The sequence below is a fragment of the Hydrogenophaga laconesensis genome (genome assembly GCF_031457235.1).
GTDB classification, from domain to species: Bacteria; Pseudomonadota; Gammaproteobacteria; order Burkholderiales; family Burkholderiaceae_C; genus Hydrogenophaga; species Hydrogenophaga laconesensis.
The window spans coordinates 1-115,343 of sequence record NZ_JAVDWE010000001.1; the positions used below are offsets into that span (position 1 = coordinate 1).

The window sequence follows — 115,343 nt, forward strand, 5'->3', positions numbered from 1 at the left end:
CGGGCGGTCACGTTACCGAAACGGCGCTGAGAACATCGCTCAGCCCACCGGTCACGATGCGCCGAAATGACCGGTCACATTCGCCGAAATACGCAGCATAGGCGCGGTTGGCCAGCGCCTTGGGGTTGCGCACGTAGCCCTTGGCGAACTCGATTTCTTCAGGGTCGACAACGCCGTCACGGTCGAGGTCAAACCCGGTCTTGAAGATGCGGGCGACACGGGCCGGGTCCGTGTAGAACATGTTCTCTTCCATCTTCGTGAAGCCCTGCGACTCAATCATGCAGTGCGCAAGAAACGCGGCGCGGCGCTCGTCGGTGGAGATGTCGTAGAGCGCCATGGCAGCCTTCAGCGGCTCGGCAAACGCCCTAGCTTGCGTCGGGTTCACGCCGGCTGCTATCAGGCGATCAATCACGGCTGCCCATCCCTGTGTTCAGGAATGTCCTTCTTCTCCTGACTGATGTTGCGCAAGACAAACCCGGCAACAGCAAGGATCGCAATGGCGGCCTGCACCAGAGCACCCCATGTCCACGATGGGTAGAACAAAATCTTGGCCTGCAACTGCTCTTGCGTCACGAAGACGAGCACCGAGCCCTGAATCGATGCGATGGTCGCAAAGCACCAGTTGGAGTACCAGCGAATGGACTTGCGCCAATCGCCGACCAGACCCTTGCGCTGAATGAGGCGGCGCACCAGCGCGATAGAAGCAGCGACGGCCAGAACGGCAAAAATCCATGTGGTCATGAGAGGTCTCCAGGTTGGGTGAAATTGCCCTTGGTCCAACGCTTGAGGCGCATGCCCCACTCGGTTTCTTCTCTCCACCACTTACGCAGCAGGTACAGGGCTTGAAGAATGAACATCGCGATTGCGATCCACTCCGCGATAGAAATCCGGGTCAGGATCGCGTAGGTTGAGGTGGGCGTGGACACCGCGGCTTGAACCACGATGTCTTTGATTTCTTGCTTCATGGAGTTGGATGAGTGGGCAAAAGAAAACCCGCCGAAGCGGGTTGAATCAGGAGTTAGGGAACGGCGCTGCGGGCGGGGTAAAGTTGGCCGTGTAGCGCGCAACGCCAGCGGTTATCCGCACCTCATCGATGAATCCGTCAAAACGCCGGTCAGCCCCTGTTGACGCGCCGATCTTGAAGTCGCTCACGGCGTTGTAGGCTGTCGAGTTTGTCGCTGTCGATCCTGCCTGAACCCCATCAACAAACGCCCTCAGGCCTGTACCCTCTCGACACCAGGCAACGTGATACCAGATGCCCGTTGAACGCGTAAATGGGAAGACGCTGTCCCACGCGGTGTTCAATCTGCCTAGGCGCATCTCGTTGCCGACAAAAGCGAAATCCATCTCCGCATTGTTCAAGCCTGCAAGAAAGCCCATATCGGCCGTCGTATCAAAACGAACAAAACCCTCGACGGTGAAGTCACCCGTGCCAAAGGACATGTTTGACGTGCTTTGCAAGTACGCCGTTCCGCTGAATTCCCCTGCCGCGCCTCCAAAAACACTCTCATCGGTGCTGACGTGAGCTCCGCCGTTGGGCACCATCGTCCGAACAAATGAGCTGCTGTCAGGAAACGACGTGCTGTCGTCTGGGCCGTCCATGTGCAACAACAGCTGGACGTTCGCGAAGTGGGGGTCCGTCCCACCTCCACCACCCACAATAGCCCTTCCTGCAACCACGCCTGGAATCACGGAGCCTCCACGGTGACGCCGATCACATCTGCCTCGTCAGAGCCAGTGCCGACGATCTTGATCGTGGCTGTACCGCCTTGAGGAACTACCAGCGACCCGCCCGCAGGTGCGTTAAGCGTGAACGTGCCAGCCTCGGTCAGCGTGAGGTCTCCAGCGCCCACATTGCGCACGTGGTACTCCGCGCCGTCCGCGTAGGTCTCAGCGCTGTCAAAGGTGCCGCCTAACCACTTTCCGGGGCCATACGCACAGGTGCACGTCCTCCTCCCCTGCCTCAACTTGCCTGATGCGTGCCCCTTTTTTATTCCGGTCTGACTCTTTTACTGAACTGAAATGGAGAAGAACGTGAGATTCGGATCTGTCTGCAGCGGCATCGAGGCGGCCAGCGTCGCCTGGAACGTCCTCGGCTGGGAAGCCGCGTTCTTCTCCGAGATCGAACCGTTCCCGTGTGCCGTGCTGGCTCACCACTACCCCGACGTGCCCAACCTGGGCGACATGACCAAGTTCAAGGACTGGCCCGATGCAGCAATTGACCTTCTTTGCGGAGGAACCCCCTGCCAATCCTTCAGCGTCGCAGGACTCCGAAAGGGACTGGCTGACCCACGTGGCAACCTCATGCTTACCTTTGGTGCTATTGCTGCAAGGTATCGCCCCCAATGGCTGGTTTGGGAGAACGTCCCCGGCGTCCTGTCGAGCAACGGAGGGGCCGACTTTGGTGCCTTCCTCGGGATGCTGGGCGAACTCGGGTATGGGTTCGCCTACCGAGTTCTGGACGCTCAGTACTTCGGAGTGGCCCAGCGACGCCGCCGTGTGTTCGTTGTCGGATGTCTTGGAGACTGGCGAAGTGCCGCCGCGGTTCTTTTTGAGCGCCACAGCATGTCGGGGCATCCTGCGCCGCGCCGAGAAAAGGGGCAAAGAGTTGCCAACGCCCTTACGGATCGCGCTGACCGAGGTGGCACAAACAGCGAAGGACAGCGCCTGATCCCTGAGCTCGCGGCCTGCGTCACAACGGGCACGGGGCAACGCTATGACACCGACACCGACACCGACACCATTCTGCCGGTGGCTCACAGCCTGCGCGGCGAAGGCTTTGACGCTAGCGAGGATGGCACGGGCCGCGGTACACCGCTTGTGCCCGTTGCTCACATCGACGTAATGCCCGCCATGCTGAATGGGGCGAATACCACTGCGGGGCACAGCGCGCGAAGCGGTCACAGCAAAGACGCTTACATCGTCCCCGCAGCAAAAGCAGTTCGCCGCCTCACCCCTCGGGAATGCGAGCGCCTTCAGGGCTTTCCTGACGACTACTCGCTGATCCAGCACCGCAACAAGCCTGCGGCAGACAGCCCCCGCTACAAGGCGCTGGGTAACTCCTGGGCAGTTCCGAACGTCCGCTGGATCGGACAACGCATCGAAGCCGTGCGAGCGATTCAGTCGCTTCGCCAGGCCGCCTAACCCCCAGAGAGGAGCATAGCTATGAGCGGACAACAAATTGCAACGATGGCCAGCGTTCAAGAGAAGGTCAAGGAACGCATTCAGGCATCTTTCATGGACCTGATCCCTGCCGAACTGTGGGAGGGGATGGCTTTCTTTCCGACACGGTAGAGATCGTGAAGGAGCAGGACCGCAGCTACCGGGGGGACGTATTCACCTGCGCCGGTCGAGACGACCACGCGCTGGTCGGCACTCGCAAAGCCTCGTATGCGTCGACGGTGACTTTCGTTCATGACGAAGTGACCTACTACCCGGTTGGGCCTGAAGTGATAGAGGCCCTAGGCCTGAGCAGCGAGGAACCCCAGCCATGACCACCAACACCCATATCGCAGCGCAGCTACGCGCCATCTCCGAGTGGCTTGCATCGCAGGTCAACATGGAGCAGAACAGCTACGACGAACCGCCACAGCACGCAACCGAGTTTGATCAACGACTCGACCAAGCAGCGTGCGAGATTGGTCAATGCGCCCAAGCCCTTGAGGCCGCCCCTGCTCTGGATGCGCAGGGGGAGAGATGTTTGCTTGCTCCTCCCGAGTTCAATACGCCTGAGTACCACGCGGCAGTTCTTGAAGCGGTCCGTTCTGGAAGGGTCACCTACGCACCCGGATGGAACAAGCCGGAAATAGTCCACAAAGCGGCAGCCGTCGCAAACCGGTTCGGCGTGCTTGAGGACAACGCCTTTGAGCTTGCCGAGCAGATTCTTTCCATCGCCCCACCCCCTCCGGCAGTGGGAAAGCCGCTCAGTGAGGAGGAGATCGATAAGGCGTACATCAGCGCCTATCGAACGCTCAATCATCACCACAGCATCGACTACTTCCGCGCTGGCGTTCGACATGCAGAAAAGGCTCGCGGAATCGTCACCAAGGAGACCGGCACATGAGGCCTGATTACTGTCCGGTCGGCGGCGAACCATGCCAGTCGATGTGCGCCACGCCATGCAGCACCGTGCGCAAGCGCCTCACCAACGACCAGCGCCGAAAACTACTTGAAGCCGCCGACCACCTCGAAGGTGACGGACATTTCATGGATGCGTCCGATGCGGATTGGGCCGCTCGTTGGCTTCGCAAGACCGTGGAGGATCACCCATGACCCGCGTCCGCGATCTACAACCCGGGCAGCAATTTGTGCTCAAGCGATCCGGCGACCGATACGAATTCATCGGACACAAACGCGACACGCCGGGAGGTACGCAGTACGTGGTGCTTCGTTCAGGTTTCGCCCGACCGACCACTTTGCACCATTCGTGCCACATCATCATCAAGGAGACCGGCAATGGCTGACCTGATCGCTGGCGCCGTCTTCACCGTGCCGTATCCCTATTTTCGTGAAGAGGTGGATCTTCCCCCGGAAGACGCTCAAAGCGGACCAATCACGGCCATCACATGGCGGCCGGGCGTCCGCTGGGTTCAGCGATACGACGACTCCGATGCGGAGGCCGAAGGCATGGGTGCAATGCTGCTGACCGTAATCGACGTTCACAAGCCGGGCCGGTTCCCTGCCCGCGTGTTCTTCACCCGCCAATGGCAAGACCCAGACGGCAAGCTGTTTGGCAAGGGCGGACTGCGGATCACCACCGTGCCGGCCTTTCTTCGCCGCGCGAAGGGCTACATGCACGAGTTTGAGCTGGTCACCAAGGAGCACTCATGAATCCATCTAGTGAACGAGAGGCGCTGCGCGAACTCGTGACGTCGTATGGATTTGCATTCCACGCGGCAATTGCCAGGCCAGACGCTCATGACACGATGCGAGCGAAGGCCGATCACATCCTTGAGACGATCCTGCAGAGGTATGCCGCCCTATCCACCCAACCCCAGCAGGCAACTGCCGACCTGAGGAACTGGGGCGCATTGGTGTTTCCTGCCATGGATCAGGCCGCGAAGACGCTTGCCACTGTCGAGTGCGCAGACTTGCATGAACAACAGATGATGGATGAGTTGATCGAAAAGCTGAAATCGCTATCGATCCAGTACGCGACCATCGTTCGGCCTCTTCCTCCAGTACCTGGACAAGAAGGGGGAACTGGTGAATGAGTTGGCTCTTTTCGCGGGCGCTGGTGGAGGAATTCTCGGCGGCCACCTGCTCGGATGGCGAACCGTCTGCGCTGTCGAGTTCAACGCCCACTCCGCAGGCATTCTGGTGCAACGACAAAACGACGGCGTTCTCCACACTTTCCCGATATGGGATGACGTGCGCACCTTTGACGGCATCCCGTGGCGAGGGCGCATTGACGTGGTATCTGGCGGGTTTCCCTGTCAGGCCTATTCCAGCGCAGCTCGAGGAAAGAACACTGCGGATGATCTCTGGCCGGAAATGCGGAGGATCGTGGCAGATGTCGCTCCCCGGTACGTATTTGCCGAAAACGTTAGCAAGAGGGCCATCAACCGCGCAGCAGACGAACTTGAAGAGATGGGTTTCGCGACCAGATGTGTTCCCCTATCCGCGTCGGACGTGGGTGGTGACCATGTTCGGGAACGATATTGGTTACTTGCATACACCGACGTGCACAGCGAACTACACAGCCCCAAGCATGCAGAAGTGGCCCAGCGCCAGAGCCTTTACCCTGGTATTTGGGAGGCCTACCCCGACGAACCACGAATGGCTGATGGGATGGCCGATCGGATGGACCGACTTCAAGCCACTGGCAATGGACAGGTTCCTGCAGTGGCAGCAGCAGCATGGCGCTTGTTAGCCCCCATTCATTCCCTGGAAGGAAATCAGCATGAGTGATCCGCTTTTCAAGGTCGCCTATGTCCCATGGTGGAAACCCATCAGACTCGCTAAGCGAAACGCTGTGGGCGGCTGGGATTTCGTGGGCTGGGTGTGGCGTCAGCGGGCCTACCTGGTCAACAACACCGCCCACGGCTGGATCGCCTTTGCAGAGGACCAGACGCCGGAGAACATCGACGTGTGGTTCTGCCCGCACTGCCAAGCAAGTCTGCGGGGCGGCACGCGGGCCAAGCTTTTGAGCGCAATCCATGGCGAAGGCCGTGCTGCTGCCAGTTTGGGAGAGAAGATGTGAACGGAGAGACCTACCTGACCGCCCAGGAAGCCGCCGCCAGGCTCAAAATCAGCGCCCGGAAGGTCTATGCCCTGGCCGCTGCTGGCGAGCTTGCAGCCTACCGTTTCGGGGCGGCTGTACGATTTGCCCCATCCGACCTTGACGCCTACACCCAAAAATGCCGATCACCCGCCACCACTCCGGCGCCTGGTACTACCAGTTTGACCGTGTCATCAATGGGCGGCGAACACGCGCTAACCGCCTACTTCCAGAAGGCACGACGCGGGCGCAGGCGCTCGACTTCGACCGACGTGAAACCGCGCGCCTCTTCCAACTTGCGACTGGTGGCGACAAACCCGAGCCACTGATCGCCGATGCGGTGCTGGAGTACCTGCAGCACCATGCCCCGAACCTCAAGAACCGGGACGACATCGAGGCGGCGCTGGAGATCCTGGAGCCGTTCTACAACGGGCGCAAGATGTCCGAGCTGGCGGAGGTGGCAGCTGAATACATGAAGGTGACGACGGTCAAGCCGGCCACCACCAAGAACCGCCTTGCCTACCTGCGAGCGGCCTGCCGGTGGGCCTGGAAGAAAAAGGGCATGGGCGAGCACGACCCGGCCGAGCGCATGATCCTGCCAACAGTGAAGAACGCCCGGCACTTCTACCTCACCCGAGAGCAAGCCCTGAGGGTGTTCCGCCGCATGGGCCTGTCATGGTCGCGGGATGCCGCCCGGGTGGCCTTCTACACCGGGTGGCGCATCAGCATGGTGCTGTCAGCCGTTCCCATGGAAACCCACTCCGGGCTGTTCCTGTACATCCCCGACTCGAAGAACGACGATCCGCAGATGGTGCCCGTCCACCAGAAGATCGAACACATCGTGCGCCGGCACTGGCCACCCCAGGTGACAAAGTGGACCGTCAGCAAGGAAGTGAAGGCCGCTCTGCGCGCTGAGGGCTTGGGCCATGCCCGGCTGCACGACCTGCGCCACTCTGCTGCCTCGGAAATGATCAACAACGACGTGGACCTGTACACGGTGGGCAAGGTGCTGGGGCACAAGAGCGCGGTCAGCACCGCCCGCTACGCCCACTTGGCGGCCGGGAAGCTGGCGGCTGCTGTTGCCCAGATCGGTGCCAGAAACTCCCATCCAGACCAAAAGAAAAGGGCCGCATAAAGCGGCCCTCTCTCGAATGGTAGGACGTGGCAGGCTCGAACTGCCGACCAACGGATTAAAAGTCCGCTGCTCTACCAACTGAGCTAACGTCCCATCAAAAATGGTCTGGCTGCCGACTGGCAACCGCGGGAAACGGTGGTGGGGCGTGAGTGACTCGAACACTCGACCTACGGATTAAGAGTCCGCTGCTCTACCAACTGAGCTAACGCCCCCGAAGGGATTTACGCGTGAACGCCAGCCACTGGTTCCGGGTTCGAGTCTTGTCGACTGCTGCGCGAAGCCTCAAATTATAGCGTGGTTGTTACCACGCTTTGCGGCCCATGAGATTTTTTTGCACCGGCGGCCAATGTGTTCATCACCCAACCCGCCGCGCAAAGGCCGAAGGTGGCCGTCACACTCACTGCGGAACCGTAGCCGTGGCAGTTGAGAGAGCCGTCGCTGTCCTCCAGACCACAGGAAGCATCGGGCGGCGCGACAGCTTCGCGGCTGAACACACAGGCAACATCCATGCGGCCGCTGCGCGCGCCGGCGTGGTGTTTGCGGAGGCGGTAGCGAAGCTGCGCGAGCAAGGGATCGTGCGTGGTGTCGGCCAGGTCTGCCACTTCCACCGCCTGCGCCTGGCGCTTGCCGCCCGCAGCACCCACGGTGACGAAAGGCACGCCTTGGGAAACCGACCAATGGGCCAGCGTGGTTTTGGCGCGCACCTGGTCGCACGCATCGATAAGCGCCGATGGCACCCCCTTCAGCCCCGGTACGGCATCAAGCAGGCCTGGCCAGTTGTCGGGGGTCACGAACTCATCGATCACGTCGACGGTACAGCCCGGGTGGAACAGCGCGATGCGCTCGCGCATGGCTTCGGCTTTTGCCTGGCCCAGCGTCGGTTCCAGCGCGTGGATCTGCCGGTTGATGTTGGACTCGGACACGTGATCGAGATCGACCAGGCTCAGCCGCCGCACGCCACTGCGGGCCAGCGCCTCCACCGCCCAGGAGCCCACCCCACCAATGCCGACCACCACCACGTGCGCGTCGAAGATGCGCTGCGCGCCGTCCACGCCATACAGCCGGCGCAAACCGCCAAAGCGGCGCTCGAACACCTCGGCAGGCAGCGCGCTCACTCGCGGTCCAGCAGCCACATCTGGAAGCGGAAGCCCCCGATGGCGCCCAGCACGATGCCGCCAACGGCGATCATGCTGAGAAAGCTCAGGGTGGACAGGCCCGACAGGCCCTGCCCCACGGTGCAACCGAGCGCCGTCACACCACCCACACCCATGCAGGCCGCGCCTGCGAGGTGCAGCGCCGTGTCCTGCGTGCTGCGAAAGCCTTCCCAGCGGAAGCTGCCTTCGATGAGCGAGCAGATGAACGACCCAGCCACCACACCAGCCACGGTGACCACGCCGAAGGTGAGCAGTTTGGAGGTATCGCTGAAGAAGATGATCCAGTCCAGGGTGTAGGCCATCGGCGCGGTGAAGGTGAGCGACTCCATGCGGCCCGAGTTGGAGGCGACATAGACCGCATCCAGCGTTTCGGGGTGTTCGGGCACGAAGCCCAGATGGCCACTCACCCACCACATGCCCGCAATGACCAGGCCAATGCCGAGGCCGCCCAGCAGGTTGTTGAAGCTGCGGAATTCGCGACCGGCCAATGCCCACAGCACCAACGCGCCGCCAATGACCACCGCCAGCAACAGGCCGGCCAGCGCGGGTTCCATGCCCAGACCGCTGGACACCCACATCGGAATTGCGCCGCCTGCGGGGATCTCGAAGGCCACTTTGTCCACGGTGTTCACGCGCAGCACCGCGAGCACGCCACGCAGCGTGGCGAAGGCGGCAAAGCCCATCACGAAGAAAACGACCAGGGACTTCAGGCTACCAGCACCGATGCGCACCAGCGTCTTGCTGCCGCAACCAGAGGCCAGCACCATGCCGAAACCAAACAGCACACCGCCCACGATGGCGGAGAGCCAGATGATGCGGTTGGCGGTGTAAATGGATTTGCCAGCATCGATCCAGCCGACCCAGGCCATGCCATAGAAACCCAGCATGGCAACGCCGACGGCCATGCCCCACATGCGCATGCGGGTCCAGTCGCCCATGTTCACAATGTCGCTGATCGCGCCCATGGTGCAAAAATGGGTACGCTGGGCGATGAAGCCGAAGGCCACGGCCACGGCGAAGGCAGCCCAGAGCACCTGGGTCTGCAGTTTGACAAAGTCGGCGATTTCCATGGCCGCCATTGTAGGAGGCGGCCAGTGCCCTCAAGGTGCAAGGGTCACGGCCCCGGCGTGGGTGCCGTGCCTCTGACGACGTGGCTCAGCGCAGTCGCGCCAGCCGCTCGCGGCCCGCTGCGGCAGCTTCCGAATTGGGGTGTGCCTTGACAAGACTCTCCAGCGTGCTGCGCGAACCCTTGGTATCTTTCAGTTCGATCTGGCTGTTGGCCATGGCCAGCATGGCCTCGGGCGTGCGCATATGCGTCGGGAACTCGTTCACCAGGCGGCGGTGGCTCTCCACCGCTTCCTTGTAGGCGCGGCTGGCATACTGGGCATTGCCCAGCCAGTACAGCACCGAAGGCCGGTAGCCGCTGGCAGGATAGCGCACCAGGAAGGCGTTGTAAGCGCTGGCGGCCGGACCGAACTCCGACTTGCGCAGCAGATCCATCGCTGCATCGAAGTCGCGCTTTTCATTGGGCGCGGCCGTGAAGCTCTGGCCGTCGTGATCGACACGCAGCGGCTCGACCTTGCGCAACCGCTCTTCAACGCCGGCCTGCACGTCCTTCTGCTGGCGCTGCAGCTCGGACACTTCCCTGGCGAGCTGCTCGTTCTGGCCGCGCATGCGCGCGAGTTCGGCGCGAAGCTGCTCGATCTGGTTGGACAGCTCCAGCAGGCTGCGTCGCGTGGCCGCATCGGCCTCGCGCGCTTCCGCCTTGGCGGCCGCGTCGGCCTGCTGGTTGGCGTCGACCTTCTGCCGCAGCTCGATGATGGCCCTGCGGGCCTCGTCATCGCCGAACAGCGCGTGCGCCTGCAGCGGCCAGATGGCCGCCACGGCCATGGACCCCACACCCAGCAGGCTGGAGGCAAAGCGGAAGCGGGTCAGCATGTGGCTCAACGGTAGGTCAGCTCAACGCGACGGTTCTTGGCGAAAGCCGCTTCGTCGAAGCCGGTCTGCGCGGGCTTCTCTTCACCGAAGCTCACGGCTTCCATCTGCGAGTCCTGCACGCCCAGCAGCGACAGGGCACGGCGCACCGCCTCTGCACGCTTCTGGCCCAGGGCCAGGTTGTACTCGCGGCCGCCACGCTCATCGGTGTGGCCTTCGAGGTTCACACGGCGGGTGCGGTTGGCGTTGAGGTAACGTGCGTTGGCCTCCAGGGTGGCGGCGGCATCGGCCTTCACCTCGAAACTGTCGTAGTCGAAATAGATGACGCGGGTGAGCGCGTTCGGCTGGGCTGCATCAGCGCCGTTGACGGACACGCCGGAGACGCCACGGGGATCAACCGCACCGGACTGACCACCCGCACCGCCAGCGCCGGCCGCGGTACCCGTGCGATCTTCCACCGGCACGTTGTCGAGCTTCACCCCGGAACTGCAGGCCGCCAGCGCGGCAACCAGGCTCAAGCCGGCCAGCAGGCGCATCCAGCGACTTGCGGTGCGTTGGGACAGTGCGGTGTTGTTGTTCATGAAGAATTCCTTTGAGAGAGATGAAAGAAAGAAGGTCGGTGGACGATAGCGAAGACCCGTCAGGCACGCTGTGCGCTGCCGCTCATTTGAGGAATGGGCCCCATTCGGGCTCGCGGATGTCGCCCTGGGCGCCCGCCAGCCGGGTCTTGATGCGCCCATCGACCGTGGTCGTCATGAGCGCCTCCTGTCCCTTGTCTCGGGTGGCATAGATGATCATTCGGCTGTTGGCGGCGAAGCTCGGGCTCTCGTCGCCGCTGGACTCGCTCAGCGCCGTCACGGTGCCACTGTTGAGGTCCATGACGTGGAGACGGAAAGCACCATTGATGCGGGAAATGAAGGCAAGCCAGCGCCCATCCGGACTGGGTGCGGGCGAAATATTGTAGTTGCCGGTGAACGTGAGCCGCTGGGCATTGCCACCCTGCGCGCTCATGCGATACACCTGCGGCGAACCACCACGGTCGCTCACAAAGTAGATGCTCTTGCCATCAGGGCTGAACACCGGCTCGGTATCGATGCTGGCCGACTGGCTCAGGCGCCGCGGTTCACCGCCGTTGGCATCCATGGTGTAGATTTGCGCATTGCCCGAGATGGACAGCGTGGCCACCACCGAACGTCCATCAGGCGACCAGGAGGGCGCGCTGTTGGAACCCTTGAAGTTGGCCAGCAGGCGGCGCCTGCCCGTGGCGACATCGTGCGCGTAGATGACCGGCTTGCGGGCCTCGAACGACACGTAAGCCAGTTGCCCGCCCCCCGGCGCCCAGCTGGGAGAGATGATGGGCTCCGGGCTCGTGAGCGCGGCGCGGGCGTTTTCACCATCGGCGTCGGCAACCCAGAGGCTGTAGCGCTGGCCGGCCTTGGTCACGTAGGCAATGCGGGTGGAGAACACGCCCTTGACACCCGTGATCTTCTCGAACACGTGATCGGCAATGCGGTGGGCTGCCAGACGGAGGTCCGTGGCGCCGACGGGGTAACTCAGGCCCCCCAGATCCTGCCCGCGCACCACATCCCACAACCGGAAGCGCACATCGAAGCGGCCATCGGCCAGGCGGGTGACGCTGCCGGTCAGCAGGGAGTCCGAGCCGCGCTCGCGCCACGGCCCGAGGTCGGGGCGGGAGGTCTCGTCCAGGCCACCCGACACCGGATCGACAAACCGGAACTGGCCACTGCGTTCGAGGTCGGCACGCACGATGGCGGCGATGTTCTCGCTGGCCACGTCATTGCCACGGAATCCAACGACGGAAAAGGGAAACTGGGTCAGACCGACCCCGGCCACTTCCACGCGGAACTGGGCATGGGCTGATGACAGCGGCAAACCCAGCAGGGGCAAGGATGAAACGAGCCCGAGAACGGATCGCCTCGGAAGTTGGGTCTGCATGTCGTCGTGTCGGGTCAAATCCTGCATCCTGTGTGTCACTTCTGTTCACGCCAACGGTGCTGATCGGGCACCGTGACAACCAACTGATAATAACGGAGGGCTCCTGGCCTTCCGTGACAAGATGTGTGTGCGCCGCCGCCCACGCTGCCTTTGTCCGCTGCTTGATTCCAAGTCCGCCGCATTGTTCCGCCGATCTGCAAGATTTCCTGAAGCGACCCGCCCTTGACCGATTCCGCCGCCACGCACAAGCCCCTGGACGGGACCCTCACGCAACGCCTGCTGCGTCTGTGGCCCTACTTCCGCTCGGCCAAGACGGGCATTCTGGTCGCGGCGGTGGCCACGCTGGTCGGCGCCCTGACCGAGCCACTCATCCCTGCGCTGCTCAAGACCTTGCTCGACCGGGGGTTCGCCCAGGGCAACGTCGAACTCTGGATGGTGCCCGTGGCGCTGATGGGTCTGTTCGGCATCCGGGGAATTGCCGGGTTCACCGCCCAATATGCACTTTCGTACACCGCCAGCCTGGGTTTGCTCAACCTGCGGCGCGCCATGTTCGTCAAGCTCAACGATGCGCAGATGACGCTGTTCGCGCGCCAGAACGCCAGCAAGCTGTCCAACACATTGGTGTACGAGGTGCAGACCGGCTCGCAACTGCTGGTGACAGCCTTTCTCACGCTCACCAAGGACAGCCTTGCAGTGCTGGCCTTGCTCGGGTATCTGCTGTACCTCAACTGGAAGCTCACGCTGATCGTGCTGATGGTCTTCCCGGGCCTGATCCTGATCATGCGCGTGTTGTCGAAGCGCTTCTACAAGCTCACCCGGGACAGCCAGCAGGCCACCGACGAGCTGGCCTATGTGGTGGAGGAAAACGCCCTCGCCCACCGCATGGTGCGCCTGCACGGTGCGCAGGAGCGCCAGACGCAGCGCTTCGACCGCCTGAGCGTGGCCCTGCGTCGCCTCGCGCTCAAGTCCACCATCTCCACCGCCTCGATGACGCCGCTCACGCAGTTGCTGGCATCGGCCGCGCTTTCCGCCGTGATCGCGGTCGCGCTCTGGCAGAGCAGCACCAGCGGAGTGACGGTCGGCAACTTCGTGGCCTTCGTCACCGCGATGCTGATGCTGATCACGCCCATCCGGCACCTGGCGGAGATTGCCGCGCCAATCACGCGCGGGCTGGCCGCACTCGAACGCGGTCTGGAACTGATCGAACACACGCCCGAGCAGACCGGCGGCACGCACACGGCCGACCGGGTGGCCGGGGCCATTTCGCTGCACGATGTGTGGGTGCGCTACCCGGCGAAGGATGGCGGTACCGCACGCGAGGACGACGACAGCCTGGTGGCCCTGCGCGGCGTGTCGCTGGACATACGTCCCGGTGAAGTCGTGGCATTCGTCGGCCCCTCGGGCTCCGGCAAGACGACGCTGGTGAACCTGTTGCCGCGCTTCGTGGAAATCGAACGTGGCGACGTGCGGCTCGACGGCGTGCCGCTCACCGACTGGACGTTGCGCAGCCTGCGCCGCCAGTACGCAATGGTGAGCCAGGATGTGGTGATGCTCAACGACACGCTGGCCGCCAACGTCGCGCTGGGCGCGGCAGACGCCGAGATCGACGAAGACCGCGTGCGCGCGGCGCTCGCCTCGGCCAACCTGGGCGAACTCATCGAACGGCTGCCACAGGGCATCCACAGCACCGTGGGCCACAACGCGGCCGAACTCTCGGGGGGCCAGCGCCAGCGCCTGGCCATCGCTCGGGCCATCTACAAGGATGCGCCTGTCCTGATCCTGGACGAGGCGACCTCGGCACTGGACAACGAGTCGGAACGCCTGGTGCAGGACGCCCTGTCCCGCCTCATGAAGGGCCGCACCACGCTGGTGATCGCACACCGCCTGTCCACCATCGAACACGCCGACCGCGTCATTGTGCTGGCCGATGGCCGCATCCGCGAACAGGGAACCCACCGCGAGCTGCTGCAGGCTGATGGCCTTTACGCCCGGCTCCACGCGCAGAGCTTCCGGCCGGAAACGGGCAACTGATCCCCGCGCCGGCCCCTTGTGCCCCGCACTACAGCAGCACGATGTCGTACTGCTCCTGCGTCATCGAGCTCTCGCTCTGCAGGGAAATCGGCTTGCCGATGAAGTCTGACAGTCCCGCGAGGTGGGCCCGCTCCTCGTCGAGAAACAGTTCGATCACCTTCGGCGAACCCACGACCCGGAACTCGCGCGGGTTGAAGGCCCGGGCCTCCCGCAGGATCTCCCGCAGGATGTCGTAGCAGACGCTTCGCGCTGTTTTCACCGCGCCGCGCCCGCTGCACGCTTCGCAAGGCTCGCTGAGCATGTGCGCCAGTGACTCCCGGGTGCGCTTGCGCGTCATTTCCACCAGGCCCAACTGGGAGAAACCGCCTGTCATGGTTTTCACACGGTCGCGCGCGAGTTGCTTGCGGAATTCGGTGAGCACGGCCTCGCGGTGGTCGTCTCGCACCATGTCGATGAAGTCCACAATGACGATGCCTCCCAGGTTGCGCAAGCGCAGCTGGCGAGCGATGGCCTGCGCGGCTTCGAGGTTGGTGCGGAACACCGTGTCATCGAAGTTGCGTGCGCCCACGAAACCACCGGTATTCACGTCCACCGTGGTCAAGGCCTCGGTCTGGTCAATCACCAGGTAGCCACCCGACTTCAGGTCGACCCGACGGCTGAGCGCACGCGCGATGTCTTCGTCGATGCTGAACAGGTCAAAGATGGGGCGCTCGCCGCTGTAGTGCTGAAGTTTGGCCACTGTGTCGGGCATGAACTCGCTGGCGAAACCCACCAGCAAACCATGCTGCTCGCGCGAATCGATGCGGATGGACTGCGTGTCAGATCCCACAAGATCGCGCAACACCCGCTGCATCAGGTTCAGGTCTTCGTGCAGCAGCGTGGCGGGCGGCTGGCGCGTGGCGGCCTCCTTGATGCGCAACCAGGTCTTGCGCAGATAGGCCGTGTCTTCCACCAGTTCTTCGTCGGTGGCGTCTTCGGCATTGGTGCGCAGGATGAAGCCCCCCGCCGGGCTGCCATCGGACATCGCCGTCAAGCGCACCAGGCGCTGCCTCAGCGCTTCTCGCTGCGCCGGAGGAATCTTCTGGGACACGCCGATGTGATTGTCCTGGGGCAGGAACACCAGCAGGCGTCCTGCGATGCTGATCTGCGCGGTGAGGCGCGCCCCCTTGGTTCCGATTGGATCCTTGAGCACCTGGACCATCAGGGCCTGGCCCTCGAAAATCTGCCGCTCGATCGGCAGCACCGGGTTGGGCGCCAACAGCTTGGTGCTCGCCTGAGCGGTTGCGGCGTCGACCGCAGCGTCCGGCACGGGCGCCCGCTCGCGTGGCGAGGCGTGCTTGGCCGCGATGTTGGGCATGAGATCGGCCACATGCAGAAAAGCCGCTCGGTCCAGGCCGATGTCGATGAAGGCCGACTGCATGCCCGGCAGCACGCGCGAGACCTTGCCCAGGTAGATGTTACCTACCAGCCCCCGTTCGAGCGTGCGTTCCAGGTGTACCTCCTGCACAGCGCCCTGCTCCACCACCGCCACGCGCGTCTCCTGCGGTGACCAATTGATCAGAATGTCCTGGCTCATGGCAAGCCCTTCTCCGTGGCGTTGAGAATCTCAGATCAGTTGCACGCCGGCCGCCTGCAACACCTGCGCTGTCTCGTGCGCGGGCAGACCCATGATGCCCGAATAACTGCCGCTGATGTGGCTCACCCACAACCCTGCCCGCCCCTGAATGCCGTAGGCGCCAGCCTTGCCCATCGGCTCACCCGAGGCCACATAGCGCCGGATCTGGACACCGCTCAATGGTTCGAACGTCACCCAGGAAGCGGACAGCGCCGCCCAGGTGCGATCCCGGCGGGCACCGGGCAAGCCCACGGACACGGCGGTCAGCACACGGTGCCTCCGGCCCGCCAGATCGGCGAGCATGCGACTGGCCTCTGCGGCATCTTCGGGTTTGCCCAGAATGCGCCGGCCGAGCGCCACGGTGGTGTCGGCGCACAGCACCGGGGCGGGCGGCAAGCCACGGCGCCGCAGGCGATCCAGTGAAGCCAGAAGCTTGAGCCCGGTGACCCGCTGCACGTAAGCCGTGGGCGACTCGCCCTTGTTCACCACCTCCAGCGATTCGGCGTCTTCACTGGCATCGGGCAGCAGCAACTCGCAGCGCACGCCCCATTGTTCGAGCAGTTGCTTGCGGCGCGGGCTCTGCGAAGCGAGGTAGATGAAATCGATCATTCGCGGTGGTAGGGATGGTTGGCATTGAGCGACCAGGCCCGGTAGAGCTGTTCAATGAGCAGCACGCGCACCATGGCGTGTGGCAAGGTGAGGTCGGACAGACGGATGCGCTGGTGCGCCGCGGCGCGAAAGGCGGGGTCGAGCCCGTCGGGGCCACCGATCACCAGGGCGACGTCATCGCTTTCGAGCTGCCATTGCTTCAGCTGTTCGGCCAGGGCCTTGGTGGTCAGCGGGGTGCCGCGTTCGTCGAGCACGACCACCCGGCTGCCCCGGGGTATAGCCGCCTCGATGCGCTCACGTTCGGCAGAAAGCAGCGTCTCCAGCGTCTTGGAGCCGCGTGGTTCGGTCTTGACGGACTTGAGTTCCACCCGCAATTCGGGAGGAAATCGCTTGGCGTAATCGTCGTAGGCGGTCTGAGCCCAGTCAGGCACGCGAAGCCCGACCGCGACGATCAGCAGCTTCATGCCTTCTTCTTGGCGGCGGGCTTGCTGGTTTTCTTCGCCGCGGGCCTGGTGGCTGCCTTCTTGGCAACGGGCTTGCCGACCACGACCTTGGGCAGTGCCGCTTTCTTCGCAGGCGCGCGTTTGGGAGCAGCAGCCTTGGCGGCCGGTTTCTTTGCCGCTGGCGCCACGGGTGTGGCCTTGGCCGCGGCCTTGCGAGCCACCTTCTTGGCGGGCACCGCAGCGGCCTCCGGGGCTTTGCTGGCCCTCTTCGCCGCCGGCCTGGCGGGTGCCACGGGCTTGTCGGCTCCGTGCTTCAGGCGCACAGGCTTGGCTCCCCAGATTTCCTCGAGGCGGTAATACTGTCGGATCACGGGTTGCATCACGTGGGCCACGGCTGCACCGCAGTCCACGATGATCCATTCGCCGTTGTCCTCGCCCTCGATGCGCGGCTTGTCGAAGCCCGCTTCGCGCACGGCGTCACGCACGCTGGCGGCCAGCGCCTTGGTCTGGCGGTTGGAAGTACCGCTGGCCACGATGACCCGTTCGAACAGGGGAGAAAGGTGCTCGGTGTTGAAAACCACGATGTCCTGACCCTTGACATCCTCGAGTCCATCGACGATGGCACGCTGGAGTCGCTGGATGTCTTTCTTGGCAGTGGTTTCGCTGGTCATGTAGGGGACTGGTAGAGGTGGTGTTGTGAAATATAGCGTGCGACCGGCTCGGGCACCAGAACATCCAGCGCGCCGGCACTTTGCGCGGCCTGACCGACGCGGGCGCGCACGGCGGTCGCGCTGATGTTTTTCAAAGGCATGTCCAGCCGCACGAAGGGCAAGTCGACACCAGAGAGATCGGTCTCTGAGGCCTGGTCCAGGGGAATGTCGGCACCAATGTTGGTTGCGCGATTGGCCACCGCCAGCGTGGCGAGCTCCAGCACCTCCTGCCAGCGCACCCAGGTCTTGAAGGCCAGCAACTGGTCGGCGCCAAGCACCAGAAACAGCTGTGCCTGCGGGTACTCGCGCTTGAGCTCGCGCAGGGTATCGGCGGTGTAGCTCGGTCCCTCCCGGTGGATTTCCCGTTGGTCCAGCTGGGCACGCGGGAGATCGCCGAAAGCAAGTTCGCACATCTTCACGCGATCGTGCGCGGGCGACAGCACTCGCGACTTGTGCCAGGCATGGCCGGTCGGCAGGATGTGCAAGGCGTCGAGCTCCAGCTGGCCCAATGCGGTTTCGGCCAGCGCACGGTGTGCCCAATGCGGTGGGTCGAACGCACCGCCGAACATGCCCACGCGCCGCAGTGGCAAGGTTGCAGCCATCAGATCCAGTCCTTGCGCACCAGGAACTCCTTGTACAGCCGGTCTTCCGGGGAGCCCTTCTTTGTCTGCCGGTTGTACGCCCAACTGACCAGAGGAGGCATGGACAACAGGATGGACTCCGCCCGCCCGCCCGACTGCAGCCCGAAATGCGTGCCGCGGTCCCACACCAGGTTGAACTCCACATAGCGGCCACGCCGGTACAACTGGAAGCTGCGTTCCCGCTCGCCGTAGGGCGTGCTCTTGCGCCGGTCCACGATCGGCAGGTAGGCATCCAGGAAGGCGTCGCCCACCGAACTGGTCATGGCGAAGCTCCCGTCAAAGCCGAGCTCGGAGAAGTCATCGAAAAAGACGCCGCCGATACCCCGCTGCTCGCCGCGGTGCTTGAGATGGAAATACTCGTCGCACCAGGTCTTGAAGCGCGGGTACTTGTCCACGCCAAACGGATCGAGAGCGTTCTTCGCCGAGCGGTGAAAGTGCACCGCGTCTTCCTCGAAGCCGTAGTAGGGCGTGAGATCCATGCCCCCACCGAACCAGCACACCGGCTCGCCGCCAGCCGGGGTGGCCGCGATCATGCGAACGTTCATGTGCACGGTGGGAACGTAAGGGTTGCGCGGGTGGAACACCAGCGAAACACCCATGGCCTCGAATGGTGCGCCACCGAGTTCAGGGCGGTGCTGCGTGGCCGAAGGCGGCAGGCGCGGTCCTCTCACATGGGAAAAGCCACAGCCGGCGCGCTCGAAAACCGCGCCATCTTCCAGGATCTGCGTGATGCCACTGCCTTGCAGTGGCTCACTCGATGGCTTGGTCCAACGGTCCACCACGAAAGTGCCACCGTCGACCATGGCCACGGTGGAGACGATGCGGTCCTGCAAGTCGGTGAGGTACTCACGGACAAGGGCCGTGGTGGTCTGTTGCATGCTCATGCCGTAACGACGGAGGGAATTCTGGACAGGAATGTCGGTGCGGGTTTCAAAGCGCCCGGTATCCGATGTCGCGGCGGTACTGCATGCCATCGAAGTGGATGGTATCCACCACCTCGTAGGCACGCTGCCGCGCCGCGGCCACGGTGTCGGCCAGCGCCGTCACGCACAGGACACGGCCACCGGTGACCTGCACCGCCCCCGCTCCGCCAGTGCCCGCATGGAACACCATGCGATCGGCCTCGTCAGCGGGCAGCCCTGTGATCTCATCGCCCTTTCGCGGGCTCAGGGGGTAGCCCGCTGCGGCCAGCACCACGCCCAGCGCCACGCGTGCGTCCCAGTCCAGCGCCACGCGATCAAGTTCCCCGCGGGTGGCGGACAGCAGCACCTGGGCGAGGTTGCTGCGCAACCGCATCATGATGGGTTGCGTTTCCGGATCCCCCATCCGGCAGTTGAACTCCAGCGTCTTCACCTGGCCATCGGGTGTGATCATCAACCCGGCATAGAGAAAGCCTGTGTAGGGAATGCCGTCGGCCTTCATACCACGCAGCGTGGGCAGGATCACCTCGTTCATGGCCCGCTCGTGCACGGCGGCCGTGACGACAGGTGCTGGCGAATAGGCGCCCATGCCTCCGGTATTGGGCCCCTGGTCCGCGTCCATCAAGCGCTTGTGGTCCTGGCTCGTGGCCAGCGCCAACGCGTGCTCGCCGTCGCACAGCACGATGAAACTGGCCTCCTCGCCGGCCAGGAACTCCTCGATCACCACGCGCGCGCCGCCCTCGTTGTGGGCCACACCCAGGGTGTTGTCGAGCAGCATGAAATCGATGGCCTCGTGCGCCTCGGCCAGCGACATGGCCACCACTACGCCCTTGCCAGCGGCCAGGCCATCGGCCTTGATCACGATGGGCGCACCCTCGGTATCGACGTACGCATGCGCGGCGGCAGGATCGGTGAAGGTCTGGTATTTCGCCGTGGGGATGCCATGGCGTTGCATGAAGGCCTTGGAAAATGCCTTGGAGCTCTCCAGCTGGGCAGCGGCCTTGGTGGGGCCGAAAATGGACAGGCCATGGGCACGGAATTCATCCACCACACCGGCGGCCAGTGGCGCTTCGGGGCCAACCACCGTCAGCGCCACCCCTTCAGCCTGCGCCCAGGCCCGCAACGCGGCCTTGTCGGTGATGTCGAGGTTCGTCAACGCAGGGTCGCGCGCGGTGCCGGCGTTGCCAGGTGCCACGAAAACCTGCTGCACGCCTTCCGATTGCGCCAGCTTCCAGGCCAGCGCATGTTCGCGGCCGCCGCCGCCGATCACAAGTACTTTCATCCCAACCGACCTTTATTCGCCAATTTCCGCGTTGTGGAACACGTCCTGCACGTCGTCCAGGTCCTCCAGCACGTCCAGCAGCTTCTGCATGCGCGCCGCGTCCTCGCCGGTCAGCTCGATGTTGTTCTCCGCCCTCATGGTGACTTCGGCCACCTCCGGCTTGAGGCCGGCCGCTTCCAGCGCATTCTTTACCGCTTCGAATTCCGTCGGCGAAGTCAGCACCTCGATCGCGCCTTCGTCGTCGCTGATCACGTCGTCGGCACCGGCTTCCAGCGCGACTTCCATCACCTTGTCCTCGGACGTGCCGGGCGCGAAGATCAGCTGGCCACAGTGCTTGAACTGGAACGACACGGAACCATCCGTCCCCAGGTTGCCACCATACTTGCTGAACGCGTGGCGCACCTCGGCCACGGTGCGCACGCGGTTGTCCGTCATGGTGTCGACGATCACCGCCGCGCCACCAATGCCGTATCCCTCGTACCGGATTTCTTCGAGCGCCTGGCCTTCCAGATTGCCGGAAGCCTTGTCCACGTTGTACTTGATGCGATCGGCGGGCATGTTCGCTGCCTTCGCTTTCTCGATGGCCAGCCGCAGGCGTGGGTTCATCGCCGGATCGCCGCCACCCTGGCGCGCTGCCACGGTGATCTCGCGGATCACCCGCGTCCAGATCTTCCCGCGCTTCTCATCCTGGCGACCCTTGCGGTGCTGAATATTTGCCCATTTGCTGTGTCCGGCCACGAAATAGTCCTTTTGCCCGTTCTGGCTTTGATCTAATAAGCCTGCGATTTTACGTTTCACCCGAACCGCCCATTCCAGGAACCTTCACCATGGCCGAACCGATGCTGATCGCCCAGAACGCCACCACCACCTGCCAGTTGTTGCCAGGCCTGGCCAACCGCCACGGTCTGATCACGGGCGCCACCGGCACCGGCAAGACAGTCACCCTGCAAACCCTGGCCGAGCAGTTCTCCAACATCGGCGTGCCGGTGTTCATGGCCGACGTCAAGGGCGACCTGTCCGGCATCAGCCAGCGCGGCAGTTTTGGCGAAAAGCTGAGTGCGACGCTGAAAGACCGCGGCATCGCCCTGCCCGCCCCGCAGGCTTGCCCCACCACCCTGTGGGACGTGTTCGGTGAACTCGGCCACCCCGTGCGCGCCACCATCAGCGACATGGGGCCTCTGCTGCTGTCGCGCATGCTCAATCTCAACGACACCCAGGCCGGCGTGCTCAACCTGGTGTTCAAGATCGCCGACGACAACGGTCTTCTGCTGCTGGACATGAAAGACCTGCGGGCCATGCTGCAGCACATCGGCGACAACGCCAAGCAGTTCACCACGGAGTACGGCAACATCAGCGCAGCCAGCATCGGCGCCATCCAGCGCGGGCTGATGCAGGTCGAGCAGCAAGGCGGCGACAAGTTCTTCGGCGAGCCGATGCTGGACATCAGCGATTTCATGCAGACGGTGGACGGCAAGGGTGTGATCAACGTGCTGGCCGCCGACAAGCTCATGAACGCCCCGCGCCTCTATGCCACCTTCCTCCTGTGGATGCTGTCGGAGCTTTTCGAGACCCTGCCCGAGATCGGCGACCCGGAGAAGCCCAAGCTGGTCTTCTTCTTCGACGAAGCCCACCTGCTGTTCAACGAGGCGCCCAAAGTGCTGATCGAACGCATCGAGCTGGTGGTGCGACTGGTGCGCTCCAAAGGCGTCGGGGTGTACTTCGTGACACAGAACCCTCTGGACATCCCCGACAGCGTGCTCGGCCAACTGGGCAACCGCGTCCAGCACGCCTTGCGTGCCTTCACACCACGTGACCAGAAAGCCGTGAAGTCCACCGCCCAGACCATGCGGCCCAAGGCCGGTCTGGACATCGAGGCGGCCATCACAGAACTGGCCGTGGGCGAAGCCCTGGTGAGCCTGCTGGACCCCAAAGGCCGCCCGACCGAAACCGAACGCGTATTCGTGGTGCCACCCGGCAGCCAGCTCGGTCCGATCACGCCGGAACAGCGCCGGGCCCTGATCCAGGGCTCGCTGGTGGCAGGCGTCTATGAAAAGATGATCGATCGCGAAAGCGCCTATGAGATGTTCCGCTCGCACGCTGGCGCCCGCACCGAGGGCGCGCCACCCGAGGACACGGGCAAACCCGCCGCCAAGGCGCCTCGCATTCCCGGTGCGACCAAGGAAGCGCCGGCGGCCGCCGAAAAGAGCGCGCTCAACGAAGTGCTTTTTGGCCGTACCGGCCCCCGCGGTGGCCAGTACGACGGCCTCGTACAGACCATGGCCAAGACCGCTGCACGCACCGTGGCCAGCGGGCTGGGCCGGCAGATCCTGCGGGGCGTGCTCGGTGGGCTGATGGGCGGCAAGCGCTAACGGCTCGTGCCCATGAAAAAGCCCGGCCATGGCCGGGCTTTTTCGTTCCAGGCAGATCGGGATCAGCCTGCCGTGGCCTCTTCGGGCTTGGCCTTGCCTTCCTTCTTCGGCAACGGCTGGATGTCGAGCGTGACTTCCTGCGTTTCCTTGCCCGCTTCGTCCTTCTTCGTCTCGATATCCACTGTCAGGCGACCGCCTTCGGTCAATCGGCCGAACAGCAACTCGTCGGCCAGCGCGCGACGAATCGTGTCCTGGATCAGGCGCTGCATCGGACGAGCACCCATCAGCGGATCAAAGCCCTTCTTCGCCAAGTGCTTGCGCAGCGCGTCGGTGAAGGTGACTTCGACCTTCTTCTCGGCCAGCTGCGTCTCCAGCTGAAGCAGGAACTTGTCGACCACGCGCATGATGATGTTCTCATCCAGCGCCTTGAAGCTCACCGTGGCGTCCAGACGGTTGCGGAACTCCGGCGTGAACAGGCGCTTGATGTCGGCCATCTCGTCGCCGGCTTCACGCGGATTGGTGAAGCCGATGGTCGCCTTGTTCATGGTTTCGGCACCCGCGTTCGTCGTCATGATGATGATGACATTGCGGAAGTCGGCCTTGCGTCCGTTGTTGTCCGTCAGCGTACCGTGGTCCATGACCTGCAGCAGCACGTTGAAGATGTCCGGGTGCGCCTTCTCGATTTCATCGAGCAGCAGCACGCAATGCGGCTTCTTCGTGATGGCCTCCGTCATCAGACCGCCCTGGTCGAAACCCACGTAACCCGGAGGCGCGCCGATCAGGCGGCTCACGGCATGGCGCTCCATGTACTCCGACATGTCGAAGCGGATCAGGTCGATGCCCATGATGTACGCCAGCTGCTTGGCAGCCTCGGTCTTGCCGACGCCGGTGGGGCCGCTGAACAGGAATGCGCCGATGGGCTTGTCCGCCTTGCCGAGGCCGGAGCGCGCCATCTTGACCGACGAGGCGAGCACTTCCAGCGCCTTGTCCTGGCCGAACACCACGCTCTTGAGGTCGCGCTCCAGCGTCTGCAGCTTGCTGCGGTCGTCGTTGGACACGTTCGCGGGCGGAATGCGCGCGATCTTGGCCACGATTTCCTCGACCTCGGCCTTGCCGATCGTCTTCTTGCGCTTGGACGGCGCCAGAATCCGCTGGGCCGCCCCCGCCTCATCGATCACGTCGATGGCCTTGTCAGGCAGGTGGCGGTCGTTGATGTACTTTGCGGAAAGCTCCGCCGCAGCCTGCAGCGCGGCCACCGCGTACTTGACACTGTGATGCTCCTCGAAACGGCTCTTGAGCCCCTTGAGGATTTCAATGGTTTCGGGCACGGTCGGCTCGACCACGTCCACCTTCTGGAAGCGGCGAGACAGCGCTGCATCCTTTTCGAAGATGCCACGGTACTCGCTGAAAGTGGTCGCACCGATGCACTTGAGCTGGCCGCTGGAGAGCGCCGGCTTGAGCAGGTTGGACGCGTCCAGCGTACCGCCCGAGGCCGCACCGGCACCGATCAGCGTGTGGATTTCGTCGATGAACAGGATGGCGTTGGGCTTGTCCTTGAGCGACTTCAGCACACCCTTGAGGCGCTGCTCGAAATCGCCACGGTACTTCGTACCGGCCAGAAGCGCACCCATGTCGAGCGAGTAGACAGCCGATTCGGCCAGAATCTCGGGGACGTCACCCTGGGTGATGCGCCAGGCAAGGCCTTCAGCAATGGCGGTCTTGCCCACGCCGGCTTCGCCCACGAGCAGTGGGTTGTTCTTGCGGCGGCGGCACAGGATCTGGATCACGCGCTCCACCTCGTACTCGCGGCCAATGAGCGGGTCGATCTTGCCGTCCTTGGCCATCTGGTTGAGGTTCTGGGTGAACTGCTCGAGCGGCGACGCCTTTTCGTTGCCCTTGGTTTCACCGGCCTCCTCATTTTCGGCCGCACTCTCCCCCGGCTTGGAAGCCTCGGGTGGGTCACTCTTGCGAATGCCGTGGGCGATAAAGTTCACCACGTCCAGGCGTGTCACGCCTTGCTGGTGCAGGTAGTAGACAGCGTGCGAGTCCTTCTCACCGAAGATGGCCACCAGCACGTTGGCGCCGGTGACTTCCTTCTTGCCGTTGCCGGTGGACTGGACATGCATGATGGCGCGCTGGATAACGCGCTGGAAACCGAGCGTGGGCTGGGTGTCCACCTCGTCGGTACCGGCCACCTGCGGGGTGTTGTCCTTGATGAAATTCGTCAACGACTTGCGAAGGTCGTCGATGTTGGCGGAGCAGGCACGCAACACCTCGGCGGCGCTGGGGTTGTCCAGCAGCGCGAGCAGCAGGTGCTCCACCGTGATGAATTCGTGCCGCTGCTGCCGGGCCTCCACGAAGGCCATGTGCAAGCTGACTTCAAGTTCCTGGGCAATCATTGGGCACGTCCTTTGGGCTGGGGTGATTGAAGGGGCGATCGTCTGGAGTCAAAAATGGGCGACTGGGGCTCAGATGGGGTGGATACGGATTTATTCAACCGGTTCACTCAGGCATTGCAAAGGATGCCCTGCCGCCCGGGCGGCCTGGAGCACCTGATCCACTTTGGTGCTGGCGACATCGCGGGAATAGACGCCGCAGATGCCTTTTCCCTCCAGATGGATCTTGAGCATGATCTGTGTGGCGGTCTCCCGGTCCTTGCTGAAGAACTCCTGGATGACATGAACCACGAACTCCATGGGCGTGAAATCGTCGTTGAGCAGCACCACCTGGAACATCTGGGGAGGCTGCGTGCGCTGGGCGCGCCGCTCCAGCACAACCGAGTCGTCGCTGCCGGTACCAGGGGGCGAGACGACGGGATTGGGCGGCTTTTTGGGATTCTGGGTGGCCATGAAAACGATTCTAGCGGTGCTGGTTGCACCGCCGAACCGTGCGGGAATAAGACAACATCCGGCACACCCGAGGCGATGTCGCCCAGGGATCGGTTCACGGAACGCTGCCGAGTGCTTTGCATGCCTCATTGTGAGGTGAAAGCTCGCGGGGAAATCATCGAGCAGGGCCCGAATCGTGCACTTCTTCCTGCGGTTCGACCGGTCCGCTCCAGAGAAAACCGTCAGTCGGACGGCTGCATGCCCTCGATCATGACCTCGCCGAACCTCGAGGTGCTGACCTGCGTGGCGCCCGACATGAGACGGGCGAAGTCGTGCGTGACCTGTTTGCTGGCGATCGCGGCCTTGAGCGCTTCGATGATCACGTCGGCGGCCTCCTTCCAGCCCAGGTGGCGGAGCATCATGTCGGCTGCCAGGATTTCCGCGCAAGGGTTGGCGTAGTCCATCCCGGCATGCCTCGGCACGGGGCCGTGGGTCGGCTCGAAACAGGCCAGGGTGTCCGACAGATTGGCGCCCGGGGCGATGCCAATGCCCCCCACCTGCGCCGCAAGGGCATCAGCAACGTAGTCGCCATTCAGGTTGAGCGTGGCCACGACCGAATAATCGAGCGGACGCAGCAGAATCTGCTGCAGAAAATCGTCAGCGAAGCAGTCCTTGATGACGATGTTCTTTCCCGTCTTCGGGTTGCGGAACTGGCTCCAGGGACCACCATCGACCTCGACGGCGCCAAATTCCTTCCGGGCCAGCGCGTACGCCCAGTCACGGAAACCACCTTCCGTGTACCTCATGATGTTGCCTTTGTGCACGATGGTCACGCTCGGTCGGTCGTGTTCGATCGCGTACTGGATCGCCTTGCGCATCAGGCGTTCGGTGCCTTCGATCGACACCGGCTTGATGCCGATGCCGGACGTGGCAGGAAAACGGATGGTGGTCACGCCCATCTCGTCTTGCAGCAGTCGAATCAGCTTCTGAGCCTGGATGGAACCCGCTTCGTATTCAATGCCCGCATAGATATCTTCCGAGTTCTCGCGGAACACCACCATGTTCGTCTTGCCCGGCTCCTTCAGCGGCGAAGGCACGCCTTCGAAATACTGCACCGGACGCAGGCAGACATACAGATCCAGCGCCTGCCTCAACGCCACGTTCAGCGAGCGGAACCCTCCGGCCGCCGGCGTCGCCAGCGGACCCTTGATCGACACCACGTGCTCCCGCAAGGCCTTCAGCGTCTCCTCGGGCAGCCAGACATCCGGCCCATAGACCTGTGTGGCTTTCTGGCCGACGTAGACCTCCATCCAGTGGATCTTGCGGCGGTCACCGTATGCGCGCTCCACCGCGGCGTCCACCACCTTGAGCATGACCGGCGTGATATCCACCCCCGTGCCATCTCCTTCGATATAAGGCACGATGGGTTCCTCTGGCACGTTCAAGGACAGGTCGGCGTTGACGGTGATCTTCTGGCCTTGGGCGGGCACCTGGATGTGCTGGTACATGTCGACGGAAACTCCGGGAATGGATGGGGAACAAGACTGGAAATTCTAGACTCCGAGTCTGAGCCCCTCGCGTATGGGCCTCATTGGCCGACAATGCGGGATCAACAACGCCCGACCCGACCTCTCATGACAAGCCTGTTCGCCCGCCTGCTCTGCCTGTGCCTCCTGCTCTCGGGGCCCGCCTGGTCGCAGGATGGCCCGCAGTTGAACCTGCAGCGCGTGGGCATCTCCGCCGGCATGCACCTCATCCAGGCCCAGATAGCCGCCACACCGCAGGAACGCACGGTGGGACTGATGTTCCGCAAGGAAATGCCCACGAACGAAGGCATGCTGTTCGTGTTCGAGCAACCGTCCACCCAGTGCTTCTGGATGAAGAACACCTTGCTGCCACTCACGGCCGCCTTCCTGTCCGACGACGGCACCATCGTCAATCTCGTGGACATGCAACCGCAAAGCCTCGATTCGCACTGCTCGGTCCGGCCGGTGCGCTACGTGCTCGAGATGCACCAGGGCTGGTTCGACAAACGCGGCATCAAGGCCGGCATGCGCCTGGGTGGAGCGCCCTTCGGCAGATAAAAAAAGCCGCCATTGCTGGCGGCTTGCTGATCAGGCCGGCAACGAGGCCAATGCCTTGTTGAACGTCGCGCTGGGTCGCATGACGACCTCCAGCTTGCTGAAGTCGGGCTTGTAGTAGCCGCCAATGTCCACGGACTTGCCCTGCACGTCCGCCAGCTCCTTGACGATGGTCTGCTCGTTGTCGGCCAGCGCTTTGGCCAACGGAGCGAACTTGTCGGCCAGGGCCTTGTCATCAGTCTGCTTGGCGAGCTCCTGCGCCCAGTAGAGCGCCAGGTAGAACTGGCTGCCACGGTTGTCCAGCTGACCGGTCTTGGGGCTGGGGTTCTTGTTGTTGTCCAGCAGTTGGCCGGTTGCCGCGTCCAGCGTGCGGGCCAGGAGCTTGGCCCGGGCATTGTTGTTCTTGATACCCAGATCCTCGAAGCTCACGGCCAGCGCCAGGAACTCGCCGAGCGAATCCCAGCGCAGGTGATTTTCTTCCACCAACTGCTGCACATGCTTGGGTGCGGAACCGCCAGCTCCGGTTTCGTACATGCCACCACCGGCCATCAACGGAACGATGGAGAGCATCTTGGCGCTGGTACCCAGTTCCATGATGGGGAACAGGTCGGTCAGGTAGTCGCGCAGGATGTTGCCGGTGGCGCTGATGGTGTCCAAACCACGGATCACACGCTCCAGCGTGTAGCGCATCGCACGCACCTGGCTCATGATCTGGATGTCCAGACCGGCCGTGTTGTGCTCATGCAGGTACATCTTGACCTTGGTGATCAGTTGCGCTTCGTGCGGACGGTAGGAGTCCAGCCAGAAGACCACGGGCATGCCGGAATTGCGCGCGCGCGTGACTGCCAGCTTGACCCAGTCGCGGATGGCGGCGTCCTTGGTCTGGCACATGCGCCAGATATCGCCCTGCTCCACGTCCTGGCTCATCAGCACCTCGCCCGTCGCCAGGTCGGTGATATTGGCCACGCCGTCTTCGGGAATCTCGAAGGTCTTGTCGTGCGAGCCATACTCCTCGGCCTGTTGTGCCATCAGGCCCACGTTGGGTACCGTGCCCATCGTCCTCGGATCAAAGGCGCCGTGCCATTTGCAGAAGTTGATGATCTCCTGGTAGATGCGGGCGAAGGTCGACTCGGGCATCACCGCCTTCACGTCCTTCAGGCGGCCATCGGCACCCCACATCTTGCCGCTGTTGCGGATCATCGCTGGCATGGACGCGTCCACGATCACGTCGTTGGGCGAGTGGAAGTTGGTGATGCCCTTGGCCGAGTCGACCATCGCCAGTTCCGGACGGTGCTCGTGGCAGGCGTGCAGGTCTCGCTTGATCTCGTCCTGTTTGCTCTGGGGCAGCGAGGTGATCTTGGTGTACAGATCGACCATGCCATTGTTGACGTTGACGCCCAGTTCGTCGAACAGCTTGCCGTGCTTCTCGAAGGCTTCGCGGTAGAAGATACGCACGCAGTGCCCGAACACGATGGGGTGCGACACCTTCATCATGGTCGCCTTCACATGCAGCGAGAACATCACGCCGGTCTTGCGTGCGTCCTCGATCTCCTTTTCATAGAAAGCCAGCAAGGCCTTCTTGCTCATGAACATCGAGTCGATGACTTCGCGATCCAGCAGCGAGACCTTGGGCTTGAGCACGATGGTCTTGCCACTCTTGGTGATCAGCTCCATCTTCACGTCGCGCGCTTTGTCCAGCGTCATCGACTTTTCGCCGTGATAAAAATCGCCATGGTGCATGTGCGAGACGTGCGACCGGGACGCCTGGCTCCACTCGCCCATGCTGTGGGGGTTCTTGCGGGCGTATTCCTTGACGGCCTTGGGCGCGCGACGGTCGGAGTTGCCCTCGCGCAGCACCGGGTTGACGGCACTGCCCGTGCATTTGTTGTAGCGGGCGCGGATGTCCTTCTCTTCGTCTGTCTTCGGGTTCTCCGGGAAGTCCGGAATCTTGTAGCCCTTTTCCTGCAGCTCCTTGATGGCGGCCTTCAGCTGCGCCACCGACGCACTGATGTTGGGCAGCTTGATGATGTTGGCCTCAGGCTTGAGCGTGAGCTTGCCGAGCTGACTCAGGTAGTCCGGCACGCGCTGCTCTTCCGTCAGCAGTTCAGGGAACTGGCCCAGAATGCGGCCCGCCACCGAGATGTCGCTGGTTTCGATGTTGATCCCGGCGGGCGCCGCGAAGGTGCGGATGATCGGGAGGAACGCACTGGTGGCCAGCAGCGGCGCTTCGTCTGTCAGGGTGTAGATGATGGTAGGTTGCTGGCTGCTCATTGCTTATCTCCAAAGGTTGTTGGGTACGGCGCCGAGCCACATCCCGTTGGTTGACCGGATATGGCAATCGGTATCCCGTGATTGTGCTTTCAGCGCAAACACGGAACCTTCGTTTTTGGGATCACATTCCCACAATACAAAAACGCACCAAAAAAAATGCAGGTCAACTGACCTCTTTCAAACAAAAAGGGCCCGAAGGTCACCCCTCGAGCCCTTTTTTGAGCATGCTGTGATCAGCCGAAGTTGGCTTCCGCAAACGACCAGTTCACGAGCTTGTCGAGGAAGGTCTCGACGAACTTGGGGCGCAGGTTGCGGTAGTCGATGTAGTAGGCATGCTCCCAGACGTCCACGGTCAGCAGGGCCTTGTCGGCGGTCGTCAGCGGGGTACCGGCAGCGCCCATGTTGACGATGTCCACCGAACCATCGGCCTTCTTCACCAGCCAGGTCCAGCCGGAACCGAAGTTGCCCACGGCGGACTTCACGAAGGCTTCCTTGAACGCGGCGTAGCTGCCCCACTTGGCGGTGATGGCAGCAGCCAGCGCGCCAGAGGGCTCTCCGCCGCCATTCGGCTTCATGCAGTTCCAGAAGAAGGTGTGGTTCCAAATCTGGGCTGCATTGTTGTAGATGCCGCCGCTGGACTTCTTCACGATGGACTCGAGGTCCATGGCTTCGAACTCGGTGCCCTTTTGCAGGTTGTTGAGGTTCACCACATAGGCGTTGTGATGCTTCCCATGGTGAAACTCAAGCGTTTCGCGGCTGTAGTGAGGCGCCAGGGCGTCCAGGTCATAGGGCAGTTTGGGCAGGGTGTGTTCCATGGGGTTCCTCTTGCGTTGGTGTTGTGAAATGGGGCGCTTGGCCACGGAAGCGGGGCACAAGGCAATCGGGCCTTTGCATTGTAGGCAAGCCCGGTCCGGCCACGCTCATCAGGGTTTCTCGATCACGAGTGGCGCTCCTTCGACGCGCACGTCCAGAGCGCCATCGGACAGGGTCGCGCGCAAGGCCTGCCCAGCGCGCGCCTGAACGGCGCTGGTCAGCGCGGTGCCCCGCTCATCCGTGAGAAAGGCATAGCCTCGCTGCAGAACCAGTTTCGGGTCGAGCAATGCCAGCGAGGACTGGCCACGCTGCAGGCGCTGACGCTGAGCCTCCATGGAGCGCTGCAGGGCTTGCGGCAAGCGCCCTTCCAGAACCTGCAATCTGTTGTGTTGCCGCTGGAGCATGAGCGACCCGCTGCGCTGCAAGGCATGCTGCAACCGGGCCAGTTGCTGCTGGCTGTCGTGTACCCGACCAGAAGGTCGCCCGAGGCGCTGCGAGAGCCGATCGAGCCTTTGACCGCGTTGATCGATGCTGCGGTAGGTGGCATCGCACAACTGTTCATGCAGATGGGTCAGCTCGGCGAGCCGCTGCTCTCGCGCGGGGGCGCACAACTCGGCGGCCGCCGTGGGCGTGGGAGCACGCAGATCGGCCACGAAATCGGCCAGAGTGAAATCGGTCTCGTGCCCCACCCCACACACCACCGGCATGGGCGCTGCGGCGATCGTCCGCACCAACGCCGGATCGTTGAACGCCCACAAGTCCTCTAGCGAGCCTCCGCCCCGCACGAGCAGCAAAACATCCCCCTCGTTCGAATCCACGTGCCGCCGGTAAGCAGCCTGCAGGGCCAGGACCAGTTCGGCAGGCGCCTGGGCCCCCTGCACCGCTGCGGGAAAAATCGTCACCGGGATGTGCGGTACGCGCCGCTTCAGGGCCGTGATGACATCCCGCAGTGCGGCAGCGCCCAGAGACGTCACAACCGCAATGCTCCGGGGCTGCGGTGGCAGGGGTCGCTTGCGGGCCTCCTCGAAAAGACCCTCGGCTTCAAGCTGTGCCTTGAGGCGAAGGAATTGCTCGAACAACGCCCCCTGCCCCGCAGGCTGCATGTTTTCAACAATGAGCTGCAGGTCGCCGCGCGCACCGTACACGTCCAACTTGCCACGAACCTCCACCAGCAACCCGTCGCGGGGCGCAAACTGCAATTGGTCCGCCGCGCGGCGGAACATGGCGCAACGCAACTGCCCCGTGTCATCTTTCAGGGAGAAGTAGCAATGCCCGCTGGCCGCACGCGAGAAGCCCGAAATCTCGCCCCGAACGGCCACGGGGTTGAAACGAGCCGACAAGGCATCCGCCACCGCTCGCATCAACGGGCCAACCGACCATACGCGCGGCGCAGATCTTGGATCTGCGTCGAAAAATGCTTCAGACACGCGCGACTCCAAGGCAAATGTGTCCACAAGCCGCACCAATGCTTGCGATTCCTGGAAACATCCCGTCGGCGAAGGGGTTGGGCGCCGAGTGCGTTGATTTCAAAGGCATTTGGGCTGCCTGTTTTGTCATCGACCTGTCAGACGCCCCGCAAACGCTGGCGGCAGCGCTGCAAGCCAAGGGGTTTTTCACAAAGTTATCCACAGAATCTGTGTACCAAGATGGGGAATATTCGGCCAAGCGGCTGGACGGTACAGGGAGGGGCTGGATGGTCGCCGCGCCCCGAAGGATGGACATGGCCCTGAGACATAATCCTTCGCACCATCAAGGCCGCCGGCGTACGGTGGCACTAGCCTGGAGCCCTGATTTGTTTTCCATCATACAAGCCGCCGGCTGGCCGATCTGGCCCCTGATTGCCTGCTCCGTGCTCGGCCTGGCACTGATCATCGAACGCTTTGTCAGCCTCAAGACACGCAAGATATTCCCGCCCAAGCTCCTGGACGAGGCCATCATGGTTTCGCGCAGCGGCATACCCGGCCCCGATGTGGTCAAGCAACTCGAACAGAACTCGGTGCTGGGCACTGTGCTGGCCACCGGCTTCCGCACCTACAACATCAACCCCCGCGCCACGGAAGATGACCTGCGCGCCAGCCTGGAAGGCGCCGGACGGGAAGCCGCCGCCAAGCTCCAGCGCTACCTGGGCGCGCTGGCCACCATCGCATCGGCCGCACCGTTGCTAGGCCTGCTGGGAACAGTCATCGGGATGATCGAGATCTTTGGCTCGCAGGCGGCCGACGCTGGCGGCGCGGTGCCCGGCATGGGCAACCCGGGCCAGTTGGCCCACGGTATCTCTATCGCGCTCTACAACACCGCCTTCGGTCTGATCATCGCCATACCGGCGCTCATCTTCTGGCGCTACTTCCGTGCTCGCGTCGACAGCTATCTTCTCGCCATGGAACTGGCGGCCGAGCGCTTCGCCCGCCACCTGCTGAGCCTGCGGAAACCCACGCTATGAACTTCCGCACCGGCGAGCGCGACGAACCCGAGATCAACCTGATCCCGTTCATCGACATCCTGCTGGTGGTGCTCATCTTCCTGGTGCTCACCACCACCTACAGCAAGTTCACCGAACTCAAGGTGAATCTTCCGGTGGCCGATGCACAGGCCCCCAAGCAGAACCCCCGCGAAGTCATCGTGGCCGTTGGCAGCGATGGTCGCTACTCCATCAACCGGCAGCTGATCGAAGGCGCGAGCGTCGAGTCGCTCACGCGTGTGCTGTCGGACGCCGCTCAGGACAACCGGGAAACCGTGATCGTCATCAGTGCAGACGCGGCCGCAACCCACCAGTCCGTCATCAACGTGATGGACGCCGCTCGGCGTGCCGGCCTGGTGCAGATCACCTTCGCGACGCAGCAGGCGGGCTCTTCGGCCCGTGGCAAGCCCTGACAGCCGCCGGGTTCCGATGAGCCAGGCCGCAGGGCAAACGGAACCATCCACCTGGGAGCGGCGCGCGCAGTCGCGAGGTCTTCTGAACCGCGTACTGTGGCCGGTATCGCTGCTCTACCGGCTTCTCATCGCCATTCGCCGCTGGCTGTATGCCAGCGGGCTGTTCAAGGTCCATCGGCTGCACGTGCCGGTCGTGGTTGTCGGCAATGTGGTGGTGGGTGGTGCAGGGAAGACGCCCTGCACCATCGCCCTGGTGAACCACCTCAGGGAAAACGGCTGGCACCCGGGCGTCGTGTCCCGCGGACATGGCCGCAATACCACCGAAGTGGCCCATGTGCTGAGCGACACGCCTGCGGCGGTGGCGGGTGATGAACCCCTGCTGATCCGTCGGCGCACGGGCGCACCGGTTTGCGTCGCCGCACGCCGGGCGGAGGCCGCGCGGGCCCTGCTTGCAGCCCATGCGCAAGTCGACGTGCTCGTGTGCGACGACGGACTTCAGCATCTGGCATTGGGGCGTCAGCTCGCCATCGCGGTGTTCGATGATCGTGGAACAGGCAACGGCTGGCTGCTGCCTGCAGGTCTGTTGCGCGAGCCGTGGCCACCCGCCCGCCAGTCGGCTTTCCGGCCGGATCTGCTGTTGCAACAACACCGCGAGGATGCCCCCACACCTGCTGTCGTACCGACGGCAGGGTTGCCCATGTTCCGAGCCAAGCGCCGCCTCGCTTCCCACATCGTCGGGCCGGGAGATGAAATCATGGCGTTGTCGGAGCTGCAGGGACAGGCGGTCACCGCCGTCGCCGGCATCGCGCGCCCCCAGGTGTTCTTCGACATGCTGCGCAGCGCGGGTATCACCCCTGTGAGCGAGGTCGCGCTGCCCGACCACGCGGACACGTCTGCCTATGCCGAGTTGCTGGGCGGCGAGCAGCACACCCTGATCTGCACCGAGAAGGACGCCACCAAGCTGTTTGCCCTTCTCCCCGCTGGCAGCCCGCAGAAGGCATGGGCAGTCCCACTCGAGCTCGTGCCCGAAGCGGCATTCTTTGCGGCTGTGGACGCCCGCCTGGCCGCCTGGCGACCCGCCCGCTGAGCGTCAAGGCAGGCGACTATCATTCCAGCATGGACACCAAACTGCTCGAACTGCTGGTCTGCCCCGTCACCAAGGGGCCGCTGGTCTTTGACCGCGACAGGCAGGAGCTGCTTTCGCGCAGCGCCCGCCTGGCATATCCGATCCGCGATGGCATCCCCATCCTGCTCGAACACGAGGCTCGTGCGATCAGCGAAGAGGAAGCGGCTCGCCCTTCGGCACCCGCGCCGTTGGCGTGAGCAAGCCTGCACCGGCAGACGGCTTCACCGTCATCATTCCCGCCCGGCTCGCATCCACCCGGCTGCCTGACAAGCCATTGGCCGATATCGGCGGCCTGCCGATGGTCGTGCGGGTTGCGCAACGGGCGCTGCAAAGCGGTGCCACCCGGTGCGTGGTGGCCGCAGACGACCCACGCATCATGGATGCGTGCGCTGCCCACGGCGTGACAGCCCTCCTTACACGGGCCGACCACCCTTCGGGAAGTGATCGGCTGGCCGAGGCCTGCACCCTGCTCGGTCTGGCTCGCGACGAGGTCGTCGTGAACGTCCAGGGCGATGAGCCGTTGATCGACCCCCGCCTGATCGATGCGGTGGCAGGGGAACTGCAGCGCCGCGACGACTGCGTCATGAGCACGGCCGCCCATGCCATCGACAGCACGGTCGACTTCCTCAACCCGAATGTTGTCAAGGTGGTGCTTGACCGCGCCAACACCGCGCTCTATTTCAGCCGCGCCCCGATCGCCTGGTGGCGCGACGGCATGACGTCCAGCGGGGCACCCTTGGGCGCCTTGTCCAGTCCCGCACCGCTTCGGCATGTCGGCATCTACGCCTATCGTGCCGGCTTTCTCAAGCAGTTTCCCGACCTGGAGCCTGCGCCGCTCGAATCGATCGAGTCGCTGGAACAGTTGCGCGTGCTCTGGCACGGCCACCGTATCGCCGTGCACCTGACCGCCGACGCGCCCGGCCCTGGCGTCGACACACCGCAAGACCTGCAACGGGTGCGCGAGCTGCTTTCCAGGGCCTGAAGTCCCTCCGGGGACGTGCCCTGGCCCTGGTTTCTGTCAGCCAGCGCAAAGGGTGCCCGTGCTATCCTCGACCGGTTGTCCCCGGCGCCACGCCGTGGGACAGCCGCTCGAGACAAGCGGCCACGCCATTGAAACTCTGCAAAAGGAAAGCGATGAGACTGATTCTGTTGGGCGCCCCCGGTGCCGGCAAGGGAACGCAAGCCACGTTCATTTGCCAGAAATACGGCATCCCCCAGATCTCCACCGGCGACATGTTGCGCGCCGCCGTGAAAGCCGGAACTCCCCTTGGCTTGCAAGCCAAGGCGGTGATGGAGTCCGGCGGCCTGGTGAGCGACGACCTCATCATCAATCTCGTGAAGGAACGCATTGCCCAGCCGGACTGCGCCAACGGCTTCCTGTTCGACGGCTTTCCCCGCACCATCCCACAGGCCGACGCCATGAAGTCCGCCGGCGTGAAGCTGGACTACGTACTGGAAATCGATGTGCCCTTCGACGCCATCATCGAGCGCATGAGCGGGCGCCGTTCGCACCCCGCGTCGGGCCGCACGTACCACGTCAAGTTCAATCCGCCCAAGGTGGAAGGCAAGGACGACGTCACCGGCGAGCCCCTGATCCAGCGTGAAGACGACAAGGAAGAAACCGTGAAGAAGCGGTTGGAGGTCTACAGCGCACAAACCCGTCCACTGGTGGACTACTACAGCAGTTGGGCCCGCACGGATGCGGCAGCGGCGCCGAAATACCGCGCTATCAGTGGCATGGGCTCGGTCGATGAAATCACGGCGCGTGCGCTCGAGGCCTTGTCCAGATAAGCCCGCGTCAACCCCAGCCCACTCAACACCCGGCCGCGCGCCGGGTGTTTTGTTTCTGGCCTTTTCAGGCCGGACTCGACCGCAGGCCGTAGACCTTGCCGTCAAGAAACACGTACTCGGCCCGCAGGATGGCTTCGCCCTTCTCTTCCTTGAAGGTGAAACCCACCGTCGACAGCGTGGCGCCCTCGCGCACCTCGGACATCTGCCATTGCCCCAGCCGGAACAACGGTGCCAGCTCGATTTCCCAGCGGCGGTCGCGCCGGGTGGGCAGCACGGCTTTCGCCAGCAACGCCGGGCCGTCGATGCCGGCTGTCTGTGCAGGCAAGTTGCGCTGCGCCAGGTCGCTGGGAAGGCGCAAGGTCTCGGGAACCTCCAGCACCAGTTCCGCGTGCGGATTGCGCCATTTCACCTCGACGACACGGCCCTCGAGGTAGATCGGACGGTTCTGGTCGAAGCTGCTCCAGCCATGGTGGGCCAGTGCCATGCCCGTCCAGGCGCCCAGGCCCATCGCGGCCCCAGCTTGAATCACGTCGCGTCGCTGCATGCCCATCTCCTTCACACGTAGCCTATCCAACGGCCGCAGGTCAAGACCAGCAGCCACAGAGCCGACGACAACAACATCAGCACGCGCGCGGTGCGGTCCTGTCGCTGCAAAGATCGCCGGGCGTGAAACCAGCCGGCGTTGCACCCCGCCAACATGATCAACACCATCTTCGCTGTGAATACGCGATTGGCCAGCAGTTCCCCGGCTTGCGTGCCGAACATCAGCAAACCGGAAACGCCTGCCAAGCCGAAGCCCGCCAACGCCACGCCCAGGCTCAGCCTGGCCAACGGCTCCAGTGCCAGGGCTTGCCCCCATCCAAACACCCTCAACTCCAGCAGGGCCAGGTTGCCCATCAGCAAAGCGACGCCCAGCAGGTGCAAGACCTCCAGCATCGGGTAGGCCCAGGCATGGGCAGCCAGCGAAGCAAACACGACTATTCAGTCCATCAACAATTCAAGCGCCAGCGCCAGTCGCGCCTTGACCGGCGAGAGCCCTGCCGAATCCGCGAACGCCAGGCCCGCGTGTGGCACGACCCGCCCTCGTGCACAACGTGTCCCCACCACCACGCGCACCCCTTGCACCTGAGCCGCATCGAGTGCGCTGGCCAAGGCGCCGTGAATGGTGCCATTCCCCGTGCCCGCCACCACGATGCCCCGCAGTGGGCGGTCGGTTTTCCGGGCCATCAAGGCCTCGACGAGCCCTCCGTCCGCATCGGCGTGGCTCGTCAGGATGTCCACACGAGGCAGTGTTTCCGCCGCGAGGAATCGGTCAAGCAGCTCAGCATCCTGCGTGCCACCCGGCGGCGTGACCGGCCACGGGCGGAAGCTGCGCAACTCGCTCTCTTCCACGCAAGCCAGTGGACCGGCGTCCCCGGAATCGAAGGCATCGAGCCTGTACGTGTGCACCTTGGCCACATCCCACGCGCCGTGCACCTGTCCCGCGCAGACCACGACCACGCCACCACCGGCGCGCTGCGCCACCGCAACCGCATCGCTGAGGTTCTGTGGCCCATCAGGCACCAGCGCGGACGCAGGGCGCATGGCGCAAGTGAGCACAACAGGTTTGGCGGGTTGCAGCACGCGTTGCAACAGAAAAGCCGTTTCTTCAAGCGTGTCCGTGCCGTGAGTCACCACCACCGCAGAAACTTCGGGGTTCTGCAGGTGAATGGACACGCGCCGAACCAGGGCCTGCCAGACCGCCAGGCTCATGTCCTTGCTGTCGACCTGGGCCACCTGTTCGACTTCGAGCGCTATGCCAGCCAAACCCGGTACGGCCGACACCAGATCGGCCACTCTCACCTGCCCCGCCACATAACCGACGTTGTCGCCAGCCTGCTGGGCCCGGCCGGCGATGGTGCCCCCGGTGCCCAGGACCACGATCCGTCCGGCCTGTTTCGCATTCACCACTTGCCAACCTCTTGAAACTGGTTAAAAATACAGATACTGGATAAGAAAACAGTGAGCTGATTTCCATGCAGCCCCACCGCTCATCCAAAGCGTTTTCCTCTGGCCCACCGCTCCCGACGAGGTTCCCATGCTAGACATGCCCCACACCGCTCCGAAACTGACCGCCCGCCAGCAACAGATTCTGGAGCTGATCCAGTCGGCCATCGCGCGCACGGGAGCCCCTCCTACCCGGGCAGAAATCGCCAGCGAACTCGGGTTCAAGTCGGCCAATGCCGCCGAAGAACATCTTCAGGCCCTGGCACGCAAGGGCGTCATCGAGCTGGTCAGCGGCACATCCCGAGGGATTCGCCTGCGCAGTGAGGATCTTCAATCCATCAACGATTCGCGTGGGCGCCAGCTTACACTCCCGCTCCCCAGCCTTTCGCAGCTGGTGCTCCCCTTGATCGGCCGTGTGGCCGCTGGCTCCCCCATCCTGGCGCAGGAACATGTGGACCAGACCTACCAGGTCGAGCGCAGCCTCTTCCAGCGGACGCCTGACTACCTGCTCAAGGTTCGTGGCATGTCCATGCGCGATATCGGCATCATGGACGGCGATCTCCTGGCCGTGCAGTCCACCAAGGAAGCGAAGAATGGCCAGATCGTCGTGGCCCGACTGGGCGACGATGTCACCGTCAAGCGGTTCATGCGGCGCCAGCACCTCATCGAACTGCACGCGGAAAACCCCGATTACAAAACCATCGTGGTCGAGCCTGGCGAACCATTCGAGATCGAAGGGCTTGCCGTGGGCCTGATCCGCAACAGTTTCCAGATCTGACCGGCCTGGTCGGCATCGCCTCAGCAGGTGGCGGGCGTTTGGTCCGGGTAGCCACATCAACCGTGGTCCGGGCACATCCCTGCGAAGGCGTCTTATCCTCAATCCTGCCTGTGTCCGACCCCATCCTTGGAGTTTCACATGGGAAAAATCTTCAGCACAAATACATGGCGAGCGCCCCTGCAACTGATTGACTGCTGGCTGCCATCCCCGTCCATCCGCAGGACGCCTGCGGCCAACGAACCGATCGCCACACGCGTGGTGCAACGCTTTGCACGTGCGGGTTGGCTCAAGCAGCATTCGGTCACCAACCCTCCGACAACGCTGCGTGTCGTTCCGCCTGGAATTGAAGATGCAGCGCCGCGTGTTCGCGTGCTGCGGCAGGTCGAGCACACTCCGTCCGCGCGCCACGGTGGTGTCCGTCTGGTCATTTCGGGTCGCATCAACGATGTGTGCGCCGAGCTCGACCGACTGGCCGACCAGGAGCGCCTGCTTTCGACGCGAGCGGCCTGAACACCGAGCCGCCTGCGCGGGTCGCCAGACAAGCGACTCGCGCCAAAGCCCCCGGCTTGTAACGAGGGGTCAACGGCCCGGGGAGCCGGTTTGCCGAGGGCACAATAGCGTCATGAATATCGTGATCCTCGACGACTATCAGGACGCTGTGCGCAAACTGCGATGCGCAGACAAACTGGAACCCTATCCCGCGAAGGTCTTCACCAATACGGTCAAAGGCGTCGGACAACTGTCGGTCCGTCTGCGTGATGCGGATGTGCTGGTGTTGATCCGTGAACGCACGTCCATCACGCGCCAACTGATCGAAAAGCTGCCACGGCTCAAACTGATCGCCCAGACCGGGCGCGTCGGTTCCCACGTTGATGTGAACGCCTGTACAGAACGGGGTATCGCCGTGGCCGAAGGTGTCGGTTCACCGGTCTCCACCGCCGAACTCACCTGGGCGCTCATCCTTGCGGCCATGCGCCGCATTCCGCAGTACGTATCCAACCTGAAGCACGGCGCCTGGCAGCAAGCGGGCTTGAAAGCCGCGGCGATGCCGGTCAACTTCGGCGTTGGCATGGTGCTGCGAGGCAAGACCCTCGGCATCTGGAGCTATGGCCGTATCGGCCAGATGGTGGCAGGCTATGGGCGTGCATTCGGCATGCGCGTGATCGTCTGGGGCAGCGAAGAGAGCCGTGCGCGGGCCGCGTCGGACGGTTTTGACATCGCCCCCAGCAAGGCAGCGCTGTTCGAGACGTCCGACGTTCTCAGCCTCCACCTTCGCCTGGATCCGTCCAACACCGGATGCGTCACACAGGAAGATCTGGCCGCGATGAAGACGAGTGCACTGCTGGTCAATACTTCGCGGGCCGAGCTGATTCAGCCAGAGGCGCTGATTGCAGCGCTGAACCGGGGGCGCCCGGGCATGGCGGCCATCGATGTTTTCGAGTCTGAACCCATCCTGCAAGGCCATGCCCTGCTCCGGCTGGAGAACTGCATTTGCACGCCCCACATCGGCTATGTCGAGCAGGACAGCTATGAGATGTACTTCTCCTCCGCGTTCGACAACGTGATCAACTACATCAAGGGCACCCCGACCAACATCGTCAACCCGGGTGCACTGCAAGTCCGGCGCTGACCAGGCGTCGACCCCATGAGAAACGCCGGCATCAGCCGGCGTTTCTCATGGGCACCCAGCGCTTCAGCGCTTGTCGTCCGGCTTCGAGCCGGGATCGTCTTCAGGTGGCATGAAGTCCAGCACCTCGAAATCGATCAGGTTGCTGAAGGGCGGGGCCTGCTCGTCGAGCGATTTGACCGAGGGTTCAACAGGCGGCGACACCTCGGGCAACGAGGCTTCGAATGCGGAGAACTCGGACAGGTCGTTCAGGTTGATGTCCAGGCCGATGTGGGATGACGCAGGCAACATGGCGTCCAGATCCATGGGCTGCGTGTTGCGCCCCGTGGCCTTTTCACCGAGGACATTCGTCGATGAGAAGCTGGTCCGCCGACCCTGAGCCTTGAGAGGCTGCATGCTCGTATGTCCGAACTCACTGTGCTGCACAGCAGCCGGGCGCTCGTCCCGGTTGATCAACTCCTTGGCAATCGCGTGCAGCAGCAGCAGCTCGCGATAGGCCTCCAGGTCGAACACCTCCACCTCATCGTCGCTGACATCACGGAAGATGGATTCCTCGATCAGATCGAGCACCCGTGGCTCGGGCCACAGCGACTGGATGCGGCTGAAAGCCGACTCGTAGGCCTCGAGGCCCCGTCCGCCATCGGTGTACTGGTTGAACGGCGGCGCGCCTGCATTGAAGACGTGGTTGAACTCGTCCCGCAACGCGTTGTAGTCCTCGCGCCGGCCCAGACGGTGGTATAGCTTGAACAAGTCCAGATAGGCCAACGGACTGGGCTCATGGCTCTCGGCCAGATGATTGCGCAGAACCTGGATGGCTTGTTCGTCTTCGCCAAGCGAGACGAAAAAGTCGGCCTGTTGCTGCACATCGAACAACTCTTCCGTGGCCACGGAACGCGACACGCCCAGCGCACTGGGTGAAAAGTCCTTGCGGTCGCGCTGCTGCAGGGCCAGATCGGACGGCCCTCCGCGCTCCGGGACGGGCTGGCCATCCAGGGGATGCAGGTCATCGAGCGACGAATCCTGCTCAAGATGCAGATCGATCTCCGGCCTGGGCACGGCCTTGACCGCCTCCACCTTGGCACCCTTGCGGTCAGCCTTGGCCAACAACGCAGCGGCGCCCGCCTTTTCCTCCTGCGTTCCGGACCACCAGGCGCGGGACGCGTCGGACCCCGCGTCTCGGCGACGAGAAAGCATCAGCAGCGCCAGTAAGGCCAGCAGCAAAAGGCCACCCAGCAGATACACCAGCCAGTTCCGGTAGCGCTGATCTCTCGCCTCTTCCAGCTGGACGTTCAGGTCACCGATGGTGCTCTGGCTCTGGGCACTGGCGACACGCAGCCGATCGGCTTCGGCCTCCAGCGCGGCGAGCTTTTGCGCCTCGCGCAGGATGTCCTCTGGCGAGGCGTTGATGGCTTTCCAGAGCAGTCCGGCGGCAGCTCGTGCCTCCTCGGAGCCATTGGCTTCGCTCAGCAGCTGCGGAGACAGCTTGAGCGTCGGATCGCGTTCGATGCCCGGATCGAGTTCGACCGGGTCGAGCTGGAGGCGCGGCGCGGGCACGGGAGCTGGCGCGGGACGGCGCACCACGCTGCTCGCACGGTTGGGCGCGCTGGAACGCGCCGCAACCGGCGGAGGCGAGCTTCGGGTGGCGGGGGCGCCCGGAGATGGCGCGGACCGGCTGCCCGTAGAACCTTCAGCGCGGGGGGCAGACCGGGGTGTCGAGCCAGCGGCCGGGTTCTCCCCCGAAGCGCCGGACGGGGCCACCGATGGGGGTGCGACCACCACAGGCGCTGATCGAGATGCCGAAGCGGCAGGTTCGCTCAGCAGGTCGGCCAGCAGGACGAAGCGTCGGGTAAACGGTGTGCTGCATCCCGCACGTACGTACAGCGTGACAAAGGGTTCGTTGATCGGAGAAGGGACCTGGATGCGGACCGACGCCTCTGCGTCGGGGGCGTTTCTCTGGGGTGTGGTGCGCACCAGCCCGGGAGACAACTGAAGGTCGCCGTAAAAGACGTCTGCATTGACGCACAGGTTGGCCAGATCCTCACCAGGCGCAAGGAGAACCTGCACGCGAACATCGAGAGGTTGGCCGATGACGGCTGCCCCCGTGTACCGCCCCAGCGTTGCCGCCGAACTGCTCAAGACAGTTAATAGCAAAATACAGGCTGTCCATGTCTGGCGCACGTTGGAAGTCCTTCGTTCTATCGTCTGGGCATTTTGTCATAGCTCCAGGCGCGTCCATTCCAAATACAACACACTTATGCACCCCATATTCCGGAATACAGGCATTGTCGGTACAGGCGCCATGGGCCGAGGCATCGCCCAGATGGCGGCACAGGCTGGCAGCGAAGTCTGGCTGTTCGACGTTCAGGCAGGCGCGGCAGAAGCCGCCCGCTCCGCCCTGCAGACCACCTGGCAGACACTGGTGGGCAAGAACCGGATGGAGGCCAGCCAGATGGAAGCCTGTCTGAACCGCCTGCGGATCGCGGGCTCGCTCAGTGACCTGGCCACCTGCGACCTGGTGGTCGAAGCCATCGTCGAGCGGCTGGATGTCAAACAGCGCCTGTTTGTCGACCTCGAAGGCATCGTCACCCCCGATGCGGTGCTCGCCACCAACACCTCGTCCCTGTCGGTGACGTCGATCGGTGCTGCCCTCAAGCGCCCCGCGCAACTGGCCGGCTATCACTTCTTCAACCCCGTACCGCTGATGAAAGTGGTGGAAGTCATTGCCGGACTCAAGACCAGTGCCTCGGTGTGCCAGCGCCTGACTGACTACACCCGTCAGTTCGGCCACACGCCGGTGGCCGCGCAGGACACACCTGGATTCATCGTCAACCACGCGGGTCGCGGCTACGGCACTGAAGCCCTGCGTGTGGTGGGCGAACGTGTGGCGGACTTCGCCACCATCGACCGCATCCTCAAGGACCAGATGGGCTTCAAGCTTGGCCCGTTCGAGCTGATGGACCTGACCGCGCTGGACGTCTCGCACCCGGTGATGGAGTCGATCTACCACCAGTATTTCGAGGAACCGCGCTACCGCCCCAGCGTGATCACCGCCCAGCGACTGGCGGGTGGCGTGGTGGGCAAGAAGGTGGGCGAAGGCTTCTACGCCTACGACAAAGGACAGGCCCAGATACCGGCCGAGGCGCCTGCGCCCGTCGTCGCCGAACTGCCGCCGGTTTGGGTCTCGCCCAAGGCGGCGCGCCGGGCCGAGCTGTACCAGTTGCTCAAAGACCTCGGCGCCCGCATCGAGACCGCCGCCGCGCCGTCGGCCGCCGCACTGATCCTGGTTGCGCCGCTGGGGCTGGACGTCACCACGCTCGCCGCCGTCGAACGACTGGATGCATCGCGCACAGTCGGCATCGACATGATGCTGGACGATGCCTCGACACGCCGCCGTGTGCTGGCAACCAACCCCGCCACACGTTCTGACATGCGCGATGCCGCCCACGCCCTTTTCGCCAGCGATGGCAAGGCGGTGAGCGTAGTGCGCGACAGCGGTGGCTTCGTCACGCAGCGCGTGGTGGCCACCATCATCAACATCGCGACCGACATGTGCCAGCAAGGCATCTGCTCGCCAACCGATCTGGATGTGGCGGTCACGCTCGGTCTAGGTTACCCCATGGGTCCGCTGGCCATGGGCGACCGCATCGGTCCCACCAACGTGCTGGAGATCCTGTTCAACCTGCAGACGGTCTATGGCGACCCGCGTTATCGCCCCTCCCCCTGGTTGCGCCGCCGCGGCGCGCTGGGCCTGAGCCTCACGCACGAAGAAGCCTGAACACCCCATCAGAACGGATCGATACCGCATGACCGCCAGCCTCAAAAGCCACAGCCATGGGCAGACCATGGTGCTGACCATCAGCAACCCTGAACACCGCAACGCCCTCGGGCCCGACATGTACGCCGCCGGGGTCGAAGCGCTCAATGTGGCCGAGAGCAATCCGGACGTGCGCAGCGTGGTCATCACGGGTGAAGGGGCACATTTCTGCGCGGGTGGGAATCTGCAGCGACTGCTGACCAACCGGCAGCAGCCACCCGAGGTGCAGGCGCAAAGCATCGAGGGCCTGCACAACTGGATCGAGACCATGCGGGCCTTTCCAAAGCCGGTGGTGGCCGCGGTGGAAGGGTCCTGCGCAGGTGCGGGCTTTTCACTGGCCCTGGCCTGCGATCTGGTCATCGCCGCGCAGAACAGCGTGTTCGCCATGTCGTACAGCAGCGTGGGCCTGTCACCCGACGGAGGCGCCACGTGGAGCCTCATGCGTGCCCTGCCCCGCGCCACCGCCCTGCAATTGCTGCTGTGCGGTGAACGGATTGGTGCCGAACGCCTGCTGCAACTGGGCGTGATCACGCAAATGAGTGCCCAGGGCGAGGCTTTGAGCGACGCGCTGGCGCTGTGCGATCGCCTCAATGCGCGCGCGCCGAACGCACTCATGAGCATCAAGGAGCTCGTCAACGACGCTCCGACCAATGCCCTGCATCAGCAGCTCACCGCAGAGCGGGACCATTTCGTGCGCAACCTGCACCACGCCAACGCGGGCGAAGGCATCGCAGCCTTCATGGAAAAGCGTCCCGCCGTCTACCGCTGAACGCGCCCTGCCGGCGGGCGCGGAGCCGCTCTGCGCGCATACCCTGATCGCCTCGTTGCGTCCCAGTGGCGACAATGAGCGTATTTCCAGTCACTCAAAAGACAGCCCATGGACGAACCGATTCTGACAATGGAAGAACGCGAGGCGATCAACAACGGTCGCTGGTTCAACAGCCTCTCTCCTTCCCTGCGTCACGACATACTCCGATGCGCTCACGTCAAGCGATTCAAGGACGGCGACCTGATCGTCGCGCGCGGCGATCCGCCGACCGAGTGGTCGGCCGTTGCACGGGGTGCGGTGCGCGTGAGTTCGACCTCGCTCTCGGGCAAGCAGATCACGTTGACCTATGTGGAGCCCGGTGTCTGGTTCGGCGATGTGGCGATGTTCGACGGCGACCAGCGCACGCACGATGCCTATGCCCATGGTGCGACCACGCTGCTGTGCGTGGCACGCACCGACTTCCAGAAAATCCTGACCACGCACGTCGAGCTGTACGAAGCGCTGATGCGCCTGCAGGCACGTCGCATTCGCACACTGTTCGGCTTGGTGGAGGACCTCAACACCCTGCCGTTGCGCGCGCGCTTGGCCAAGCAGTTGCTGCACCTGGTGCGCAGCTATGGCGTCCCTTGTCTGGCCGATGGCAGCGAGATGCGGATCGGCCTGCAACTGGCCCAGGAGGAACTGGCACAGCTGCTGGGGGCATCCCGCCAGCGCGTGAACCAGGAGCTCAAATCCATGGAGCGCGAAGATGCCATCCGCATCGAGCAAGGGGGCGTCGTCGTGCGCAACCGGGCCATGCTCATGCGCATCGCCGAAGCCGAGTCCTGAGCGCAGCGGTGTCGCTGCGACAAGACCCGGCCCAACCCACTCAACAGGCCGGAACCTGAACGCATGAGCGACACGAACAATTTCATCGGCACCCGGCCCGTCTCGGCCCAACACGCCTTCGACACCGCGGCGCTTGAACGCTGGCTGCAACCCCGCCTGTCCGGCTTTGCCGGGCCAATGACGGTGGAGATGTTCAAGGGCGGCCAGTCCAACCCTACCTACAAACTCATCACGCCGCAACGCAATTACGTGATGCGCGCCAAGCCCGGCCCGGTCGCCAAGCTGCTGCCATCCGCCCATGCCATCGAGCGCGAGTTCCGCGTCATGAGCGCGCTGCAGGACACCGGCGTGCCGGTGGCGCAGATGCATGTGATCTGTGAGGACGAATCCGTCATCGGGCGAGCGTTCTACGTCATGGAATGCGTGGAGGGCCGTGTGCTCTGGGAACAATCCCTGCCCGGCATGGACCGAGCGCAACGCGCTGCGCTCTACGACGAGATGAACCGCGTCATGGCCGCGCTGCACACCGTCAGACCCGATGCCGTCGGACTGAGCGACTACGGCAAACCGGGCAACTATTTCGAGCGCCAGATCGGCCGCTGGAGCAAGCAATACCAGGCCTCCATCACGCAACCCATTCCAGAAATGGACCGGCTCATGGAGTGGCTGCCGCAGAACATCCCGGCCATGGCGCGCGACGAGTCCAAGGTGTCCGTGGTGCACGGCGACTTCCGGCTGGACAACCTCATGTTCCATCCCACCGAGCCACGCGTGCTCGCGGTGCTGGACTGGGAGCTCTCGACGCTCGGCCACCCCCTGGCCGACTTCAGCTACCACTGCATGTCGTGGCACATCCCGCCAGGCATGTTCCGTGGCATCAACGGGCTTGATCTGGCCCAGCTGGGCATTCCCTCAGAAGACGCCTACATCGCCCGCTACTGCGAACGAACCGGCATCGCCTCGCCCGAAGCGCTCAAGGCCGACTGGAACTTCTACCTCGCCTACAACATGTTCCGCCTCGCGGCCATTCTTCAGGGCATCGCCAAACGGGTGGAGGCCGGCACGGCTTCCAGCGAACAGGCGGTGAGGTCTGCTGCCGGCGCCCGCCCACTGGCCGAGATGGCCTGGGGTTTCGCCAGCGCGCACTGAGGCCACCCACCAAACACCCACCATTCACTGGAGCCACGATGAATTTCGACTACACCGACAAGGTCAAGGACATGCGCGAACGCCTGCTGGCGTTCATGGATGAGCACATCTACCCCAATGAGGCGCGCTTCTACGCCGAGATCGCAGCCAACCGGGCCAAGGGCAACCCCTGGCTGCCGACGGCCATCATCGAAGAACTCAAACCCAAGGCGCACAAGGCTGGCCTCTGGAACCTGTTCCTGCCGCGCAGCCCGCGCGCACCGCAGGGTTTGTCGAACCTCGAGTACGCGCCGCTGTGCGAGATCATGGGCCGCGTGCCTTTCGCGGCCGAGGTCTTCAACTGCTCGGCACCCGACACCGGCAACATGGAGACCTTCGAGCGCTACGCGAGCGAGGAACTCAAGGACGAGTGGCTGGAGCCGCTGCTGCGTGGCGAGATCCGCTCCGCCTTCCTCATGACGGAACCCGAGGTGGCCTCATCGGACGCCACCAACATCCAGTGCCGCATCGAACGCGACGGTGACCACTACGTGATCAATGGCCGCAAGTGGTGGTCGTCCGGTGCCGGTGACCCTCGTTGCGCGGTCTACATCGTCATGGGCAAGACCAATCCCGATGCGCCGCGCCACTCGCAGCAATCGATGATCATCGTGCCGGCCAACAGCAAAGGCATCACGGTGGTGCGGCCGCTGTCCGTGTTCGGCTACGACGACGCGCCACACGGCCATATGGAAGTGGTGCTCAAGGACGTTCGCGTGCCGGTGGGCAACATCCTGCTCGGCGAAGGCCGCGGGTTCGAGATCGCGCAAGGCCGGCTGGGCCCAGGCCGCATCCACCATTGCATGCGCTCCATCGGCGCGGCAGAACGTGCGCTTGAACTCATGTGCAAGCGGTTGAACAGCCGCATCGCTTTCGGCAAACCGGTGTCCGCCCAGTCGGTCTGGCACGAACGCATTGCCGATGCACGCTGCCGCATCGAGATGGCACGCCTTCTCACGTTGAAGGCGGCCTACATGATGGACACCGTGGGCAACAAGGTGGCCAAGGCCGAAATCGCGATGATCAAGGTGGTTGCACCCAACATGGCCTGCGACATCATCGACATGGCCATCCAGGCGCATGGCGGTGGCGGCGTGAGCGACGATTTCCCGCTGGCCTATGCCTATGCAGGGCAACGCACGCTGCGCCTGGCCGATGGCCCGGACGAAGTGCACCGCCAGTCCATCGCCAAGCTGGAACTGGCCAAGCACATGCTGGTGAAGACCGAGGTGGAGATGCCCGTCACGCGCGGGTTCTGAGCAAACTCAGACGGCTTCCGGAAGCTCCAGGGCCTGCTGGCCGAAGTGGCGAAACAGGTCCAGGGCGTGCAGCACCGTGCGGGTGTCGTGCCCGTGGTCAAGCTGCAGTCGCATGCAAGCCCGGCCCTTGATGAGCATCAGCATGAGTGGCGTTTCCGGCCCAACCGTGCCTTCGGGCCAGCACATCAGGCGCTGGGGCCCTTCTTCCTGCATCCAGTCCCGTGCAACGTCGGGCGCGTTGGTCAACACCGCATGCCGCGCCCAGAAGCGCTGCTCCGGTCCAGACCAGCCCGTGTCGCGGAACATGGAGAGCCAGCGGATCTCGTCAGGCACCTGCTGCGCCGTGGTCTTCAGCGCTTCGGTGTAACGGGAATACAGCTCGTTGGCCCAACGCTCCAGGTGGTGCTTGAGCATGCGGTTCATCACCACCACGCTGTCTGGCGTGGCGCGTCCCAGGTCCAGGCGGGCCATGAATTCGGCGCCCTTGATGAAGGGACGTGACGGAACGGCGCATTCGATGCGCACAGGCCGTCCACACCAGTCACCATGCATGGCCCAGGTGTCGGCGACCAGAGGGGCGTATTGCAGGTCGTTGTCATCTGCCCATTGCGCCAACGGCTGCAGACGAAGGCCGGCTTCCTGCCGTCTGCTCAAGGCATTTTTCAGTCGATCAAACATCGCCCTGGATTTTCCCGTAGAGTGGCTCGCTTCCGGATACACCCTCAACCGCAAACAAGGCAAATGTCATGATCGACGCCTACTCCTGGGCCACCCCCAACGGTCACAAAGTCCACATCATGCTGGAGGAATGCGGACTGCGCCTCGGGCGCGACTGGCTTGCGCACCCTGTCAACATCGGTCAGGGCGATCAGTTCGAACCAGGATTCCTGAAGATCAGCCCCAACAACAAGATTCCCGCCCTGGTCGACCCCCATGGTCCGGACGGCAAGCCCATCAGCCTGTTCGAGTCGGGCGCCATCCTGCTCTATCTCGCGTCGAAGACAGGCAAGTTCCTGCCCAAGAGCGATCGCGCCAGATTCAAGGTCCTCGAATGGCTGATGTTCCAGATGGGTGGCGTTGGGCCCATGCTCGGCCAGAACCATCACTTCCGGCAGTACGCCCCCGAGAAGATCGAGTACGCCATCAACCGATACACCAATGAGGCACGGCGGCTGTACGGCGTGATGGACCGGCAGTTGAAGGACCAGAAGTTCATCGCAGGCAACCAGTACACGGTGGCCGACATGGCCATCTTTCCCTGGTTGCGGAACTGGCAGAACCAGGGCATCGACTGGGCGGACTACCCGCACCTCAAGCAATGGTTCGACACCATCGCCGCCCGGCCAGCAGTGCAACGCGGCGTGGCGGTACTGGCCGATGTGCGCAAACCCATCACCGATGAGAAGGCGCGCGAGGTGCTGTTTGGCAAGACACAGTACGAAAAGCGCTGAGGTGGGTCAGAACACTGCCTTTCAGCAGGTACAATGCGCGGCTTAGTCGGAGCGTAGCGCAGCCTGGTAGCGCATCTGCTTTGGGAGCAGAGGGTCGCGAGTTCGAATCCCGCCGCTCCGACCATTCTTCAAGAACAAAAAGGCCCACAGTGTGGGCCTTTTTTGTATCGCGGCCACCCTTTCTGCCCGTAGCTCAACTGGATAGAGCAGCTGCCTTCTAAGCAGCAGGTCGGGGGTTCGAGTCCCTCCGGGCAGGCCAGCACCCCGCTTTGCAGCCACATCCACCGCAGAACTGCGGGTTTACCCGATGAGGCACCCATGGATCATGAAGTATATTGCAGCTTCATTGCCATGAACCCACCTTCCAAGCTCCTCATCCTTGTTGGCACCATGACCAACACCGCCGAGTACGTGGCCCAAGCCATCGAGATGGACTGCGCCGATCTGATCAACCCGATCGAAGTCCGCATGATGAACGGCCTGGACATCGGGGTTTTTGACGAAGATGCACTATATCTCATATGCACTTCAACCTACGGTGCGGGTGATGTGCCAGACAACGCCCATGCGTTGTACGACTCCCTGGGCAGTCAGCCCAGGTTTCTCGGCCATGTGCGCTACGGCGTGATCGCTCTGGGCGACAGCAGCACCCATCCCCAAACCTTCTGCAACGGCGGGCTCCGCTTCGACGAACGTCTGGCCGATCTGGGTGCGGTGCGCATCGGTGAGGTGTTTCGTATCGATGCCGCCGAAAACGCCGACGCTGAGTCGGTGGGCGCAGCGTGGTGTCGCGAATGGCTGAGCAGTGCGCTGCAGCCGCAGACCGGGGTGTGACACCACCCGGTCGCTGAAATTCAGATGTAAATGTTTTAAACCTCAAGTACGGGTAATTCTGGATCGTCAACCCCCCTACCCCCCGTCTACAGTGAACCGCATTCTGGCAACCACCCCACAGGAGACTTTCATGACCACCCGCCGAATCGTTCTGACCCGCAGCGCCGCCGTGATTGGTGCCGCATCCAGCGGCCTGCTGCTGCCGCAGATCGTGCGTGCCCAGTCGGACAAGGTGCGTGTGGGCTTCATGCTGCCTTACACGGGCACCTTCGCCCAGCTCGGCGTGGCGATCGAGAACGGCTTCCGCATGGCGCTCAACGAACAGGGCGGCAAGCTGGGTGGCCGTGAGGTCGAGTACTTCAAGGTGGACGACGAGTCCAACCCCGCCAAGGGCATCGAGAACGCCACCCGCCTCGTGCAGCGCGACAAGGTCGACGTGCTGGTGGGCACCGTGCACTCGGGCGTGCAGATGGGCATCCACAAAGTGGCGCGCGACACCGGCGTGCTCAACCTGATCCCCAATGCGGGCGTGCACATCGCCACCCGCGCCCAGTGCGCTCCCAACGTGTTCCGCACCTCTTTCACCAATTCGCAGCCCACGCTCGCACTGGGCAAGGCCATGGTGGCCAACGGCCACAAGAAGGCCGTGTGGATCACCTGGAACTATGCCGCTGGCGACGAGGCGTTCGAAGGCTTCGAGCAGAGCTACACCGCCGCGGGCGGCACCATCATGAAGAAGCTGGGCCTGCCGTTCCCCAACGTGGAATTCCAGGCGCTGCTCACCGAAATCGCCTCGCTCAAGCCCGACGCGGTGGCCTGCTTCTTTGCCGGCGGCGGTGCGGCCAAGTTCATGAGCGACTTTGCCGCCGCAGGTCTTAACAAGAGCATCCAGCTGTATGGTTCGGGCTTCCTGACCGAAGGCACGCTGGAGGCCGCAGGGCCGGCTGCCAACGGGGTGCTGACCACCATGCACTACGGCGACTCCCTGAACACGCCGCGCGACAAGCAGTTCCGCCTGGACTACGCCAAGGCCTTCCGCCTGCAACCCGACGTGTATGCCGTGCAGGGCTACGACACCGGCCTGCTCCTGATCAAGGGCGCCAATGCGGTCAAGGGTGACCTCAACAACAAGAAGGCCCTGTACGCCGCCATGGAAGGCGCCGTGATCGACAGCCCGCGCGGCAAGTGGACCATGAGCAAGGCCCACAACCCGATCCAGGACATCTACATGCGCAAGGTCGAGAACAAGGAAAACAAGGTGATCGGCGTTGCACAGAAGGCCGTGGCCGACCCCGCCACCGGCTGCCGCATGGGCTGAGCGCCCCGCGCCACCTCACCTTTTCAAGCCACCGCAGACCGGCGCCCAGAGGCGCTGGTCTGGTTTTTGCTCGCCGTTCCTGCCTGGTTCTCCCCGCGTCACCTCATGGATTTCGCCAACTTCCTGATCCAGTTGCTCAACAGTCTGCAGTACGGCCTGCTGCTGTTCATGCTGGCCGCCGGACTCACCCTGATCTTCGGCATCATGGGCGTGGTCAACCTCGCGCACGGCAGCTTCTACATGCTCGGTGCGTACCTGGCCTGGTTCCTGGTATCGCAGCTCGGCAGCCTCGTGCTCGCCATCGTGCTGGGCACGGTGATCGCGGTGGTGTTTGGCTGGCTTCTGGAGTGGCTGTTGTTCCGTCACTTCTATCATCGGGATCACCTGGATCAAGTGCTGCTGACCTTCGGCCTGATCTACATCTTCGAGGAAGTGCGCTCCATTCTCTGGGGCGATGACGTGCATTCGGTGCAGGTGCCGGAGATGCTGAACTGGTCGATTCCGCTCACCGACAACCTGTCCTACCCGGTGTACCGCCTCGTGATGTCGGGCGTGTGCATTGCACTCGCCCTGGGCCTCTATCTGCTCATCTCCCGCACACGCCTGGGCATGAAGATCCGTGCCGGCGCATTCAACCGTGAGATGACCGAATCGCTCGGCATCAACATCCGCCTCATCCACGCCGTGGTGTTCGCGCTGGGCGTGGCGCTGGCGGCCATCGCCGGCATGATCGCCTCGCCCGTCTCCAGCGTGTACCCGGGCATGGGCAGTTCGGTGCTCATCATGTGCTTCGTGGTGGTCGTCATCGGTGGCATCGGTTCGGTTCGGGGCGCACTGGTGGCCGCCCTGCTCGTGGGTCTGGTCGACACGTTCGGCAAGGTGCTCGTACCCCAGATCGCCGGCATGGCCGTGTACATGCTCATGGCCGCCGTGCTGCTTTACAAGCCCGAAGGGCTGTTCAAACAATGAGTTCGCCCAAAGCCCAGCTGGAAAAGCTGCCACGCAGCATGCAGGTGGTCCTGCTGCTCGGTGCAGTCGCCCTCGCCGCCTTCCCGCTCATGCCGTTGACCGGCGTCGACTTTTACCTGCAGATGCTGTCGCAGATGATGATCCTGGCCATCTTCGCGATGAGCCTTGATCTCCTGCAGGGCGTGACCGGCCTGGTCTCGCTTGGCCATGCGGCCTACTTCGGCCTGGCCGGCTATGCACTCGCCTTCCTCACACCGGCGGACACGCCGATCAGCCTGTGGTGGTCACTCCCCGTCTCCGTGCTGGGTGCCGCCCTCGCCGCGCTGATCATCGGATTCTTCGTGGTGCGCACGCGGGGCATCTACTTCATCATGGTCACCATGGCATTCGCGCAGATGGTGTTCTTCCTGTTCTTCGACAACAAGGCCCTCGGCGGATCCGATGGCATCTACGTGAACTTCCGCCCTGAAGCCACGCTGTTCGGCTGGAACGGCATCGACCTCGAGAACAAGACCACCTTCTATTACTTCACGCTGCTCGTGCTGGTGCTGGTCTATGCCTTCCTGCGGCGCGTGCTGTTCTCGCCCTTCGGACGTGTGCTGGCGGGCATCCGCGTGAACGAGCACCGCATGCGTGCGGTCGGCTACGGCACCTTCGGCTACAAGCTCGCGGCGTTCACGCTGGCAGGCGCCCTCGCGGGCGTGGCGGGTTTTCTCTGGGCGGCACAGACCGGCTTCGTGAACCCCGAGCTCATGGGCTTCCACATGAGCGCACACGCCATCATGATGGTCATCCTGGGTGGCATGGGCAACTTCGCGGGCGCGATCGTCGGTGCCTTCGCGTTCGAGTACGTGATGCACTTCTTCAAGGACCTCACCAAGCACTGGCAGTTGCTCATGGGCGGCTTCATCGTGCTGGTGGTGGTGTTCGCGCCACGCGGCCTGCTCGGCCTGTTCAGCCAGTTCACCGGAAAGCGGGGCGCGCCATGAACGAGCTGCTGCTGTCTGCCCGCAACCTCACCAAGCGCTTTGGCGGCCTCGCCGCCGTCAACGACGTGTCGGTGGATCTGCACCGCGACCGCATCCATGCGGTGATCGGCCCCAACGGTGCGGGCAAATCCACGCTGACCAACCTGCTCTCGGGCGACTTGCCGCCCAGCTCCGGCCGGATCACACTCAACGGCAACGAGACGGCCGGCAAAAGCCCCGAACGTATTTCACGCATGGGGCTGGGCCGCAGCTACCAGAAGACCAACATCTTCCTGCCCTTCACCGTGTGGGACAACGTGCGCCTCGCCGCGCAGTCACGCGAACGGCATGGTCCGTGGAACCCCCTGCGCTGGCTCTCCAGTGCCAGCGCGATGACCGCGGTCAACCGCCGCTGTGAGCGGGCCATCGAGCTCGCCGGTCTCAAGGCCCGCACCCACACCGTGGCAGGGACCACCAGCCACGGCGAGCAGCGGCAGCTGGAGATTGCCATGACGCTGGCCACCGAGCCCACCGTGTTGCTGCTGGACGAGCCCCTGGCAGGCATGGGCCATGCCGAGGCCGAACGCATGGTCGAACTGCTGCTGAGAATCAAGAAGGACCACGCCATGATGCTCGTGGAGCACGACATGGACGCCGTGTTCACCCTCGCCGACCGCCTGACCGTGATGGTCAATGGCCAGGTGATCGCCAGCGGCACGCCTGCGGAAGTGCGCAGCGACGCAGGTGTGCAGGCCGCCTACCTCGGCGAGGAGCACGCATGAGCGCACTCATCGAAGCCCAGGGCATCCACACCCACTATGGGGCGAGCCACATCCTGCGCGGTGTGGACTTCACCGTCTACAAGGGCCAGACCATCGGCCTCATGGGACGCAACGGCATGGGGAAGACCACACTGCTGAAGTCCCTCATGGGCATCGTCAGACCCAGCGGCGGCAAGGTGCACGTGAAGGGCCGCGACATGACCGGCGCCCCCACCTTCGAGATCGCGCGCCAGGGCATTGCCTACGTGCCCGAAGGCCGCGGCATCTTCGGCAACCTGAGCGTGAAGGAAAACCTGATGATGTCCGCCCGCGAAGGCACGCAGGGTCAGCGCGAATGGACGTACGACCGCGTGCTCGAGACCTTCCCGCGTCTGGCCGAGCGCCTGAACCACGGCGGTCAGCAACTCAGCGGCGGCGAGCAGCAGATGCTGACCATCGGCCGGGCGCTCATGACCAACCCCGACCTGCTCATCCTCGACGAAGCCACCGAGGGCCTGGCCCCGTTGATTGCGCGCGAGATCTGGCGCATCTGCGGCCTGATCCGCGAAAGCGGCATCAGCAGTGTGATCGTTGACAAGAACTGGAAGCACGTCACCCAGATCACCGACCGCAACGTGATCCTGGTCAAGGGCGAGGTGGTGTTCGAGGGCAGCTCGGAACAGCTGCACACACAACCCGAACTGCTCGAACAGTACCTGGGCGTCTGAACCGGCTCAGAGCAGCGGACGAAGTTCTCGCGCCGCGTCCAGCAACAGCGGCATCAGAGTCCTCGAGAAATCTGGCGAGTCGAACCGGTCGGGCGACGCCACGACGTTGAGCGCCGCCACGGTGCGGCCTTGCATGTTGCGCAATGGCACCGCCAGTGCGAACACACCGAGCTCGTGCTCTTCTCGTGCGATGGCCAGATCGTCCGAGCGCACGCGCGCGATGAGCTCCCGAAATGCCTTGTGCTCGATGGTGGTGTTCGGCGTCAGGCGCGCAAGCTCCCTCCCCTTGAGCCACGCCGAGAACGCCTGACGCGGCAGACCGGCCAGCAGCACGCGGCCTGTGGACGTGGCGTGCGCCGGGAGACGCGCGCCCAGGTGGAGGCCGTACGCCATCAGGCGCTGGCCGCCGAGCGACACATTGCGCGCCACGATCACCACCTGGTCGCCATCCAGCACGGCGGCCGAAAACGACTCCCGCGTCAAGGCCGCGAGTCGGTTGAGCGTGGGCTGCAGCAGACGCGGCAACCGCGCCGATGCCAGGTAGCTGCCCGAGAAGCGCAGCACCTTGGGCGACAGCCAATAGTGGCTCCCATCCGTTTCCAGGTAGCCCAGGTGCGCCAGCGTGAGCAGGTGGCGACGCGCGGCCGCACGCGTGAGCCCTGCCCGTTCGGCGGCCTGCGTGGCGTTGAGGCGCTGGCGCTCGGTATCGAAGCTCTCCAGCACGGCCATGCCCTTGGCCATGCCCTCGATGAAGTCGGCCTTGGCGATGGGAGTGGAAGCGGCAGTCATGCGCGGATTATGCAGCCGATGGGAAATGTGCGCGATGATCGCACAACGGGTCCGATGATCGCGCAAATGCCAGAAGGCGCCGTTGCGCGGAAGATCTGCGGTTTCTAAGCTGCGTGGATGCGCTCTCGGGTCAACCCCCGGCGGGCGCCCCACCACCTTCTGGAGACAACTTATGCGAACCCAGGTCGCCATCATTGGCGCCGGCCCCTCCGGCCTGCTGCTCGGCCAGCTTCTTCACAAGGCCGGCATCGACAACATCATCGTCGAACGGCAAAGCGGCGAGTACGTGCTCGGTCGCATTCGAGCCGGCATTCTCGAACAGATCACCACCGACCTCCTGCGCGAAGTCGGCGTGGGTCAGCGGCTGGATGCCGAGGGCACCGTGCACCACAGCATCGAGCTCGTGTTCGCGGGTACCCGCCACGCCATCGACGTGCATGGCCTGACCAACGGCAAGGTGGTCACCGCCTACGGGCAGACCGAGCTCACGCGTGACCTGATGGAAGCACGCAGTGCCGCCGCGCTGCCCACGGTCTACGAAGCCGCCAACGTCGAAGTGCTCGGCTACGACGGCAACAACCCGAAGGTCCGCTATCAGAAGGATGGCCAGACGCACGAGATCGAATGCGACTTCATCGCCGGCTGCGATGGCTTCCACGGTGTGTGCCGGGCCAGCGTGCCCAAAGGGGCCATCACCGAGTTCGAGAAGGTCTACCCGTTCGGCTGGCTCGGCGTGCTGGCCGATGTGCCGCCGGTGTCACCCCATGCCATCGTCTACGCCAACAGCGAGCGCGGCTTCGCACTGTGCTCGATGCGCAGCCCCACCCGCAGCCGCTACTACGTGCAATGCCCCCTGGACGACAAGGTCGAGGACTGGAGCGACCAGCGCTTCTGGGACGAACTGCGCCTGCGACTCGACCCCGAGATGGCGTCGCGTGTGATCACCGGGCCGACGATCGAAAAGAGCATTGCGCCACTGCGCAGCTTCGTCGCCGAGCCCATGCGCTTCGGCCGTATGTTCCTTGCGGGTGATGCCGCGCACATCGTGCCGCCGACCGGCGCCAAAGGCCTCAACCTGGCGGCCAGCGACGTCAAGTACCTGTCAGGTGCGTTCATCGAGTACTACCAAGAGAAATCCTCGGCTGGCATCGACACCTATTCGGAGCGCTGCCTGCGCCGCGTCTGGAAGGCGGAGCGCTTCTCGTGGTGGCTCACTTCGCTGATGCACCGTTTCCCCGATACCGCGGGCTTCGGCCAGAAGATCCAGGAAGCCGAACTGGACTACGTCGTGAACTCGGAGTCCATGTCGCGCTCCCTGGCCGAGAACTACGTGGGCCTTCCGCTGAATTTCGGCGCACGCTGAGGCCTTTGGCCGGGCGGCAATGGACGGGCGACCATGTCGCCCGTTTTGCCTTGCTGGCGAAGGCTTGCGGGTACATTGCAACGATCTCGTCCACCAGGCCGCCAAGGAAATGACCCAGACGTCCCGCCCCGCTCCCGCTCTCAAGCCGCTGCGCGGTGTGCGCGTGCTCAGCCTCGCCCTCAATCTGCCGGGGCCCGCCGCCTTCATGCGGCTCAAGGCGATGGGGGCCACCTGCGTGAAGGCCGAGCCTCCCGCGCCCAGGGCAGCGCCCCAAGGCACGCCCGGTGACCCGATGGGTCAATACAACGCATCGGCGTATGCGGTCATGCACGACGGCATCAAGGTCGTCGCCGTCGATCTCAAGACAGACCAGGGCCAGACCCGGCTGCACAAAGAGCTGGCACGCACCGATGTGCTGCTGACTTCGTTCCGGCCATCCGCGCTGGAGAAGCTGCAGCTGGGCTGGAAGCGCCTGCACAAACTGCACCCGGGCCTGTCGGTGGTGGCGATCGTGGGTGCACCCGGTGCGCGCGCCGAGGAGCCTGGTCATGACCTCACCTACCTCGCGGACGCAGGCCTGGTCACGGGCCTGGACCTGCCGGCCACCTTGTTCGCCGACATGGGCGGGGCGCTCATGGCCAGCGAGGCCGTGCTGCAGGCGGTGCTGGCGCACAAGACGACGGGCCGCACGTCTTTCCAGGAAGTGGCGCTGTCGGAGGCCGCAGCCTGGCTTGCCTTGCCACGCCAATGGGGACTCACCCAGCCGTCCGGCGCGGTGGGTGGTGCGCACGCGGGCTACCGCGTCTATCCTTGCAAGGATGGTCGTGTGGCTGTCGCCGCGCTGGAGCCGCACTTCGCGGCCGCGCTCTGTGCCGCGGCGGGCATCACGATCACCGACGCACACCTGTCGCTGTTCAAGCGCGAGACCCATGTGGCCATCGCCGCCTTTCTTCAGGGCAAGACACGCCGGCAGCTGGATCAACTGGCCATCGACAAGGACATTCCTCTGCACACGATGGCTTGAGCCCGCCCGGCGCTCGCAGGCGCGGGCGCCCTCATCGCCGCCTCATCGCCGCCTCACCGCCGCCTCACCGCCGCCTGACCAGCGGTAGCACGAACCGGAGCACCAATGGCGTGAACATCAGGACGATGGCGACGCCGAGTATCAGCAACCGCACGAGGGGGTGCAGGTCGGACACAACGGGCGCGCGCTCGACCAGCCACCAGCCCGCGAGAGAAGCCGCGACGAAAATCCCAAGTATTCCGACCTCCGATCGGGCATTGCGCAATCCCAGCCGCCGTCCCAGGCCATGGCAGACCACCCACCGCAGCAACTCGCTCAGTGAGAGGAAGATGGCGGCCACCACAATGCTCAGACCGAACCACGACACGCAGGCAAGAAGCAGAGCGTAGGTGGCCACCTTGCACGCGTTGGTGAAAGCGGCCCACTTGGGACGGCCGGACGCCACGAACGTCGCGCCATACATGGTCTCCAGGCAGGCGAACCAGGCCCCGAATGCCAGGATCGGGAGCAGCGTTCCGCCCATGGCGTAGCGATCGTCGTAGGCAAAGTCGAAGAAGCTGCCGGCTCCGGCGATCAATGCCGTGCACATGACGCTGGAAGTAACCATCATGGCCGTGCGCGTCCTCGCGAACGCAATGGGCAGCGGCATGCCTTCTTCGAGCATCCGCGAGTACCAGGGAAACAGCACGGTCCATTGAAGCTTGCCCACGAGCGTCGGCACGATGATCGCGAGACTCGCCGCGATGGAATAGACACCTACCTCGGCCAGGCTGAACATGCCGGCCAGCGCCAGCCGGTCGAGCTGGGCGGCCAGGAAGCTGAACAAGGTGCTGAGGAACACCCATTTGCCGAACGAGATGATGGCCCGCACAGCCGTGGGATCCCAGCGCAGCCGGGGCCTGGCCTTGTCGAGCATGCAGTAGGTCAGTACCGTGCGCAGCACCGCGGACAGGACCGAGGCCACAGCCAGCGCATACACGGAGCGAAAGTGCCAGGCCAGCAGCAGCATCACGCCCACGTTGAAGGGCACCACGATGAACTCCAGCTTGGTGACCTCCTTGATCTTGAGGTGCCGCGCCGCCGTCATCACACTGGGCGACTGCACCCCATCCAGCAGGGACGTCAGTGCGACGATGGGGATCAGATACAGCAGCTCATACGCCTTGGGGTCGTTCGCACCGTAGATGCTCGACAGCGGCCAGGCCAGCACCACAGCCACCAGAAACAGGCAAACCCCGCGAATGACCTGCAAGGTCCAGGCCGTGTTCAGGAAGTCGGGGTCTTCTCCGCGAGGGTTCTGGACCACGCTGGGCTGCAAGCCGATATCGGAAAACATGGCCAGCCCCATCATCACCGCCGTGACGATGGCCATCAGGGCGAAGGCCTCCTCGAACAGGATGGCTGCCAGCGCCACGTTGCCCACCAGCCGAAGAATCTGCCCCAGGCCGAAGCCGGCAATGATCCAGACCGTCCCGGACCGGGCCCGGCCACCGAAACTCTGGGGGGCCGGCGCGCTGGCTGGCTCGTTGTCGACGGAAACACTCATGCTTTGACACCCGCCCGTTTTGCCTTGTCGTCGGCTTGCTGCCACAGGATATAGCCAGAACAGATGCCAATCAGCGTGAAATACATGGTCGGCACGATGTACACCCCGCTGACGGTGAAGATGATGAACATCACACCGACCAGCGAGGAAAAGAGCGCCCGCCCCAGTATCTCCCGGTCGTCATCCTTGGCCTGCCGCGCCCGCCGAATGCAACGCCGCAGCCCCAGCAGTGAAAACAGGAACATACCGGCGAAAAGGAACAGGCCGACCATACCGGCATACAGCGCGACTGCCAGATAGCTGTTGACGATATCGATGATCCCTTCGCCCTGCTTCATCACCTGCAGTTCCGGCGCGTAGATGAAATCGGACGAACCAAACAGCAGATTGCGCTCCACCACGGGAATCGAAACCGTCAACAGGTCGGCACGGTAATCAACGTTCTCCTGCTCCTCCTGGCCTACATAAGGCAGAAGGTTGACGACATCCTGCCCGATGGGAGACACCAGCAAGCCCGTCCCCAGGACCACAGCAACCACACCACTCTGAAACAAGCGCTTGATAGGCCGAGCACTCGTCAGCATGAACATGAAGATCACCAGCAAGCCACCCACCCACGGCCCACGGGACAGGGACATCAGCACGCCGACGCCCAACCCCAACCAGCCGAGCCATCGCTTCGTGCGGTTTTCAACCATTCGCTGCAGATAGAGAAAGCATCCGGCCGCCACCACGATGCAATACCCCAGGGCGATGGAGTCGACAACGGTCACGCTGGGCCGGATGAAACTGCCCCGCATCTTGTAGGCGCCAAAGGTGTGGAGGCCCAGCGCTGCGGTGGCACCCTCATAAAGTTTCCAGTTGCGCAGGACTTCGACCGCGGCCAGTGCGGCCAGCAACGCTCCGGCCAGCGCAAGGCCCACCAGCGCATGGCGGAAGCCCTCCCTGTCCTGCAGGCTTCGGCTGGCAACGTAATACGGCAGGAAGAAGTCCACCCACAGCATCAACGCAGCCCGCGTGTCGTTGGTGAAGTTGCCCTCTCTGAACGCGAGTGCCGAGTTCAGCAACAGGTAGCCCACGACCATCCAGTCGACGGGCGAACTAAAGAGCCGGACCGTCGACGCGCGAGATGACAGGCGCCATGCACACGGCAGCAACAAGGCCAACGCAAGCAGCCTGGGGTGGCTCAGCACAAAAAGGTGGTCAATGACGCCGAAACCCGGTATGCGTAACTCAGACGGGGGGGCCGCCATGAGCAACAACAAGTACAGCCCCAGCACGTAGGGCTCGCGTTTGCCTGCCACGAGCAGCACCACGAGCATGAAGATGGCGTAGAGCCAGAAGCTCTGGCCCAGGAACCAGGCCAGTGTCGTGACGTACCAGAGCGTGCGCCAGCGGGAGAAGGTCTTGGCCGGAATGATCTGGACGATGGCCGGCCGGGCCATCCACCACACCAGGCTGCTCACCACCAGCACCACGACGAGCGCACGTATATGCTCTGGCACGGCTTTACGGCTCCTTGGATTCAGATGGTTGCAGGCCGCATCGGGGCGGAAAGGCCCTGAGTCGGATCAGAGGGCGAGCGACGGCACCTTGCGGTGTCCGGACTCAGGACAGGGCGCTCAGTAATAGGCGTTGTTGACGGGCGCCTCGTCCTTGTTCAGGACGACCCCGAGCAGGTTGAATTTCGAGAGGCGGCTCATCGACTCTTCGATTTCCTTCTTGGTCGACACGCCATTGCCGACCACCATCAGCACACAATCGACACGAGGGAGCACCGCCAGCACATCGTCGGCCGCGAGCACGGGCGGCAGATCCACCACCACCACGCGATCCGAGTAGTGCTCACGCAATTCGCTCATGAGCGCGGCCACCCTGCTTGAGCCCAGCACCTCGGCCGAGCTGGGGATGGGGCGCTGCGTGGGGAGGACGACAAACCGGGGAATGCCTGGATTCACCATCGCGTCCTCGATACGGGCGTTGCCTGCCAGCACCTGATTCAGCGAGACGTCCCGTTGCAGGCCGAGCGAACTCGCGACGCGAGGGCGACGAAGATCGAAGTCGATCAACAGAGACGTTCTGTTGGTCTGCTGCGCGATACCGATCGCCAGGTTGATCGCCACCACCGTCTTGCCCGACTCCATCGTCGGTGACGTGACCGCCAGCGTGCGCCAGCCGTTCTCATCCATCTTCTGCAGCACCTGGGTGCGCAGCAAATCGAATGCCCACGAGACCGGGTGCATCTTCTCGTGCGCCACGATGCGCTGGCTCGAGAGGTGTTCGGGATCCAGCTGGATCACCGGCGTCTGCCGATACTGGACCTGCGTGTCCAGCTCGGAAGTCGGACCGCGATCACCCGTGTTCTGGGGTTTCACAGCCGTCAGGCGGACGGCGCTTGCACGCGCTGCGCCATCGGATTGCTCGCGTTGGGTCTTGGCCTTCTCGATGGCGTCTTTGATGCGTTCCATTGAACGAGCGCTCTCAGTCTGTGCGTGTAAGGAAATGGATCAGCGCGTCTTGGGGCGGAACACCCCCAACAGCGACGCGAAGAAGGAGCGTTTGTGCCAGTCGGCTTCAGAGCCGATGGGGATATAGGGAATCACGGCCAGCGGCCGCTGGTTCACCGCCGCAGTCAGCGCATTCGCACCCCAGACGCGGCCCAGCAGCATCTCCAGCAACAGGGCCACCCCCACTGCAGCACCCAGTGCCGCAATGAAACCTGCGGCCACCACCTTCTTGCGGCTGGGCTTGATCGGATATTCGGGCATCAACGGCGGTTCCAGCAAGGTGAAGCGCTCCGCCTGCTGCCCTCCCTCCAGATTCTCAACAACCTGGGCCGAGAGCAACTGGTTGCGGAGTTCTTCGTATTTGGTTTTCGCGGCATCGTAGTCGCGCTGCAGGCCTGCCAGCTGGCGTTCGAGCTGCGGTGCCCTGCTCGCCTGAACGCGCAGCTGTCCGATGCTGCCTCGAAGAGACGACTGCTGGCTCGCCAGCAGATCCGCACGGGATCGGGCGGACTGCACCTGCGCTTCCAACCGTGAGACCGCCAGGGTCGCCTGCTCCCTCGCGGCGTTTCTCGATGGTGTCTGCGCGCGGGCCTCGTTGGCTGCAGCGGCTTCCAGGCTGGGAATCCGGCGCAACAGCGTGCGGACATCAGGATGGTCTTCCGAGTAGATGGCACGCAAGCCCGCCAACTCGGCACGCGCACGGTCCAGCTCAACTTCGGTCGGACTCGGACCCGAGTTGGTCACCGCCCCTGGGGCAACCACACCACGCCGGGCCGCCTCCAGATCCACTTCGAGCGAACGCAGTTCATTCATCGCCAAGCGGTGATCCCGTTCCACGGTCCGCAGGTCCGCTTCCATGGTGGAAAGATTGGCCATGGTCGTGGCGGCATTGTCCGGCAATGCCCCGAACTGTTGCGACTTGAACGTGGCGATCTGGCCTTCCAGAGATTCGAGCTCCTTGCGAACCCGCTCGCTTTCACCCGTGAGGAACTCCGTCGTGCGCGATGCCTGGTCCACGCGGGTCTGGCGGTTGCTGGACAGGAACATGTTCGCCAGCTCCTTGGTCACCTCCAGCGCCTTGGTCGGATCCGAGTGCTGGAAGGACAGGTTGAACGAGATCGACGAGGGCCGGGAGTCCCAGGTTTCGGGCGCAGTGCGCATCAGCTCCAGCCGGATGCTCTCGCGCATGGCCTTGAAGATGTCGGTGTCTGACCTGGCCTTGTCGCCCGAAGCCGAGAACAGCTGGTGCTCCTCCGCCACCCGAACCAGGTTCTCGCGGGTCATCAAGCGCTGACGAATCAGGTTCACACGCTCTTCCGGACGCGACCGCACAGCGTTCTCTTCCACCGCCATCTTCACCTGCGGCCCTTCCACGAGGATCGTGGCCGTGGATTCATAGACGCGCGGCAACACGAAGGCCAGCACCACGGCGGCCGTCAGGACAGCACCGAAAACAAGAACCATTGCCAGCGCACGCCGGCGCAGGATCGACAGGTAGTCGTGCAAACTGGGCTGGTAATCACCAAACATGAACGTTGCCCTTAGCGGCCAGGAAACAGATAGATCAGAGCTGCACGGACAGACCAACCGGTGCCCGTACCACCCACGACGTAATTCGACTTGCGATCCTCGACACCCAGCAGCGACGACCAGTTGGAGGCCAGTTCGTTGTTGAGTGTGAGACCCAGCACCGTACCCGTGGCACCCGCAGGGCCTATCGATTCACTGCGTCGGTAGCTCGCGGAAATCGTGGCGCTCTCCGACAACTGATAACCCAGCCGCACCCGCAGCACGTCAGCCCGAACGTAACCCGAGGTGGAGCTCAGAGGCTCCATGCCTCGCTGCAGTTCGAACTCGGTTGTCAGCCGTGTTCCCGTGTGAGTCAGTTGCACCCCACCGACCGTGGCAGACGAGGGCATGAAACCCGTGGCACGTGCATGCCCCAGGGACGCCGTCAGCGACAGATCCGGCGCCAGCTGCGCGCGCGAACCCACCAGCCAGCGATTCAACCGGGAATCCGGAATGCCACCCGCGGGAAGCAGCCGCGAAAAGGCCGGTTCAACGTAGTACGTGGTCCGCTCCGTCGCCTCCCAGGAGAAACGGCTGAACACTTCCTGTTCGCGGTAGTCAACCAGAAGAGGCGTGTCGTACGTGACGCGGTTGTTCTCGGCGCCCAGTGTCAGCCGGGTGCGCGCCGTCAAATCCTTGTTCCAGGTGGCGCCCAGCACCGCGGTGCGCTCCTTGCCGTCGACCGTCACACGGCCCAAGTCCTGCAGCTCCGTGTTGCGGGTGGCAGATTCGGCCAGATTGCCGCGCAACTCGATGTCTGCCGTGGGCCACGTGTAGCCCCAGGTGTAGCCGAGGCTGGGATAGTTGCGGCTGGCCAGCCGCTGGGTATTGCTGGAGCGCTCGATCACGGCACCTGCGGTGAAGCGGGACCGGGTTCGATCGCCCTGTGCTTCATACGTGTAGGTGGGCACAAGACGAACCACGGTCACGCCACCCGGGTTGACAGGTGACAGCAACGGGTTTTCGATCTGCTCCACCTCGGTCGAGATGTTCACCGAATACTGGGCGTGCACGGACCCGACGCCCGCGCACATCGCAGCCGCCATGCAAAGGGATGCGGTATTGGCTTTGCTCATGTTTCAAGGCACCAGGATAGTGTCACCGGGCAGCAGGACGACGTTCGTCTCCAGCGCATTGCCACGCATCAGGTCGTTGTAGCGAACCGGCAGGGCCGTGGCGGCTCCATTGGCCTGGCGCAGGACACGGATCGAATTCGCATCCGCGAAGCGGTCCACGCCACCGACCTGGCTGAGCACCTGCAGAACCGTGGTGGACGGCGACATCAGTGTCACAGGACCCGGCTCTGCCACCTTTCCGAGCACGTACACGCGGCTGCCGTCGATGCCGGTTACGGTCACCGTGACCACGGCCTCAGGAATGAAATTCTTGATCTTGCTTGCGATGCGTTGTTCGGCCTGTGGCGTGGTCAGACCGGCCACTTCGACACGGCCTGCCAGCGGAAAGGTGATGCTGCCATCGGGCAGCACACGCACTTCCATGTTCAAGGCCTGCTCTTTCCAGACCGACACCGTCAGGGCATCACCGTGACGCAACTGATAAGGCGTTGCGGTCTGGGCGCTGGCAACTGCGCCTGCCAGAACCAGCCACAAGAACAGCAGGGCTTGCACTGCGGATTTCATGTTCGATCTCCCGAGGTGGATGAAGTACCGATATTCGAAGCCAGCGCAAAACACGAAAATTTTGCGGCCAACTCCAGCGTCATTTGCAAGCCGTGGCTTGAATAAGATTCACTGCAACGCGTTGCGGCGATGTCACAATTTGTTGCTACACGACGATGTTAAACCAATGAGCCCCCCGTGAGGTGTGAACAGATACACAAACGAGCCGATACGACTTGATCATCAAGTGGCACGAAAGGTCATCTTATGAGAACTGGTAGCCATAATCATCCACAGTTTCGGCAGTTCTTCCACCTCCATGTTCAAACAACAAACTGTTACCAACACACCCGTAGGGCAGCGACGTGCAACCCCCGCACGCTGACCCGGTGGAGACGTCTGCGCCACCGTCGATAGGCGCCGTGATCATTGGCCGCAATGAAGGTGATCGCCTGCGCGTGTGTCTGGCATCGGTGCTGCCCTTCATACAGGCGGCGGTCTATGTGGATTCGGGCTCGACCGATGGATCCGTGGCCATGGCACAGGGCATGGGTGCCGACGTCCTGGCCCTGGACATGGACAAGCCCTTCACCGCCGCGAGGGCGCGCAATGCGGGTCTTCAGCGCCTGCTGGCCCAACACCCGGAAATCCGCTTCGTGCAGTTCATCGACGGGGATTGCGAAGTGGTCCCGGGCTGGATCGAAGCCGCCCACCAATACCTGGAAGCCCAGCCCCGGTGCGCAGTGGTGTGCGGGCGTCGGCGTGAACGCTACCCCGAGAACTCCATCTACAACCTGATGTGCGACCGCGAATGGGACACACCGATCGGCGATGCCCTGAGTTGTGGAGGCGATGCGCTGTTCCGCACCGAGGCCATCACACAGGTCGGGGGTTATCGGGACGGCCTGATCGCGGGAGAGGAACCCGAGCTGTGCCTGCGCCTGAGGCGCGAAGGCTGGCGCGTTCACCGCCTGGACCAGGAGATGACCCGGCACGACGCCGCCATCAGAAGCTGGCGGCAATGGTGGCAGCGGACCGTGAGGGCCGGCCACGCCTTCGCGGAAGGCGCCTGGCTGCATGGCGCGCCGCCGGATCGGCATTGGGTGCGCGAAACGCGGCGTGCTGTTCTGTGGGGCTTGCTGCTGCCTCTCGGCATCGCGCTGCTGGGCACCTTCGTGGATGCGCGGGCATGGCTGCTCGCCCTGCTCTATCCGCTGCAGTGGCTGCGGCTGTCCATCCGCGAACGCTCACCCGCCATGGCCTTTTTCACGCTGGCGGGCAAGTTTGCCGAGGCACGGGGCGTGCTGAAGTTCCACCTCACCCGAATGCTGGGGCGCACCGGGCGCCTCATTGAATACAAGTAGGCGGGGAGGCACGGCGCATGAATGAGGGATGGATGGGCAACTGGTCACCCGGTATCGGTGACCCCACCGTCGGTGGCTGGGTCACGGTTGCGCTGTACGCGCTGGTGGCTTGGGCATGCCATCGCATGTTGCGTCGCGAGCGGCTGCAGCAGGTGGTGCTCAGCGGCAATGAGCGGCTGATCTGGCGCGTACTGATGGTGGGGATGATCGCGCTGGGCATCAACAAGCAGCTGGATCTCCAGTCCGCCTTCACCGAAATGGCGCGTGTTCTGGCCTACGAACAGGGTTGGTACGACAACCGCCGCCAGTATCAGCAAGCCTTCATCGCCGCCATGCCCGTTGCCGGGCTCACGGCGCTGACGGCCATGATGGTTCTGGTCTGGCATGCGCCTGCGCCAACGTTGTGGGCCTGCGCCGGCGCGGCTGGGCTGCTGGTTTTCGTGGTCGTCCGGGCCGCTTCCTTTCACCACGTGGACGAGATCCTCGACTGGCGCCTGGGCCTGGTGCCACTGAACTGGGTGCTCGAGATGGGCTCCCTGATGGTGATTGGCTGGAGCGCCATCAAAAGAATACAGATTCGCACATGAAGATCGCCTATTTCATCAACCAGTACCCGAAGGTCAGCCACAGCTTCATCCGCCGCGAGATTCTGGCGCTGGAACGCCAGGGCGTGGAGGTCACGCGCGTCGCGCTGAGGGGATGGGCCGACCAACTCGTCGACCCGGACGATCTTGAAGAACGCAACAAGACGCAGTACCTCCTGCGCGGAGGCCTGGCCGCCCTGCTGCCGGTGACCTTGCGCCAGTTCCTGAGCCGCCCGGGCGCGTTTCTTCGTGCCGTGGGCATGGCGTTGCGGCTCTCGCGCATGTCCGATCGGGCGGCGCCTTATCACCTCGTGTACCTGGCCGAGGCCTGCGAGCTTGTGCGGCTTTGCCAGGTTCACCAGGTGACGCATCTGCACGTGCACTTCGGCACCAACCCGACCGAGGTGGCCCTGCTGGCCCGCATGATCGGGGGGCCGGCGTTCTCATTCACGGTGCATGGCCCGGACGAGTTCGACCGCCCGCTGGGATTGCACCTGCGGGAAAAGATGGAGGCAGCCGCGCATGTGGTCGCCATCAGTTCCTACGGCCGCAGCCAGCTGTACCGCTGGGTCGGCCACGGCCATTGGCCGAAAGTTCAGGTCGTGCATTGCGGCCTGGAGGCTGCCTACTTCGACACCCCCGCCGAACCCGTTCCTGCCGCACCGCGCCTCGTCTGCGTGGGCCGCCTGTGCGAGCAGAAAGGGCAACTGCTGCTGCTCGATGCCGTCCGGCAGCTCCGGGATCGCGGTGAAGACCTGCATCTGGTGCTGGCGGGTGACGGTGAAATGCGGGATGAGCTTGAACAATTCATCAGCCGCCACGGCCTCCAGTCACAGGTCAGCATCACCGGCTGGATCAGCAGCGAGCGCGTGAAGCAGGAGTTGCAGGCCGCCAGGGTGATGGTGCTCCCCAGCTTCGCCGAAGGGCTGCCCGTCGTGATCATGGAGGCCATGGCCCTGGGCAGGCCCGTTCTCACCACCAGCATCGCCGGCATTCCGGAACTGGTGCGCCATGGAACCGATGGCTGGCTCGTGCCGGCCGGCGACGTGGGTGCCCTGGTCGACATGCTCTCGCGTGCGCTGGCAACGGATGCCGCCACACTGCAGGAAATGGGCACAGCTGCGCGTGCGCGGGTCAGGGAACGGCATCTGATCGACACGGAAGCCGCAAAATTGCGACACATCTTTTCTTCTTCGCCATGATCACCACCCTCATCAGCTGGGCCCTGCTGGCCACCGGCTCCATCCTGCTGGTGCTGGTGGCGTTGCTCGCGCTCCAGGTTGCGGTGAGCCTGTTCCCGCGACGGCTCGATCCGGTCACCAACGCCGACGCCCCCGCCCCTTCGACGGTCGTCCTGATGCCGGCACACGACGAAGCCGAGATCATCGAGTCGATGGTGAAGCAGGCCTTGCAAGTGCTGCCTGCCGGAGGTCGGCTGCTGCTGGTGGCGGACAACTGCACGGACGACACCGCCGCCCGGGCGAGGTCCGCCGGCGCCGAAGTGCTGGAGCGTTTTGACACCAGCCTGCGCGGCAAAGGCTACGCACTCGCCCACGGGGTGAACCATCTGCGGACGTCGCCGCCGGACGTCGTCGTGGTCATGGATGCCGACTGCGTGGCCGAGCCTGGCAGCCTTGCCGCGATTGCGATCGAAGCCCATCGACTGCAACGCCCCGTGCAAGCCATGTACGACATGGTCGCCCCGCCAAATGCCGGGCTGATGCAGCGCATTGCCGCTTTCGCCTGGGACTTCCGTACCCGCCTGCGCGCCGAAGGCTACCGGCGTCTGGGCATGCCCTGCCAGTTGATGGGCAGTGGCATGGCTTTTCCGTGGCCGGTGTTGCAGCAGGTCAACCTGGCCACAGGCCACATCGTGGAAGACCTCAAGCTGGGGCTGGACTGCACCCTGGCGGGCAAGCCTCCACAGTTCTTTCCATCGGCACTCGTCAGCAGCAGCTTCCCCACCAACGAGCAAGGCACACAGTCCCAGCGCAAGCGCTGGGAACATGGGCACCTGAGCATGGTGGCCTCACAGGCCCCGGGCCTGCTCTGGAAATCGCTGACGCACCGCAACGCGAGCCTGGTGGCTCTCACGCTCGACATGTGCGTCCCGCCCTTGGCCCTGTTGACCATGCTGCTCAGTGCGCAAGCGGTTGTCGCCTGCCTGCTCGCCTGGCTCGGACTGGCCTGGCCGGTGGTGGCCACGGTGTCGCTGGCGGGTTTCGCCCTGCTCGCGCTATCGGTGCTGGCGGGCTGGTGGAAAGCCGGTCGCCGCTGGATAGGCTTCGGCGAACTGATGTCCGTGCCCTGGTACATCGTGCGCAAACTGCCGCTCTACCTGGGATTCCTCACGCGGCGCCAGATGAGCTGGATCAGGACCCGCCGGGACTGATCGGCCCTGCTGGCGCGGCCACCGGGCCTCGTGCAAGACCACCGCGCTGCTGTCAGCGACCGGTTGCGACGTCCTTGACCAGGAACCAGATGCCGCGTGGGTAGTTGACGAGGTAGCGCCGCCAGAGGCGGCCTGGCTCGCGCGAGAGGCGGTAGAGCCATTCCAGCCCGGACTTCTGCATCCAGCGCGGGGCGCGACTGCCCTGCGGCCCCAGGATTTCAAAGGTGCCCCCGATGCCCAGCAAGACCAGATGCGGCATGCGACGCCGGAGCTCGACGGCCAGGCGGTCCTGCTTGGGAACACCCAGGGCAATGTAGACCACACGCGCCCCATGCCGGCCCAGTTCGCTGCACAGCGACTCCAGCTGGGTTTCCGACAGGTCCACCTTGCCATCGAAGATGAATCCGCAGGCATCGGTCGCCCGGGCACCGTACTGCTGGATGGTCACCAGCGGGCTGACGCCACCGATGACGGCGAAGCGGGGCACGTTTTCAAGGCGGAACATGGCATCCACGATATCCACGCCCGTGGTGCGCTCGGTGATACCTGCGCCGGGGAACTTGAAGCCCGAAGCCCACACCAGAGGCATACCGTCCGCAGTGATGATGTCGGCCTTCTTGATCAGGCTCCAGTAGTCTGGATCCCGCACACCGCGCGCCAGCATTTCGGTGTTGAGCGTCAGAAGCCAGGCTCCCTCGCCACTGGCGGCCTTGTCCACGATGGTCTGAACATGGCTGTTCAGGTCGCCGCGCGAGACCTTCAATCCACATATTTCACATACATCGGTCATAAGTGCATTCAATTCGATTCAAAGCCGCTGCGGCGCGTCGGTTCCTGGCGGCATCGTAGTCGATAATGTTCTGAATGGGTCGCCGGACCGAATGGGCACGACCGCTTCCCGCCGGCTGGGAAGCAACCACCATCCACGCAGCATATGTACGAATCCTTTTACGGTCTGAAAGAAAAGCCGTTCTCCATCCAGCCAGACCCCGACTTCCTGTACATGGGTAAGCGCCACACGCTCGCCTACACCATGCTGCAGTACGCCATCCACAACCGGGCCGGCTTCACGGTCATCTGCGGAGACATCGGCTGCGGCAAGACCACCCTGATACGGCGTCTGCTCAACGAACTCGGCAGCGAGGTCAAGGTCGGACTGGTCACCAACACGCACCCCGACCTCGCCGACCTCACCGAATGGATCATGCTGGCTTTCGGCCAACCCTACGAGGGCCTCTCGCCCATCGCGCGGTATGACGCCTTCCAGCGCTTCCTGATCAGCGAGTACAGCAAGAACAATCGCGTGGTGCTGATCGTCGATGAAGCCCAGAACGTGAACCCTGCGGCCATGGAGTCGCTGCGCATGCTCTCCAACATCAATGCGGACAAGGACCAGCTGCTGCAGGTCGTGCTTGTTGGGCAGCCGCAACTGCGCACGCTGCTGCAACGTCCGGAATTGCAACAGTTTGCCCAGCGGGTGGCGGCGGATTTTTACATCTCCCCCCTGAATTCGGTGGAAGTCGGGGACTACATCGATCATCGGCTGAAGGTTGCTGGCCGCGAGCGCCAGCTGTTCACCCCTTTGGCCACGGCCAAGATCGCCAAGGCCGCCCACGGGATTCCCCGCAGCATCAACATTCTCTGTGACACCGTGCTCGTGTACGGTTTCGCCGCTGAGGCGCGATTGATCGACGTTCATCTGGTGGATGAAGTGCTCAACGACCGCAGCCAGTACGGTGTTCTGGGCGATACCAATTTCCGGAACAGCACATCTGGAAACAGCCAGTTTGGCGACAGTTCCTTTTCAACACCCTCCGATCCACCGAAAGTGTGACTTCCGCACACGCGGGGTAACAAACTGTTGAGCAATAATTGCTCACCGGCAGGGGGAGGGACGGCCGGGTAACAGCACCTGCGAGAACTGTGTGAACACACGATCAGACGCATCGAACGACATTGCCATCGTCGGAATGGCGGCGCATTTGCCGGGGGCGGCCAATCCGGCGGCCTATTGGGCCAATCTGCGCCAGGGCATTGAATCCATCCGTCGCCTTTCCGAAACCGAGCTGCTCGCTGTCGGCGAGAGCCCGGAGCGCATGCGGCATCGCAATTACGTGCCGGCGGCTGCCGTTCTGGACGGCTTCGAGCAATTCGATGCGGACTTCTTCGGTTTCAGCCCGAAGGAAGCCGCGATCATGGACCCGCAGCACCGCCAGTTCCTGGAAGTGGCCTGGGAAGCACTGGAAAACGCAGGGCATCCTCCAGAGCGCTTTCCCGGCCCCATTGCGGTCTATGCCGGTTGCGGCATGGGCAGCTATTTCTACTTCAACATCTGCTCCAACCCCGATCTGGTGGCCAGCACGGGCATGTTCCTGTTGCGCCACACGGGCAACGACAAAGATTTTCTTTCCACCCGGGTCAGCCACATCTTTGACCTCAAGGGTCCCAGCGTCAACATCCAGACCGCCTGCTCCACGTCGCTGGTCGCGGTGCACTATGCCTGCCAGGCGCTGCTGGGCGGCGAATGCGACATGGCCCTGGCCGGCGGCGTGACGATCGAACTGCCGCACGCCCGGGGTTATCTTTTCCAGGAAGGCGAAATCCTGTCACCCGATGGGCACTGCCACGCCTTCGACCACCGTGCCCAGGGCACCGTGTTCGGCTCGGGCGCCGGCGTCGTGGTGCTGCGCCGGCTGGACGACGCCCTGCGCGACGGCGACCACATCTGGGCGGTCATCAAAGGCACCGCCGTCAACAACGACGGTGCGGCCAAGGCCGGCTATCTGGCCCCCAGCGTGGATGGACAGGCCAAGGCCATCGCCGAGGCGCAGGCCGTGGCCGGCGTCTCGGCCGACACCATCGACTACGTGGAGTGCCACGGCACGGGTACCTATCTGGGTGATCCGATCGAGGTGGCCGCGCTCACACAGGCGTTCCGCGAAACCACGCCCGAGAACGGCTTCTGCCGGATCGGATCGGTCAAGACCAACATCGGACACACCGACACCGCTGCCGGCGTGGCCGGCCTCATCAAGGTGGCGCTGGCGCTGAAGCACCAGGAGATTCCGCCCAGCCTGGGCTACGAACGCCCCAACCCCTCGATCGACTTCGAGACCAGCCCTTTTCAGGTCAACCACACGCTCAGCCCCTGGGTTTCGCACAAGGGGCCGCGCCGTGCCGGCGTGAATTCGCTGGGCGTGGGCGGCACCAACGCCCATGCCGTGCTGGAAGAAGCGCCCGTTGCCGCGGCTTCCGACGCTTCCGACTGGCCATTCCAGGTGCTGGTCGTGTCGGGCCGCTCGCGGGCTGCGGTGGACGCGAACGCCAGGGCGCTGGCTGCCCATCTGCGCGCCCATCCGGAGCAGGATCTGGCCGATGTGGCCTTTACGCTGAAGGAAGGCCGCCGCGCGTTCGAGCACCGGCGCGTGCTCGTGGCCGCCAGCCATGAAGAGGCCGCCACCCTGCTGGAGGGCACCGACACCCGCCGGGTCTTCACCCACAACCACCTGGGCGATGACCCCGAGGTGGTGTTCATGTTCCCCGGCGGTGGCGCCCAGTACGCGGGCATGGCGCGCGAACTCTATGCGACCGAGCCCGTCTTCCAGGACTGGATGGACCGGGGTCTGGATGTCCTGCAGCAGAAGCTGGACTACGACATCCGGGCCTTGTGGCTGCCCGAAGCACACAACCACGCCGACGCGGTCGAAAAACTCAAGCGGCCATCGGTGCAGTTGCCGCTGATCATGATCGTGGAGTACGCCCTGGCCCAACTGTGGATGTCCTGGGGCGTGAAGCCCTCGGCACTTGTGGGTCACAGCATGGGTGAGAACACGGCCGCCTGCCTGGCGGGTGTGATGTCTTTCGAAGACTGCATTGGCCTCGTGCTGCTGCGCGGCCAGCTGTTCGACACCGTTCCGCCGGGCGGCATGCTCAGCGTGCCCCTGGCCGCCAGCGAAGTGCGCGGCCTGCTCGGCACCGAACTCGACATGGCCAGCGTGAATGCACCGGAGCTCTGCGTGGTCTCCGGCCCGCAGAGCGCGCTCGATGCGCTCGAAGCCACCCTGCGTGCGCGCGACGTGGAGCCCCAGCGCATCCAGATCGACATCGCAGCGCACTCGCGCATGCTCGAACCCATCCTGGGCCGCTTCGAAGCCTATCTGCGCAGCATCCGCCTGAGCGCACCCCAGCTGCCCATCATCTCCAACCGCGATGGCCAACCTCTGAGCGCGGGCCAGGCCACCGATCCCCTGTACTGGGTCGGCCACCTGCGCAACACGGTGAACTTCGCCGATTGCATGGACACACTCAAGGGTGCAGACCCGAAACGGGTGTACCTCGAAGTCGGTCCGGGCAAGGCGCTGGGCTCACTGGCCCAGGCGAATGCGATCCCATCCTCCCAGGTGATCAATTCCCTGCGCCACCCCGACCACCAGGTGGCAGACGACGTGTGGTTCCTCGGCACGCTGGGCCGCCTCTGGGCCAACGGCGTGCCGGTGGACTGGGAACCCATCTGGGGCGAGGCGCGCCGCCGCCGCGTTCCCCTGCCCACCTACGCTTTCCAGCGCAAACCGTATTTCATCGAACCGGGCAAGGCCACCCAGGCCGTGCCGGAATCCACCCTGCTGACGCGCACCGACGACGTGGGTCAATGGGGCTACCAGCCTCGCTGGCGCCCGCGCCAGGCGGATGTGGACATCGACGTCACCCAGGACCTGGCGAACACGCCGCCACAAAGCTGGCTGGTGTTCATGGACGAGACCGGCCTGGGCGACGCGCTGGTGCAGCGTCTTCGCGCGGCGGGCCACCGTGTCACGGCCGTGCGCGCCGGCGACGTGTTCGCCCGCGTGAACGAGCAGGAATTCTTGCTGGCACCGGAGCGCGGCCGCGAAGGCTATGACGAACTGGTGCGCGAGCTCATGGCGACCGGCCATCCGCCGCAGCACATCGTGCACGCATGGCTGGTCACGCGTGAAGAACGCTTCCGACCAGGCAGCAGCTTCTTCCACCGCAACATCGAGCAAGGCTTCTTCAGCCTGCTGTTCCTGGCCCAGGCCCTCGTCGAGGAAAACCTCCCCAAACCCCTGCACCTCACGGTGCTGAGCACGGGCGCGGTCCGCGTTCGTGACGAGGCCCTGCCCTACCCGGAAAAGGCCACCCTCATGGGACCGGCCCGCGTGGCACCCCGCGAACTGCCGGGCATGACCTGCACGGTGCTCGATCTGGTCTTGCCCACACAGGACAACCGCTGGCGAGCCAAGCCCCAACCCGAAGCGCTCGGCACCGTGGCCGACCGCGTGCTCGAGGATCTGTTCGCCACGCCGGGCAACCGCGTGGCTGCGCTGCGTGGCGACAAGCGGTTCGAGCTGGGTCATGTTCCTCTGGCGCTACCGGAAACCACCCAACTGCCGCAACTGCCCGAGGGCGCCGTGTGCTTCATCACCGGTGGCCTGGGTGGCATCGGTCTGACGGTCGCGGAGCGTCTGGCGCGTGAGAAGCGCGCCCGTCTGGTGCTGCTGGCACGCCAGGCCTTGCCCGCGCCTGAGACCTGGGACACCGTCCTGCGTGGCCCCGACACGCAAGGCGCACAGGCCATGCGCATCCGTGCGGTGCGCCGCCTGCAAGACCTCGGTGCCGAGGTGCAGGTGATTGCCGCCGACGTGTGCAACGTCAACGACATGCAGGCCGCCGTCGAGCAGGCCCGCCAGCGCTTTGGCCGCATCCACCTGGTGGTGCACGCGGCCGGTGTGGTCGACGACGGGCCGCTGCTCACCAAGACCTCCGGCGCGGTGGAAGAGGTGTTCGCCGCCAAGGTGCATGGCCTGCAGATCCTGCATGAGCTTTTCCCGGATGGGAGCATCGATCAGATGGTGCTCTTCTCATCCACCAGTACCGTCATCGCTCCCGCCGGCCAGGTGGACTACGTGGCTGCCAACGAGTACCTCAACGCCTATGCGCACAGCCGCGCTGCTGGCCGTACGCGCGTGCTGGCGATCGACTGGGGTATCTGGAACGAAGTGGGCATGGCCGCGAAAACGCTGGCCAGCCGCCTCGGCGAATCCGCTCCGGCGCCACGGCACGCAGCCGACAGCCCCCTCTTTGACGAAACCACTTTTGATGCGGCGGGGCACCGGTTGTTCACCGCCACCTGGCGCACCGAGGACCTCTGGATTCTGGATGGGCACCGCACCGCCTCGGGCCAGGCACTGTTGCCCGGCACCGGCTACCTGGAACTGGCTGCGCAGGCGTTGAGAGGCAACGGTGAGAAGGGCCCGTTCGCCATCCACGACCTGTACTTCTTCCGCCCGCTGGAAGTCAATGACGGACAGAACCGCGGAGTGCGCGTGAAGCTTGCGCGCAGCGAAGAAGGCTATGCACTCGAGGTGCGAAGCGATGTGCTGTTCGAAGGCCGCCAGGGATTCCAGCTCAACGCGCAGGCCACGCTGGTGCCCGGCCCACAACCCCAGGCGCAGGCACTGGACATCGCGGCCCTCACCGCACGCTGCCCGCAGCACCACGCAGCCGACCCTGCGGGTCTGCGTTCGCCGCAGGAAGAGCACCTCAATTTCGGGCCGCGCTGGCGCGTGCTGCATTCGGTGGCGTATGGCGAGAACGAGGGCATCGCCCGACTGCAACTGCCTGCGGCGTTCCATGGTGATCTCCAGGAAGGCTTCATGCTGCACCCCGCGCTGCTGGACCTGGCCACGGGCTGGGCCATGCGCCTGATCGCCGGCTACGCGCCCGATCACCTGTGGGTTCCGGTCTCGTACCGCGAGGTGCGCGTGCACAAGCCCCTGCCCGCCCACATCTGGAGCTGGGTGCGCAATGCGCAGGACAACCGCGCCGACGCGCCATTCGCCGTGTTCGACGTGACCTTGTGCGACGAACACGGTGAGGTCTGCGTGGAAGTGCTGGGCTTCTCCATCAAGCGCCTGAGCGACGGTGGCTTCGCCGCCTCGGCCAGCCGGCTGGACGCGCGCGAACTGGTGTTCGATGAAAGCGCGCGCGCCGACGCCCATTCAAAGCTGTCGCCTGCCGAGGAACTGCTACAGCACAACATCGAGCAGGGCATCCGGCCCGCAGAAGGTGCGGACGCCTTCGGCCGGGCACTGGCGACGGGTTTGCCGCAGGTGGTGGTCTCGTCCATGAACTTGGACGCGCTCGTGCGCCAGGCCAGCCAGGCGGTCACAACGGACACGGGCTCGGGCCAGAAATTCCAGCGCCCCGACCTGGACAGCGACTACGTGGAGCCGCGCAACGACGTGGAACGCACCCTGGTGGGCTTCTGGGAAGAGTTGCTGGGTGTGAACCAGGTCGGTGTGGAAGACAGCTTCTTCGACCTGGGAGGGCACTCGCTGATCGCGGTGCGTCTGTTCGCCATGGTCAAGAAAGCCTACCGGGTCGAATTCCCGATCTCGGTGCTGTTCGAAGCACCCACGATCGCCCTGTGCGCGGGCATGATCCGCGAGCGCATCGGTGACACGGGCACAACCGCCGAGGGCGCAGACAATACAGCCGGCACCGCGCCGGCGAGCTCCGCCCCCAGACGCCGATTCACCCATCTGGTGGCCATGCACGATGGAGAAGGCGGTGAACGCACGCCGTTCTTCCTGGTCGCGGGCATGTTCGGCAATGTGCTCAACCTGCGGCACCTCGCCCGTCTTATCGGTGTGGGCCGCCCGTTCTACGGTCTGCAGGCGCGCGGCCTGTATGGCGATCAGGCGCCGCACGCCACCCTCGTGGAAGCCGCCACCGACTACATCGCCGAGATGCGCCAGGTTCAGCCGCATGGCCCCTACCTGCTGGGAGGCTTCTCGGGCGGTGGCATCACCGCGTACGAAATCGCCCGCCAACTCGAAGCCGCGGGCGAGAAGGTGTCGCTGCTGGTGCTGCTGGACACACCGCTGCCCATGCGCCCCAGCCTGAGCCGCCCGGACAAGGCACTCATCAAGCTGGCCGATCTGCGCAAGGGAGGCTTCGGCTTTCTCAAGGAATGGGTCCAGCGCCGCATCGCCTGGGAGCTGCAACGCCGCAGGGGCGATGCAGCGCCCACCGCCAGTGCCCACCAGCTGCACAACGCGGAAATCGAAGCCGCGTTCCGTGCCGCGTTGCCCACCTACCCGCTCAAGTCCTGGGACGGCCCGGCCGTGCTCTTCCGCCCGCCGCTGGACCGGCACTGGAAAGTCACCAACGGCCGCTGGGTGAGCGCGGCGCGCGAGTACGTGTTCGACGACAACGACTGGACGCGCTACATGCCCGCGCTGCGGGTGATCGAAGTTCCGGGCGACCACGACTCGATGGTGCTGGAGCCCAACGTCCGGGTGCTCGCCAGCCATATCCGCAACTGCATCAACGACGCCGAATCGCTTGCCTGACATGAACGACTTTCCCACCGTCCTGACGGTTCTTCTGAACTACCGCACCGCCGACATGACCTTGAAGGCACTGGAAGCAGCGGTGCGGGAAACGGCCGGCATCGCCGGCTCCATCACGGTGGTGGACAACGACTCCCAGGACGGCTCCTACGAGAAGATCAGGGACGCGGTGCTCGCGCAAGGCTGGAGCGATCGCGTGCGGGTGGTGGCGTCGGGCCACAACGGCGGCTTCGGCGCCGGCAACAACGTGGCCATGCGCCTGGGCCTTCCTGACGGCTCCGCGCCCGACTTCGTCTACCTGCTCAACTCCGACGCTTTCCCGGAGCCTGGTTCCGTCCGCATCCTGCTGGATGCGATGCTCGCTCACCCCCATTGCGGCTTTGCCGGGGGCTACACCTTTGGCCAGGACGGCGTGTACCACAACACCGCGTTCCGCTTTCCCGGAATCCTGAGCGAGTTCGAGACAGCCGCTCGCACCGGGCCGATTTCTGCCCTCCTGCGCCGCCATATCGTGGCCATCCCCGAGCCGGCGGAGTCGATGGAAGTCGACTGGCTGGCAGGCGCGAGCCTGCTGATCCGGCGCAAGGCGCTCGATGAGATCGGCCTGTTCGACGAACGCTTCTTCCTCTACTTCGAGGAGACCGACCTCTGCCTGCGCGCGCGGCGCGCAGGCTGGCCCGCCCGCTACGTCAAGGAAAGCCGGATCATGCACATCGGCTCGGTGTCCACCGGCATGAAAGGCTGGAAACGCATGCCGGGCTACTGGTTCGACTCGCGGCTGTGGTACTACATCAAGAACCACGGTCCTTTCTATGCAGCGCTGGCCACCCTGTCCTACGTGGCGGGCTCCATGGTCATGCAGGCCCGGCAGCTCTTTGGGCGCAAGCGCGCCACCGGGCCGGACCGTTTCCTGGGTGACCTGATCTCCCATGCGTTCCGCAGCCTGTGGCAGCGCAAGCTCGTGGGCGGCCGGCCCAGCTAGCCAGCCAGACCCTTCTCACGTTTTTGGAGCGATACATGAGCGGTTTTTCGTGTGTGGTGATGGGCAACGAGTCCCTGCTGATCCAGTGCGCCGATCGCGTGCTGCAAGGGGGCGACAAGATCTCGGCGGTGGTCACGCGGAACGCCGACATCCGAGCGTGGGCCGTGCACCAGGGCATCCGCGTGGAAGCCCCCGGCGAAGGTCTGGGTGATCGCCTGGCAGATGTCAGCTTCGACTGGCTGTTCAGCATTGCCAACCTCTCGGTGATTCCGCAGAGCGTGCTGGATCGCGCAGCGCGCGGCGCCATCAACTTCCACGACGGCCCGCTGCCCCGGCACGCCGGCCTGAATGCACCCGTGTGGGCCATCCTGGAACGCGAGAAGCAGCATGGTGTGACCTGGCACATGATCGAAGGCGGCATCGACGAAGGTGACATCGTCAAGCAGAAGCTGTTCGACATGGCACCCAACGAAACCGCGCTGACGCTGAACACGCGGTGCTACGAAGCCGCGATGGAAAGCTTCGCGGAGCTGCTCGCCGACCTGCGCGGGCCAGGCGTCAAACGCGTTCCCCAGGATTTGAGCCAGCGCAGCTACCACGCGCGGTTGGACCGCCCCGCCGCTGCCGCGCGGCTCGACTTCACCCAGCCCGCCGAAACGCTGGTCGCCCTGGTCAACGCGCTGGACCACGGCACCTACTGGAACCCACTCTCCTGCCCCAAGGTGGAGGTGGACGGTCGCGTGCTGATCGTCACCAGCGCTGCGGTCGAAACGCAGGCAGCCCATGCCGCTCCCGGCGAAGTGATCGAATCCACGCCTGGCGGCCTCGTGGTGGGCACGGCGTCCGCGCCCGTCCGCCTCGCGGGCCTGCGCGATCCCCAGAGTCAGGCCGTGTGCCCGACCACCGTGGCCAGGGTGGGCGACCAGCTGCCTTCGCTGGACGCCAGCGCGGCCAAGACCCTGAGCGACAGCCTGGCCAGCGTGGCGGCGGGCGAAGACGCATGGCGCCGCTGCCTGCAATCGCCCCAGGCCATCGATCTGCCCTCGGCCACCGCCGCCACGACCACGGGTGCACTGAAGCAGGCCCCACTGAAGGTGCCGGCCGGTCTCACCGGCGATCGCCTGATCGCGGCCGTGGCCGCCTGGGTGGCCCGTGTGAGCGGCAAGCATTCGCTGGATCTGGCCTACCGTGATGCGGCCGCACCGAAGGCACCTGGCTACCTGTCAACATGGGTGCCGCTGCGCCTCGCTGCGGCGGGCGACACCACTTTTCCGGCGTTCCATGAACACTGCGCGGCCGTGCTCGAAAAGGCACGCCGCCATCCCGCGTTCGCGCTCGACCTCGTCGCCCGCGATCCCGCCATCAAGGGCCTGTCGGTGCCCCAGGTCGGGCTGTCGCAAGGCGCGGGCTTCATCGACGGCTCGGCCGTCACCGTGCAGCTCGACACGGATGGCGGTCTCACGCTGTTTCACGACACCAGTCGCCTGCCCGATGACGCTGCCACGCAGCTCACGCAACGCCTGCAAGGCGTGCTGGACGCGCTGGGCGATGCGGCCGGTCAAGCGACGACACTGGGGCGCCTGCCCATCATGTCGCCTGCCGAACGCGAGCAGGTGCTCTACGGCTGGAACGAAACCGTCTGCGACTACGAGCGCCACACCTGTGTGCACCAGTTCTTCGAGAAGCGGGTGCAACAGAGCCCGGACGCCCCTGCGGTGGTGTTCGAAGGCGAAACCCTCAGCTACGACCAGCTCAACCGCCGCGCCAACCAGGTGGCCCACCGTCTGCAGGGCATGGGTGTTCGCCCCGGCACGCTGGTCGGCCTGTACTCGGCCCGCTCGCTGGATCTGCTGGTGGGCGCGCTGGCCATCCAGAAAGCCGGTGGCGCCTACGTGCCCTTGGACCCCGCCTACCCACCCGACCGGGTTGCTCTCTACATCGAGGACAGCGGCGCACCCGTGATCGTGGCGCAAGCCGCGTTGCAGGCCAGCCTGCCCCCGCACAAGGCCCAGGTGCTGGTGATCGACCAGGACACGCAGATTGGCGCGCAGCCGCAGGCCAACCCCGACAGCGGCGTGCAGTCGTCCGACATCGCCTACATGATCTACACCTCGGGCTCGACCGGCCGGCCCAAGGGCGTGATGGTCGAGCACCGCAACGTGGCCAACTTTTTCCGCGGCATGGACGACCGCATCAGCCACGACCCACCCGGCGTGTGGCTGGCCGTCACCAGCCTGTCTTTCGACATCTCCGTGCTGGAGCTGTTCTACACGCTGGCGCGCGGCTTCAAGCTGGTGCTCTCCAGCGACGAGAACCGCGCGCTGGTCTCCGGCGGCACCCTGCCCCTCTCGGACGCGAAGATGGATTTCAGCCTCTACTACTGGGGCAACGACGACGGCGCGGGACCGAAGAAGTACGAACTGCTGCTCGAAGGCGCGAAATTCGCCGACGCCAACGGCTTCTGTGCGGTGTGGACACCCGAGCGCCACTTCCACGCCTTCGGTGGCCCCTACCCCAATCCGTCGGTGACCGGTGCGGCCGTCGCCGCCGTCACGAAGAACATCGGTGTTCGCGCGGGCAGCTGCGTGGCGCCGCTGCACCACCCGGCGCGCATCGCCGAAGAGTGGGCGGTGATCGACAACCTCACCAATGGCCGCGCCGCGATGGCCATCGCCTCGGGCTGGCAGCCGGACGATTTCGTGCTCCGTCCCGAGAACGCGCCCCCGCGCAACAAGGCCGCCATGCTGGACACCATCCAGGTGCTGCGCCGCCTCTGGCGTGGTGAAGCGGTGGAGTTCCCCAACGCCGACGGAAAGCCATTGGCCGTGGTCACCCAGCCCCGGCCGGTGTCCAAAGAACTGCCGGTGTGGGTCACCACCGCCGGCAACCCCGACACCTGGAAGGAAGCCGGCGCCATCGGCGCCAACGTGCTGACCCACCTGCTGGGCCAGACCGTCGACGAAGTGGCGGGCAAGATCAGGATCTACCACCAGGCACTGCGCGACGCGGGCCATGACCCCGCGAAGTTCACCGTCACGCTGATGCTGCACACCTACATCGCGAACGACCGCGACGCCGCGCGCGAGACGGCGCGTGGGCCGATGAAGGATTACCTGCGGAGTGCGGCCGGGCTGATCAAGCAGTACGCATGGGCCTTCCCGGCTTTCAAGAAGCCCGTCGGCGTGAGCAACCCCTTCGAGCTGGACCTGCGCTCGCTGAATGACGAGGAAATGGAAGGCATCCTGGACTTTGCATTCCAGCGCTACTTCGAGGACTCCGGCCTGTTCGGCACCGTGGAGGACTGCCTGCAGCGCGTCGAGGAACTCAAGCGCATTGGTGTGGGCGAAGTGGCCTGCCTGATCGACTACGGCATTCCCCGCGAACAGGTGCTCGAAGGCCTGCGCCCGCTGGCCGAGGTGCTGCGCCGCTCGAACCAGCCCGTCACGCTGCCGGACGATGACTTCTCGATCGCCGCCCAGATCCTGCGCCACAAGGTCACCCACCTGCAGTGCACGCCCAGCATGGCGCGCATGATCGCCATGAACGACGAGGCCCGTGTGGCGCTGTCGCGCGTGAAGCACATGATGATCGGCGGCGAGGCCCTGCCTGGCACGCTGGTGGCCGAACTCGGCAAGGTCACTTCCGCGTCCATCGAGAACATGTACGGGCCGACCGAAACCACCATCTGGTCGTCCACCGAAACCGCCAGCGCGGGCGAGGCCGTGGTCAACATCGGCCGCCCGATCGCCAACACGCAGTTCTATGTGCTCGATGAAAACCAGCAGCCGGTGCCGGTGGGCGTGCCGGGCGAGCTCTACATCGGCGGCGACGGCGTCACGCGCGGTTACTGGCAACGTGCCGACCTGACGGCCGAACGCTTCCCGGCCGACCCTTTCGTGAAACCCGCGCATGCCGCACCGGCCGGCGCGCGCATGTACCGCACGGGCGACCTCGCGCGCTGGCGCAAGGACGGCCGCATCGACTTCCTCGGTCGTGCCGACTTCCAGGTCAAGATCCGCGGCTACCGCATCGAGCTAGGTGAAATCGAAGCGGTGCTGGAATCCGCGCCCGGCATCCGCCAGGCGGTGGTGGTCGCGCGCGAAGACCAACCCGGCGACGTGCGGCTGGTGGCCTACCTGCGCACCGACCCCGGTTTTTCCGCCGACCGCCTGCGCGACTGGACGGCCGAACGCCTGCCCGAGCACATGGTGCCTGCGCACTTCATGACGGTCGACGAGTTCCCGCTCACGCCCAACCGCAAGGTCGACCGCAAGGCCCTGCCCGCGCCCTCACAGCACACGCTGCGCGAACGCACCGAAGTCTTCGTGGCGCCGGAGAACGAGATCGAAGGCAAGATCGCCGAAATCTGGTCGCGCGTGCTGGGCGTACCGAAGATCGGTGCCAAGGACAACTTCTTCGCGCTCGGCGGCCACTCGCTGCTGGCGGTGCAGGCCCACCGTGAAATCCGGCAGGCCCTCAACACCACGCGCCTGAGCATCACCGACATCTTCCGCTTCCCCACGCTGTCGGCACTGGCCGCCCACCTGGACGACAAGCCGAAGGACAGTCCGCAGGCGGCGGCGGAATCCGCCGAGCGCGCGCAGATGCGCACGGACGCGATGTCGCGGCGGCGCGCGATGCGGGCCGGCAAGCAGACGCAGGAATGAGAGAGTCCGCCGCCTGTGCCGAACCACCCCTGGCACTGCGCACCCTGTGTGCCGACCTGACCGAGCGGTTGGGGCCAGGGATCGGCGTTGCGTGCACAGGGGTGGATGGCGATCCGCGGACGCTGTACGCGGAAGAGTTTGCGGCGGTACAGAAAGCCATTCCCCGGCGCCAGCGCGAGTTCGCGGCCGGACGGCTGGCGGCCCGGCAGGCGATGGCGCAGATCGGCCGGCCGCCAGCGGCCATCCCGAGCGCACCCGACCGCTCGCCCATCTGGCCCGAAGGTCTGACGGGCTCGATCTCCCACACGGATCGCGCCTGCATCGCCGTGGTGGGCGCGTCCGGCAACGGACGATCCATCGGCATCGATCTCGAAGACGACGTGCCGATGGACCCAGGGCTGTGGGATTCGATCTGCACCCCTGGCGAGCGCGCGTTCGTGAGCAGCCAGCCCGAGACGTTCCAGGGGCGCCTGGTCACACGGCTCTTCTCGGCCAAGGAGGCGTTCTACAAATGGCAGTACCCCAGAACCCGCTGCATGCTGGAGTTCCAGGACGTGCATGTCACGCTGCCATCGAATGAACTCCCGTCACGCTGGCGAGTCGTCAGTACACACCGCGATGCGCACGCCGATATCGAAGGCCATGGCATTGCCAGCAACGGCTACTTTGTGGCCTGGGTCATCGGCCACGACTGACGCCCGAAAAGACCACCGACTTCAGCTGAAAGCCCTCCAGAGATGACCGACAAGAACGACACATTGCTGCTGTACGCACCTGTTCCGATCTACAGCAGCGACCAGGGATACCTCCTCGAAGACCAGGCCTGCAACGGGGTGAGGCTGTGGGCCGAGAACTTCGGCCGCGTGATCATCATGTTCCCGGTGCTCCATGGCAAGGCACCCCCCAGCTGGATCCCGATCCAGACATCGGGCATCGACATGGAGCGCGTGGAGATCGTCAGCCTGCCCACCGCCTACCGTCCGGATCAGTTCGCGCGGCACTACGCCGCCACCCGGCGGCAGATCGGGCAACTGATCGACCGGGCCCGCTACCTGTCCTTTGCCATCGGCGGCCTCTTCGGCGACTGGGGCGCGGTCGCCGCGATGGAGGCACACAAGAAACAGCGGCCCTTTGCCGTCTGGGCCGACCGGGTGGAGTCCGAAGTGGTCCGGGAGTCGGTGCGCTCGGCCAAGTCCGCGAAGGAGCGGATCAGGGCCGCGCTGACGTACCGGCCGATGGCCATGCTGGAACGCGCCGTGATCCGCAAGGCCACGATCGGCCTCTTCCACGGCGCCGAAACGCACGCCACCTACGCACCGTACGCCAAGGTGGCGGAGATCGTTCACGACATCCATCTGAGCGAAAAGGACCGCATTCCACCCGAGTTGCTGGCCGCCAAGATGGCCGATGCGGCACAAGGTCCCCTGCGCATCTGCTACGTCGGGCGCGCCGACGCCATGAAGGGCCCGCACGACTGGATACAGGCGATGGTGGACCTTCATCGCAGAGGGGTGGACTTCCAGGCGACCTGGCTGGGCGATGGCGAAGCGCTTGCTGCCATGCGCGCAGAGGTGGCCAGCCATGGCCTGACCGACCGGGTCCACCTGCCTGGGTTCGTGAGAGACCGCTCGCTGCTGCTCGAGACCTTGCGGCGTTCGCACGTTCTCGCGTTCTGTCACAAGACGCCCGAGTCACCGCGCAATCTGATCGAATCCCTCGTGTCGGGAACGCCCATCGTCGGCTACGACAGTGCATTCCCCAGGGATCTCATTTCGGTGCACGGCGGTGGTGTCCTGACGCCACTGAACGATGTCAACGTGCTGGTGAACGCGCTCGAGACCCTGGGCAACGATCGCCCCCGCCTCGCCGCATTGATGAAAAGCGCGGCGCTCGATGGCGACCCTTTCAATGACGTGGCGGTGTTCAAACACCGCAGCGAGATCATCCGGGCACACCTCTGACGGCCCGCTCATCGAACAGGCTCTGCTGACAGCTTCATGAACAAGTTCCGATCGCTCAAGAAGTCGCTGACCTGCCTGGTGCTGATGGGACTCTCCGCCTGCGGGCTGGAAAAAAGCCTGGCCCCGGCAGAGCTCGACAGCCTCTATGCCGCACCACTGACGCCTCCCTCGGAACCGCTTCAGGTGTACCACCTCGGCCACAGCCTGGTAAACCGGGAAATGCCGGCGATGCTCCAGCAGATGGCCGGTGAGGGTCATGACTACCGGTCCCAGCTGGGATGGGGCGCTACGCTGAAATCGCACTGGGAACCTGACGTGCCCATCAATGGCTTCGAGAAGGAAAACGCGCACGCCAAATACGAAGACGTCATGACAGTGGTGAAGAGCGGCCAGCTCGACGCCATGGTGCTGACCGAGATGGTCGAGATCAAGGACGCCATCAAGTACTTCGACAGCCCGAAATACGTGCGCACCTGGGCGCGCGAGACGCGTGCCAGCAACCCGGCAACCCGCGTCTACCTGTACGAGACCTGGCACCCGCTCAACGACCCCAAGGGTTGGCTGGCGCGCCTGGACGAAGACCTGCCCAGGCACTGGGAAGGCGAGCTGCTCGCCAAGGGCATGGCGCATGGCGACACCGGCGGGCCGGTGTATGTGATTCCCGCCGGGCAGGTGATGGCACGGTTCGTGCGTCTTCTGGACGAAAAGGGTGGGCTGCCTGGCCTGCGTTCACGGGAAGACCTGTTCGCCCGCAACCCGGATGGCACACAGGACCACATCCATCTCAATGACTTGGGGAACTACCTGGTGGCACTGACGCATTACGCCGTTCTCTACCATCGCAGCCCAGTGGGCCTGCCGCACCGGCTCAAGCGTGCCGACGGTACGGATGCGGATGCCCCCGACCCTGAGACCGCGCTCGCGATGCAGGAGGTCGTCTGGGAAGTCGTCACGAGCTACCCAAAGACAGGCGTTGCGCAACGCTCATGAGCAAGCGAGGCCTCGTTCGCTGCGCGCAGCGCCTCATGCCGGTGGCACGACCACCACAGGGCAAGGAGGTGAACGTGAACATCAGCACATTTGAGGACAAACCGGCCCACGCAATGTGTTTCACGGGCTTCTGAAGACGGTCCCACACCTATACTCCCCCCACCATGGTCGCTCCCAAAAGACCCCTCCGATCCATCCTCAAACGCCGCGGCAGCATTTCCACGGCGGTGCAGACCGTGCTGGATCTGGTGGCCGTCATGGGACTGGCGCTGCTGCTGATCCACCAGCAGATCGGCAACCTGACCGCCGAGTACTCGGTGATGCTGTTGCTGCTGGCCATCGGCATGATGTTCGCGTACGACCAGTTCGGCGTGTACCGCAGCAACAGCAGCATGGGTCGCAAGGCCCTCACGCTGTTCAAGGCGTGGTCGCTGGCCTACGGACTTTTGCTGGTGGTGGGCTTCGCGACCAAGCAGACCGAGGGTTTCTCGCGCCTGTTGCTGGGTCAGCTGTACGTTGCCGGGTACCTGCTGCAGATGGTGCTTCAGTACCTCAGCCGCGAGGTGCAGACCCGCATCATGCGCCGTGCCGTTCCCATCGAGAACGTCCTGATCGTCGGCACGGGCAAGCTGGCGCGCTACCTGCAGAACAAGATCTCGGGCAACCCGTGGCTGAACCAGCGCGTGGTCGGCTGCCTCGAGCTGTCCAACCCCGAGTTGAACCGTGCCAGGGACACCGGCGCCTCCCTCTACGAAACCTCGGACTTCGCGCCGCTGAACGATCCCAACGTCATCGGCAATCTCGACGAGATGCTGGCGATCATCGACCGCCACGACCTGCGCACGGTCTACTTCGCCATCCCGTTGAGCGAATCGTCGCTCATCGAGGATGTGTACTTCGAACTGCTGGACCGCCATATGGCGGTGCACTGGGTGCCCGACATCTTCTCGGTGCTGCTGGTGAACCACAGCGTGCGGGAGATTGCCGGCCTGCCCGTGCTGACGCTCTCCGAGACCCCGCTGACCGGCACCCGGCTGCTGCTCAAGGCGGTGGAAGATTTCGTGCTGGCGTCCCTGATCCTGTTGATGATCTCGCCGCTGCTGCTGCTGATCGCCATTGCCATCAAGCTCGACAGCCCGGGCCCCGTCTTCTTCCGCCAGGCCCGCAAGGGGTGGAGCGGGAAGATCTTCCACATCTGGAAGTTCCGCAGCATGTTCGTGCACCAGCCCGATGCCAAGGTGGTGCAGCAGGCCACCCGCAATGATCCGCGCATCACCCGGGTGGGCGCCTTCCTCCGCAAGACCAGCCTCGATGAACTGCCCCAGGTGTTCAACGTGCTGCTGGGCGAAATGTCGCTGGTGGGCCCCAGGCCGCACGCGGTGCAGCACGACGAGGAGTATTCCCAGCGCATCGACTCCTACTTCGCGCGACACAACATCAAGCCCGGTATCACGGGGCTGGCCCAGGTCCGGGGCCTGCGAGGTGAAACCAAAGAGATTCACAGCATGGAGCAACGCATCGAGGCCGACATCGAATACATCAACAACTGGTCGATCTGGCTGGACCTCACCATCCTGGTCCGCACATTCGGCGCGTTTGTCGGCAAGAACGCCTACTGATCCGTAGGCCGCTCTGCCGGGTGTTCGTGGATCGTGACGATCCTGCCTGGCCCCGTCGACCCGGTGAATGCCGTGCAACCGACGAACCAGGCGCCCATGCAAGGCCCGCCTGTCCACACGGTTGATCCCTTCTGACCTGCACCTCGACACCTGAAACACCAGGCATGACCCAAGCACATGCGATGACCTACCGACCAGAGATCGACGGCCTGCGGGCCATTGCGGTGCTGGCGGTCGTCCTCTACCACTTCGGGCTGCCCGGACTCGCCGGTGGTTTCGTCGGCGTCGACATCTTCTTTGTCATCTCCGGCTTCCTGATCGGCGGCATCCTGTGGGATGAGTGGACGCGCACGCAGCGCGTCGCGCTCAGCCAGTTCTTCCTGCGCCGCATCCGCCGCCTCGCCCCCGCGTTCTTCGCGATGACCACGGTCACCGCGGTCTTTGCATATTTCGTTCTTCTGCCGTTCGAGTTCAGGGAGTTCGGCAAGCAGCTGATCGCGGCCACGGTGTGGCTGTCGAACGTCCAGTTCTTCCGGGAGTCGGGGTACTTCGACATCGGTGCCGACAGCAAGATCCTGTTGCACACCTGGTCGCTCGCGGTCGAAGAGCAGTTCTACCTTGTGCTGCCGCTGACCATGTTGCTGCTGCGCAAGTCCAGGCGCAACCTGCTCGGCGTGCTGATTGCCACCTGGGTGATCTCCCTTGCGGCCTGCATCGCGCTGACACCCGTTGCACCCACCGCCACCTTCTTTCTCTTCCCCTTCCGGGCCTGGGAGCTGCTGTCGGGTGTGTTGCTGGCCATCTGGGGCCGGGAGGCCGGAACGCAGTGGCGCTTCAACGCCATCCTTTCCTGGGTCGGCATCCTGCTGCTGGCCTGCGCACTGACGCTGATCCGGCCCGGAACGCAGTTCCCGGGCTGGCAGGCCATGTTGCCCGTGGCCGGCACCGTGCTCATCCTGCTCAACGGCCGGCATGCCAACACCGTCAACGCGGTGCTGGCGTCGAGGATCCCGGTCTTCATCGGCCTGATCTCCTACTCGCTGTACCTCTGGCACTGGCCGGTGCTGACGCTCTCCACCTACTGGCGCGGCGCCTATGCCAACGGCCTCGAAGCCGCGGCCTGGCTCGCCCTGGCGGTGGTCCTCGCGGTCGCGGCCTGGGCTGGCGTCGAGCGGCCGATACGGCGCTCGCTGTCGACGCCCGTGCTGGTCACCGGTTTTGTCGCGCTGTTTGCCTTGTCCGTCGGGGCCGGGCTCTGGGCCTACCTCACCAACGGCGCTCAGAACCGCTTCAGCGCGGCCGCACGCGTGCACATCGAAGCGTCCAATGGCTTCTTCATGGACTGGAGCCGCTGCTCCATCGCCAGCAGCGGCAGCCTGCAAGACCTGGACGTGTGTACCGTGGGACCACCCGGCCCCCCGCAAGTGCTGTTCTGGGGCGACAGCCACCTGCGCGCCATGATGGGCGGCGTCGGCCAGGCAGCGATCGATACCCACACCCCGGGCCTGATCGTGTGGCATGCCGGGTGCCCGCCCCTGTTCGGGGTGGCCAAGAAAGAAAGTGCGGCCACGCCGGCGCAGGACCAGAAGTGTATTGCGGATACCGAGAAGATGCGCAAGGCCGTGACGGAAATGAAAGACATCCGCCGCATCGTTCTCGTGGGCCGGTGGACGTACTACGCCACGGGGAAAGGCACAGGCCTGGATGCGCACAACCAGATCGAGCTGTCTGCCGCGCCGGCGTCCCCCCTTCAAGGCGAGCCCGCTTCCGCGCTCTACGCGTCGGCCTGGCGCCTCACCGTGGCCGAACTCAAGCCGCACTTCGACGAGGTCTTCGTGCTCAGGCAGGTGCCCGAGATGCCGGGCTACGGCGCCAGGGACATCGCCCGACGGATCGTTCACCGGGGCGCGGGCCCCGCCGACATCCAGGATGCGCTCACCGTATCGAACGACGTGCTGCAGGCACGGGTGGCGGCGGCCGAGGCGCCGCTGAATGCACTCGCGAAAGAAGGGCTCATCACCCTGATCGACACCTGGCCCACGCTGTGCACGCCGGATTGCGCGGTGGTGCACGACGGGCAGTCCTACTATTTCGACAACAACCACCTCAGCAATTCGGGCGCGCTGGCCTTGCGGGGGTTGCTGCAACCGGCCATGACGGGACGGAGACCCCCATGAAAGAGCTTGTTGATCGCGTCTGGGACGTGATCGTCATCGGCACGGGAATGGGGGGTGGCACCGCCGGGCGCGCTCTGGCCGAGGCCGGCAAATCGGTGCTGTTTCTCGAGAAGGGGCGGCAGGGCATCCGGACCGAACGGCAAGGCATCGACCAGTCCCTCACCGACCCGGTGGCGCGCTCCATCCGGGGGTTCTGGCCCGACGAGGTGTCTGGCACCGTCAATGGCAAGCAGCAACAGTTCCTGCCCCCACTGGGCACCGGGCCCGGGGGCAGCTCGGTCTTCTATGCCGCCACACTCGAACGGCCGGAGCCACACGATCTCGACCACAGCGACGCCCGGCCGCATCCCACGGGAGGCTGGCCCGTCCGCTACGAGGACATGCGCCCCTGGTACGACAAGGCGGAGGCGCAGTTTCAGGTGCATGGCGAAGTGGACCCGCTCTGCACCGTCCCCAACCCCAGCCTCGCTCCACCACTGGAGTCGACCGCCACGGATTCCGCCATCTTCGAACGGCTGAGGAGCAACGGGCAGCACCCATATCACCTCCACATTGCCATCGCCAATGTCGAGGGCTGCCTGGGCTGCCTGGGTGTGAAGTGCCCACGCGCCTGCAAGATGGACGGCCGATCTGCCGGCGTGGAACCTGCCCTGGCCACCGGCCGCGCCACCCTGCTGGACGAGTGCGAGGTGACCGCCCTGCACGGCTCTGCCGAGCAAATCACCCACGTGAGCGCCATCCGACATGGCGAACACCTCGAATTCCGGGCACGGCAGTACGTGCTGGCGGCGGGAGCCCTGAACTCGCCCCGCCTGCTGCTGGCATCGCGCAACAGCCACTGGCCGCAAGGCTGCGCGAATCAACACGATCAGGTGGGCCGCAACCTGATGTTTCACGTCAATGAGATCTTTGCCATCTGGCCTCCCCACCGAGGCGGCCCGGTGAGCCCCAGCAAGGCGCTGGGGCTGCGGGATATGTACAGCGTCCAGGGCCAGCGCCTGGGCATGGTCCAGGCCATGGGGGTCAATGTCTCGCACGGGCTGATCGCCCAGTTCATGAAGGAGCAGATGGAAGAGCTGGGCCTGGGCCGGTTCTCCCGCCTGGCCCACCTGGCCGCCTGGCCAGCCACCCAGGCCCTGGGGACCGCGCAGCTCTTCGTCGGCCTGCTGGAAGACATGCCTTACGTGAACAACCGGGTCACCTTGAATGTCGACCAGCCGGCACGGATGCAATTCGAATACACCATGCAGCCGGAACTGCGCCAGCGGCGCAAGCTGTTCCGGCAATCGATCAAGCGCGCGTTCAGGGGACTGCACCCCATCTTCGGCGGCTGGGTGCCCAACCTGAACTACGGTCATGCCTGCGGCACACTCCGGTCGGGAACCGACCCGAAAACGTCCGTCGTCGATGCAGACTGCCGGGTGCACGGGCTGGACAATCTGTACGTGGCGGACTCGTCTTTCTTCCCGACGTCCATGGGCGTCAATCCCAGCCTGACCATCGCCGCCAACGCCCTGCGCGTGGCCCATTTGATGAGCGAGAGACCATGAACGATCTGACCCGAGGCCTTGCTATCGTGACGGGTGCCGGCTCCGGCCTCGGTCGTGCCATGGCCATCGCACTGGCTCACAAGGATGTTCGCGTGGCGGGCTTCGGACGGCGTGCCGACGCGCTCGAGGAAACGGCCCGCCTGGCCGGCCCGCGCTTCGTGCCTTGCACCGTGGACGTGAGCTCCACAGAGGAAGTCGAGGCGGTGATGGCACGCCTGGCGCGCGACGTGGCGCCCGTGACGATCCTCATCAACAACGCTGCGGTGTATCCGCGCCGCGATTTCCTGGATGAAACGCCGCAGAGCTTCATGCACAGCGTCGCCATCAATCTCGGCGGCATGGTCAATTGCAGCCACGTTGCCCTGAAGCAGATGGTGCAGACCGGGCGGGGCCGCATCCTGAACGTGTCGACCTTCGCCGACCTCGCGCCCATCCCGATGAGCAGCGCCTATTCCGTGTCCAAGGGCGCCGCCAAGATCTTCACGAGAGCACTGCGCGCGGACATCGAAGACCGCTTTCCGGACATCATCATCAACGACTGGATGCCCGGTGCGCTGGCCACGGAAATGGGCATTCCCGACGGCATCGCCCCCGAGGTGGCCGCGCGGTGGGGCGTGGAGCTGGCGTTGTGGAATGACCCGTCCCTGCGAGGCACGATCTGGGAGCGGGACACGGAGCAACTGCCCCACCGCTCGCTCAAAGGCCGGATCAAGGACAAGTTGCTTCGCCGAACCCGGACACCCCGACGTCTGACCAGCGCGTGAAATCGGACACGCTCGTTGACCCCTCTGCCACCTGCCGCCGGTTGCCCATACCCCCTGCGATACACTCGGGGCTCGCCCGCATGTCCAAGCGACTGCCGCGGGTGAATGCGGGGTGCTTGCGGGCACGCCTCATCCAGGATCGACCCGAGGTACCGGGCTGGTATTTCCTGCACTAGCACACTCCCCAGCTACCTTGTTCACCCTTGCAAGTCGCGTCCGCCGCAGGTCTGAAGAGTTCAGAGACCAGCCTGCCATCGTCCTGCTCCAGGCGGATCTGGTGTCCACCGAAACGCTCACGTATGGTGAGCTCGTCGACGCCTCGCACCACATCGCATCGCTGCTGCTCCAGCAGGTTCAACCCGGTGATCGCGTTCTTCTGGCCTACGACAACTGCCTCGACGCGGTGCTGCTTTTCTGGGGCTGCATCATGGCGGGCGTGGTCGCGGTGCCCGCCCCGGCGACCGATGCCAGACGCTCCAAGGTCGGCTGGCGCCGGTTGCAGTCGATGTGTGAAGACGCACAGGTGGCCATGGCCTTCACGCTCGGCGACCAGCTGGAAGCCGCACGGGCTCAGGTTCCTCAGGTGAAATGGGCGACGCTCGATGGCCTGGGCGACTGGCGCCGTGCAGCGCCACCCGCCGCCAGCGACGCGATCGCCACCCGACAGCACAAGCTCCGCGACCTCGCCTACCTCCAGTACACGTCCGGCTCGACCGGACGGCCCCGGGGCGTGCAGATCACGCATGGCAACATCCTGGCGCAGTGCGAGGCGCTGACCGCGGCGGAAAGCATGGATCCGGCGTTGTCCAGAACCCTGACCTGGTTGCCCTGGTTCCACGACTACGGACTGGTTCACGGGCTGCTGGTGCCGGCCTTCACCGGCACGACGTCCTACCTGATGTCCACGCAGCAGTTTCTTTTGCGGCCACTCAGGTGGCTCGAAGCGATTGCCCTGCACGGCATCACCCACAGCGGCGCGCCGGATTTCGCCTACGAAGCCTGCGTGAATGCGCTGGCCCGCTCGCCCGACTGGAAGAACCGCCTCGACACCTGGAAGCTCGCGACCTGCGGCGCCGAGCCCATCCGGCCGCAGACGCTGCGGCGCTTTGCCGAAACGTTCTCGCGCTTCGGCTTCAGGCCGGAAGCGTTCGCGCCATCGTACGGCCTGGCGGAAGCCGTGCTGGCGGTGTCCCTGGGCAACTCCACAAAGGCGCCCACCACCTTGCAGGTGGACCGGCAACTGATCGAAAAGCGGCTGGTGAGGGAAGCCTCCGCCGCGTCAGACAACACCATGGAGCTGGTCGGCAGCGGCCGGGTGCTGCCAAGCATGGCGGTGCGCATCGTGCAGCCGGAAACTCGGCGCCCCTGCCCGCCCGATGAGGTGGGCGAAATCTGGGTCCACGGGCCCTGCGTGGGCGAAGGCTACTGGAACCAGCCCGACGCCTCCACCGAGAGGTTCGGGGGCGTCATCGATGAACCGGGTGCCAGCGAACGCTTTCTGAGAACGGGCGATCTCGGCTTCATCTGGAACGGAGAGCTGTTCGTCACTGGCCGGTACAGCGATCTCATCATCGTCCACGGCCGCAACATCCATCCACAGGATCTTGAGGAAACCGCCCTCGCGACGTCCCCCTGGGTGCGGCCCAAGGGGACGATCGCCTGCCCGGTGGAGCACGCGGGCCGGGAGCGCGTGGTGCTGCTGGTCGAATGCCGCAACCAGCTGGCACCGGGCGACCACGGCTCGCTGCAAGCCAGCCTGCGCCACGCCATCGCGGAAGCCCACGAGGTCGATCTGCTGGAAGTCGTGCTCCTGCGCGGTGGCGTACTGCCCCGCACCTCCAGCGGCAAGCTGCAACGGCGAGAGGCACGCAGGATGTATCTCAGCGGCGAACTGGTGCCGAACCAGTTGAAGCCCGTGGAGGGCAGCGAGCCGGTGCGCACAACCAGCGAAGCCGTTGAACGGCTCAGTTCAGAACTTGCACCGCTATGGGCCGATGTGCTCAACCTGCCCCAGGTGCCGGAGGACGCCCATTTCCTGCACCTGGGCGGCGACTCGCTGACCGGTACCCAGCTGCTGTCCAGGGTGCGCACACGCTGGGGGGTGGACCTGCCCATCTCCGCCCTGTTCGCCGACCCCAGCCTGAGGGGTATGGCCAGCGCCCTGGCCGACAGACTGGCCTCGGCACCGACCACCGCCGCCACCGACCCGCAGCGCGATCCCGCACCCACCAGCACCGATGCCGACGACACCACACTGCTGGCGTACTCGCAGGAGCGCATGTGGTTCATGCAGGCGCTCGCGCCGGCCAGCAGTGCCTACAACGTGCCACTCGCGCTGCGCCTGCAAGGCCAACCCGATGCCGACGCGCTCGAACAGGCCTTCATGGCTCTGATCTCCCGCCATGAGATCCTGAGGACGAGGTTCATCAACACCGACCTCGGCCCCGTCGCCGAGGTGGTCGGCGGCGGCGACTTCCAGCTCGCGCGACTGGATGCCCCCCCCGGCGGCGAGGCAGGGCTGCACGACCTGATGAGCGAACTGAGCCAGCAGGTGTTTGCACTCGATCAATGGCCCCTGATACGCGCCTCCCTGATCCGCGTGTCGCCGCAGGACCATGTTCTGCTCGTCGTTCTGCACCACATCGTGGCGGACCAGTGGTCGTTCTCCGTGCTGGGACGGGACCTGAGCACCGCGTATCGACTCGCGCGCGCCAACAACGGAAAGCCGCCATCCGGCGCGCCCCTGCGCTTTGCCAGCTATGCCAGCTGGCACCGGCGGTGGTTCGAAACCGAGCGCCAATCGCAGGAAACCGCGTACTGGCGCCAACGCCTCGATGGCCTGCGCCCCGTCGCACTCGTTCCCGACAAGGCCCGGCCGCGCGTCCCCAGTTTCCGCGGTGGCAGCGTGCGCGTGCCCTTGCCGCCCGGCGTCACCGACGCCTTGAACACGCTGGCCGCAAGCCAGGGCGCCACGCTGGCCATGGCGCTGCTGGCCGTCTTCAAGGTGTTTCTCCAGAAACACACGGGACAGACCGACCTTGCCATCGGCATGCCGATCGCCAACCGGCACCACCCCGCCTCGGAAAACCTGATCGGCACCCTGGTCAACACGCTGATCGTTCGCACATCGCTGCACGGCGACCCCGATTTCAACGAGGTTCTGCAACGTGTCAAGGTGGCGGCCCTGGAGGCCTACGAGCACCAGGACATGCCCTTCGAGCTGCTGGTCCGCACACTGGACTACAAGCGCGATCCATCGCAAACGCCGCTGTTCAACGTCATGTTCAACCTCGTGAACACACCCGTGCGCGATGTGGATTTCGGCGACCTGAGCTGGTCGCGGATGGACGTGAACCGCCTGTCCTCGCAGGTCGATCTGACGATGGTGGTCGATCCCCAGTTCGACCGCTCCATCGTGCTCGAGTACGCAACGGACCTGTTCGAAGCAGCGTCCGTGCAGCGCATGGGTGATCAGCTGCTGACGCTGCTCCAGTCCGCCATCGAACACGCCCGCTCGCCTTTGTCTCGGCTGACGCTCCTGGACTCAACGCAGCGGCAACAGGTACTGTCCTGGGGTTCGGGTCGCAAGCGGCCCGCCGAGGGCATCGGGCTGGCGGCCTTCATCGAGCGCGGCCTTCAACTCGACCCCGAGGCCACCGCCGTGGCTTTCGGCGATCAACGCCTGTCGTACCGCGAGCTGGATCGGGCATCACTCAGTCTGGCGGCCCACCTGCAGTCACAGGGCTTCGCATCGGGCTCGCGCATTGGTCTGTGCCTGCCGAGGTCACCGGATCTGATCATCGCCCTGCTGGCGACCATCCGCAGCGGCGCGACCTATGTTCCGCTGGACCCGACCTACCCCGAAGAACGCATCGGCTACCAGATCGAGGACGCGAGCCTGTCGCTGATCGTGGGCACCACGCAGACACTGACAGTGCGTCGCACGGCGCAGGTACCCTGCCTGGCGATGGATGAGGGCTGGCCCGATATGCGCGCCACGGATCGCCTGGCCACGGACGTGGCGGCACCCGCCTACCTGATCTACACCTCCGGATCGACAGGACGCCCCAAGGGGGTCTGCCTGCCTCAGCATGCGGTGGTCAATTTCCTGCGCAGCATGGCGCATGAACCTGGCATGCGACAGGGCGACCGCGTGCTGGCCGTCACGACCCTGGGTTTCGATATCGCTGTGCTCGAACTGCTGCTGCCGCTGAGCGTGGGTGCCACCATCGTGCTCGCGTCCGACAGCGAAGTCATTGACGGCGCGGCCTTGAAGGCGCTCGTCGAGACCCAACGCGTCACGCTGATGCAGGCCACACCGTCACGCTGGCACCTGCTGCTGGAGGCGGGTTGGTCCCGGACACCGGGCATGCGCGCACTGGTGGGTGGCGAACCTTTGCCCCACGCACTGGCCAACGACCTGCTGCTGCGATGCGATGAAGTCTGGAACATGTACGGCCCCACCGAGACCACGGTGTGGTCCACGTGCTGGCGCGTGCAGCCCGATGTGCCCATCTCGCTCGGTCAGGCGATCGACCAGACGCAGATTCTCGTGCTCGATGAGGCAGGCCAGCTCACCCCCGTCGGCGCCTGGGGCGAAATCTGGATCGGAGGCGATGGCGTGGCCGACGGCTACTGGCAGCGCGAGGAGCTCACGCGCGAGCGCTTCCGCGTGCTCGAAACCCTGGGCGCGGAACGCTTCTACCGCACGGGTGACCGGGGTCGCTGGCGCCACGACGGATCGCTCGAGCACGGCGGCCGGCTTGACGATCAGGTCAAGCTGCGCGGATTCCGCATCGAACTCGGCGAGATCGAGGCGTTTTTTGCCAGCCAGCCCGATGTCCAGCGCTGCGTGGCCCAGGTGCGTGAAGACAACCCCGGGGACCAGCGGCTGGTCGCCTACATCGTCTCGCCATGGCCATCGCTGGATATCGAGCCGTTGCGCGCACGGGCGCGCCAATGGCTGCCCGATCACATGGTGCCGGCTGTCTACATGCAGGTATCGTCCCTGCCGGTGCTTCCCAACGGGAAGATCGACCGCCATGCGTTGCCGGTTCCGCCCGGCAATGCCGTGTCTGCCGGCCGCAGGCGGGCGCCCCAGAGTGAGGCCGAGCACCGCCTCATGGCCATCTGGCAAGACCTGCTTCAGCACCGCAACTTCGGCATCGACGACAACTTTTTCGATCTTGGTGGGCACTCGATGCTCGCAGCACGGATGATCCGGCGCATCGAGACGGAGTTTCAAAGTCCATTCAGTCTCAACATGCTGTTCGAGCAGCCCACGGTGGCAGGCATCGCGCTTCAGTTGAAAGGCCCACACCCCGGGCCTGACAGGCCAGCAGCGGTGCTGCGGCGCGGCGCGGCACCGGCCGGGTTGTTCCTTCTCGCGGGTGCGCAGATGTACCAGGAGCTGGCGCGTCAGCTCACCGTTGACATGCCCGTGTATGGCCTTTTCTCGCAAGCCGAAATCGATTTGCTGGAGTGGCCGGTGCATCGGCCCCTGCCGCCCTTCTCCGTCGAGGCGCTCGCAGGGGCCTATGTGGACCTCATCCGTGCGCAGCAACCTCACGGCCCCTACTACCTTGGGGGGTTCTCCATCGGTGGGGTGCTGGCATATGAGGCCGCCCAGCGCCTCATCCAGGAAGGTGAGGAGGTCGGCCTGCTGGTGATGCTCGACTGTGCGATGCCTGGCCGAGGCTGGCGCCGCCTGAAGGCCGGCGTCGTGCGGCGCATCCGCATGATCCGGCGAGACGGCTGGCGGCATTTTGTCCATCTGTACCGCCAGCTCCGGCAGTTGCAGATCGCCAGTGGTCAGGCGGGCGGGCGCCGGAATCAGGTGTACGCGCAAGCCATCCACCAATACCAGGCCCGTGCCAGCAACGTACCGGTGGCCTTCTTCCAAGCCGCCGGCGATACCTCCACCGAACCGGCCTATGGCTGGGGTGAGCTGGCATCCAGCATGACCATCAAGCTCGTTCCCGGCCGGCACTCCGACATTCTGGAGACCCCCAACGTCTCGGAACTGGCCCGCGAGTTGAGCCTGCAACTTGCGTCGGTGGTGGGCGAGTCGCGCGCGGACTCGCGGATCACGTAAGCGCTCGCAACAAACGTTCTTGTCGGCGGGCGGTCGTTACATGCGACCACTACCACGCATGCATGGCCTTGCGTGGTTGCGCATGCAACTTTGAAAACAAACGGTTTATCAGACGTGTCCTGCGAAGTATCAGACACGTCCTACAGCCAGCCGCACCCGGTCCATGCCTTGTAACAAGTCCCACAAATCCGAAATATCTGCTCCGGATAATTTGCCGATGAGGTCGTCAGGCAATATCGGGAACCCCTGAATGTCGGCGGCTTTGCAGCCCTGAGACCTTGCTGCCGCTTGCCATCCCGATTGAACCGCCTGGCTGCACATGGTTTCGTTCGTAGCCGCGCTTGATCCGTTTGTCGCTGTGACCTACTTCACGGTCGCCAGACGACAGAGACTGCTTTCAAAACTAGCTCGCCAACTCAGCTGCAAATGGGACCCGCAGCGAAGACGGTGTGATCCATTTAGGGTATTTCATGACGAACTCAGTGCAAGCTCAATCGAACAGCCTTCGGGCCGCGCTCCCTGCGCTCTTCTCTGCCGTCCTGGCTGCTTGCGGAGGAGGAGGTGGTGGTGGCGCTGATGTCGTGGCCAGCGAAACCGCACAGGTCGCAGCGCCTGCAGCTTCGCCTGCAACCAAGCCGTCCACATCGACGCCCGCACCGTCTCCTTCTGTTTCGTCGCCGAAGCCTTCTCCTTCTCCTTCTCCTTCTCCTTCTCCCTCTCCGTCACCCTCGCCAACGCCTGCTCCGTCGCCCACACCGGCACCGTCCCCGGCACCCACCCCTGCTCCGTCGCCTGCTCCGACACCTGCGCCTGCTCCGAGCACTGGCACGATGATGCCGACGATCAACAGGGCGGCCATTCCGGCACCCGCAGCCGGCTACTCCTCGGATCGGGTTAGAAGCACCACCGAGCAGCCCAGCGGCAGCGATGGCACGGGCGCCTTCCGCACGGTCTGCGACTTCAGCCACATGGCGTTCGATGACCCCATCGTGCTGCCTGGCCAGCCTGGCGCCTCGCACCTGCACACCTTCTTCGGCAACACCGCCGTCACCGGCAACTCCACCGCCGCGTCCATCGCCAATTCCGGCAACTCCACCTGCCGGGGTGGCACCATCAATCGCAGTGCCTACTGGGTGCCGGCGATGATCGACACCCGTGATGGCACACCACTGCGTCCGCTGGAGTCCAACTTCTATTACAAGACCGGCTACAACAGCGTGGCACCCGGCACGGTGCAGTCCCTGCCTTCGGGCCTGCGCATGATCGCGGGCGACGCGAAGAACGCAGCACCCAGTGGCCCGTTCTCCTACAGCTGCCACTCGGCCACGGCCATGACCCAGGTGGGGGCGGCCATCCCGAACTGCCCCGTCGGCACGCAGCTGCAGCAACACATCGTGTTCCCGCAGTGCTGGGACGGTGTGAACCTGGACTCGCCCGATCACAAGAGCCACATGGCCTACCCCACCGCAGGCCGTGGCTGCCCGTCGTCGCACCCGGTGCCGCTGCCCGAGATCACCTTCAACATCGTCTACCTGGTCACGGAAGCCAACTCAACGCAGCGCTGGCGCCTGTCTTCGGACAACTACAGCACCTCGCTGCCGGGGGGCTACTCGGCCCACGGCGACTGGTTCAATGGCTGGCGTCCGGACATCATGGACACCTTCGTGCGCTACTGCGATCGGGCGGCCGTGGACTGCGGATCGCACCTGCTGGGCGACGGTCGGGTCATGTACTGACACCCGACAGCGACACACGACGCTCCGACAGGGGCGTCTCAGGCGGCATCCCGATCAGTCACGAGCGGGATGCCGTCGCCGTTTCTGAGGGCACATTCAGAAGTGCCCTCGGCACCACATAGCGCGCCCCGTGTGGCGCAGTCCATTCCAGCTTGACCGGTGCGCCCGAGTCAGCGATCTTGTTGACGATCACCTCCACAGGATAGAAGCGCCCTGCGGCCAGCTCCACCTTTCCATCGGGAGGCGCATCCACGCCCGCCACCACGTTGCGTGCAACCAGCACCTGCATGTTGGGTGCATCGGCATGGAAGCGATACGACCCGCTCATGGGTGGTTTGATCCAGCCACTCCATCGGACAGACCCCAGGGCGGGCACGTCTCCACTGCCGGGTCGTTTGATCGATGCATCGAAATCGATCGTCTCGTCCACGCGCACCAACGCTGCCTTGCCGCGCAGGAAAGGCTGCGTGAAATACTCGCCGCGAAGCCCGACACCCACCGCATTGGCCGCGCTACAGATGTCTGCGCGCGCTGCCGCACGAACCAGCTCGGCCTCCATCAAACCGGCTGAGGACTTGGCGGGCGCCAAAGGCAACACCGCGGATCGCGCCAGGAACAAGGCGGTGCCACCGCCCGCGATGACGGCCAGGGCCATCGCGCTGCGCAAGAACCATTTGCGTGAAGGTGAGCCAGCAGGAGGAAACATGGTCGTGCAACTCTATCGCGGGTGAAAAACCAGGAGAAGCCCCTATTCCCTGAAATGTCTATCAGGGCACATCGTGATGCGCTCAACCCCGATCCATCTCGGGAAGACTGCGGCCTGCCCCAATGGGTTCAATGGACAAGACCGTGGAAATGGCATGCATCCAATGAAGCGAAAAGCCCTGGAATCTGTCAGTTCAAAATGCCGACGGCATCCCGCTCGAAACCGATCGGGATGCCGCCAGTGACATATTGCAAATCGATCAGTACATGACCCGACCGTCGCCCAGCAGGTGCGATCCGCAGTCCACGGCCGCCCGATCGCAGTAGCGCACAAAGGTGTCCATGATGTCCGCACGCCAGCCATTGAACCAGTCGCCGTGGGCCGAGTAGCCCCCCGGCAGCGAGGTGCTGTAGTTGTCCGAAGACAGGCGCCAGCGCTGCGTTGAGTTGGCTTCCGTGACCAGGTAGACGATGTTGAAGGTGATCTCGGGCAGCGGCACCGGGTGCGACGACGGGCAGCCACGGCCTGCGGTGGGGTAGGCCATGTGGCTCTTGTGATCGGGCGAGTCCAGGTTCACACCGTCCCAGCACTGCGGGAACACGATGTGTTGCTGCAGCTGCGTGCCGACGGGGCAGTTCGGGATGGCCGACCCCGCCTGGGTCGTGGCCGTGGCGGAGTGGCAGCTGTAGGAGAACGGGCCACTGGGTGCTGCATTCTTCGCGTCGCCCGCGATCATGCGCAGGCCCGAAGGCAGGGACTGCACCGTGCCGGGCGCCACGCCGTTGTAGCCGGTCTTGTAATAGAAGTTGGACTCCAGGGGCCGCTGTGGCGTGCCATCACGGGTGTCGATCATCGACGGCACCCAGTAGGCACTGCGGTTGACGATGCCACCCCGGCAGGTGGAGTTGCCGGAATTGGCGATGGACGCGGCGGTGGAGTTGCCGGTGACGGCGGTGTTGCCGAAGAAGGTGTGCAGGTGCGAACGACCGGGCTGGCCAGGCAGCACGATGGGATCGTCGAACGCCATGTGGCTGAAGTCGCAGACCGTGCGGAAGTTGCCCGTGCCATCGCTGCCGCTGGGCTGCTCGGTGGTGCTCCTGAGGCGCTCTGTGGAATAGCCCGCCACGGCGGCAGGAATCCTGGACACATCGATCACCGGCATGAAGGCGCCGGTGTTTGTGGAATCCGGCACCTGGGTGGTCGGGTTCGATGTTCCGCCACCAGTGGAACCGCCACTGGTGACGTCGCCACCACCGCCTCCACCACCACAGGCGCTGAGCGCCAGCAGGCAGACAGCCACAAGCGAGAAACGTGAAACAGCAGACCGCGACACGGTCGCGATGGTGGTGAGGGAAGTCATAGGGCGGAAGAAGGAATCTCGGGGGTCAGGTGCTCAAATCCGCCTGATGAACACGCACTGGACCGGTCAAACCGAGATATCAGGAAGCAGTGTGAATCGCGCGGTATTGAAGCCAAAACGCACGCAAGAATCGTGCGAAATGGCAACGTGTCGAATTATCGCTTCTGCGCAGGCCCCCCAAACATGCAAATGCCCATTGGCGCAACAAGCTGTAATTCGAAGCCCTGCCACAATTGCCTTTGAAACAGGAAACCATTGACTTCAAGAGACATTTTTCAATGAATGAAAAAGCATTGCTTTTTTCGGTATGGGTCCGACCGAAAGCAGGAACAGTCGGGTCTGCGTCTGGCTTATTTCATGATCAACAGTCCATCCTGAGAAAGGGATGGGGATCTGCAGTTACAAACGTTCACGCCTGATACGGCCGGACCGGTTCCACAGGATCGATCGTCCACAGCAGCAAATACCAGCGCTGTCCATGCAGCATGGTTGGCCTGCCTGCGCGTCGTGTGCACACGGCCCCGCTAAAATGCCGGGTTGCCCTCGTCCCCAACCCCAGGAACTCCAGCATGTCCCTCTTCTCCGCCGTCGAAATGGCACCGCGCGACCCGATTCTGGGTCTGAACGAACAATTCGCCGCCGACACCAACCCCAACAAAGTGAACCTCGGCGTCGGCGTGTACTTCGACGACGGTGGCAAGCTGCCCCTGCTTCAATGCGTGCAGGCCGCTGAGAAGACCATGATGGACAAGCCCTCGGCGCGCGGCTACCTGCCGATCGACGGGATTGCCGCCTACGATGCGGCCGTGAAGAGCCTGGTGTTCGGCAATGAGTCCGAACCCGTGAAGTCCGGCCGCGTGGCCACCGTGCAGGCCATCGGCGGCACCGGCGGACTGAAGATCGGCGCAGACTTTCTCAAGCGGCTGAACCCCGACGCCACCGTGCTGATCAGCGACCCGAGCTGGGAAAACCACCGCGCGCTGTTCACCAATGCCGGCTTCAAGGTCGACACCTATGCGTACTACGACGCCGAGAAGCGCGGCGTCAACTTCGACGGCATGCTGGCCAGCCTCAATGCGGCCGCACCGGGCACCATTGCGGTGCTGCACGCCTGCTGCCACAACCCGACGGGCTACGACATCTCTGCAGCGCAATGGGACCAGGTCGTCGCTGTGGTCAAGACCCGCGGCCTCACGCCCTTCCTCGACATGGCCTACCAGGGCTTCGGCCATGGCATCGCCGAAGACGGCGCCGTGATCGCCAAGTTCGTCGCCGCCGGCCTCACCTTCTTCGTGTCGACCTCGTTCTCCAAGAGCTTCAGCCTCTACGGTGAGCGCGTGGGCGCGCTGTCGGTGCTGTGCCAGAACGCCGAAGAAGCCTCGCGCGTGCTGTCTCAACTCAAGATCGTCATCCGCACCAACTACTCCAACCCGCCGATCCATGGCGGTGCGGTCGTGGCCGCCGTGCTGAACAACCCCGAACTGCGCGCCCTGTGGGAAAAGGAACTGGGCGAGATGCGCGTGCGCATCAAGGCCATGCGCCAGAAGCTGGTGGACGGCCTCAAGGCCGCCGGCGTGAAGCAGGACATGGGCTTCATCACCAGCCAGATCGGCATGTTCAGCTACTCCGGTCTGACCAAGGACCAGATGGTGCGCCTGCGCAGCGAGTTCGGTGTGTACGGCACCGACACCGGCCGCATGTGCGTGGCGGCGCTCAACAGCAAGAACATCGACTACGTCTGCCAGGCCATCGCCAAGGTCGTCTGAGTTCGCGCGTGCCGCAAGCAGAAAAGCCGCTCGATGAGCGGCTTTTTTTCTTGGGAAAGGCGACCTTCAACTCCAGATGACGGAGCGCATCGAGATCGATGCACCCTGGAAGCCTTCATTGAAAAAGCGGGGCTCCTCATCCGCCTGCACCGCACCGCCTGTGTAGAGCAGTGGCAGGTAATGTTCCCAGCTGGGGTGGGCCATCTGCGCCAGGGGGCCCAGCTGCTGGAAGTCGTTCAGCGCCTCCAGCCGCCCCTGCGCGATGTGCTCCGCCGTGATGCGGTCGAATTCGATGGCCCAGTCGTAGGCCTGGTTGTCGGTGGCTTCGCGGCGCATGGTGCGCAGGTTGTGGACGATGTTTCCGCTGCCCACGAGGAGCACGCCGCGCTCGCGCAACTGCGCCAGCTGGCGACCCACGGCAAAGTGCTCGGCCGCAGGCCGCCGGTAGTCCATGCTGAGCTGGATGACAGGAACGGTCGCCTCCGGAAACATGGGCTTGAGCACCGACCAGGCACCGTGATCCAGGCCCCAGTCGCCTTCGTCGAGGTCGAGTGCACGGCCGGAATCCGGTTGCTGGACGACGCCGCTGATGGCCCTGGCGATCGTGGGTGAACCGGGCGCCGGGTATTGCTGGTCGAACAGCGCCTGCGGAAACCCACCGAAATCGTGGATGGTGCGGGGTGCATCCATGGCCGTGAGCTGCCATCCCGGCGTCAACCAATGGGCCGAGATGCACAGGATGAGGCTCGGCGCCGTGCCGCGCTCTTGCAGGGCCTGCCCCAGCGCCTGCCAGTTGCGCCGCCAATGGTTGTCTTCGATCGCATTCATCGGGCTCCCATGCCCAAGAAACACCACGGGCATGCGTTCGGTCGATGGCAGTGCGGCGGCCAGCTGGGCCAGGGCCGCGGAAGCTGGCACGGGGGCGGAGTTGCTCATGCAGTTCTCGTGGGGCGACAAGGGAAGATTCCGGCGCCCATTCTTTCACGAAGGTGACAGAAGCCCTGGGGAGTTAGGTGTTTTCCTCCTGCCGGCAATATGCACATGCTGATATATTGCACTGCAACATAACGACTCCCCTGCCCATGCTGTACCAGATCTACGAAACCCAGCGCTCGATCATGGAACCGTTCGCCGACCTTGCAGAGGTGGCGTCGCGGATGTTCACGAACCCGATGCTGCCGCTGGCACAGTTGCCTGGCGCACAACGCATCTCGGCGGGTTACGACCTGCTGCACCGCCTGGGCAAGGACTACGAGAAGCCGGTGTTCGGCATCCGCACGGTGGACGTGGATGGTGTGGACGTGGTGATCCACGAGCATGTCGAAATCGACAAACCGTTCTGCGAACTGCGCCGCTTCAAGCGCTTCACCGACGACACCCAGACGCTGGCCAAACTCAAGAGCCAGCCCGTGGTGTTGATCGTGGCACCGCTTTCGGGTCACTACGCGACGCTGCTGCGCGACACGGTGCGGACCATGCTCAAGGACCACAAGGTCTACATCACCGACTGGAAAAATGCCCGCCTCGTGCCGCTGGCAGACGGTGAGTTCCACCTCGACGACTACGTCAACTACGTGCAGGAATTCATCCGCCACCTGCAGAAGGCCTACGGCAACTGCCATGTGATGAGCGTCTGCCAGCCCACCGTGCCGGTGCTCGCGGCCGTCTCGCTCATGGCCAGCAGGGGCGAGACCACGCCCCTGTCCATGACGATGATGGGCGGCCCGATCGATGCGCGTAAATCGCCGACCGCCGTGAACAACCTGGCCACCCAGCGCAGCCACGAGTGGTTCGAGAACAATGTGATCTACCGCGTGCCGGACAGCTTTCCGGGCGCGGGGCGCCGCGTGTATCCCGGGTTCCTGCAGCACACGGGCTTCGTGGCCATGAATCCGGACCGCCACGCATCGAGCCACTACGACTATTTCAAGGACCTCATCAAGGGCGACAATTCCAGCGCCGAGAGCCACCGCAAGTTCTACGACGAGTACAACGCCGTGCTCGACATGGACGCCGACTATTACCTCGAGACCATCGAGACCGTGTTCCAGGAGTTCAAACTTGTCCATGGCACCTGGGACGTGAGGAACGAACAGGGTGAACTCGAGCGCGTACGCCCGCAGGACATCACGCGCACCGCCCTGCTCACCGTCGAAGGCGAACTCGACGACATCTCCGGCTCGGGCCAGACTGCGGCGGCGCACGACCTGTGTTCCGGCATCGCCAAGTCACACCAGATGCACTACGAGGCGCAGGGCGCCGGCCACTACGGCATCTTCAGCGGCAGGCGCTGGCGCGACATGGTGCACCCTGTGGTCAAGAGCTTCATCGCGGCCCACCAGCCTACCGCTGGAGTGAAGGCGACGGCGAAGCCTGCGGCCAAGGCCGTCAAGACCGCACCACGCAAACCCGTGGCAAAGACCCCTGCTCCCGCGCGCAAGGCAGCCGCCCGCAAGACCGCCAGAGCCTGAGCAGCGCGCTTCTTTGGTGCCACGACGGCGCCGGTATATTCGTCGGCATGAACGACCTCGCCCGGCGCATCGACGCCGCCCTGCCGCAGACGCAGTGCACCCGCTGCGGTTACCCGGACTGCGCCAGCTACGCGCAGGCCATCGCGGCGGGTGACGCCGGCATCAACCAGTGCCCGCCCGGCGGCGCCGAGGGTATTGAACGCCTGGCCGCGCTGACCGGCCAGCCCGTGCGCCCGCTGGACCCCACCTACGGCATCGAAGGTCCGCTGACGGTGGCCGTCATCGACGAGGACTGGTGCATCGGTTGCACGCTCTGTATCCAGGCCTGCCCCACCGACGCCATCGTCGGGATCCACAAGCGCATGCACACCGTCGTGGAGCCTTACTGCACCGGGTGCGAGCTGTGCATACCCGTGTGCCCGGTGGACTGCATTTCACTGGACATCGTCAGTGGCGAGCGCACCGGCTGGGCCGCATGGACCGTCGAGCAGGCACAACAGGGCCGGCAGCGCTACGACCACCGGCTGCAGCGGCTGGAGAAAGAAAAGAAAGAGCACGACGCGCGTCTGCAAGCCAAAGCGGCGGACAAGCTGGCCGATCTGGCCGCGCAATCGAAAATCACCGACGACGCGGTGCTGGACAAGAAGCGCGCGGTGATCGAGGCAGTGCTGGCCCGTTCCCGCGCCCGGCGCGGGCCATCCACGGAATGAGGCCGGGCGCTCAGGCCACCTGCCGTGCGGCAGCGGTCTTGTAGACACCGCAGCCCACGTAGAGGTCGTCGATCTTCACCACGTAGGACATCTTGGCCTGGATGGCGCCGGTCACGGGATTGGCAATGTCGTACTCCACCCAGCCCTCGCCCACTTCGCCCTGCGCCACGATGGCGTTGAGCAGGGCCTGACCGTCTACCCCGGGAATGTCCTGCACGCGGCTGCCCACCTTCTCCGGCTTGCCACCGAAAGCACGGTACACACCCGTGCCATCGAGCGCGAACACGTACATGTCGCGGTCGTGGAAGCCATTGGACGGTTCGGTGATCTCGCGTGCGAAGGCCTCGCGGCTGCCCTGCCTGCGGCGGGCCATGGCGCGACTCACCAGTTGCATGGCCTCTTCGGCCGTGCCCTGCTGCAGCATGAAGGACGACACGGCCTTGGACAGGTGCGCGGCCCGTTGCTCCAGCTGGTTGGCCTGCGTCACCGCGCGCTCCACCATCTGCGCGTTGCGCTGGGTGATCTGGTCGAGCTGGGTCACGGCCGAAGAAATCTCGTTCAGGCCCGTGCTCTGCTCGGCGCTGGACGCCGAAATCAGCGACATGTTGGCGGCCACGCCACGCACGCCGTTGACGATCTGGCCGATGCTGCTGCCTGCCGTGCGGATCTGGGCCACGCCCGCCTCCACCTGGCTGCGCGAAGCCTCGATGAGTTCGCGGATCTCCCGCGCCGAGGCAGACGAGCGCTGCGCCAGCGTGCGCACCTCGGCCGCCACGACGGCGAAGCCGCGCCCCTGTTCGCCGGCACGCGCGGCCTCCACCGCCGCGTTCAGCGCCAGGATGTTGGTCTGGAACGCGATGCTGTCGATGACGCCGATGATCTCGTTCATCTGCTGCGCGCTCTTCTGGATGCCTTCCACGGACTCGACGGCCTGCCCCATGAACTTCGCGCCCGATTCGGCGACATCGCGCACCTGGGCGGCCTGTTGATCGGATTCACCCGCCGTGCGCGCGTTCTGCTGCACGGCGCTGGAGAGCTCGTGCACGCTGGCCGCGGTCTGCTCCAGGTTGGCGGCCTGCTGTTCGGTGCGGTCGGCCAGATCGCGGTTACCGGTGGCCAGGCTCTTGCCCGCGTGCGCCACCAGCGCGGAGTTGCTGCGCACCTCGGCCACCATGGACGACAGGTTGCCGATCGTGCGGTCGAGCAGGCGGGCGAGCTCGGCCAGTTCGTCACGGCCCGTGAGCCGGATGGAGGACTGCAGGTTGCCCGAGACGGTCTGCTCCATCACCGCAAGCAATTGGCGGAAGTCCGCGGTGAAGCTGGCGTAGAACGACAGCATCAGATACGCCAGTGCGCCCAGACTCACCAGGGGGAGCGCAAGGGCACTGCCTTGCAGGCTGCCAGCAGCGTGCAGGGCCCATGTCAACAACAGAGGCAGAACCGCCGAGGCCGCCAGCAGCAGGAGTTTGCCGCGCAGGCGCACGCGGCGCATCAATGCGATGCCGGGAGACAGGGGATGGAATCCGGACATGGGGTTACCGCTCCTCGAGTTGGATGCTGTCTTATCGGTGAGGGGGCCACCGGCTTGAGCCGGGGAAACCCCCGGTGCTCAATGCATGCCGACGATGCCGGACTGCCGCGCCTCGAAATGCCGGAACAATTGCACGGCCATCAGCCGCAAGGTGTCGTCGGCCATGTTGTGGGCGTGCGAGAGCTGCTCCAGCGCATAGCGGCGGTCGCAGATCATCAGCGCCCGGCTCACGCACATGCCCTGGGTGGACATGCGCAGGCAGAAGGACTCCAGCAGCTCCTCCGGCCACGCAGGCGACATGTCTCGTCCGTGCCAGGAAGTGGCGGACGGACTGGAGAGGTCTTTCGATGGCTGGCCGGGGAACGGGTTCATGGCGAACTCCTGCGACTGAGGCGGTATGGGCGGCGCCACCATCGGCACAGCCCCCACAGGCCACAAGATTAAATTCGCCGACCCATCGCCAGTGGGCCGAACAAGGCAGGAAAAGGCGCCCTGCTCTGTCGTTCGTCGCGTCAGCGGTCTCTCAGCGAGGCTGGCCGGCCAGGCGGGCGAAGGCGCTCACCACCTCGGGCGGCGCCTGCACGAGTTCCACCAGCACGCCCTCGCCACCAATAGGGAACTCCTCGTTGCCCCTGGGGTGGAGGAAGGTGATGTCGAACCCGGCGGCGCCCTTGCGGATACCGCCGGGCGCAAAGCGAACACCCTGCGCGCTCAGCCATTCCACGGCGGCAGGCAGGTCATCGATCCACAGGCCCACGTGGTTGAGCGGCGTGGCATGGACGGCTGGCTTCTTTTCGGGGTCCAGCGGTTGCATCAGATCCACCTCGACCTTGAACGGCCCGCTGCCCATCGCACAGATGTCCTCATCGACGTTCTCGCGCTCGCTGCGGAAGGTGCCCGTGACTTCCAGGCCCAGCATGTCGACCCAGAGCTTGCGCAGGCGCAGCTTGTCGGGCCCCCCAATGGCGATCTGCTGGATACCCAGCACCTTGAAAGGACGTGGATGGCTCATGCGTGCTCCTCCTGTTGCACGGAAACCTGGCGCGTGGAGTAGCCCAGCTTGTCCAGCAGGCGCCGGTCAGCGTCCGCGTCGGGGTTGCCGGTCACCAGCAGTTTGTCGCCGTAGAAGATCGAGTTGGCACCGGCCAGGAAACACAGGGCCTGCACCGGCTCGCCCAGTTGCTGGCGACCCGCCGACAGGCGCACACGGGCCTTCGGCATGAGGATGCGTGCCACGGCGATCACGCGCACGAAATCCAGTGGGTCGATGGGGTCGCTGTCGGCCAGCGGCGTGCCCGGCACACGCACCAGGCTGTTGATCGGCACCGACTCGGGATACGGCTCCAGGTTGGCCAGTTGCGCCAGCAGGCCGGCGCGGTGCACGGGCGCTTCGCCCATGCCCACGATGCCGCCGCAGCACACGCTGATGCCAGCCGAACGCACGTGGGCCAGCGTGTCGAGCCGGTCCTGGTAGGTGCGCGTGTCGACGATGTCGCCGTAGTACTCGGGCGCGGTGTCGAGGTTGTGGTTGTAGTAGTCCAGGCCCGCGTCGCGCAGCGCCTGCGCCTGGTGCGACTCCAGCATGCCCAGCGTGGCACACGACTGCATGCCCAGCCCCTTCACGGCCCGGATCAGTTCGGCCACCTTCTCGATGTCCCGGTCCTTGGGTGCTCGCCAGGCCGCGCCCATGCAGAAACGCGTGGCACCCGCGTCCCGCGCGGCCAGGGCGGCCTGCGTCACCTCTTCCACGCTCATCAGCTTCTGCGCCTTCACGCCCGTGTCGAACTCCGCCGACTGGGGGCAATAGCCACAATTCTCGGGGCAGCCACCGGTCTTGACCGACAGCAGTGTGGCGAGTTCGATGTCGCGCACTGGCCAGTGCTCGCGGTGCACCGTCTGGGCGCGGAACATCAGCTCGTCGAACGGCAAGTCCAGCAGCGTCTGCACGGCTTCCACCGACCAGCGGCCCGGGTTCGCAGGGGCCGCGGCCGGTCTGTGCAGCGTGACAGGCCGCACCGCCTCCTTGCCAAGCACCTCGATCATGCGAACTCCACGATCGGCTGGTCCACCACCAGCGACTCGCCCTTGTTCGCGAGCACCTTGGACACGGTGCCATCGGCGGCGGCGAACAGCACGTTCTCCATCTTCATGGCCTCGATCACCGCCACGCGTTCACCGGCCTGCACCTTCTGCCCGGGCTGCACCGCGATGTCCACCAGCAGGCCAGGCATGGGCGAGAGCACATACTTGCTCATGTCGGCCGGCGCCTTGAAAGGCATGAGCCCGTGCAGCTCGGCCATGCGCGGCGACACCACCATGGTTTCGATGCGCGTGCCATTGTGCTGCACCACGAGCGCCAGCGGATTGCGCGGCGTACCGCGCTCGATCTGCACGGTGAAGGGCTGGCCGTTGCAGGCGCCCGTCACGCAGATGTCGTTCAGGCGCGAGAGGCTGGAGATGGCGTAGCGCTTGCCATCGACGGTGACCACCGCCGATCCGATCTGCCCGACCACCTCGTCCACGTGCACCGCCTTGCGCACATGCTCGCCTTTCGCGTCGAGCACGATCACCGAGTAGTCGTGGCCCACCTTCACGCCGTAGCCCGGCAACTGGCCCGAGAGGCCCGCAGCGCGCTCGCGCGACTTGCGCCGCACGAAAGCAGCCATGGCGACGAGGAAATCGGGATCGCTGTGCGGCACGTCCTCGGCCCGGAAACCCTGGCCATAGTGCTCGGCGATGAAACCGGTGTTGAAATCACCCGCCACGAACTTCGGATGCGCCAGCAGCGCAGCCTGGAACGGGATGTTGCTGCTGATGCCACGGATCACGAAACCGTTGAGCGCCTCGCGCATCTTCGCGATCGCGTCGAGGCGGTCGGTGCCATGCACGATCAGCTTGGCGATCATCGAGTCGTAGAACATCGGGATCTCGCCACCGTCCTGCACGCCCGTGTCCACGCGCACGCCGTTCAGATCGGTCGTGTTGGCCTGGAACATGGTCTGTGCCGGCGGCGTGAAACGCACCAGCCGGCCGGTGCTGGGCAGGAAGTTGCGAAACGGGTCCTCGGCGTTGATGCGGCATTCGATGGCCCAGCCGTTGCGCTTCACGTCGGCCTGCGCCAGTGGCAGCTTCTCACCGGCCGCCACGCGGATCATCAGCTCCACCAGGTCCAGCCCGGTGATGCATTCGGTCACCGGATGCTCCACCTGGAGGCGGGTGTTCATCTCCAGAAAGTAGAAGTCCTGGTCCTTGCCGACCACGAACTCCACCGTGCCCGCGCTCTGGTATTTCACCGCCTTGGCCAGCGCCACGGCCTGCTCGCCCATGGCCTTGCGCGTGGCCTCGCTGATGAAGGGCGACGGGGCCTCCTCGATCACCTTCTGGTGGCGGCGCTGGATCGAGCATTCGCGCTCGTTGAGGTAGATCACGTTGCCATGCGAGTCGCCCAGCACCTGGATCTCGATGTGGCGCGGCTCCTGCACGAACTTCTCGATGAAGATGCGGTCGTCGCCGAAGCTGTTGCGGGCTTCGTTCTGGCAGGCCGTGAAGCCTTCCAGCGCTTCCTTGTCGTTGTAGGCCACGCGCAGGCCCTTGCCACCACCGCCCGCGCTGGCCTTGATCATCACCGGGTAGCCGATGCCCTTCGCGATCTCGACCGCGCGCTCCGCGGACTCGATTGCGTCGTTCCAGCCCGGAATGGTGTTGACCTTCGCCTCGCTCGCCAGCTTCTTCGAAGCGATCTTGTCGCCCATGGCCGCGATGCTGAAGTGGCGCGGCCCGATGAAGGCCATGCCCTCGTCTTCCACGCGCTTGGCGAAGGCCTCATTTTCCGAGAGAAAGCCGTAGCCGGGGTGGATCGCCTGCGCGCCGGTTTTCTTGGCGGCCTCGATGATCTTGTCGGCCACCAGGTAGGACTCGCGCGAGGGCGCCGGACCGAGCAACACCGCTTCATCGGCCAGCTGCACATGGCGCGCTTCCTTGTCGGCTTCGGAATACACCGCCACGGTGGCGATGCCCATCTTCTTGGCGGTGGCGATCACGCGGCAGGCGATCTCGCCACGGTTGGCAATCAGGATCTTGGTAAACATGGTTCTTCCAATCTGTTCAATACCGATTCATGTCCGGAGCGACATTCCAGAAATGCCGCGGAACCGGCTTTGCCCGGCCGCTGGCGCTGCCCCTTTGAGGGAGTGACCCGCGAAGTGCGGCGGGGGTGTGGGCCTGCTCACAGGGGAATGTTGCCGTGCTTGCGCCACGGGTTTTCGAGCTTCTTGTCCTTGAGCATCACCAGCGAACGGCAGATGCGCTTGCGCGTCTCGTGCGGCAGGATGACGTCGTCGATGAAGCCGCGCGCGCCAGCCACGAAGGGGTTGGCGAAGCGGGCCTTGTACTCGGCCTCGCGCTGCGCGAGCTTGGCCGGGTCCTTCTTCTCCTCGCGAAAGATGATCTCCACCGCGCCCTTGGCGCCCATCACGGCGATCTCGGCGTTGGGCCAGGCGAAGTTCACGTCGCCTCGCAGGTGCTTGGAGCTCATCACGTCGTACGCGCCGCCGTAGGCCTTGCGCGTGATCACGGTGATCTTGGGCACCGTGCATTCGGCGTAGGCGTAGAGCAGCTTGGCGCCGTGCTTGATGATGCCGCCATACTCCTGCGAGGTGCCAGGCATGAAGCCGGGCACGTCGACGAAGGTCACCACAGGAATGTTGAAGGCGTCGCAGAAGCGCACAAAGCGCGCGGCCTTGATGGAGCTCTTGATGTCCAGGCAGCCCGCCAGCACCAGCGGCTGGTTCGCCACGATGCCCACCGTCTGGCCGTCCATGCGCGCGAAGCCGATCAGGATGTTCTTCGCGTACTCCGGCTGCAGTTCAAAGAAGTCGCCGTCGTCCACCGTCTTGAGGATGAGCTCCTTCATGTCGTAGGGCTTGTTCGGGTTCTCTGGCACCAGCGTGTCCAGGCTGAGCTCCACGCGATCGAGCGGGTCGCCACTGGGGCGCACCGGCGCCTTTTCGCGGTTGTTGAGTGGCAGGTAGTTGTAGAGCCGGCGCAGCATG

General features: G+C 64.5%; 101 protein-coding genes, 4 tRNA genes and 1 pseudogene (1 of these 106 running past the window's edge). 59 read left to right on the forward strand and 47 right to left on the reverse strand.

The features are described 5' to 3' along the window. Positions 1-7 precede the first annotated feature (7 nt). The 4 genes from J2X09_RS00005 to J2X09_RS00020 are packed head-to-tail and all read right to left on the reverse strand — an operon-like array spanning position 8 to position 1,602. Positions 8-412 (reverse strand): hypothetical protein, encoded by a 405-nt coding sequence (locus tag J2X09_RS00005; RefSeq protein WP_310306903.1) that lies wholly within the window; start codon positions 410-412, stop codon positions 8-10. Then, positions 409-741, reverse strand: a complete 333-nt coding sequence (locus tag J2X09_RS00010; protein ID WP_204731306.1) for a hypothetical protein — start codon at positions 739-741, stop codon at positions 409-411. The genes J2X09_RS00005 and J2X09_RS00010 overlap by 4 nt, the downstream gene beginning before the upstream one ends. Then, a complete protein-coding gene (locus J2X09_RS00015) occupies positions 738-965 on the reverse strand; it encodes a hypothetical protein (protein WP_204731307.1) in 228 nt (75 codons plus the stop codon). Before J2X09_RS00015 ends, J2X09_RS00010 begins: the two co-directional genes overlap by 4 nt. A gap of 46 nt (positions 966-1,011) precedes the next feature. Beyond that, entirely contained in the window at positions 1,012-1,602 is a 591-nt protein-coding gene (locus tag J2X09_RS00020) for a LamG domain-containing protein (protein WP_204731308.1), read from the reverse strand. A 420-nt stretch (positions 1,603-2,022) separates the two neighbouring features. Here J2X09_RS00020 and J2X09_RS00025 point away from each other — a divergent pair, with 420 nt between their 5' ends. From J2X09_RS00025 to J2X09_RS00070, 11 genes and pseudogenes are all read left to right on the forward strand, one after another. Continuing rightward, positions 2,023-3,144: a DNA cytosine methyltransferase gene (locus tag J2X09_RS00025; protein ID WP_204731309.1), complete on the forward strand. Its 1,122-nt coding sequence runs from the start codon at positions 2,023-2,025 to the stop codon at positions 3,142-3,144. Between the two features lie 21 nt (positions 3,145-3,165). Continuing rightward, complete coding sequence (locus J2X09_RS00030; protein ID WP_310306909.1) at positions 3,166-3,294, forward strand: hypothetical protein; 129 nt, start codon at positions 3,166-3,168, stop codon at positions 3,292-3,294. A gap of 196 nt (positions 3,295-3,490) precedes the next feature. Next, positions 3,491-4,063 carry a hypothetical protein gene (locus tag J2X09_RS00035; protein ID WP_204731310.1) on the forward strand — a complete coding sequence of 191 codons (573 nt, stop codon included), beginning with the start codon at positions 3,491-3,493 and terminating at the stop codon, positions 4,061-4,063. Then, entirely contained in the window at positions 4,060-4,272 is a 213-nt protein-coding gene (locus tag J2X09_RS00040) for a hypothetical protein (protein ID WP_204731311.1), read from the forward strand. Before J2X09_RS00035 ends, J2X09_RS00040 begins: the two co-directional genes overlap by 4 nt. Continuing rightward, positions 4,269-4,463 (forward strand): hypothetical protein, encoded by a 195-nt coding sequence (locus J2X09_RS00045; RefSeq protein ID WP_204731312.1) that lies wholly within the window; start codon positions 4,269-4,271, stop codon positions 4,461-4,463. The genes J2X09_RS00040 and J2X09_RS00045 overlap by 4 nt, the downstream gene beginning before the upstream one ends. Beyond that, positions 4,456-4,830 (forward strand): hypothetical protein, encoded by a 375-nt coding sequence (locus J2X09_RS00050; protein WP_204731313.1) that lies wholly within the window; start codon positions 4,456-4,458, stop codon positions 4,828-4,830. Before J2X09_RS00045 ends, J2X09_RS00050 begins: the two co-directional genes overlap by 8 nt. Beyond that, positions 4,827-5,213 carry a hypothetical protein gene (locus J2X09_RS00055; RefSeq protein ID WP_204731314.1) on the forward strand — a complete coding sequence of 129 codons (387 nt, stop codon included), beginning with the start codon at positions 4,827-4,829 and terminating at the stop codon, positions 5,211-5,213. Before J2X09_RS00050 ends, J2X09_RS00055 begins: the two co-directional genes overlap by 4 nt. Further along, positions 5,206-5,910 carry a DNA cytosine methyltransferase gene (locus J2X09_RS00060; protein ID WP_204731315.1) on the forward strand — a complete coding sequence of 235 codons (705 nt, stop codon included), beginning with the start codon at positions 5,206-5,208 and terminating at the stop codon, positions 5,908-5,910. Before J2X09_RS00055 ends, J2X09_RS00060 begins: the two co-directional genes overlap by 8 nt. Beyond that, the gene (locus J2X09_RS00065) at positions 5,903-6,202 is read left to right on the forward strand and encodes a hypothetical protein (protein WP_204731316.1); all 300 of its coding nucleotides are present in this window, start codon (positions 5,903-5,905) and stop codon (positions 6,200-6,202) included. Before J2X09_RS00060 ends, J2X09_RS00065 begins: the two co-directional genes overlap by 8 nt. After that, a pseudogene (locus J2X09_RS27025) lies at positions 6,199-6,342 on the forward strand (excisionase family DNA-binding protein); the annotation flags it as partial. The gene J2X09_RS00065 and the pseudogene J2X09_RS27025, both read left to right, overlap by 4 nt. Before the next feature lie 17 nt (positions 6,343-6,359). Continuing rightward, positions 6,360-7,355 carry a tyrosine-type recombinase/integrase gene (locus J2X09_RS00070; protein ID WP_204731317.1) on the forward strand — a complete coding sequence of 332 codons (996 nt, stop codon included), beginning with the start codon at positions 6,360-6,362 and terminating at the stop codon, positions 7,353-7,355. A 17-nt stretch (positions 7,356-7,372) separates the two neighbouring features. Here the strand turns inward: J2X09_RS00070 and J2X09_RS00075 are convergent. The 7 genes from J2X09_RS00075 to tolB all read right to left on the reverse strand — a co-directional run bounded on the left by J2X09_RS00075 (position 7,373) and on the right by tolB (position 12,400). Next, positions 7,373-7,448, reverse strand: a tRNA-Lys gene (locus J2X09_RS00075). A 43-nt stretch (positions 7,449-7,491) separates the two neighbouring features. Then, positions 7,492-7,567, reverse strand: a tRNA-Lys gene (locus J2X09_RS00080). 75 nt (positions 7,568-7,642) lie between these two features. Then, a complete protein-coding gene (locus J2X09_RS00085; RefSeq protein WP_310306914.1) occupies positions 7,643-8,470 on the reverse strand; it encodes a tRNA threonylcarbamoyladenosine dehydratase in 828 nt (275 codons plus the stop codon). Next, entirely contained in the window at positions 8,467-9,579 is a 1,113-nt protein-coding gene (locus J2X09_RS00090) for a YeeE/YedE family protein (RefSeq protein WP_204731319.1), read from the reverse strand. Before J2X09_RS00090 ends, J2X09_RS00085 begins: the two co-directional genes overlap by 4 nt. An 85-nt stretch (positions 9,580-9,664) precedes the next feature. Then, positions 9,665-10,447: a tol-pal system protein YbgF gene (ybgF, locus tag J2X09_RS00095; RefSeq protein WP_204731320.1), complete on the reverse strand. Its 783-nt coding sequence runs from the start codon at positions 10,445-10,447 to the stop codon at positions 9,665-9,667. A gap of 5 nt (positions 10,448-10,452) precedes the next feature. Next, positions 10,453-11,025, reverse strand: coding sequence for a peptidoglycan-associated lipoprotein Pal (gene pal / locus J2X09_RS00100; RefSeq protein ID WP_374726473.1), 573 nt, complete (start codon positions 11,023-11,025; stop codon positions 10,453-10,455). An 82-nt stretch (positions 11,026-11,107) separates the two neighbouring features. Further along, the gene (tolB, locus tag J2X09_RS00105; RefSeq protein WP_204731321.1) at positions 11,108-12,400 is read right to left on the reverse strand and encodes a Tol-Pal system beta propeller repeat protein TolB; all 1,293 of its coding nucleotides are present in this window, start codon (positions 12,398-12,400) and stop codon (positions 11,108-11,110) included. Positions 12,401-12,622: 222 nt separating this feature from the next. Here tolB and msbA point away from each other — a divergent pair, with 222 nt between their 5' ends. Then, positions 12,623-14,431, forward strand: coding sequence for a lipid A export permease/ATP-binding protein MsbA (gene msbA, locus J2X09_RS00110; RefSeq protein ID WP_204731322.1), 1,809 nt, complete (start codon positions 12,623-12,625; stop codon positions 14,429-14,431). Positions 14,432-14,459: 28 nt separating this feature from the next. Here msbA and rng read toward each other — a convergent pair whose 3' ends face one another. The 8 genes from rng to J2X09_RS00150 are packed head-to-tail and all read right to left on the reverse strand — an operon-like array spanning position 14,460 to position 21,389. Continuing rightward, a complete protein-coding gene (gene rng, locus J2X09_RS00115) occupies positions 14,460-16,007 on the reverse strand; it encodes a ribonuclease G (protein WP_204731323.1) in 1,548 nt (515 codons plus the stop codon). 30 nt (positions 16,008-16,037) lie between these two features. Next, positions 16,038-16,655: a Maf family protein gene (locus J2X09_RS00120; RefSeq protein WP_204731324.1), complete on the reverse strand. Its 618-nt coding sequence runs from the start codon at positions 16,653-16,655 to the stop codon at positions 16,038-16,040. Continuing rightward, positions 16,652-17,119: a 23S rRNA (pseudouridine(1915)-N(3))-methyltransferase RlmH gene (rlmH, locus tag J2X09_RS00125; protein ID WP_204731325.1), complete on the reverse strand. Its 468-nt coding sequence runs from the start codon at positions 17,117-17,119 to the stop codon at positions 16,652-16,654. The genes J2X09_RS00120 and rlmH overlap by 4 nt, the downstream gene beginning before the upstream one ends. Further along, positions 17,116-17,769, reverse strand: coding sequence for a ribosome silencing factor (gene rsfS / locus J2X09_RS00130; protein ID WP_204731326.1), 654 nt, complete (start codon positions 17,767-17,769; stop codon positions 17,116-17,118). The genes rlmH and rsfS overlap by 4 nt, the downstream gene beginning before the upstream one ends. Further along, on the reverse strand, positions 17,766-18,410 hold the full coding sequence (gene nadD / locus J2X09_RS00135) for a nicotinate (nicotinamide) nucleotide adenylyltransferase (protein WP_204731327.1): 645 nt from the start codon (positions 18,408-18,410) through the stop codon (positions 17,766-17,768). Before nadD ends, rsfS begins: the two co-directional genes overlap by 4 nt. Next, on the reverse strand, positions 18,410-19,327 hold the full coding sequence (gene hemF / locus J2X09_RS00140; protein ID WP_204731328.1) for an oxygen-dependent coproporphyrinogen oxidase: 918 nt from the start codon (positions 19,325-19,327) through the stop codon (positions 18,410-18,412). The genes nadD and hemF overlap by 1 nt, the downstream gene beginning before the upstream one ends. A 52-nt stretch (positions 19,328-19,379) precedes the next feature. Further along, complete coding sequence (gene purD, locus J2X09_RS00145; RefSeq protein WP_204731329.1) at positions 19,380-20,651, reverse strand: phosphoribosylamine--glycine ligase; 1,272 nt, start codon at positions 20,649-20,651, stop codon at positions 19,380-19,382. Positions 20,652-20,663: 12 nt separating this feature from the next. Then, on the reverse strand, positions 20,664-21,389 hold the full coding sequence (locus tag J2X09_RS00150) for a YebC/PmpR family DNA-binding transcriptional regulator (RefSeq protein WP_204731330.1): 726 nt from the start codon (positions 21,387-21,389) through the stop codon (positions 20,664-20,666). An 89-nt stretch (positions 21,390-21,478) separates the two neighbouring features. Here J2X09_RS00150 and J2X09_RS00155 point away from each other — a divergent pair, with 89 nt between their 5' ends. After that, positions 21,479-23,020 (forward strand): helicase HerA-like C-terminal domain-containing protein, encoded by a 1,542-nt coding sequence (locus J2X09_RS00155; RefSeq protein WP_204731331.1) that lies wholly within the window; start codon positions 21,479-21,481, stop codon positions 23,018-23,020. Positions 23,021-23,082: 62 nt separating this feature from the next. Here the strand turns inward: J2X09_RS00155 and clpA are convergent, their stop codons facing one another. The 3 genes from clpA to icd form a co-directional block, all read right to left on the reverse strand. Continuing rightward, the gene (gene clpA / locus J2X09_RS00160; RefSeq protein WP_204731332.1) at positions 23,083-25,419 is read right to left on the reverse strand and encodes an ATP-dependent Clp protease ATP-binding subunit ClpA; all 2,337 of its coding nucleotides are present in this window, start codon (positions 25,417-25,419) and stop codon (positions 23,083-23,085) included. Positions 25,420-25,509: 90 nt separating this feature from the next. Further along, positions 25,510-25,869, reverse strand: a complete 360-nt coding sequence (clpS, locus tag J2X09_RS00165; protein ID WP_204731333.1) for an ATP-dependent Clp protease adapter ClpS — start codon at positions 25,867-25,869, stop codon at positions 25,510-25,512. A 221-nt stretch (positions 25,870-26,090) separates the two neighbouring features. Then, a complete protein-coding gene (icd, locus tag J2X09_RS00170; RefSeq protein ID WP_204731334.1) occupies positions 26,091-27,356 on the reverse strand; it encodes an NADP-dependent isocitrate dehydrogenase in 1,266 nt (421 codons plus the stop codon). 126 nt (positions 27,357-27,482) lie between these two features. Here icd and J2X09_RS00175 point away from each other — a divergent pair, with 126 nt between their 5' ends. Next, positions 27,483-27,932 carry a DUF192 domain-containing protein gene (locus J2X09_RS00175; protein WP_204731335.1) on the forward strand — a complete coding sequence of 150 codons (450 nt, stop codon included), beginning with the start codon at positions 27,483-27,485 and terminating at the stop codon, positions 27,930-27,932. Between the two features lie 30 nt (positions 27,933-27,962). Here the strand turns inward: J2X09_RS00175 and J2X09_RS00180 are convergent, their stop codons facing one another. From J2X09_RS00180 to xseA, 3 genes are all read right to left on the reverse strand, one after another. Continuing rightward, a complete protein-coding gene (locus J2X09_RS00180; protein ID WP_204731336.1) occupies positions 27,963-30,200 on the reverse strand; it encodes an NADP-dependent isocitrate dehydrogenase in 2,238 nt (745 codons plus the stop codon). 233 nt (positions 30,201-30,433) lie between these two features. Further along, positions 30,434-31,015, reverse strand: coding sequence for a superoxide dismutase (locus J2X09_RS00185; protein WP_310306924.1), 582 nt, complete (start codon positions 31,013-31,015; stop codon positions 30,434-30,436). 108 nt (positions 31,016-31,123) lie between these two features. Next, entirely contained in the window at positions 31,124-32,440 is a 1,317-nt protein-coding gene (gene xseA / locus J2X09_RS00190) for an exodeoxyribonuclease VII large subunit (RefSeq protein ID WP_310306927.1), read from the reverse strand. Between the two features lie 365 nt (positions 32,441-32,805). Between xseA and J2X09_RS00195 the strand changes: the two genes are divergently transcribed. From J2X09_RS00195 to adk, 6 genes are all read left to right on the forward strand, one after another. After that, positions 32,806-33,453 (forward strand): MotA/TolQ/ExbB proton channel family protein, encoded by a 648-nt coding sequence (locus J2X09_RS00195; protein ID WP_204731337.1) that lies wholly within the window; start codon positions 32,806-32,808, stop codon positions 33,451-33,453. After that, positions 33,450-33,884 carry an ExbD/TolR family protein gene (locus J2X09_RS00200; protein WP_204731338.1) on the forward strand — a complete coding sequence of 145 codons (435 nt, stop codon included), beginning with the start codon at positions 33,450-33,452 and terminating at the stop codon, positions 33,882-33,884. Before J2X09_RS00195 ends, J2X09_RS00200 begins: the two co-directional genes overlap by 4 nt. 16 nt (positions 33,885-33,900) lie before the next feature. After that, positions 33,901-34,971 (forward strand): tetraacyldisaccharide 4'-kinase, encoded by a 1,071-nt coding sequence (lpxK, locus tag J2X09_RS00205; protein ID WP_204731339.1) that lies wholly within the window; start codon positions 33,901-33,903, stop codon positions 34,969-34,971. A 29-nt stretch (positions 34,972-35,000) separates the two neighbouring features. Then, positions 35,001-35,207, forward strand: a complete 207-nt coding sequence (locus tag J2X09_RS00210; RefSeq protein ID WP_204731340.1) for a Trm112 family protein — start codon at positions 35,001-35,003, stop codon at positions 35,205-35,207. Next, positions 35,204-35,992 (forward strand): 3-deoxy-manno-octulosonate cytidylyltransferase, encoded by a 789-nt coding sequence (gene kdsB, locus J2X09_RS00215; protein ID WP_204731341.1) that lies wholly within the window; start codon positions 35,204-35,206, stop codon positions 35,990-35,992. Before J2X09_RS00210 ends, kdsB begins: the two co-directional genes overlap by 4 nt. A gap of 152 nt (positions 35,993-36,144) precedes the next feature. Next, positions 36,145-36,801: an adenylate kinase gene (gene adk, locus J2X09_RS00220; RefSeq protein WP_204731342.1), complete on the forward strand. Its 657-nt coding sequence runs from the start codon at positions 36,145-36,147 to the stop codon at positions 36,799-36,801. Between the two features lie 64 nt (positions 36,802-36,865). On the opposite strand, the gene J2X09_RS00225 is transcribed toward adk, so the two are convergent. The 3 genes from J2X09_RS00225 to J2X09_RS00235 are packed head-to-tail and all read right to left on the reverse strand — an operon-like array spanning position 36,866 to position 38,748. Further along, a complete protein-coding gene (locus J2X09_RS00225; RefSeq protein WP_204731343.1) occupies positions 36,866-37,345 on the reverse strand; it encodes a DUF6152 family protein in 480 nt (159 codons plus the stop codon). An 11-nt stretch (positions 37,346-37,356) separates the two neighbouring features. Continuing rightward, on the reverse strand, positions 37,357-37,776 hold the full coding sequence (locus J2X09_RS00230; protein ID WP_204731344.1) for a hypothetical protein: 420 nt from the start codon (positions 37,774-37,776) through the stop codon (positions 37,357-37,359). 6 nt (positions 37,777-37,782) lie between these two features. Continuing rightward, the gene (locus J2X09_RS00235) at positions 37,783-38,748 is read right to left on the reverse strand and encodes an asparaginase (RefSeq protein ID WP_310306933.1); all 966 of its coding nucleotides are present in this window, start codon (positions 38,746-38,748) and stop codon (positions 37,783-37,785) included. A 139-nt stretch (positions 38,749-38,887) separates the two neighbouring features. Between J2X09_RS00235 and lexA the strand changes: the two genes are divergently transcribed. The 3 genes from lexA (at position 38,888) to J2X09_RS00250 (ending at position 41,195) form a co-directional block, all read left to right on the forward strand. Continuing rightward, positions 38,888-39,565 carry a transcriptional repressor LexA gene (lexA, locus tag J2X09_RS00240; RefSeq protein WP_374726474.1) on the forward strand — a complete coding sequence of 226 codons (678 nt, stop codon included), beginning with the start codon at positions 38,888-38,890 and terminating at the stop codon, positions 39,563-39,565. Positions 39,566-39,703: 138 nt separating this feature from the next. Further along, entirely contained in the window at positions 39,704-40,075 is a 372-nt protein-coding gene (locus J2X09_RS00245) for a hypothetical protein (RefSeq protein ID WP_204731347.1), read from the forward strand. A 112-nt stretch (positions 40,076-40,187) separates the two neighbouring features. After that, positions 40,188-41,195 (forward strand): D-2-hydroxyacid dehydrogenase family protein, encoded by a 1,008-nt coding sequence (locus J2X09_RS00250; RefSeq protein ID WP_204731348.1) that lies wholly within the window; start codon positions 40,188-40,190, stop codon positions 41,193-41,195. A gap of 63 nt (positions 41,196-41,258) precedes the next feature. On the opposite strand, the gene J2X09_RS00255 is transcribed toward J2X09_RS00250, so the two are convergent. Next, positions 41,259-42,773, reverse strand: coding sequence for a type IV pilus assembly protein FimV (locus tag J2X09_RS00255; RefSeq protein WP_310306935.1), 1,515 nt, complete (start codon positions 42,771-42,773; stop codon positions 41,259-41,261). A 673-nt stretch (positions 42,774-43,446) separates the two neighbouring features. Between J2X09_RS00255 and J2X09_RS00260 the strand changes: the two genes are divergently transcribed. The 5 genes from J2X09_RS00260 (at position 43,447) to J2X09_RS00280 (ending at position 49,050) form a co-directional block, all read left to right on the forward strand. Further along, a complete protein-coding gene (locus J2X09_RS00260; RefSeq protein ID WP_204731350.1) occupies positions 43,447-44,967 on the forward strand; it encodes a 3-hydroxyacyl-CoA dehydrogenase in 1,521 nt (506 codons plus the stop codon). 28 nt (positions 44,968-44,995) lie between these two features. Next, positions 44,996-45,775 carry an oxepin-CoA hydrolase, alternative type gene (locus J2X09_RS00265; protein ID WP_204731351.1) on the forward strand — a complete coding sequence of 260 codons (780 nt, stop codon included), beginning with the start codon at positions 44,996-44,998 and terminating at the stop codon, positions 45,773-45,775. A 108-nt stretch (positions 45,776-45,883) separates the two neighbouring features. After that, positions 45,884-46,603 carry a Crp/Fnr family transcriptional regulator gene (locus tag J2X09_RS00270; RefSeq protein WP_204731352.1) on the forward strand — a complete coding sequence of 240 codons (720 nt, stop codon included), beginning with the start codon at positions 45,884-45,886 and terminating at the stop codon, positions 46,601-46,603. Positions 46,604-46,666: 63 nt separating this feature from the next. Continuing rightward, positions 46,667-47,752, forward strand: a complete 1,086-nt coding sequence (locus J2X09_RS00275; protein WP_204731353.1) for a phosphotransferase — start codon at positions 46,667-46,669, stop codon at positions 47,750-47,752. Positions 47,753-47,790: 38 nt separating this feature from the next. Beyond that, positions 47,791-49,050: an acyl-CoA dehydrogenase family protein gene (locus J2X09_RS00280; RefSeq protein ID WP_204731354.1), complete on the forward strand. Its 1,260-nt coding sequence runs from the start codon at positions 47,791-47,793 to the stop codon at positions 49,048-49,050. A 6-nt stretch (positions 49,051-49,056) separates the two neighbouring features. Here J2X09_RS00280 and J2X09_RS00285 read toward each other — a convergent pair whose 3' ends face one another. Continuing rightward, complete coding sequence (locus J2X09_RS00285; RefSeq protein WP_204731355.1) at positions 49,057-49,704, reverse strand: hypothetical protein; 648 nt, start codon at positions 49,702-49,704, stop codon at positions 49,057-49,059. Between the two features lie 92 nt (positions 49,705-49,796). Here J2X09_RS00285 and J2X09_RS00290 point away from each other — a divergent pair, with 92 nt between their 5' ends. From J2X09_RS00290 to J2X09_RS00330, 9 genes are all read left to right on the forward strand, one after another. Next, on the forward strand, positions 49,797-50,501 hold the full coding sequence (locus J2X09_RS00290) for a glutathione binding-like protein (RefSeq protein ID WP_204731356.1): 705 nt from the start codon (positions 49,797-49,799) through the stop codon (positions 50,499-50,501). Between the two features lie 47 nt (positions 50,502-50,548). Further along, positions 50,549-50,625 (forward strand) — tRNA-Pro (locus J2X09_RS00295). Positions 50,626-50,683: 58 nt separating this feature from the next. After that, positions 50,684-50,760 (forward strand) — tRNA-Arg (locus J2X09_RS00300). Positions 50,761-50,852: 92 nt separating this feature from the next. Beyond that, positions 50,853-51,335 (forward strand): flavodoxin domain-containing protein, encoded by a 483-nt coding sequence (locus J2X09_RS00305; RefSeq protein WP_204731357.1) that lies wholly within the window; start codon positions 50,853-50,855, stop codon positions 51,333-51,335. A 130-nt stretch (positions 51,336-51,465) separates the two neighbouring features. After that, entirely contained in the window at positions 51,466-52,653 is a 1,188-nt protein-coding gene (locus tag J2X09_RS00310) for an ABC transporter substrate-binding protein (protein WP_204731358.1), read from the forward strand. Positions 52,654-52,758: 105 nt separating this feature from the next. Continuing rightward, a complete protein-coding gene (locus tag J2X09_RS00315; protein ID WP_204731359.1) occupies positions 52,759-53,622 on the forward strand; it encodes a branched-chain amino acid ABC transporter permease in 864 nt (287 codons plus the stop codon). Further along, positions 53,619-54,611, forward strand: coding sequence for a branched-chain amino acid ABC transporter permease (locus tag J2X09_RS00320; RefSeq protein WP_204731360.1), 993 nt, complete (start codon positions 53,619-53,621; stop codon positions 54,609-54,611). Before J2X09_RS00315 ends, J2X09_RS00320 begins: the two co-directional genes overlap by 4 nt. Then, positions 54,608-55,372, forward strand: coding sequence for an ABC transporter ATP-binding protein (locus tag J2X09_RS00325; protein WP_204731361.1), 765 nt, complete (start codon positions 54,608-54,610; stop codon positions 55,370-55,372). Before J2X09_RS00320 ends, J2X09_RS00325 begins: the two co-directional genes overlap by 4 nt. Then, entirely contained in the window at positions 55,369-56,079 is a 711-nt protein-coding gene (locus J2X09_RS00330; protein WP_204731362.1) for an ABC transporter ATP-binding protein, read from the forward strand. The genes J2X09_RS00325 and J2X09_RS00330 overlap by 4 nt, the downstream gene beginning before the upstream one ends. A 6-nt stretch (positions 56,080-56,085) precedes the next feature. Here the strand turns inward: J2X09_RS00330 and J2X09_RS00335 are convergent, their stop codons facing one another. Further along, positions 56,086-56,868 (reverse strand): IclR family transcriptional regulator domain-containing protein, encoded by a 783-nt coding sequence (locus J2X09_RS00335; protein ID WP_204731363.1) that lies wholly within the window; start codon positions 56,866-56,868, stop codon positions 56,086-56,088. A gap of 172 nt (positions 56,869-57,040) precedes the next feature. On the opposite strand from J2X09_RS00335, the gene pobA reads away from it, so the two are divergent. Both pobA and J2X09_RS00345 read left to right on the forward strand, forming a co-directional pair. Further along, complete coding sequence (pobA, locus tag J2X09_RS00340) at positions 57,041-58,231, forward strand: 4-hydroxybenzoate 3-monooxygenase (protein WP_204731364.1); 1,191 nt, start codon at positions 57,041-57,043, stop codon at positions 58,229-58,231. A 109-nt stretch (positions 58,232-58,340) separates the two neighbouring features. Continuing rightward, positions 58,341-59,255 (forward strand): CoA transferase, encoded by a 915-nt coding sequence (locus J2X09_RS00345; protein WP_204731365.1) that lies wholly within the window; start codon positions 58,341-58,343, stop codon positions 59,253-59,255. 64 nt (positions 59,256-59,319) lie between these two features. Here J2X09_RS00345 and J2X09_RS00350 read toward each other — a convergent pair whose 3' ends face one another. The 6 genes from J2X09_RS00350 to J2X09_RS00375 all read right to left on the reverse strand — a co-directional run bounded on the left by J2X09_RS00350 (position 59,320) and on the right by J2X09_RS00375 (position 66,517). Then, positions 59,320-60,801, reverse strand: coding sequence for an oligosaccharide flippase family protein (locus J2X09_RS00350; protein WP_204731366.1), 1,482 nt, complete (start codon positions 60,799-60,801; stop codon positions 59,320-59,322). Beyond that, on the reverse strand, positions 60,798-62,306 hold the full coding sequence (locus J2X09_RS00355; protein ID WP_204731367.1) for an O-antigen ligase family protein: 1,509 nt from the start codon (positions 62,304-62,306) through the stop codon (positions 60,798-60,800). The genes J2X09_RS00350 and J2X09_RS00355 overlap by 4 nt, the downstream gene beginning before the upstream one ends. A 117-nt stretch (positions 62,307-62,423) precedes the next feature. Next, complete coding sequence (locus J2X09_RS00360) at positions 62,424-63,269, reverse strand: CpsD/CapB family tyrosine-protein kinase (RefSeq protein ID WP_204731368.1); 846 nt, start codon at positions 63,267-63,269, stop codon at positions 62,424-62,426. A 39-nt stretch (positions 63,270-63,308) separates the two neighbouring features. Beyond that, a complete protein-coding gene (locus tag J2X09_RS00365; protein ID WP_204731369.1) occupies positions 63,309-64,838 on the reverse strand; it encodes a GumC family protein in 1,530 nt (509 codons plus the stop codon). A gap of 11 nt (positions 64,839-64,849) precedes the next feature. Beyond that, positions 64,850-65,953 (reverse strand): hypothetical protein, encoded by a 1,104-nt coding sequence (locus J2X09_RS00370; protein ID WP_204731370.1) that lies wholly within the window; start codon positions 65,951-65,953, stop codon positions 64,850-64,852. Between the two features lie 3 nt (positions 65,954-65,956). Continuing rightward, positions 65,957-66,517: a polysaccharide biosynthesis/export family protein gene (locus tag J2X09_RS00375; protein WP_204731371.1), complete on the reverse strand. Its 561-nt coding sequence runs from the start codon at positions 66,515-66,517 to the stop codon at positions 65,957-65,959. Between the two features lie 344 nt (positions 66,518-66,861). On the opposite strand from J2X09_RS00375, the gene J2X09_RS00380 reads away from it, so the two are divergent. From J2X09_RS00380 to J2X09_RS00395, 4 genes are read left to right on the forward strand one after another with little or no spacing between them, the layout of a single operon-like run. Beyond that, positions 66,862-67,860 carry a glycosyltransferase family 2 protein gene (locus tag J2X09_RS00380; protein ID WP_310306950.1) on the forward strand — a complete coding sequence of 333 codons (999 nt, stop codon included), beginning with the start codon at positions 66,862-66,864 and terminating at the stop codon, positions 67,858-67,860. A 17-nt stretch (positions 67,861-67,877) separates the two neighbouring features. Then, positions 67,878-68,447: a hypothetical protein gene (locus J2X09_RS00385; RefSeq protein WP_204731372.1), complete on the forward strand. Its 570-nt coding sequence runs from the start codon at positions 67,878-67,880 to the stop codon at positions 68,445-68,447. Beyond that, complete coding sequence (locus J2X09_RS00390) at positions 68,444-69,646, forward strand: glycosyltransferase family 4 protein (protein ID WP_204731373.1); 1,203 nt, start codon at positions 68,444-68,446, stop codon at positions 69,644-69,646. Before J2X09_RS00385 ends, J2X09_RS00390 begins: the two co-directional genes overlap by 4 nt. Further along, positions 69,643-70,836: a glycosyltransferase family 2 protein gene (locus J2X09_RS00395; RefSeq protein WP_204731374.1), complete on the forward strand. Its 1,194-nt coding sequence runs from the start codon at positions 69,643-69,645 to the stop codon at positions 70,834-70,836. The genes J2X09_RS00390 and J2X09_RS00395 overlap by 4 nt, the downstream gene beginning before the upstream one ends. A 52-nt stretch (positions 70,837-70,888) precedes the next feature. Here J2X09_RS00395 and J2X09_RS00400 read toward each other — a convergent pair whose 3' ends face one another. Continuing rightward, positions 70,889-71,626, reverse strand: coding sequence for a WecB/TagA/CpsF family glycosyltransferase (locus J2X09_RS00400; RefSeq protein ID WP_204731375.1), 738 nt, complete (start codon positions 71,624-71,626; stop codon positions 70,889-70,891). 144 nt (positions 71,627-71,770) lie between these two features. Between J2X09_RS00400 and J2X09_RS00405 the strand changes: the two genes are divergently transcribed. From J2X09_RS00405 to J2X09_RS00465, 13 genes are all read left to right on the forward strand, one after another. Then, the gene (locus J2X09_RS00405) at positions 71,771-72,670 is read left to right on the forward strand and encodes an ExeA family protein (protein ID WP_204731376.1); all 900 of its coding nucleotides are present in this window, start codon (positions 71,771-71,773) and stop codon (positions 72,668-72,670) included. 91 nt (positions 72,671-72,761) lie between these two features. Beyond that, the gene (locus J2X09_RS00410) at positions 72,762-79,208 is read left to right on the forward strand and encodes a type I polyketide synthase (RefSeq protein WP_204731377.1); all 6,447 of its coding nucleotides are present in this window, start codon (positions 72,762-72,764) and stop codon (positions 79,206-79,208) included. 1 nt (position 79,209) lies between these two features. Beyond that, on the forward strand, positions 79,210-80,190 hold the full coding sequence (locus tag J2X09_RS00415; protein WP_204731378.1) for a glycosyltransferase family 2 protein: 981 nt from the start codon (positions 79,210-79,212) through the stop codon (positions 80,188-80,190). A 35-nt stretch (positions 80,191-80,225) separates the two neighbouring features. Then, a complete protein-coding gene (locus tag J2X09_RS00420; RefSeq protein WP_204731379.1) occupies positions 80,226-84,857 on the forward strand; it encodes a MupA/Atu3671 family FMN-dependent luciferase-like monooxygenase in 4,632 nt (1,543 codons plus the stop codon). Further along, positions 84,854-85,552, forward strand: a complete 699-nt coding sequence (locus J2X09_RS00425; RefSeq protein WP_204731380.1) for a 4'-phosphopantetheinyl transferase family protein — start codon at positions 84,854-84,856, stop codon at positions 85,550-85,552. Before J2X09_RS00420 ends, J2X09_RS00425 begins: the two co-directional genes overlap by 4 nt. Positions 85,553-85,594: 42 nt before the next feature. Further along, on the forward strand, positions 85,595-86,818 hold the full coding sequence (locus tag J2X09_RS00430; RefSeq protein WP_204731381.1) for a glycosyltransferase: 1,224 nt from the start codon (positions 85,595-85,597) through the stop codon (positions 86,816-86,818). 36 nt (positions 86,819-86,854) lie between these two features. Continuing rightward, entirely contained in the window at positions 86,855-87,808 is a 954-nt protein-coding gene (locus J2X09_RS00435; protein ID WP_204731382.1) for a hypothetical protein, read from the forward strand. Positions 87,809-87,972: 164 nt separating this feature from the next. Next, the gene (locus J2X09_RS00440; protein ID WP_204731383.1) at positions 87,973-89,427 is read left to right on the forward strand and encodes an undecaprenyl-phosphate glucose phosphotransferase; all 1,455 of its coding nucleotides are present in this window, start codon (positions 87,973-87,975) and stop codon (positions 89,425-89,427) included. Positions 89,428-89,591: 164 nt separating this feature from the next. Next, positions 89,592-91,604 (forward strand): acyltransferase family protein, encoded by a 2,013-nt coding sequence (locus J2X09_RS00445; RefSeq protein ID WP_204731384.1) that lies wholly within the window; start codon positions 89,592-89,594, stop codon positions 91,602-91,604. Further along, a complete protein-coding gene (locus J2X09_RS00450; protein ID WP_204731385.1) occupies positions 91,601-93,154 on the forward strand; it encodes a GMC oxidoreductase in 1,554 nt (517 codons plus the stop codon). Before J2X09_RS00445 ends, J2X09_RS00450 begins: the two co-directional genes overlap by 4 nt. After that, a complete protein-coding gene (locus J2X09_RS00455) occupies positions 93,151-93,918 on the forward strand; it encodes an SDR family oxidoreductase (RefSeq protein ID WP_204731386.1) in 768 nt (255 codons plus the stop codon). Before J2X09_RS00450 ends, J2X09_RS00455 begins: the two co-directional genes overlap by 4 nt. 112 nt (positions 93,919-94,030) lie before the next feature. Then, positions 94,031-100,012, forward strand: a complete 5,982-nt coding sequence (locus tag J2X09_RS00460) for a non-ribosomal peptide synthetase (protein ID WP_310306962.1) — start codon at positions 94,031-94,033, stop codon at positions 100,010-100,012. An 830-nt stretch (positions 100,013-100,842) separates the two neighbouring features. Then, positions 100,843-101,748 carry a DUF1996 domain-containing protein gene (locus J2X09_RS00465; RefSeq protein WP_204731388.1) on the forward strand — a complete coding sequence of 302 codons (906 nt, stop codon included), beginning with the start codon at positions 100,843-100,845 and terminating at the stop codon, positions 101,746-101,748. A gap of 58 nt (positions 101,749-101,806) precedes the next feature. Here the strand turns inward: J2X09_RS00465 and J2X09_RS00470 are convergent, their stop codons facing one another. Both J2X09_RS00470 and J2X09_RS00475 read right to left on the reverse strand, forming a co-directional pair. After that, the gene (locus J2X09_RS00470) at positions 101,807-102,454 is read right to left on the reverse strand and encodes a PA14 domain-containing protein (RefSeq protein WP_310306965.1); all 648 of its coding nucleotides are present in this window, start codon (positions 102,452-102,454) and stop codon (positions 101,807-101,809) included. 259 nt (positions 102,455-102,713) lie between these two features. After that, on the reverse strand, positions 102,714-103,814 hold the full coding sequence (locus J2X09_RS00475; protein ID WP_204731390.1) for a DUF1996 domain-containing protein: 1,101 nt from the start codon (positions 103,812-103,814) through the stop codon (positions 102,714-102,716). Between the two features lie 569 nt (positions 103,815-104,383). Between J2X09_RS00475 and J2X09_RS00480 the strand changes: the two genes are divergently transcribed. Next, positions 104,384-105,580: an amino acid aminotransferase gene (locus J2X09_RS00480; protein ID WP_204731391.1), complete on the forward strand. Its 1,197-nt coding sequence runs from the start codon at positions 104,384-104,386 to the stop codon at positions 105,578-105,580. 66 nt (positions 105,581-105,646) lie between these two features. On the opposite strand, the gene ygiD is transcribed toward J2X09_RS00480, so the two are convergent. Beyond that, entirely contained in the window at positions 105,647-106,516 is an 870-nt protein-coding gene (gene ygiD, locus J2X09_RS00485) for a 4,5-DOPA-extradiol-dioxygenase (RefSeq protein ID WP_204731392.1), read from the reverse strand. Positions 106,517-106,662: 146 nt separating this feature from the next. Here ygiD and J2X09_RS00490 point away from each other — a divergent pair, with 146 nt between their 5' ends. Next, positions 106,663-108,051, forward strand: a complete 1,389-nt coding sequence (locus J2X09_RS00490) for a polyhydroxyalkanoate depolymerase (RefSeq protein WP_204731393.1) — start codon at positions 106,663-106,665, stop codon at positions 108,049-108,051. 47 nt (positions 108,052-108,098) lie between these two features. Further along, positions 108,099-108,761 (forward strand): electron transport complex subunit RsxB, encoded by a 663-nt coding sequence (gene rsxB / locus J2X09_RS00495; RefSeq protein WP_204731394.1) that lies wholly within the window; start codon positions 108,099-108,101, stop codon positions 108,759-108,761. Positions 108,762-108,771: 10 nt separating this feature from the next. Here the strand turns inward: rsxB and J2X09_RS00500 are convergent, their stop codons facing one another. The 6 genes from J2X09_RS00500 to J2X09_RS00525 form a co-directional block, all read right to left on the reverse strand. Continuing rightward, positions 108,772-110,292, reverse strand: coding sequence for a methyl-accepting chemotaxis protein (locus J2X09_RS00500; RefSeq protein WP_204731395.1), 1,521 nt, complete (start codon positions 110,290-110,292; stop codon positions 108,772-108,774). Between the two features lie 78 nt (positions 110,293-110,370). Beyond that, complete coding sequence (locus J2X09_RS00505; protein WP_204731396.1) at positions 110,371-110,664, reverse strand: hypothetical protein; 294 nt, start codon at positions 110,662-110,664, stop codon at positions 110,371-110,373. Positions 110,665-110,815: 151 nt separating this feature from the next. Continuing rightward, a complete protein-coding gene (locus J2X09_RS00510) occupies positions 110,816-111,304 on the reverse strand; it encodes a VOC family protein (RefSeq protein WP_204731397.1) in 489 nt (162 codons plus the stop codon). After that, the gene (gene bioB, locus J2X09_RS00515) at positions 111,301-112,335 is read right to left on the reverse strand and encodes a biotin synthase BioB (RefSeq protein ID WP_204731398.1); all 1,035 of its coding nucleotides are present in this window, start codon (positions 112,333-112,335) and stop codon (positions 111,301-111,303) included. Before bioB ends, J2X09_RS00510 begins: the two co-directional genes overlap by 4 nt. Further along, positions 112,332-114,380, reverse strand: a complete 2,049-nt coding sequence (locus tag J2X09_RS00520) for an acetyl-CoA carboxylase biotin carboxylase subunit (protein ID WP_204731399.1) — start codon at positions 114,378-114,380, stop codon at positions 112,332-112,334. The genes bioB and J2X09_RS00520 overlap by 4 nt, the downstream gene beginning before the upstream one ends. Positions 114,381-114,517: 137 nt before the next feature. After that, positions 114,518-115,343: the 3' portion of an acyl-CoA carboxylase subunit beta gene (locus J2X09_RS00525; protein WP_204731400.1), read on the reverse strand. It continues 707 nt past the right edge of the window; 826 of the gene's 1,533 nt are visible here — the last part of the coding sequence; its start codon lies beyond the right edge, outside the window; its stop codon occupies positions 114,518-114,520.

Excerpts from the sequence above, each read along its gene's own strand:
- J2X09_RS00010 (WP_204731306.1), bottom strand. The coding sequence starts at position 741 with ATGACCACATGGATTTTTGCCGTTCTGGCCGTCGCTGCTTCTATCGCG.
- J2X09_RS00015 (WP_204731307.1), bottom strand. The coding sequence starts at position 965 with ATGAAGCAAGAAATCAAAGACATCGTGGTTCAAGCCGCGGTGTCCACG.
- J2X09_RS00020 (WP_204731308.1), bottom strand. The coding sequence starts at position 1,602 with ATGGACGGCCCAGACGACAGCACGTCGTTTCCTGACAGCAGCTCATTT.
- J2X09_RS00025 (WP_204731309.1), top strand. The coding sequence starts at position 2,023 with ATGGAGAAGAACGTGAGATTCGGATCTGTCTGCAGCGGCATCGAGGCG.
- J2X09_RS00030 (WP_310306909.1), top strand. The coding sequence starts at position 3,166 with ATGAGCGGACAACAAATTGCAACGATGGCCAGCGTTCAAGAGAAGGTC.
- J2X09_RS00035 (WP_204731310.1), top strand. The coding sequence starts at position 3,491 with ATGACCACCAACACCCATATCGCAGCGCAGCTACGCGCCATCTCCGAG.
- J2X09_RS00040 (WP_204731311.1), top strand. The coding sequence starts at position 4,060 with ATGAGGCCTGATTACTGTCCGGTCGGCGGCGAACCATGCCAGTCGATG.
- J2X09_RS00045 (WP_204731312.1), top strand. The coding sequence starts at position 4,269 with ATGACCCGCGTCCGCGATCTACAACCCGGGCAGCAATTTGTGCTCAAG.
- J2X09_RS00050 (WP_204731313.1), top strand. The coding sequence starts at position 4,456 with ATGGCTGACCTGATCGCTGGCGCCGTCTTCACCGTGCCGTATCCCTAT.
- J2X09_RS00055 (WP_204731314.1), top strand. The coding sequence starts at position 4,827 with ATGAATCCATCTAGTGAACGAGAGGCGCTGCGCGAACTCGTGACGTCG.
- J2X09_RS00065 (WP_204731316.1), top strand. The coding sequence starts at position 5,903 with ATGAGTGATCCGCTTTTCAAGGTCGCCTATGTCCCATGGTGGAAACCC.
- J2X09_RS00070 (WP_204731317.1), top strand. The coding sequence starts at position 6,360 with ATGCCGATCACCCGCCACCACTCCGGCGCCTGGTACTACCAGTTTGAC.
- J2X09_RS00090 (WP_204731319.1), bottom strand. The coding sequence starts at position 9,579 with ATGGAAATCGCCGACTTTGTCAAACTGCAGACCCAGGTGCTCTGGGCT.
- ybgF (WP_204731320.1), bottom strand. The coding sequence starts at position 10,447 with ATGCTGACCCGCTTCCGCTTTGCCTCCAGCCTGCTGGGTGTGGGGTCC.
- pal (WP_374726473.1), bottom strand. The coding sequence starts at position 11,025 with ATGAACAACAACACCGCACTGTCCCAACGCACCGCAAGTCGCTGGATG.
- tolB (WP_204731321.1), bottom strand. The coding sequence starts at position 12,400 with ATGCAGACCCAACTTCCGAGGCGATCCGTTCTCGGGCTCGTTTCATCC.
- rng (WP_204731323.1), bottom strand. The coding sequence starts at position 16,007 with ATGAGCCAGGACATTCTGATCAATTGGTCACCGCAGGAGACGCGCGTG.
- J2X09_RS00120 (WP_204731324.1), bottom strand. The coding sequence starts at position 16,655 with ATGATCGATTTCATCTACCTCGCTTCGCAGAGCCCGCGCCGCAAGCAA.
- rlmH (WP_204731325.1), bottom strand. The coding sequence starts at position 17,119 with ATGAAGCTGCTGATCGTCGCGGTCGGGCTTCGCGTGCCTGACTGGGCT.
- rsfS (WP_204731326.1), bottom strand. The coding sequence starts at position 17,769 with ATGACCAGCGAAACCACTGCCAAGAAAGACATCCAGCGACTCCAGCGT.
- nadD (WP_204731327.1), bottom strand. The coding sequence starts at position 18,410 with ATGGCTGCAACCTTGCCACTGCGGCGCGTGGGCATGTTCGGCGGTGCG.
- hemF (WP_204731328.1), bottom strand. The coding sequence starts at position 19,327 with ATGCAACAGACCACCACGGCCCTTGTCCGTGAGTACCTCACCGACTTG.
- purD (WP_204731329.1), bottom strand. The coding sequence starts at position 20,651 with ATGAAAGTACTTGTGATCGGCGGCGGCGGCCGCGAACATGCGCTGGCC.
- J2X09_RS00155 (WP_204731331.1), top strand. The coding sequence starts at position 21,479 with ATGGCCGAACCGATGCTGATCGCCCAGAACGCCACCACCACCTGCCAG.
- clpA (WP_204731332.1), bottom strand. The coding sequence starts at position 25,419 with ATGATTGCCCAGGAACTTGAAGTCAGCTTGCACATGGCCTTCGTGGAG.
- clpS (WP_204731333.1), bottom strand. The coding sequence starts at position 25,869 with ATGGCCACCCAGAATCCCAAAAAGCCGCCCAATCCCGTCGTCTCGCCC.
- icd (WP_204731334.1), bottom strand. The coding sequence starts at position 27,356 with ATGTACCAGCACATCCAGGTGCCCGCCCAAGGCCAGAAGATCACCGTC.
- J2X09_RS00175 (WP_204731335.1), top strand. The coding sequence starts at position 27,483 with ATGACAAGCCTGTTCGCCCGCCTGCTCTGCCTGTGCCTCCTGCTCTCG.
- J2X09_RS00180 (WP_204731336.1), bottom strand. The coding sequence starts at position 30,200 with ATGAGCAGCCAGCAACCTACCATCATCTACACCCTGACAGACGAAGCG.
- J2X09_RS00185 (WP_310306924.1), bottom strand. The coding sequence starts at position 31,015 with ATGGAACACACCCTGCCCAAACTGCCCTATGACCTGGACGCCCTGGCG.
- J2X09_RS00200 (WP_204731338.1), top strand. The coding sequence starts at position 33,450 with ATGAACTTCCGCACCGGCGAGCGCGACGAACCCGAGATCAACCTGATC.
- lpxK (WP_204731339.1), top strand. The coding sequence starts at position 33,901 with ATGAGCCAGGCCGCAGGGCAAACGGAACCATCCACCTGGGAGCGGCGC.
- J2X09_RS00210 (WP_204731340.1), top strand. The coding sequence starts at position 35,001 with ATGGACACCAAACTGCTCGAACTGCTGGTCTGCCCCGTCACCAAGGGG.
- adk (WP_204731342.1), top strand. The coding sequence starts at position 36,145 with ATGAGACTGATTCTGTTGGGCGCCCCCGGTGCCGGCAAGGGAACGCAA.
- J2X09_RS00225 (WP_204731343.1), bottom strand. The coding sequence starts at position 37,345 with ATGCAGCGACGCGACGTGATTCAAGCTGGGGCCGCGATGGGCCTGGGC.
- lexA (WP_374726474.1), top strand. The coding sequence starts at position 38,888 with ATGCCCCACACCGCTCCGAAACTGACCGCCCGCCAGCAACAGATTCTG.
- J2X09_RS00245 (WP_204731347.1), top strand. The coding sequence starts at position 39,704 with ATGGGAAAAATCTTCAGCACAAATACATGGCGAGCGCCCCTGCAACTG.
- J2X09_RS00250 (WP_204731348.1), top strand. The coding sequence starts at position 40,188 with ATGAATATCGTGATCCTCGACGACTATCAGGACGCTGTGCGCAAACTG.
- J2X09_RS00260 (WP_204731350.1), top strand. The coding sequence starts at position 43,447 with ATGCACCCCATATTCCGGAATACAGGCATTGTCGGTACAGGCGCCATG.
- J2X09_RS00265 (WP_204731351.1), top strand. The coding sequence starts at position 44,996 with ATGACCGCCAGCCTCAAAAGCCACAGCCATGGGCAGACCATGGTGCTG.
- J2X09_RS00270 (WP_204731352.1), top strand. The coding sequence starts at position 45,884 with ATGGACGAACCGATTCTGACAATGGAAGAACGCGAGGCGATCAACAAC.
- J2X09_RS00275 (WP_204731353.1), top strand. The coding sequence starts at position 46,667 with ATGAGCGACACGAACAATTTCATCGGCACCCGGCCCGTCTCGGCCCAA.
- J2X09_RS00280 (WP_204731354.1), top strand. The coding sequence starts at position 47,791 with ATGAATTTCGACTACACCGACAAGGTCAAGGACATGCGCGAACGCCTG.
- J2X09_RS00290 (WP_204731356.1), top strand. The coding sequence starts at position 49,797 with ATGATCGACGCCTACTCCTGGGCCACCCCCAACGGTCACAAAGTCCAC.
- J2X09_RS00305 (WP_204731357.1), top strand. The coding sequence starts at position 50,853 with ATGAACCCACCTTCCAAGCTCCTCATCCTTGTTGGCACCATGACCAAC.
- J2X09_RS00310 (WP_204731358.1), top strand. The coding sequence starts at position 51,466 with ATGACCACCCGCCGAATCGTTCTGACCCGCAGCGCCGCCGTGATTGGT.
- J2X09_RS00315 (WP_204731359.1), top strand. The coding sequence starts at position 52,759 with ATGGATTTCGCCAACTTCCTGATCCAGTTGCTCAACAGTCTGCAGTAC.
- J2X09_RS00320 (WP_204731360.1), top strand. The coding sequence starts at position 53,619 with ATGAGTTCGCCCAAAGCCCAGCTGGAAAAGCTGCCACGCAGCATGCAG.
- J2X09_RS00325 (WP_204731361.1), top strand. The coding sequence starts at position 54,608 with ATGAACGAGCTGCTGCTGTCTGCCCGCAACCTCACCAAGCGCTTTGGC.
- J2X09_RS00330 (WP_204731362.1), top strand. The coding sequence starts at position 55,369 with ATGAGCGCACTCATCGAAGCCCAGGGCATCCACACCCACTATGGGGCG.
- J2X09_RS00335 (WP_204731363.1), bottom strand. The coding sequence starts at position 56,868 with ATGACTGCCGCTTCCACTCCCATCGCCAAGGCCGACTTCATCGAGGGC.
- pobA (WP_204731364.1), top strand. The coding sequence starts at position 57,041 with ATGCGAACCCAGGTCGCCATCATTGGCGCCGGCCCCTCCGGCCTGCTG.
- J2X09_RS00345 (WP_204731365.1), top strand. The coding sequence starts at position 58,341 with ATGACCCAGACGTCCCGCCCCGCTCCCGCTCTCAAGCCGCTGCGCGGT.
- J2X09_RS00350 (WP_204731366.1), bottom strand. The coding sequence starts at position 60,801 with ATGAGTGTTTCCGTCGACAACGAGCCAGCCAGCGCGCCGGCCCCCCAG.
- J2X09_RS00360 (WP_204731368.1), bottom strand. The coding sequence starts at position 63,269 with ATGGAACGCATCAAAGACGCCATCGAGAAGGCCAAGACCCAACGCGAG.
- J2X09_RS00365 (WP_204731369.1), bottom strand. The coding sequence starts at position 64,838 with ATGTTTGGTGATTACCAGCCCAGTTTGCACGACTACCTGTCGATCCTG.
- J2X09_RS00370 (WP_204731370.1), bottom strand. The coding sequence starts at position 65,953 with ATGAGCAAAGCCAATACCGCATCCCTTTGCATGGCGGCTGCGATGTGC.
- J2X09_RS00375 (WP_204731371.1), bottom strand. The coding sequence starts at position 66,517 with ATGAAATCCGCAGTGCAAGCCCTGCTGTTCTTGTGGCTGGTTCTGGCA.
- J2X09_RS00385 (WP_204731372.1), top strand. The coding sequence starts at position 67,878 with ATGAATGAGGGATGGATGGGCAACTGGTCACCCGGTATCGGTGACCCC.
- J2X09_RS00390 (WP_204731373.1), top strand. The coding sequence starts at position 68,444 with ATGAAGATCGCCTATTTCATCAACCAGTACCCGAAGGTCAGCCACAGC.
- J2X09_RS00395 (WP_204731374.1), top strand. The coding sequence starts at position 69,643 with ATGATCACCACCCTCATCAGCTGGGCCCTGCTGGCCACCGGCTCCATC.
- J2X09_RS00400 (WP_204731375.1), bottom strand. The coding sequence starts at position 71,626 with ATGACCGATGTATGTGAAATATGTGGATTGAAGGTCTCGCGCGGCGAC.
- J2X09_RS00405 (WP_204731376.1), top strand. The coding sequence starts at position 71,771 with ATGTACGAATCCTTTTACGGTCTGAAAGAAAAGCCGTTCTCCATCCAG.
- J2X09_RS00415 (WP_204731378.1), top strand. The coding sequence starts at position 79,210 with ATGAACGACTTTCCCACCGTCCTGACGGTTCTTCTGAACTACCGCACC.
- J2X09_RS00420 (WP_204731379.1), top strand. The coding sequence starts at position 80,226 with ATGAGCGGTTTTTCGTGTGTGGTGATGGGCAACGAGTCCCTGCTGATC.
- J2X09_RS00425 (WP_204731380.1), top strand. The coding sequence starts at position 84,854 with ATGAGAGAGTCCGCCGCCTGTGCCGAACCACCCCTGGCACTGCGCACC.
- J2X09_RS00430 (WP_204731381.1), top strand. The coding sequence starts at position 85,595 with ATGACCGACAAGAACGACACATTGCTGCTGTACGCACCTGTTCCGATC.
- J2X09_RS00435 (WP_204731382.1), top strand. The coding sequence starts at position 86,855 with ATGAACAAGTTCCGATCGCTCAAGAAGTCGCTGACCTGCCTGGTGCTG.
- J2X09_RS00440 (WP_204731383.1), top strand. The coding sequence starts at position 87,973 with ATGGTCGCTCCCAAAAGACCCCTCCGATCCATCCTCAAACGCCGCGGC.
- J2X09_RS00445 (WP_204731384.1), top strand. The coding sequence starts at position 89,592 with ATGACCCAAGCACATGCGATGACCTACCGACCAGAGATCGACGGCCTG.
- J2X09_RS00450 (WP_204731385.1), top strand. The coding sequence starts at position 91,601 with ATGAAAGAGCTTGTTGATCGCGTCTGGGACGTGATCGTCATCGGCACG.
- J2X09_RS00455 (WP_204731386.1), top strand. The coding sequence starts at position 93,151 with ATGAACGATCTGACCCGAGGCCTTGCTATCGTGACGGGTGCCGGCTCC.
- J2X09_RS00465 (WP_204731388.1), top strand. The coding sequence starts at position 100,843 with ATGATGCCGACGATCAACAGGGCGGCCATTCCGGCACCCGCAGCCGGC.
- J2X09_RS00470 (WP_310306965.1), bottom strand. The coding sequence starts at position 102,454 with ATGTTTCCTCCTGCTGGCTCACCTTCACGCAAATGGTTCTTGCGCAGC.
- J2X09_RS00475 (WP_204731390.1), bottom strand. The coding sequence starts at position 103,814 with ATGACTTCCCTCACCACCATCGCGACCGTGTCGCGGTCTGCTGTTTCA.
- J2X09_RS00480 (WP_204731391.1), top strand. The coding sequence starts at position 104,384 with ATGTCCCTCTTCTCCGCCGTCGAAATGGCACCGCGCGACCCGATTCTG.
- ygiD (WP_204731392.1), bottom strand. The coding sequence starts at position 106,516 with ATGAGCAACTCCGCCCCCGTGCCAGCTTCCGCGGCCCTGGCCCAGCTG.
- J2X09_RS00490 (WP_204731393.1), top strand. The coding sequence starts at position 106,663 with ATGCTGTACCAGATCTACGAAACCCAGCGCTCGATCATGGAACCGTTC.
- rsxB (WP_204731394.1), top strand. The coding sequence starts at position 108,099 with ATGAACGACCTCGCCCGGCGCATCGACGCCGCCCTGCCGCAGACGCAG.
- J2X09_RS00500 (WP_204731395.1), bottom strand. The coding sequence starts at position 110,292 with ATGTCCGGATTCCATCCCCTGTCTCCCGGCATCGCATTGATGCGCCGC.
- J2X09_RS00505 (WP_204731396.1), bottom strand. The coding sequence starts at position 110,664 with ATGAACCCGTTCCCCGGCCAGCCATCGAAAGACCTCTCCAGTCCGTCC.
- J2X09_RS00510 (WP_204731397.1), bottom strand. The coding sequence starts at position 111,304 with ATGAGCCATCCACGTCCTTTCAAGGTGCTGGGTATCCAGCAGATCGCC.
- bioB (WP_204731398.1), bottom strand. The coding sequence starts at position 112,335 with ATGATCGAGGTGCTTGGCAAGGAGGCGGTGCGGCCTGTCACGCTGCAC.
- J2X09_RS00520 (WP_204731399.1), bottom strand. The coding sequence starts at position 114,380 with ATGTTTACCAAGATCCTGATTGCCAACCGTGGCGAGATCGCCTGCCGC.